This window comes from Amycolatopsis heterodermiae, from assembly GCF_034929455.1.
In the GTDB taxonomy this organism is placed as follows: Bacteria; Actinomycetota; Actinomycetes; order Mycobacteriales; family Pseudonocardiaceae; genus Amycolatopsis; species Amycolatopsis heterodermiae.
In genome coordinates, this window is sequence record NZ_JAYFSI010000010.1 from 55657 (window position 1) to 168659 (window position 113003).

The window sequence follows — 113003 nt, forward strand, 5'->3', positions numbered from 1 at the left end:
CGCGGCCGGGATACTGCTGGCGCTCGCGCTGATGCTGCGGCGGATGATCTTCTCCGGCATCCACGTCGAGCGGCACGGTGACACCCACCGCGTCGTCATCGAAGGTGCGCTGACGTTCCTGTCCGTGCCCCGGCTGACCCGGGTGCTCGCCGAGGTGCCCGCGCACGCCGAAGTCACGCTGGAGCTGCTCGTCGACTACCTCGACCACGCCGCGTTCGACTGCCTGCGCGGCTGGCAGCAGGCGCACGCCGGGCCGGTGACGGTCGACGAGATCGGCCACCCGTGGTTCGAACGCGGCAGCGCGGGCACGCCGACCGTGCGCCGTGGCCTCGCCGCCCGGGTGGTGCCGCGCTGGCTGGCGCCGTGGTCGGAGTGGCAGGCCGAGCACGTCGCGCTGCCCGCGCAGCGCACCGCGAGCTCGCTGCTGTGCCGTGGCGCGTCGGAGTTCCAGCGCCGCACCGCGCCGCTGTTGCGCGACACCTGGACCGGCCTCGCGGACGGCCAGGAGCCGCACACCCTGTTCATCACCTGCGGCGACGCGCGGATCGTGCCGAACCTCATCACCACCAGCGGGCCGGGCGACCTGTTCACGGTCCGCAACATCGGCAACCTGGTCCCGCCGGCGGACGGCGGCGCCGACTCGTCGGTCGGCGCGGCGATCGAGTACGCCGTCGGGGTGCTCGGGGTCGCGGAGATCGTGGTCTGCGGGCACTCCGGCTGCGGCGCGATGAAGGCGCTGCTCGGCCAGGCGCCCCCCGGCCTGCACCAGCTCGGTGCCTGGCTGCGCCACGGCGAGCCGACGCTGCAGCGCCGGGCCCGGGAGGCACCGCTGCTGCTCGGCGGCCGGCGTCCCGCCGCCGAGGCCGACCAGCTCGCGCTGCAGAACGTCGTGCAGCAGCTGGAGACCCTGCGCGGCTACCCGGTGGTGGCCGCGGCCCTGGACCGCGGCGGGCTCCGGCTGACCGGGATGTACTTCGACGTCGGAGCCGCCCAGGTGTCCCTTTTGGACGACGCGGCCCGCGGCTTCGTCCCGGCGGGCTCGCTCACGTCCTGACCCGAAGCGCCCCAATGTGGCGTTGGGTGCGCTGGACGCACCGAACGCCACATTGGGTGCGTTGGATGCACCCAACGCCACATTGGGGCGCTCGGAACCTTTGGGGGGCAGGGGGAGTGGCGTGAACGGGGGGTTAACCGGGCGTCCGATTTGTGTCGTTTGGGCAAAATATGGCCAGTTGTTCACTCGATCGGGTGGCGCATAGCGGACATTTCACACGATCTCCGGTTGCATGGTGATCATGAGACCCCTCGCCGTGCTCCGCCACGACCTGCCGGCCTCCCTGGTCGTTTTCCTCGTCGCCGTACCGCTTTCGCTCGGCATCGCGCTCGCCTCGGGCGCGCCGGTCGCCGCCGGCCTGATCGCCGCCGTCGTCGGCGGGATCGTCGCCGGTGCGCTCGGCGGCTCCGCGCTCCAGGTGAGCGGGCCCGCCGCCGGCCTGACCGTGATCATGGCCGAAACCATCAGCACCTTCGGCTGGGCCGTCACGTGCCTGATCACCGTCGCCGCCGGTGCCCTCCAGATCCTGCTCGGGCTGAGCCGCATCGCCCGCGCCGCGCTGGCCATCTCGCCGGCGATCGTGCACGGCATGCTGGCCGGCATCGGCGTCACGATCGTGCTGGGCCAGCTGCACGTCATCCTCGGCGGCAAGGCCCAGAGCTCGGCCATCGAGAACATCGCCGAGCTGCCCGGCCAGATCGTCGCCCACCACGACTCCGCCACCATGATCGGCCTGCTCACCATCGCGATCCTGCTGGTCTGGCCGCGGCTGCCGAAGGCCGTGCAGAAGGTGCCCGGCCCGCTGGCCGCGATCGCGCTCGCCACCGTGGCGTCGGTCGCCTTCGGGATGACGCTGCCGCGCGTCGAACTGCCCGGTGACCTGCTGAACGTCCACCTCGTCCCGCAGCTGCCCGACGGCGGCTGGGGCGCGGTCACGGTCGCCGTCGTGTCCATCGCCCTGATCGCCAGCGTCGAGAGCCTGCTCTCGGCGGTCGCCGTCGACCGCATGCACACCGGCCCGCGCGCCAACCTCGACCGCGAGCTGGTCGGCCAGGGCGCGGCCAACATGGTGTCCGGGGCACTGGGCGGGCTGCCCGTCACCGGCGTCATCGTCCGCAGCTCCACCAACGTCGCCGCCGGGGCGAAGACCCGTGTGTCGGCGATCCTGCACGGCGTGTGGGTGCTGGTGTTCGTCGTGCTGCTCGCCGGGCTGATCCAGAACATCCCGCTGGCCGCGCTGGCCGGGCTGCTGGTGCACGTCGGCGTGAAGCTGGTCAACCCCGGGCACATGAAGACCGCGCTCAGGCACGGCGACCTGCCCGTCTACGTGCTCACCCTCGCCGGGGTCGTGGTGTTCGACCTGCTCACCGGCGTGCTCGCCGGGATCGGGCTGGCGCTCGCGCTGATGCTGCGCCGTACGGTCTGGTCCGGCATCCACGTCGAGCGCGACGGTGACCGTCACCGCGTCGTCGTCGAAGGCGTCCTGACGTTCCTGTCCGTGCCACGGCTGTCCAAGGTCCTCGGGGCCATCCCGGCCGGGGTGCCGGTGCGGCTGGAGCTGGTCGTCGACTACCTGGACCACGCCGCGTTCGAGAGCCTCACCACCTGGCAGCAGGCGCACGAGCGCGCCGGCGGCACGGTGGACGTCGACGAGGTCGGCCACCCGTGGTTCGGCGAGGGCAAGGCCGGCCGCCCGACGCGGTCGCGGTTCGCCGCGAGCCGCGCGGTGCCGCGCTGGCTGGCGCCGTGGTCGGACTGGCAGGCGGTGGAAGGCGTCGACATCCCGGCCCAGCAGACCCGCCGCGGCGCGACCGAGTTCCACCGCCGGGCCGCGCCGCTGCTGCGGGACACGCTCTCCGGGCTCGCCGACGGCCAGCGGCCGCGGACGCTGTTCATCACCTGCGGTGACTCCCGGATCGTGCCGAACCTGATCACCACCAGCGGGCCGGGTGACCTGTTCACGATTCGCAACATCGGCAACCTGGTCCCGCCGGGCCAGGCCGACCCGTCGATGAACGCGTCGATCGAGTACGCGGTGGGCGTGCTCGGCGTCGAGGAGATCGTCGTCTGCGGCCACTCCGGCTGCGGGGCGATGGCCGCGCTCGCCGACGGCCCGCCGCCGGGGCCGCTGTCGGTCTGGCTCCGGCACGCCGAACCGAGCGCCCACCGCCTCGGCGCCGCCATGCTCGACGGCGCCGTGCCGGAGCGCGAGGGCGACCGGCTCGCCCTGCACAACGTGCTGCAGCAGCTGGAGCACCTGCGGGAGTACCCGTCCGTGGCGGCCGCCGAAGCGGCCGGGAAACTGCAGCTGACCGGGATGTACTTCGACGTCGGGGCCGCTCAGGTGCACCTTTTCGACGGCGATGCGCGGTCGTTCCGGCCGGCCGGGGCGGCGGTGGTGGTGCCCGAGACCTGACGCCCGCGTGGTCGCCTCGCGCCGGGGTCACTATGTTGATGGTCCGTGACGATGCTGGTGATGACGGGGACCGGGACCGGGGTCGGCAAGACGATCTCCACGGCGGCGATCGCGGCGCTGGCCGTGGCCGGTGGGCAGCGGGTGGCCGTGCTGAAACCGGCCCAGACCGGGGTCGGCCCGGACGAGCCCGGCGACCTCGCCGACGTCGCCCGCCTGGCCGGGCCCGAGGTGACCACCCGCGAGCTGCGCCGCTACCCCGACCCGCTGTCGCCGGAGGCCGCCGCCCGCCGCAGCGGCCTGCCGACGCTCGACCCGGGCGAGATCGCGCGGGCGGCGTCCGACCTGGACACCGGCCACGACCTCACCCTGATCGAGGGGGCGGGCGGGCTGCTCGTGCGGTTCGACGGCACCGGCTCGAGCCTGGCGGACGTCGCCTGGTCGCTCGGCTCGCTCGTGATCGTCGTGGCCGAGGCCGGGCTGGGCACGCTCAACGCGACCGCGCTGACGGCCGAGGTCGCCACGAAGCGCGGGCTCACCGTGGCCGGGGTGATCATCGGCTCCTGGCCGGCCGAGCCGGACCTCGCGGCGCTGTCCAACCTCGAAGACCTGCCGGTGGCGGCCGGCGCGCCGCTGCTGGGCGTGCTGCCCGCCGGGCTCGGCACCGCGTCGCCCGACGACTTCCTGGCGGCGGCGCGGGCCGGGCTCTCGCCGTGGTTCGGCGGCGAGTTCGACCCCGAGCTGTTCACCGGACGGGCGTCCGCCCAGAAGTGACCTGCGTCGCTGTCGTCACGACTGCGCTTCGTGCACGATGAGAGACGCTTTCCGCACCACCACGACCAAGGAGACGCCCGTGACCGCAGTCCCGGACACCGATGTCCTCGCCTACGCGCGCGAGCAGGTCCTCGAAAACGGCGTCGGCCTGGGTGAAGCCGAGATCCTCGAGCTGCTGCGGCTGCCCGACGACCGGCTCTCCGACCTGCTGGCCCTGGCCCACGAGGTGCGGATGCGCTGGTGCGGGCCCGAGGTCGAGGTCGAGGGCATCATCAGCCTGAAGACCGGCGGCTGCCCCGAGGACTGCCACTTCTGCTCCCAGTCGGGCCGGTTCCCGACGCCGGTGCGCTCGGCCTGGCTCGACATCCCGAACCTGGTCAAGGCCGCCCGCGAGACCGCGGCGACCGGCGCGACGGAGTTCTGCATCGTCGCCGCCGTCCGCGGCCCGGACAAGCGGCTGCTCTCGCAGGTCCGCGAGGGCGTGCAGGCCATCCGCGCGGACGGCAACGACATCCAGATCGCCTGCTCGCTGGGCATGCTCACGCAGGAGCAGGTCGACGAGCTCGTCGAGATGGGCGTGCACCGCTACAACCACAACCTCGAGACGGCGCGCTCGCACTTCGCGGAGGTCGTCACCACGCACACGTGGGAGGAGCGCTGGGACACCCTGCGGATGGTGCGCGAGGCGGGCATGGAGGTCTGCTGCGGCGGCATCATCGGCATGGGGGAGACGGTCGAGCAGCGCGCCGAGTTCGCCGCGCAGCTGGCCGAGCTGGGCCCGGACGAGTGCACGATGAACTTCCTCATCCCGCAGCAGGGGACGCCGTACGAGCACTACGAGATCGTCGAGGGCAAGGACGCGCTGCGCACGGTCGCGGCGTTCCGGCTGGCGATGCCGAAGGCGCTGATGCGCTTCTCCGGCGGCCGCGAGCTGACGTTCGGCGACCTCGGCACCCGCCAGGGCATGCTCGGCGGGATCAACGCGATCATCGTCGGCAACTACCTGACCAGCCTCGGCCGCTCGGCCGGCGAGGACCTTTCGATGCTGGACGAGCTCAAGATGCCCATCAAGGCCGTCAGTGACAGCCTCTGAGCTCGCGTTCTGCGTCCACTGTGGACAGGAGTGGCCGGGCGGCGCGGACCACCCGGCCTGCCGGATCCCGGGCCAGGAGCTGCAGCCGCCGAGGTTCTGCGGGCACTGCGCCCGGCGCCTGGTGGTCCAGGTGACCCCGATGGGCTGGACGGCCCGCTGCAGCCGCCACGGCGACACGGCCAGCGGCTGACGTCCCCCGCACACCGACCGGTTACGCTCGGTCGCACGTGTTGCAGGAGGGAGACCGGGTGACTGAGTCGTCGGGCCCCGCGCACCGGCCGTCGGCCGTGCCGGGACCGTGGTCCGTGCCGGTGCTGTTGCGCCCGCGGCAGCCGCGGGTCGTCGTCAAGGCCGACCTGCTGCCCGCCGTGAGCGTGCTCGGCACGCTCAGCATCCTGAGCTTCCCGCTCGCCTTCCTGTGGTCGCGGATCGCGCCGCCGGAGCGCGTCCGGATCATCGGCTCCGACGGCACCCAGGGCGCCCTCGAGCTCGAGAGCTGGCACCGCTTCGACGACCTCGCGATCTTCGGGTTCCTCACCCTCGGGCTGGGCATCGTCGTCGGCGTCGTCGTGTGGCTGATGCGCGAACGCCGCGGCCCGGTCGTCTTCCTCGCCGCCGTGCTCGGGGTCGCGCTCGCGAGCGTGCTGGCCATGCTGCTGGGCGTCGGCTGGGCCAACAGCCACTACGCGATCACCAGCGCGCCCGCGCTCGGCTCGGTGATCGAGCTGGCGCCGCGCCTGGAGTCGTGGTGGGTGCTGATCACCGGCCCGTTCGGCGTCGCGGTCACCTACAGCCTCTTGACCACCTGGAACGGCCGGGACGATCTCGGCCGTCGTCTCGGCTGAAGCATTCCCCTGGATCGAGCGCTGCCCCTAGGCTGGGCCCCTCGAAAACCACAGGGGGTTCCAGCAGTGACCGAGGACATCGAGGTTTCGCGGCACAACGCCGTCCGCTTTCCCGGCATCAGCCCGCGTGCCTACGAGCACCCGGTGGACCGCGGCGCGCTCGCCACGCTGCGCGCGGTGCCGGGGTTCGCGCAGGTCGTGAAGGCCGTTTCGGGGTTCTACAACGAGCGCGGTGAGCGGCTGATGGCGCTCGCGTCGTCGATCCGCGTCGGGCCGAAGCAGTACCCGGAGCTCGAACGGCTGCGCCACGAGTGCGCCGAGACGCTCGACCTGCCCGCCGTGCCGAACGTGTTCGTCTACCAGGACCCGCGGGTCCAGGCGGCGGCCGTCGGCATGGACGAGCCGTTCATCCGGGTCAGCACCGGGCTCGTCGAGCTGATGAGCCACGACGCGCTGCGGTTCGTGCTCGGGCACGAGATGGGGCACGTGCTCTCCGGGCACACGGTGTACCGCACGATCATGGTGCGCCTGATCGGCCTGCAGATGTCGCTGTCGTGGACGCCGGTCAGCGCGCTCGGCATCCGGGCGGTCATCGCGGCGCTGCGCGAGTGGTACCGCAAGGCCGAGCTGTCCTGCGACCGTGCGGGCCTGCTCTGCAGCCAGGACCCGACGGCCGCGCTGCGCGCCCAGATCCAGGTGGCCGGCGGCATCGACCCGGCCCGCATCGACATCCCGTCGTTCCTGCAGCAGGCCACCGAGTACGAGTCGGTCGACGACATCCGCGACAGCTTCCTGAAGCTGCGTTACGTCGAGACGGAGTCGCACCCGTTCGCCGTGGTCCGCGCGGCGCAACTGCAGAAGTGGGCCGCGTCGGCGGAGTACCGCGCGATCCTGGCCGGCGACTACCCGCGCCGGGACGACGACGCGCCGACGTCCGACTGGAAGGACGACCTGAAGTCGGCCGCCAAGTCGTACAAGGACTCGTGGAGCACGTCGGCCGACCCGCTGACGAAGGTGTTCAGCGACGTCGGCGAGGCGGTGTCCGGCGCCGCGGGCAAGGTCTGGAACAAGTTCGGCAACGGGACGTCCGAGGAGTCCTGACCCGCGTCAGTTCAGGCTGGCCGGGCGGCTCAGGTCGGTGAGCTCGCCCGGCGGCAGGGGCACCGCGCCGAGCGTGTTCAGGAAGCCGGCTTCGCGTGTCAGCAGGCGGCAGGCGATGCGCAGGCGGCGCAGCGGGTGGCGTTCCTCCAGCAGCCGCTGGCGGTCTTCGAGCGGCAGCAGGCAGTCCGCGGCCAGCAGGTAGGCCAGGTCGGCGATCTCGGCGTCGGCGTCCGGCTCGGTCCAGTCGTCGCTGCGCCACGCCGTTTCGCAGTAGCGCTGGTGGGCCGTCCGGGCGACCGCCGCGAGGCGCTCGGCCATGCCGCCGCTCGGGGCCACCGGCTCGTCGTCGACCCATTCGACCGAGCCGATCAGGTACGGCGCCGACGTGCAGTCGAGCTCCCGCAGGCGGAAGCGGCGCTGGGCCAGCGTCACGACGTCGAACCGGCCGTCCGGCAGGCGTTTCGCCTCGCGCAGCACCGTGCTGCAGCCGATGTCGTACAGCTGGTCCAGACCACGTACTTCACGGGTGAGTGACGAGCGCAGGGCGACCACGCCGAACTCGCGCCCCGGCACGGTGCCGCTGACCAGGTCCGCCGTCAGCTGCCGGTACCGCGGTTCGAAGATGTGCAGCGGGAGCCGGGTGCCGGGCAGCAGCACGGTCTGGAGCGGGAACAACGGCAGGATCGTCGTCGTCGCGTCACTTTCCGATTCCGGCTCGGTCACGCGTCCCACGGTAAGGGGAGAACGGTCCTCCCGCAGGATGGTCACCGGTTCGGCGGCTTGAACACCGCGAACGGATCGGTGATCTGCATGCCTTTGCCGGCGAAGGAGAACAGCGCCGCGGGACGTCCGCCCGCACGTCCCGGCGGCGCGGTGTGGCCGGTCGGGACCAGCAATCCACGCCGGGAGAGCACGCGCTGGAGGTTCGTCGCGGACACCTTGTAGCCCAGCGCGGCCGAGTACAGCCCGCGCAGCGCCGACACCGTGAACTCCTCGGGAGCCAGTGCGAACCCGAGGTTCGTGTAACAGAGCTTCGAGCGCAGCCGGTCGCGGGCTCGCAGCACGATCGACTCGTGGTCGAACGCCGTTCGCGGCAGCTTCGCGACGTCGTGCCACTCGGTGTCCTCGGGCACCTCCGGATCGACGTCGGAGGGGACCAGGCCGAGGAACGCGGTCGCCACCACGCGCGGGCCGGGGACGCGGCGCGGGTCGCTGAACACCGCGAGCTGCTCGACGTGTTTCAGCTGGCGGACGTCCACTTTCTCCTTCAGCTGGCGCCGGATCGACGTCTCGACGTCCTCGTCGGGACGCAGCCGCCCGCCCGGCAGGGACCAGCGGCCGAGGTGCGGGTCGAGCGCGCGCCGCCACAGCAGGACCCGGAGTGTGTCCGAGCGCACTTGAAGGACCGCTCCCAAAACCTCGTGGGCCAAGGGGGTCTGGGTGTTAAGATGACTTCGCACGGTTTTCGATTATAAGGCGAAAACCGGAGACAGGTCCAGGAGGGCCAGATGACCACCACGTTGGTTCCGGAAGGTCTCACGCCGTTCGGCGGCGTCGAGGCGAACGCGGCCTGGGCGGAGGAGGTGCGGCGCCTGGCGAAGCAGCGCGACGCGGTCCTGCTCGCGCACAACTACCAGGTCCCGGAGATCCAGGACATCGCCGACCACACCGGCGACTCGCTCGCGCTCAGCCGCATCGCGGCCAGCAGCGACGCGTCCACCATCGTCTTCTGCGGTGTGCACTTCATGGCCGAGACCGCGAAGATCCTGGCCCCGGAGAAGACCGTCCTGATCCCCGACGCGCGGGCCGGCTGCTCGCTCGCCGACTCGATCACCGGCACCGAGCTGCGGGCCTGGAAGGCCGAGCACCCGGGCGCCGTCGTCGTCTCCTACGTCAACACCACGGCCGAGGTGAAGGCCGAAACCGACATCTGCTGCACGTCTTCGAACGCGGTCGACGTCGTTGCCTCCATCCCCGCTGACCAGGAGGTTCTCTTCCTGCCGGACCAGTTCCTCGGCGCGCACGTCAAGCGCGTCACCGGCCGGGACAACATCCACATCTGGGCCGGGGAGTGCCACGTCCACGCCGGGATCAACGGTGCGGAGCTGGCCGAGCGCGCGGCTTCGAACCCGGACGCGGACCTGTTCATCCACCCCGAGTGCGGGTGCGCGACGTCGGCGCTCTACCTGGCCGGCGAGGGTGCGGTGGCGCCGGAGCGGGTCAAGATCCTCTCGACCGGCGACATGGTCCACGAGGCCCGCGACACCAAGGCCAAGACCGTGCTGGTGGCCACCGAGATCGGCATGATCCACCAGCTGCGCAAGGCCGCGCCGGGCATCGACTTCCGCGCGGTGAACGACCGGGCGTCCTGCCGGTACATGAAGATGATCACCCCGGCGGCGCTGCTGCGGTGCCTGCGCGACGGTCTCGACGAGGTCCACGTCGACCTCGAAACGGCGTCTCGCGCCCGCGCTTCGGTGCAGCGGATGATCGAGATCGGGCAGCCCGGCGGCGGCGAATGAGCACGCCGGTTAATGACCCACAGGCGAAAACCCCGGTCTGGGAAGCGCGCGCCGACCTGGTCGTGATCGGCAGCGGCGTCGCCGGGCTGACCGCGGCGCTGCGGGCCCAGGCGCTCGGGCTGCACGTCCTGGTGATCACCAAGGCGGCGGTCGCGGACGGCAACACGCGCTGGGCCCAGGGCGGCGTCGCCGTGGTGCTGGAAAACGAGCACGACCTCGACGACTCGGTCGAGAAGCACGCGGAGGACACCCTCACCGCGGGCGCCGGGCTGGTCGACGAGGCGGCCGCCCGCTCGATCCTCGACGGCGGCCCGGCGGCGATCGCCCGGCTCCGGGCGGACGGGGCAACCTTCGACTCGTCCGGAGACGGGCTGCTGGCCCGGACCCGCGAGGGCGGGCACAGCGCGTTCCGCGTGATCCACGCGGGCGGCGACGCCACCGGCGCCGAGGTCGAGCGTGCCCTGGTCGCGCAGGCCGGGCAGGCGCGGGTGCCGGTGCTGGAGCACCACATCGCCGTCGACGCGCTGCGCACGCCGGGCGGCCGGGTCGCCGGCGTCACCGTGCTGGACCGCAACGGCGTGCCGGGGGTCGTCCGGGCGCCGGCCGTCCTGCTGGCCAGTGGCGGGCTGGGGCAGCTCTACCAGGCGACGTCCAATCCGGAGATCGCCACGGGTGACGGCCTTGCGCTCGCGCTGCGGGCCGGGGCGACGGTGGCCGACGTCGAGTTCGTCCAGTTCCACCCGACGGTGCTCTACACGCCGGGCGCGCGCGGTCGCTGCCCGCTGGTCACCGAGGCGGTGCGCGGCGAGGGGGCGACCCTGGTCGACGGCGCCGGTCAATCGGTGATGCGCGGCGTCCACCCGCTCGGCGACCTCGCCCCGCGCGACGTCGTCTCGGCGGCGATCACCCGGCGGATGCTGACGGCGCCGGGCGGGGTCGACGACCACGTGTTCCTCGACGCCACCGGGATCGCCGGTTTCGCCCAGCGGTTCCCGACGGTGTTCGCGGCGTGCGGGGTGCTGGGGCTCGACCCGGCCCGTGACCCGATCCCGGTGACGCCCGCGGCGCACTTCTCGTGCGGTGGCGTGGTGACCACTGTGGACGGACGCTCGTCGGTGCCCGGCCTCTACGCCGCCGGCGAGGTGGCGCGGACCGGCCTGCACGGGGCGAACCGCTTGGCGTCCAACAGCTTGCTCGAAGGCCTGGTCGTCGGGCAGCGGGTCGCGGAGGCCGTCGCGGCGGACCTCGCGGCCGGGCTGCTGGCCGACCCGGCACGCGGGCGGCTGCCGTCGTGGACGACCGCGCCGACGGCCGAGCGTGACGCGCTGCAGCGCGTGATGAGCCGGTACGCGGCGATCGGCCGGGACGCGGACGGCTTGGCGGCCGCCGGTTCCGTGCTCGACTTGTCGACACAGGACAGTCCGTTGTGGACGCACGCGGCCGTCGAAGACGCGGCGCTGACCGTGGTCGCGCAGGCGCTGCTCACCGCGGCCGACCGGCGCACCGAGTCGCGCGGCTGTCACGTGCGCACCGACTTCCCCGCGCCGTCGGAGACCTGGCGGCGCAGTCAGCACATCCGGCTCAGCCTCTCCGGTCAGCCGGTGCTGGCCGACCCGATCCCCCTGGAGGGCGTGGCATGACGTTCCCGATCTCCGAACCGGTCCTGCGCCTGATCGCGGCTTCGGGCCTCGACGTCGACGACGTGACGCGGGTCGTCACGACGGCGCTGGGCGAGGACCTGCGGTACGGGCCCGACGCGACGACCGCGTCGACGGTGCCCGCCGACGCGATCGCCGTCGCCGAGCTGACCCCGCGAGTGGACGGCGTGGTCGCCGGGCTGCCGGTCGCGCTGGCCGTGTTCGACATGGTGCTGGGCGACGATTACGAGGTGCTGGCCGGGCGCGAGGACGGTGACCGGCTGGTCGCGGGGGAGCCCGCGCTGGTGCTGCGCGGGCCGGTCCGCGGGCTGCTCACCGCCGAGCGCACGGCGCTGAACCTGCTTTGCCACCTGTCCGGCGTCGCCACCGCGACGGCCGCGTGGGTGTCCGAAGTGGACGGTACCGGCGCCGCGATCCGGGACTCCCGCAAGACGTTGCCGGGGCTGCGGCTGCTGCAGAAGTACGCCGTCCGCTGCGGTGGCGGGGTGAACCACCGCATGGGGCTCGGTGACGCGGTGCTGATCAAGGACAACCACGTCGTCGCGGCCGGTTCGGTCACCGCCGCGCTCGAGGCGGCCCGGGCGCACGCGCCGGAACTGCCGTGCGAGGTGGAGGTCGACTCGCTGGCGCAGCTGGAAGAAGCGTTGGCGGCCGCGGCCGACGAGGTGCTGCTGGACAACTTCACGCCGGAGGAGTGCGCCCGGGCGGTCGCGCGCCGCGACGACGTCTCCCCGAAGACGCGGCTGGAATCCTCTGGTGGGCTCACCCTCGACCGTGGTAGGGCCTACGCCGAGTCCGGTGTGGACTATCTGTCGGTGGGCGGGCTGACCCACTCGTCACCGGCGTTGGATCTCGGCATGGACCTTCGCTGAACGGTGTTTCCCCGTTAGACTGCCGGTGGCGGAAGTTCCTTTCCGCCACCGGCTTTTCTGTCGTGGGTTCGGAGGGTTGGGGTGCGGTTTCCGGCGGTGCTCGCGGTGGCGGGCCTGATGCTGACCGCGTCGCCCACGGTCGCTTTCGCGGCCCCTGAAGCGCAGTGCGCGAACCCGTCCGGCACCTACACCGGCGGCGTCCCGTGGGGGCAGCGGCTGGTGGACCCGGCGCGGCTCTGGCCGTTGACGCGGGGTGCGGGGCAGCTGGTCGCCGTCATCGGCACCGGCGTCGACGGGCAGAACACCCAGTTCGCCCCCGGCCAGCTCGAAGGCGGCGGCGGCACCGAGGCGACCGACTGCGACGGCCGCGGCACGATCGCGGCCGGCATCGTCGGCGCCCAGCCCGACCCGTCCACGACGTTCGCCGGGGTCGCGCCCGGCGCGCACCTGCTGCCGATCCGCTACACGCAGGCGAACGGCTCGTCCAACGACGGCGGCGACCCGGGCGCTCTGGCCGGCGCGATCGACACGGCCGTCGACCGGCACGCGGGTGTCATCCTCGTGGCCGTCCCGGCGGCGTTCGACAGCCCGGCGCTGTCCGGCGCGGTCGCGCGGGCGCGTGCTCAGGGCGCGGTGGTCGTTTCGGCGGCGACGGCGACCCAGCAGGGCGCGCGGACGTACCCGACGGCGACGTCCGGGGCGCTGGGCGTCGGCTCGGTGAACCAGGCGGGCGAGCCGGTGCAGACCGAGGCGGGCGACTACGTCGGCGTCGCGGCGCCGGGCGCGGAGCTGGTCAGCACGTCGGCCGGGGCGGGCGGCGCGGTCGCGCACCGCTGGCCGGTGACGGACCCGGGCCTGGCGGCGGCGTACGTCGCGGGCGTCGCGGCGCTGGTCCGCGCGTACCACCCGAACCTGACCGGCGACCAGGTCGTCACCCGGCTCACCTTGACCGCGCACCGTCCGCCGTCCGGGGCCCACGACCCGCGTCTGGGCTGGGGAGTCCTGGACGCCTACGCCGCCGTCTCCTCCACCCTCCCCGCCGACGTCGCCCCGCCGGGCTCGGCCGTCGCCCCGGCCCCCGAACCCGCGGTGATCCCGGCGGCGGCCCCCGCGCGTCCGGCTTCCGACGTCGCCGCCGGCACTATCGCCCTGGCCGGCGTGGCCCTCGCGGCCGCCGCCGGGGTCACGGTGGCCGCGGTCCGCCGGGCCCGCGCTCGGGGCTGGCGCCCCTCCCGCTTCACCCCGTAAGCCGTGTCGTCCATCTGGGTACGCGTGTCGTCCCTCCAAACACACGTGATGCCCTCCCAATCACGCGTGATGCCCCTCCAATCACGTGAGTTACGCGCTCAATCACGCGAGTCGCGCGTACCGGAACAGCGGACTCGCGTACTCGGACGGTCGGGTCGCGTAGCCAGAGGGTCGGTTCACGGCACGGAGGCCGGAACTCGCATGATCCGGGGCGGAGCCCGCGTGATCGGGGACGTGATTCGCGTGACCGGAGGCGGAACTCGCGTGATCAGAAGGGGATCTCGCGTGATTGGGAGGGCATCTCGCGTGATTGGAGGGGCATCACACGTGATTGGGGAAGCATCACTCGTGATTGGAGGGGCATCACGCGTGATTGGAGGGACGACACGCGTACGTGGATGGACGACACGCGTACTCAGGTAGACGACACGCGTACTCGGATGGACGACACGCGTACCTGGGTGGACGACTCGCGTACTCGGGGGGACGACACGGCGGGGGGAGCGAGGGTCAGGCGGGGACTGGGCGGGTTGAGCCGATGATCGCCACCGCGTGGCCGGCCCGGGCCACGTGGACCGTGAAGTCGGCGCCCTCGCGGCTGAAGCGGGCGATCAGCTCGCGGGGCGTGCTGCGGTCGTGGGCCTGCCAGCCGTGCTGCTCCAGCGTTGGGAGGACCTCTTCGGTGAGGCGGCGTTCCGGCTCGCCCGCCTGCTCCAGGCGGACGCCGTACTGCCAGCACCGCAGGTGGCCGGGGTTGGTCGGGTCGACGTCCAGCTCGCTGTTGACCGTGGGGTCCGCCGGGGAGCCGAAGACGGCCGCGACGCTGTCGATCACGCCGGTCAGCTCGCCCGCCAGGCGATCCAGTTCGGTGGTCATCGCAGCACACCTCCGTCGTTGAGGAACTCGACGCCGTTCTCGAGGATGCCATGCGGGTCGAAGGTGCCGTTGGCCGTGGTCGGGCCGCCGGTGACGACGCGGTACATGTTCGTCCACGACTCCGAGCCCGGCTTGAGCACGTCGCTGTGCGACGAGAGGCCCCACAGCTCGTTGCCGGAGGCGTCGCGGCCGGTCTCCAGCTCGGTGACGCCGGGGAAGGTGTCCGGGTCGGCGCCGTGGCCGATGCCGGTCCACTCCAGGCCCCACGCGTTGCCCTGGGCGATCTCGATCGGGTCGAGCGGCGCGGTCATCGAGAACCGCTGCACCCCCGCCTGGCTCGCCGGGAGGTCCGACGGCGACCACACGCCGTGGCCCATGCCCGCCGACTCGACGTGCAGCACGCGGTCGACGTCGAGGCCCTGCGTCTCGGCCAGCCCGACCGTCGCGCCGCCGTAGCTGTGGCCGATCGCCGTCAGCGTGACGTCGGAACCGGCGTGGCTCGCGATTTCGCCGCGCAGGTCGTCGGTGAAGTGCTTGAGGTCCGGGGCCATCGCCTGCGCGTAGCTCGCGGACGGCCCCTGGGCCACCGGGTTCTGCGGGAAGACGCCGTCGGCCCAGACGACCATCGCGGTGCGCCCGGTCGGGTCCGCGGCCACCAGGCTGCGCCCGAGGCCGGCGTAGGCGTCGAAGTTCGACATCTGCGTGTTGACGCCGGGCACGAACAGCCCGACGTTGCGCGTCCCCGGCTCGATGTGCCCGACCAGCTCGGCGATCCGGCCGTTGCCCGACGGGTCGAACTTCAGGATCTGCCGGTTGTTCGCGAGGATGTCCTCGTACAGCTTGATCCGCGCCTGCGACCGCGCGATCTCGTCCTTGTCGGTGAGCTGAGCGAGCCGCGAGCGCTCGGCGGTCAGCGCGTCGGAGACCTTCGTGCGGTTGGCCGCGATGGCCTGGCCCCACGCACCGGTGTCGGCCGCGCCGCCGATGCCCGCCGGATTTCCGGCCTTGGGCAAGGGATCCTCGGGCATCAGGGCCCGGTACATCGCGGCGACCTGGGCGTCGGCCCGCCGGTAGCCGGCCGCCGACTCGGTCAGTCCACTTTGGAGCTTCTTGACGCGCGCGACGTGGTCGCTGAGCTTCGAGCCCAGCTCCGTCATCGTCTTCTCGAACGTCTTGGCCGCGGCCGCGGCCTCGTTGACCTTCCCGAAGGCCGCGGCCGGCACCTTCTCGCCCGCGACGGCGGACTGCGCCGTGGAAAGCGCTTCCGCCCGCGTGCCGTACTCTCCCGCCGCCGTGTCGAGGCGAGCGGGGGCGACCCGGTAACCCGTGGCTGATCCCGTCACCGGGTCGCCTCCGTTCTTTCCTAGTAGACGTCCGGCTCTTCGCCGATCACCGGCGGCGCGACCGGGGCGGACTGGCCCCAGACGTTCTCCGTCTCGACCAGCCAGGCCGGGATCCGGCGGCCGGACCCCATGTCCCCGCCGCCGCCCATGCCCATCGGCATCATGGGCATCATCGGCATCGCGCTCTTGGCGGCCGCCGCACCGGCGGCCCCGACCGCGCTGCCCGCGAGCCCGCTGAGCGCGTTGCCCGAACCGCCGTCGCCGGCCAGGCCGGAGTGCGCCGCCGGGGCGTCCGCGCCGCCGCCGGCCGAAAGGCCGCCACCGCCGGGGATGCCGCCGCCGATCGAGGGCGCGTCGCCCCCGCCGATCGGGATGCCGCCACCGGCGCCGCCCTCGACGCCGGCGCCGCCGCCCAGCTTCGTGCCGGGCGCCTCGTCCTTGTTCTCCTTCGGGTCCTTGCCGGATGCCCAGCCGGGCACCTTGGGCATGATCGAACCGAAGCGGCCGAACGCGGCGGCCGAGGCCGCGGCGAGCCCGGCGGTGAACATGTCGCCGAAAAGCGGGTTGGACGTCGGCACGGTCGTCCCGGGCTGCTGCGTGGTGCCGTCGGCGCCGGGCAGCGGGTGCCCGTCGGTCGGCGTGACGACGACGCCGGGGTCGGTCGTGCCGTTGCCGACGAGCCCGGGCGAGCCGGCGCTGCCCGCGCCACCACCGGCGGGCGGGGCGACCGGCGTCTGGACGGCGTTGGGTGAGGCCGGGATCGAGTCCTCGGCGACGCTGTACTCACCGGCCAGCGTGGTCATGACCGCGATCGCCTTGCCGTGCGCGGAGCCCGCGGCGTTGGCGGCGGACTGCTGCGCCTCGACGTTCGAGATCGCCTGCTGGCGCTGCTGCGCGGCGGCCTGCATCACGGCGGGCGAGGCGTCCGGCGGCAGCAGCGGCGGGTTCACTGCGAGCGCGACGTCGGCGGGGGAGACGTCCGGCACCGAAACCGGCGGCGGCATCTCCTTCTTGGCCTTGACCAGCGCGTCGGCGGCGTCGTCGAGCATCACGTTCATCGCCTCGGCGGTCTGCGCCACCTTGGAGATGCCGTTCGCGAGGTCGACGATCATGTGCTGGTACTGGTCGGCGGCGCCACCGGTCCACTGGTCCTTGAACTCGGTGAGCTCGGAGTTCAGGTTGTGGGCCTGCTCGTGCAGGTGCAGCGCGGCGGACTTCCACTTGTCGGCGGCGTGGCGCGCGCTGTTCGGGTCGCCGGCCTGCAGCATCGCGTACAGCTGCTGATGGCTGTACGCGGCGAAGTTCGTGTGCGCGGTGTCGTGGTGGTGGGTCATCCCTTGCTCCCGTTGCCGTCACCGAGGCCGAGGAGGCCGAGCACCGGGTCCAGCAGGCCGGTGACGGCACCCGAGCTGTGCAGGTCGCCGGCCACCGACTGGTCGGCGTTCGCGTAGCCGTCGGCGACCGTGTTCGTGACGTCCTGCGCGAACCCGATCGCGCTGCGGACCTGGTCGAGCAGGCCCTGCATCTCCGACACCGCGGCGCGGTTGGCGTCGGCCAGCGACCCGGCCTCGCCGAACTCGCCGAACAGCAGCGGCTCGTCGCCGAGGGTGAGCAGGAAGTCGTTCGGTTTGGACATCGCCTGGATCTGGGTCTCCAGCTCCCGCACGAAGTCCTTCAGCGATTCCAGGTGGACGTAGTACGACTGGTCGTGCATCGGGTCCCGGCTCTCTCGTCGCACGTGGGGGGATGAGGGAAAGCCGATCGGCCGGTGCGAGCGGGGGGTTTCCCGCACCGGCCGACCGACGTCTGGGCGCGGATCAGCCCGCGAACAGCCCCTGGTTGCGGTTCTCCAGTTGCTGCTGGAGGTCGTGGGCCTCGCCGACCTTGCCGCCGAACTGCGCGATGATGGCGACGATGTCCGCGGTGGCCTGGCGCAGCCGGGTCTCCGACTGGCGCGCCGCGTCACCGGCGGAGCTGCCGGAGGCGTACCAGGTGGCGGTGATGGGCTGGAGGTTCTGGTGCAGCTGCTCGAGCTGCGAGGTGAGCGCCTTGGCCTTGGCGGCCAGGGACGCCGAGCTGTGCTGCAGCGCGGCGAAGTTGATTTCGACGACGTCGGCCATCGGTACGTCCTCTCGGGTCAGGGGTTGAGGCGGGGGATCACGCCCGAGCCCTCGAGGGTGTTGCCGACCCCCTGGAAGCTCTGGTGGACGTCGGCGTCGCCGCGGCCGTAGTTCGCGTGGCTGGTGTGGACGAGCTGCGACATGGTGTCGAGCTCCTTGACCGCCGTGGTCATCTTCTCCTGCAGCCGGCGCTGGAGGTCCCAGAACGCCACGGCCTGGTCACCCTTGTAGTTGCGCAGGGCCTCGGTCAGCTCGGACTCCAAGCTGGCCATCGTGGACTTGGCGTTCGTCGCGGTTTCCTCGAAACCCTGGACGGCGCGCGTCATGGCAGCGGAATCTGCCTGGAATCCCGGACTGGACATCGACGGGCCACCTCCTTCCTGAAGCGAATTCCCCTGGCGCGGTGATCCGCGCGGTGTGAAAGTCACGCTAGAAAGAAGGGGGGTGTGGTCAAACGGCACAACTGCCGGTCGTACTGACGGCACTATTACCCACAGGGGCGCGGTAGGGACGGCCCCACCTCCGGACGGGGGCGTGCTCCAGTGCCCGCGCGCGCCCTCGCGGCCAGGCTGTTAACCATGGCAGACAAGGGAAATCCGCTGGTCACGCTCCGGTCGTGGCACCGCCCGCTGGTGGTGCTCGCCGGGGCCATGGCGCTGCTCTGCGCGGTGTCGCTGCTCGGGCTGCTGGTAGATGATCGCACGCTGGTCAACGCGCCCATCTGGCTCAAGCCGCTGAAGTTCTCCGTGGCGATCGGGGCGTACGCCGTGACGCTGGCCTGGCTGTTGTCCCTGCTGCGCCGCGGACGGCGGGCGGGCTGGTGGTTCGGGACGGTGTTCGCGGCCGGGATCGGCGTGGACGTCGGCCTGATCGTGGTCCAGATGATCTTCCGCGACCGCACGCTGCACTTCAACAAGGCGACCCCGGCCGACGTCATGATCAACAACATCGTCGCCGGCGGGGCCTACGCGGCGTTCCTGATGACGGCGGCCGTCGTCGTCCTGCTGCTGTTCCAGCGCCTGCCGGACCGCGCGCTCGCCTCGGCGCTGCGGTGGGGGACCGGGCTGGCCCTGGCCGGGATGGCCGTCGCGATGCTGATGTTCTCGCCGACCCCGGCGCAGCAGGCCGTGCGGGACGCGGGCGGCAAGCCCGCGACGTTCGGCGCGCACTCGGTCGGCGTCGAGGACGGCGGCCCCGGGCTGCCGGTGCTCGGCTGGAGCACGGCCGGCGGCGACATGCGGATCCCGCACTTCGTCGGCATCCACGGCCTGCAGGTGCTGCCACTGGTCGCGTTCGGGCTCCTGCTGCTCGCCCGCCGGTACCCGCAGCTCTCGTCGGACGTCGTCCGGCGGCGGCTGGTCCGGACCTTCGGCGCCGGCTACGCGGGGCTGATCGTGCTGCTGACCTGGCAGGCGCAGCGCGGCCAGTCGATCGTCCACCCGGACTTCCGGACGCTCACCGCGGCAGCCACGCTGGCCGTGCTGGTCACGGCGTCGGCGGTGCTGTCGGTGCGGCTGCGCGACCGGGTGATCTCTGCCGAAATTCTGAGATCCGCCCGGTAGACCGGGGGACCCCGGACGGAAGGCGGTCGAAATGGTCCACCCGCAGGCGCTGCTCACCGAACTGGACCGCGCGCCGGAGGTGGCCGCGTTCGAACGCGGCGGCGAGGTGACCACCCGCGCGTCGGTGAAGGACCTGATCGGCCGGTTCACCGCGGGGCTGCGGGCCGCCGGGCTGGGGCCGGGTGACGGCGTCGGGATCGCCACCGCCGTCACCCCGGAGGGCTTCGCCGCGATCGTCGCCGCGCACGTGCTGGGCTGCCGGGTCGTCTGCGTACGGGCCGGGCTGCCGGTGCCGCAACTGCGGCACATCGTCGAGGACGTCGGCGCGCTGGTGGTCGACGAGGCGTCCGAGTCACCCGAGCTGCTGGGCACCGTCGCCGGGGCGCTGATCCTGCGGATCGGGCCGGAGCTGCTTTCGGTGTACGAGGAGCCGGTGCCGTCCGGACGGCCCGGCGACATCGCGACCGTCGTGTTCACCAGCGGCAGCACCGGCGTCCCGAAGGGCGTCGCCTTCGACTACCGGGCCCTGACCGAGGGCCGGGTGTGGCGGGCGCCCGAGCCCGGCTCGGCCCACGCGAAGCTCGGCGCGGGGTTCGGCCGGTTCCTGCTGTTCGGCACGCTCTCCAGTGCCGTGATGCTCGAGCAGACCGCGCTCTGCCTGCTCTCCGGCGGGACGGCGGTGATCCCGGACGGGCTCCCGGACTTCCCGTGGATCCTGCCGCGGCTGCGGGTGAGCGCGGCGCTGATGACCGTGCCGCGGCTGCACCAGGTGCTGGACGTCCTGCGGGCCGAGGACGTCGACCTGAGCGACCTGCGGACGCTGATCGTGGCGGGTTCGCCGGTGCCGCCGCACAAGCTCGCCGAGGCGGCCGAGCTGATCGGGCCCGCGATGCACCACGCGTACGGGCAGACCGAGACCGGGATGCTGACGGTGTGCGGGGCCGACGAGGGGGCCGGCTCGGTCGGCAAGGCGTGCGACACGGTCGAGATCGAGGTCCGCGACGCCGACGGCGCCGCGTTGCCCCAGGGGCGGGAAGGCGAGGTCTGGGTGCGCACGCCGTCGGCGCTGGCGGGTTACTGGCGCGACGAGACCACCACGGCCGAGGTGCTGCGCGAGGGCTGGGTCCGCACCCAGGACCTCGGGCACCTCGACGCCGACGGGTACCTGCACCTGTCCGGGCGCGCCCGCGACGTCGTGATCGTCAACGCGATCATCCACTACACCGGCCCGATCGAGCAGGCGATCGCCGCCCACCCGGACGTCGACCAGGCCTACGTCGTGGCGGTGCCGGACGCGCACACCGGCGAGGCGGCGGTGGCGTTCGTGCTGCCGGTGCCAGGACATTCGCCGGACTTCGACGAGCTGCGCAAGGCGGTGGCGGCCGAGCTGGGGGAGGCCGCGGTGCCGGCGCGGTTCGAGCTGGTGGACGCGGTGCCGGTGGCGCCGTCCGGGAAACCGGACAAGGCGGCGCTGCGGGCGTCCGTTGTGGACTAGAAATGCGTCTCGACGCCGAAGGTTGCGCCGGTGCGTAGCCCTGGTGGAAGAACTCCTGCTGGGCCACGGAAACGCACGGCACCTCGACGCCGTCGATCCGGCCGGTGACGAAACACCCGGCGAGGTAGGGGAAAGTCTCGTCGGGAGCGGTCTGGACCGCCGAGCCGTCCTCGGCGAAGACCAGCGGGTGCAGGTCGAGTTCGGTGCCCCCGCCAGAGACCACGGAACCGGACCGGGCGCAGGTCGAGCTTGTCGCGGGAGCCGAGCGTGGCCGGCGCCGCGAGCACGGCGGGTTCCTGCTCCCGGCGGTGTCGCAGGTCGAGCTGGATTTCGGCCGGGGCCAGGGTTTCGAGCACCCGCAGCACCGTGCGGGCGTCCATCACTTCCCGGCGCGCAGGTCCGTGACGACCTTGGCGATCCGCCGTTGCCGCGTCTCCTCGGTCTTCGCCTGCCCGATGGGCAGCACGAACCCCTGTTTCCGGCTGTAGGAAAGGCTTTCGAACCGTTGCCGGGCCTCGGGATCCGCGGCCAGCGCGGCGGCCAGGTCCTCCGGGATCTCCAGCTCGCGGGGCGCGGTGTCGAGGACGATCTCGACGTCGACGTCGTCCCCCGCGGCGACGCCCGCCTTCTCGCGGTTCTCCGCGCTGAGCGGCACGAGGTACTGCCCGCCGCGGCTCGCGACCGTGGTGCGGTAGCTGTGGCCGCCGAGGGTGATCGTGACGGCGGGTTTCTTGCCGGAGCCGAGTGCCTCGACGACGTCGTCCGGGACCGGCAGGCCGGTCGCCGTCTTGCCGCCGAGCAGGACCGTGGTGCGGAACTTCATGGGGCGAGTATGCCCCGGCCGCGCCGTGACGGCCTCCCGGGCGGTGAGGCCGTCACGGCGGCGGGCTCAGACGCCCGCGGTGGTGCGGATCCAGCTGCGGCTCGACGCGACGCTCGCGTAGTTCTGCGTGCCCTGCGGGTTCGAACCGGAGTTGTTGCCCGTGGAGCAGACGCCGACCTGGACGCCGTTGTAGAGCTCCGGGCCGCCCGAGTCGCCGTGCCAGGCCGCGCCGTTGACGCCCTGGCTGGCGATCGCCGTGCCGCCGAAGGCGTCCGTGCTGGTGCCGGTGACGCGGACGTTGGCGGTCTTCAGCGTGCTCGACGGCGGGCTGGTGCCCTGCGTGCGGCCCCAGCCGTAGATCTGGTTGGTGGCCCCGGACGGCGGGTTGCCGGTGCCGAGCTTCATGAACGTGGTGTTCACCGCGGTCGACAGGTGCAGCAGCGCGATGTCGCCGTTGGGCGAGGCCTTCTGCTGGTCGACGACGGCGTTCGTGCCCTGCTGGAGGGTCACGTTGCCGACCTTCACGTGCATGCCGGGCGAGTTCAGGCAGTGCTGGGCGGTGAGCACCCACTGCGGGGCGATGATCGTCCCGGAGCACTCGAAGCCGCCGTAGGTGGTGACGTTGTTCCAGTAGATCTGGGCGCCCCACGGCGCGGAGGAGACCGTGCTCCCGCCGATGATGTCCTGCTGGGCGTCCGCGACACCCGCGGAGACCAAGCTCAACGCCGCGGCGGCGGCACCGACCGCCGCAGCAGCCCTCGAAGCCCTCGACATTCGCATGAAAATGCCCTTCGGCCAGGTGATCCGGATGTCGCCCCGAATCCGGGCAACGAGCACAAACGTAAGTTCGTGGAAGGTTTCCGGGTACCTACCGAAGTCGGTAACTCGCCGACGGTCACCGTCGTCAGGTCGTGGCGACGATTTCGAGCAGGGTGCTCCTCGGCGGATACGGTCACTGCACAATGCCGAGCCGGAGTTTCTCGCCCGCAGGAGGACACGATGCCGACGGAAGAGCCCGGGATACGGGAGATGGTCGTCGCGGGGACTCCGTTCCTCGACCTCCTCGAACACCTGAAGAGGCGCGCCGGAGGAAAGCTCTCACCCGGCGGGTTCCTGCGGATCCTTCAGGAGGAAGCCGGGATCTCCTTCACCAGGACCCGGGACATCTTCGTGTACTTCAACCCCGACATGAACCCGATCGCGGAGCCCGAGGTGATCAACGAACGGTGGCAGGTGCTGCTGGCCGGCTGGGAGCTGGACCGGCAGTGACCCGGAGGAGCCGGTGATGATCGCGGCGGCGTCGGACCCTTCCCCCGGGACGCGCGTCCCGGGGGAAGGGGACACCGGCTAGAGCAGCTCGATCGCCCGGGGTACCGGGACCTCGCTGTTGTAGGCGAAGTTGTCGTGCCACTTGACGCTGTTGCCGACGAACTTCGTGCCGTCGGAGGGCGAGACGAACACGTCCGCCGCGGTGCCGCGGGTGAACGTCACGATCTCGGCCTTGCCGTCGCCGTCGAAGTCGCCGACGCCGGGCACCTCGCCGTCGATCGCGAAGTGGTCGTGCCACTTGACCGTGGTGCCGACGAACTTGGTGCCGTCCGACAGCGCGACGAAGACGTCCGAGGCCGTGCCGCGGGTGAAGGTGGCGATGTCGTCCTTGCCGTCGCCGTTGAAGTCGCCGATGGCCGGGACCTCGTCGTTGAAGGCGAAGTTGTCGTGCCACTTGACGCCGTCGCCGGTGAACTTGAAGCCGTCCGACAGGGCGACGAAGACGTCGCCGGCCGTGCCGCGGGTGAACACCGCGATGTCGTCCTTGCCGTCCCCGTTGAAGTCCCCGACGTACGGCAGCTCGCTGCCGATGCCGAAGTGGTCGTGCCAGAGGGTGGCGGTGCCGAACTTGGTGCCGTCGGACAGCGACACGATCACGTCGGCGGTGCTGCCGCGCTTGAAGGCCGCGATGTCGTCCTTGCCGTCGCCGTTGAAGTCGCCGATGGCGGGGATCTCGTCGTTGATGTCGAAGAAGTCGTGCCAGAGGGTGGCGGGCCCGAACTTCGTGCCGTCGGACAGCGCGACGACGACGTCGCCGCTCGTGCCGCGCTTGAAGACGACGGCGTCGACCTTGCCGTCACCGTTGAAGTCGCCGCTCAGCGGGATCTCGGAGCCGGCCCCGAGGGTGCTGCCCCACTGGGCGGTGGTGCCGACGAACTTGGTGCCGTCCGAGCCCGCGACGAAGACGCTACCGGTGGCGTCGCGGGTGAAGGTGGCGATGTCGTCCTTGCCGTCGCCGGTGAAGTCGCTGGCCGAGCGGGCGCCGGTGGTCGCCGTGAACTGCGCGCTCGAGACCCCGGTGGACGCGATGACCAGATAGTGCCAGGTCTTCCGGGCCGTCGCCGAGTGCAGCAGCGTCGTGCCGGACGTCGTCCCGATCAGCTGCTCCGCGCTGAAGACCGCCGGGCCGTTGGAGCTGGCGTACACGGAGTACGTCGCGGCACCGGCGACCGGGGTCCACGACAGCGTGACGCCGTGGCCGACCGCCTTCGCCGTGCCGACGATCGCCTCGTCGCGGATCCAGCCGCTCAGGTCGTCGGCCCGGGCGGCGGTCGTGCCCTGGCGGGTTTCGGTTTCGCCGAAGCAGCCGTGCTGCCAGGACCGGCCGGCCACCGCGGCGAGGGTGCCGTCCGCGCGGTAGACCGGGGCGCCCGCGTCGCCCTTGCAGGCGTCGTTCGTCCCGGTCAGCGACAGCGTCGTGGCGCTGCTCGCCGCGACCGTGAACGTGCTGCCGTGGGCCTGGTCCGGCACCCATTCGGTGGCCGTCCGGCCCCAGCCGGTGAGCGTCAGCTGGTCCGATGCGCCCGGCACGCCCGCGGCCGCGCTGAGCGCGAGCGGCGTGACGTCGGTGATCGGGGTGTCGAGCCGGACCAGCGCGACGTCGCGGTCGGTGCGCGGGATCACCGCCGTCACCTTCGCGACGTGGCTCCCGACGGTGACGGTGACCGGCGCGGCCGGCGGGTTCGCGGGGAAGCAGCTCGCCGCCGTGAGGACGAGCGCGGGTTCGACGAGCGCGCCGCTGCAGGCGCGGCCGTCCGTGGTGATCTTGGCGGTGAAACCGGCGTTCGCGGCGGCGGCGCCGGGGACGGCGGCCGCGGGGATCGCGGCCAGCAGGCCGGCCGCGATCACCGCCGCCGAGACCGTCGCGGTCCTTCGGGAGTGCGTGCGCATGCAGATCCGTTCCGGGGTCAGTCGGTGAGCTTGCAGGAGTCGGGCGCGGCGGTGACGTGGATCTCGGTGTCCCAGCCCGAGCCGACGGTCACGCCCATGTGGTCGGGGCCCGACGGGGCCCAGCTGTCGGTGTTGTCGGAGTAGCGGTACCAGCGCAGGACCGGCCCGGGCTGGCCGGTCCACGGGATGGTCCCCGTGCTGCCGCGGCCGTACAGGATGTCGGCGCCCGGCGAGAAGATCTCGCTGAACATCTGCCAGCCGACGCCGACCGGCTTGTCCTTCTGGGCCCACGCCGACGTCGCGAAGTCGTACTGGAAGCGGAAGAGCTCCCCGGTCGGCTTCCGGGCGTACAGCACGCCGTCGCCGGCTGCGGTGATCGAGTCGAACCGGTTCCAGCCCGTGTCGAGGACGTCGCCGACGCCGTTGACCCACCAGCCCGTGGCGTCGTCCCAGAGGTAGACCTTCAGCCGGTTCTGGTCGTCGATCATGAAGATCCGGTTCCGCTGGTCGACGGTGATCCGGTGCGCGTACTCCGGGGTGAGGTAGCGTTCCCAGCCGCTGCCGACCTGGCCGCCGCCGCTCCAGCCGGCGGTGGGCGAGTACCCCCAGCGCTTGAGCGCGCCGCCCGGGTACGGGTCGGCGGAACCGTTGCTGCGGTGGATGTCCCAGATCACGCCGTCCTTACCGGCCAGCACCCGGCCGGTCCAGCCAGAGCCGACCGGGGCGTCCGGGGTCGTCCAGGTCAGCCCGCCGTCGGCGGCGGCGAAGTGGACGTAGCGCCACAGGCTGCCGTCGGCGCGGGCGGTCCAGACCGCGGCGGGCGAGCACGACACCGGCGTCGGCACGACGTGCCGGCGGATCCAGTCACCGAGGTCGTCGACGCGGGTTTCCACGCTGCCCTGGCGGGTTTCGGTGACGTCGAGGCAGCCGTGCTGCCACGACGCGCTGCTGAGCGCCACGAGCTCGGCGGTCCCGCCGTTGAGGCGGAAGGCCGGGCCACCGGCGTCACCCTTGCAGGTGTCGACCCCGCCGGCCGACGAGACAGCCACCGAAGCCCCGGTCACACCGGACACGGTGAACGGCGCGACACGCGGCCGTGCGGGCACCCAGTCGGTCGTGGTCCGCCCGAACCCGGCCACCTGCAGGGTTTCCCCGGCCTGCGGCGCGGTGGTGGCCACGGTCACCGGCGCGACCCCGGTCGCCGGAGCGGCCAGCTTCGCGAGGACGACGTCCCGGCCCGGGTTGCGGACGACTTTGGCCACCGTCGTGACGACGTCGCCGACGGTGATGCCGGCGGCTTCGCTCGACGCACCGGACTCGGTCGCGGTCAGGCAGGTCGCCGAGGTGAGCAGCCACGACGGGTCGATCAGCGAGCCGGAGCAGGCCTTGGTCGGAGTGGTGATCCGGGCGAGGAACGGGTGGGTGCCGGCCGGGACGGCGGTGCCGCCGGACAGCGCTTCGGCGGGTACGGCGGTCAGGAGACAGCAAGCGACCGCCGCGGTGAAGACCACGGCGGTCCGGGAGTTCGTCATGGGTTCCTTTTCTTCGAAAGGTCGTGTGACGTATTCCTTTAAGCCGTCACTCGAATCTCGAGAAGCGCGGCCGGGTCGTGGTTCGGCAGCGATTCGCCGACCGGTGTCCACTGCCCCGGCTGGATGTCCACGGTTTCCGTCGTGCTCTTGGCCGTCAACGTCGCTTTCGCGGTGTGACCGTCACCCTTGATGAAATAGGTCTCGGGGATCTGCATGGTCAGGTATCCGGGCGTGCCGGTCACGCGGAAACAGGCGTCACCGCCCTTGATTTTGTAACTCTGGACGACGATAAGGTTGCCACCGCTCGCGCAGTCCACGAGCAGGATGTGCCCGTCACCCTTGAGGAGGGTGATGTTCCGTTCAGCGAGAATGCGGTCCGCGCCGGGGTAGTCGTAGGTTTCGACGATCGGCGGCGGGCCGTCGTCCGCGGCTGTCGCGCCGGCTGCGCCCGCGGCGCCGGCCGAGGTGGTGAAAACCGAGGTGACCAGGGCGGACAGACCGAGCACGGCGGCGCCGAAGGTGGCGAGACGTCGGGAAGCAGAATGCACGATGAACCGTTCCTCCGTGGTGAGAAAACGGGAAACGGTGCCCAGGCGAATGCATGGCACAACAGACCGCCCCCCTGAAGGACACCGTAGATGTGGCCTCCGAAGAAAAGAACCCCGCGAGGGTAAAGGTTACATAACTATGACTTTGGTCACAATTTATCTTGATTGGCTAACGTTTTCCGGTGTGCGCTACGCGACCGGTGATCGTCATTGTGGACCGCATTCTGCCGACGATCGGCGGATTGACAACGGAACGGTGCCGACAACGGGGTGAGAGAATCGACGGCCTCTGGTGCCCGGATCGGCGCGGCCGCTATCGTCGGCTGGCCTGATCATCGGCAGTTCATTTCGAGGGGGTCCGAGCAGGGTGGGAATCAGATTTGTCGGCGTGCCGGGACGGCGCGCCCTTGTTGTGCTGGCTACGGTCGGCGCACTGGTGGCTGGAACCGCGGGTGCCGGGCCGGTCGCCGTCGCCGACACCCCGGCGGCCGGCGCGTCCGATCGGGCGCGGGTGCTGGAGATCGTGCGGACCGGCACGCCGGGTACGGTCCGGGCGGCGGAGATCGCGCTGACGGGCTCCGACGCCGAGGTCGCCGAATTCCTGCGCACCGGGGAGACCACGGCGCGGGTGCAGGACGACCGGGTCCGGGTGGGCCAGATCCTGAGCACCGGCGGCCGTGGGCTGCGTGAGGCGGCGCAGGCCGCGTTGAGCGGATCTCCGGCGGACGTGCAGGCGTTCCTCGCCGACGGCTGGCGCGTCCCGCTCGAGCGGGACCTGCGGGTGCGGGTCGGCCAGATCATGAGCCAGGGCGGCCGTGGCGTTCGCGAGGCGGCGCAGGCCGCGCTGAACGGCACCGTCGAGGACGTCTGGCAGTTCCTGAGCGCAGGCCAGTACGAACCGGCCGAGCGTGACAACCGCGTGCTCGTCGGCCGGATCATGGCCGAAGGCGGCCCGAACGTCCGGCAGGCGGCCCAGATCGCGCTCACGGGTTCGGCGGACGACGTCAAGGAGTTCCTCCGGAGCGGCCAGTACATCGCCCGCGCCCGTGACCAGGAGACGACGTCCGTGGCGCAGCTGGCGGGGCTGGCGAAGGAGTCCGGAGAAGAGGCGGCACGGGAAACCGAGGCGGCCCAGGAAGCTTCGGCTCGCGCGGTCGAGGCGTCCCGGCTGGCCAAGGAAGCGGCTCAGCGGGCCGCTCAGGAGACCGAAGCGGCCAAGAACGACGCCTCCCGGGCCGCCGAAGCGGCCGGTCGCGCGGCCGACTCGGCGGAGCGCGCGGCGGACGCGGCACAGGCCGCGATCGCGGCGGCGAACGCGGCGAACCAGGCCGCGCGGGTCGCGGCGAACGCCGCGGCCAAGGCCGCTTCCGCCGCCGCGGCCGCGGGACAGGCCGCGGTCCGGGCGCGCAACGCGGCCGCCGCGGCGGCCGGTGACGCGGGCCGGGCCGACGCCGCCCGCCAGGCCGCGGTCGACGCCAGGGCGGTCGCCGCCGCCGCGAACCTCGCGGCGGACGCGGCGACCGCGGCCGGCTCCGCCGCGGTGAACGCGGCTTCGGCGGCCGGCTCGGCCAAGAGCGCCGGAGCGAACGCCGACGCCGCCGCGGCCGCCGCCGACCAGGCCGCCGGCTACGCGGGTTCCGCCGGAGCGGAGGCCCAGCGGGCTCGCAACGCGGCGGCGACGGCGAAACGGAAGGCCGCCGAGGCCAACCGGGCCGCCGACGCCGCCCAGTCGTTCGCGAACCAGTCCGCCGCGGCCGCGGCGGAAGCCGCAAGGGCGGCCAGGTCCGCGGCCGGGCACGCGGAGGCGGCGGCGGCCGCCGCCGAGGAAGCCGCCCAGCACGCCGGTGAGGCCCAGGACGCGGCCAAGGAGGCGACCAAGCACGCCGAGGCGTCACTGCGTGCCGCGGAAGCCGCGTCGGCGGCGGCCACGGAAGCCGCGAACATCGAGGAGACCGCCCGGCGGAGCGAGGCCGACCGGCTCGCGAACGACACCGTGGAGGCGACCGGGTTCGCCACGCAGGCCAAGCAGGTCTACGACACCAGGCGGGCCGACGCCGAGTGGGACGCAGCCGAGGCGGCCCGGCTCGACCAGGAGACCCAGCGGCTGATCGCGGAGGCCGGCGCGGCGGACACCCCGACCGCCACCAAGGTGACCGACGGCCGCAGGATCGCGGTCCAGTTGCGCCGGACGGGTGGGTCCTGGACGCGGGCGGCGGCGGAGGCGGCCCTGGCCGGAACCGACGCCGACGTGCTGGCGTTCGTCCGGACCCAGCGGCAGGTCGCGGGAGAGCAGGACGATCGCGCGCGCGTCGCCTTCCTGGCCGACTCGGCGGACAAGACGGCGAAGAAGACCGCTGCGGAGACTGCCCTGTTCGGCGCCTACCCGGGTGTCCAGGAGTTCCTTCGCACCCAGTACTACGACGGCAAGGTCGCCGACGACCGCGTCCGGGTCGGCCGGATCATGAGCACCGGCGGTCCCGCCACGAAGGACGCCGCGCAGCAGGCGCTGAACGGCACCCCGGCGGACGTCGACAGCTTCCTCGCCACGGGCCAGTACGCCGCGGCCGAACACGACGACCGGATCAGCGTCGGCCGGATCATCAGCACCGGCGGGCCGCAGGTCAAGGCCGCGGGGCAGGTCGCACTCTCGGGCCCGCCGTCGTTCCTGCGGATCTTCATCCAGGTCGGGCAGTTCAAGGCCCAGCGGATGGACTTCGACGCCGCGACCCACGCGGCCGAAGTGCGGCGCTACGTTGCCGAGGCGGCCCGGCTGGCGGCCGAGGCCCGGGCGAGTGCCGCGGAAGCGGCGCGCGCGGCCGCGGTGGCCAGCAACGCGGCCGGTGACGCGCAGTTCTACGCCGACCAGGCGCACGCCGCGGCGGAGGACGCCAAGACGGCCGCCGCCCAGGCCAAGCAGGCCGCTGTCGACGCTCAGGCGTCCGCGGACGCCGCCGCGCAGTCGGCTCGGCAGGCTCGTGACGCGGCGAACGAGGCACAGGCGTCGGCGCGGTCGGCGGAGCAGTCGGCTTCCGAGGCGTCGTCGTCGGCGGCCCGGGCCCGGGTCTACGCGGCCGAAGCCCAGGAATCGGCGGAGCAGGCACGCGCTTCGGCGATCGCCGCGGGCAAGTCGGCCGACGAGGCGGCACAGGCCGCCGCGGACGCGTTGAAGATCTACTCCGACAAGCGCGACGCGGAGGCGAAGGCACAGCGCGAGAACCCGGTGCAGGTGCCCTCTCAGCCGGCCGGGGAGGCCGACCCGGTCGTGCCGGTGGAGATGGTCCTCGGCGGCGGCATGTCGCTCGCCGACCTCGCCGGCCTGCTCGTCGACCTGGCGAGCATGTTCGACCCCACGCCGATCAGCGACATCGGCTCGGGGCTGATGAGCCTGTTCCAGGGCGACTGGTCCGGCGTGGCCATGTCGGCCGTCGGAGCCATCCCGGGCCTCGGTGCCGGTGCGGACCTCGCCAAGGCCGTCCGCCGGATCGAAAAGGTCTTCGGGTCCCTGGCGCCCTACCTCGGCCGGCCGGGATTCATCGAAAACATCGGGCACAACCTGAAGGGCCTTTCCCCCGACCACGCCAATCGCGCGCTCGGCGTGATGAATGCCATGCAGCGGGACGCGGAGGCGTTCCTCAGTGGCAAGGGGCCGGAGTTCCTGCGGGTCCTCAAGGACGCCCGGCTGCCGACCATGGGGCCGATCCGGTTCGTCCCGCCGCCGCACTTCAACCCGGCCAAGCCCAAGCGCAACGGCATGTACGAAGACGCGTACGGCAACGGCTGGCGGTGGGACCCGAACAAGTCCGAATGGGACGTCCAGATCGAGAACGGCAATGGTAAGATGGATTACTTCGCCAAGGACGACGGACACGCCAACATTTCTCCCGAGGGACGTGTAACGCACAAATGAGGTTCCGTGAATCGGACGTCGTGGCGAATCTCCTGCTCAACGTCGAAACCGAAGAATTCGGAAAAGCGGTGGCCGTGTGCCGGCCGCCGGCCGCCGAGTTCGGGGCTTCCGCGTGGGAGATCCGCCGCGCCGACCCGGAGGGGGGACGGAAGGGGTTCACGGTCTCCCTCTTCCTGTCCTGCCCGGTGGCCGAGGCGGAAAGCCCGGAAGAGGCACTGCGGCGGGCCGTCCTGCCGGTAGCGCTCGAGTACCGGCTCGACGTGGGCGCGCTCGAGATCCACGGCAAGCCGGGCGAAGGGGGGTACGCCGACCTGCCGTTCGACGACCGGGAGGTCGGCGGTTACCTCGTCTACGGCCTGCTGGCCGCACCGGGAGGCGGGGAAACGCGGGCCGCGACCTACGTGACGCGGCCCGACTTCACCCCGCGCGCGGACTCGGACCTCGTGTCACGGGTGCACCTGCGGCTGCCGGTCGCGGATCCGGGGCGGGCACTCGACCGGTGCGCGCCGATCGTGGCGGCGACCCGTGCGTCGGTGGTCCAGGTCGTGTCGGCGCGCGCCGCCGGGCGATCCGACGAACTCTGTGAAGTGGCCCTGCTTTCGGCGGTTCCGGCCGTCGAAGGCGAGGCCGAGGAGGACGGCCTGCGCCGGGTCGCGACGGCGCTCGCCGCCGGGCTCGGGCTGGACGGCAGGCCGGTCACCGTCCGGGGTTCGAGCGCGGAGCTCGTGCTCGAACCCGGTGAGGCGGAGGTCGAATCGCTGTCCGTGCGCGTCGAGGACGATCCGCTGTACGTGGATTGAGCGACTTGTGAAGGCCCTTCCCGGGTTCGCCCGGGGAGGGCCTTCGCCTTGTCAGGAATCCACGGGCTTGGTCCACGCCACCTGAACCAGCCCCGTCCCGTGCCGCCGCGATACCAGCGTGCCCCGGCCCGGAGGCTGCGGTGACGGCTTGACGTCCGCCAGCAACGCCCCTTCGTCCTTCGTGCCCGACATGATCAACCCTGGCGAACCCAGCTCCCGGAGCCGCTGCAGCACCGGCTCGAACAACGCCCGGCCCGCTCCTCCCGAACCCCGGACGATGATCACGTGCAACCCGATGTCGCGGGCCTGCGGCAGGAACTCCAGCAACGGCTGCAGCGGGTTCCGCCCCACCGTCGCCACCAGCTCGTAGTCGTCCACCAGGACGAACAGCTCCGGACCCCGCCACCAGGACCGGTTCCGCAGCTGCTCCGGGGTCACCGACGGGCCCGGGAGGCGGTTGCGCATCGCCGTTGCGCAGTCCGTGATCAGCTCCGTCAGCTTGCCTTCGGCGCCCGCGTAGCCCAGGAGGTGCTCCTCCGACACCGCGCCGAGCAGGCCGCGGCGGTAGTCCGCGACGATGATCGCCGCCTCGGCCGGGGTGTACTTCGACGTGATGCCCCGGGCTATCGCGCGCAGCAGCGAAGACTTGCCCGACTCGACGTCGCCGAAGGCCACGAAGTGCGGGTCTGCCGCGAAGTCCAGGTACACCGGGCGCAACGTCGACTCCGCGATGCCCAAGGTCACTTGGCGAGCCGGGCCTGCGGCCAGCGTGTCCAGCGGGACCTCCGGCGGCAGCAGCCGGACCTGCGGCGCGCGCGGGCCCTTCCACGCCTCGGAGATCCGGCGCGTCAGGTCGACGCCGCCCGCGCCGATCGTCTCCGGGCGCTGGTCGCTGTCGATCCGCGGCAGCGCGGCGAGGAAGTGCAGCTTCTCCGCGGTGATGCCGCGCCCGGGGCGGTCGGCGGGGACGTTGACCGCGACCTTGCGGTCGATCGAGGAGTCCATCGGGTCGCCCAGGCGCAGCTCGAAGCGCGTGCCGATGGCGTCGCGCAGCTGCGCGCGGACGCCGATCCACTGGTTGAGCGAGACGATCACGTGGATGCCGAACCCGAGCCCGCGCGCGGCCAGCCCGGTGATCTGCTCCTCCAGCTGCTCGTACTCCTGCCGGATCGTGGTCCAGTTGTCCACGAACAGGAAGACGTCGCCGAACTCGCGGCCGTCGGTGCTCTCGGTGAACTCCGCGCGGCGCTGCCGGAACGTCGTGATCGACTCGATCCCGTTGGCGGCGAAGAACTCCTCACGCTGTTCGAGCAGTGTCGTCAGCTCGGCGACGACGCGGCGGCAGCGCTGCGCGTCACGGCGGGTCGCGTAGCCGGACGTGTGCGGCAGCCCCGCGATCGGCGCGAGCGCGCCGCCACCCATGTCGAGGATGAACAGCTGCACCTCGGCCGGGGTGTGCGTCAGCGCGAGCATGCCCGCGATGTCCTTCATCAGCGTCGACTTGCCGGTCTGCGGGGCGCCGACGATCAGCGCGTGGCCGCCGGCCCCGGAGAAGTCGGCCCACAGCAGGTCGCGGCGCTGCTCGAACGGCTTGTCCACCAGCGCGACCGGGATGGTCAGCTTGCCGTTGCCGCCCCAGCCGAGCGGGCACAGGCCGCGCGCGGCGTCCTCGCCCAGCGGCGGCAGCAGCTGGTCCAGCGTCGGCGGCTCGTTCAGCGGCGGCAGCCAGATCTGGTGCGCCGCGGGCCCCTTGCCCTCCAGCCGGGACAGCATCGCGTGGATGATCGTCTCGCCGGTGCCGTCGGCGGCGGGGGTTTCCGACAGCTCGGTCGTCACCGGGATTTCGACGGGAGCCAGCGAGAACGGCAGCACGCCCAGCTCCTGGCCGTCCTCGCGGACGACCGTGCTGCGCGGCGGCAGCTCACCCGAGACGTAGGCCGCCTTGAGCCGGATGAGCGTGTCGGTGTCGGCCTTCAGGTACGCCGAACCCGGCACCGGCGGCAGGTGGTAGGCGTCGGCGACCCCCAGCACCGCGCGGCTTTCCGCGGCGGAGAACGTCCGCAGGCCGACGCGGTAGGACAGGTGCGAGTCCAGCCCGCGCAGCCGGCCCTCCTCCAGCCGCTGCGACGCCAGCAGCAGGTGGATCCCGAGCGAGCGCCCGAGCCGGCCGATCGCGACGAACAGGTCGATGAACTCCGGACGCGCCGACAGCAGCTCGCTGAACTCGTCGATGATCACCAGCAGCGACGGCAGCGGGTCCAGCGGCGCGCCGTCCGCGCGGGCCTTCTCGTAGTCGCGCACGGACGCGTAGTTCCCGGCCGCGTGCAGCAGCTCCTGCCGCCGCAGCAGCTCGCCGTTGAGGGCGTCGGCCATGCGGTCGACCAGCGCGAGGTCGTCGGACAGGTTCGTGATGACGGCGCAGGTGTGCGGCAGCCCGGTCATCCCGGCGAACGTCGCGCCGCCCTTGAAGTCGATCAGCGCCAGGTTCAGCGTCTCCGACGAGTGCATCACGGCCAGCGCCGTCACCAGCGTCCGCAGCAGCTCGCTCTTGCCCGACCCGGTCGCGCCGATGACCAGGCCGTGCGGGCCCATCCCGCCCTCGGCCGACTCCTTGAGGTCCAGGTCCACCGGACGGCCCTCGGGGTTGACGCCCAGCGGGATCCGCAGCCGGTCCCGCGCCGCGCGCGGCGCCCAGGTGACGGCGGTGTCGGTGTCGCGCGGGTCGCCGATGCCGAGCAGCCCGGACAGCCCGAACGTCGCCGACATCGGCGCCTCGCCGACGACCGCGGCGGGGGTGTGCAACGGCGTCAGCATCCGGGCCAGCGCCTCGGCGGCGCCGCGGTCGAGCACGTCCGGGCGGCCGAGGAAGCCGAGCCGCTGCTCGGTCGCGTCGCCGACGACCATGCCGAGCGAGTCCGGCGTGGTGTGCAGGCTGAGCAGCTTCTCGGTCGAGAACGTCCGCGGGTGCTCCGAGCCGATCTCGATCACCGTGACGCCGAGGCGGCCGTCCTCGCCGATCAGCCGGGGCTCGCCGTGGGCGTTGCCGCCGTCGACGACCACGACCAGGTGCGGCAGGTCGAGCTCGCTCGCCGCGCGGCGGCCGAACACCGGCCGCTCGCCGAGGTCCGGGCCGAGCAGCTCGGCCAGCGGGGCCGCCGCCTCGGCGGCCAGCCGTCGCGAGCCGACCGCGTCGGACGCCGTCGCCGCCGTCGCGTGCGGCAGCCACTTCGCCCACTCCCAGTCGTGCTGCCGGTCCGGCGGCACGCACAGCGCGATCCGCAGGTCGGCGGGGGAGTGGAAGGTGGCGAGCTGGCACAGCAGCGACCGCGTCAGGCCCAGCACGTCCGGGCGCCGCCCGGCCAGGGTCACCGCGGCGAACGACCGCAGCGACAGCGCCACCGGCAGGCCGTCTACCGTCGAGTAGGTGCGGATGAAGTGCTTGAGGCTGGTCGAGGAGACCGGGTCCAGGTCCTCCAGCGGCACGGTCTGCGGGGCCTTCAGCGGCGTCGCCAGCCGCTGCGGCCCGGTACCGGCGCGGACCTGCGCGAACTGCGAGTCGGTGCGCCGCCGGTCCCACAGCTGCCCGGTCTCGACGTAGGCCCACAGGTCGGCCGGGTCGGGCTGGACGGCGACCATCGCGGCGCGCTGGCCGTCGGCGATGTCCCGGACCTGGCCGCGCAGGCCGGTGAGATACCGCTGGTAGTCGCGGCGCTCGTCGTTGATCTGCGCCTTCTTCGCCATGCCGCCGCGGCCCAGCGACATCACGACCATGCCGCCCATGGCGCAGATGAACAGCGCGCCGAAGATGTAGGTCATCACGCCGCCGTCGCGTCCGATGTAGACGAACGACATCGCGCCCATGCCGAGCATCATCGGCAGGAACATCATCAGCTGCATCATCCCGCCGGACGAGCTCTTCGGCAGCATCGGCGGCGACTGCAGCACGATCTCGGTGGGGCGCTCGGGCGTCAGGCTCATGCGGTGAAAGCTCCAGATCGAGGTGGCTCTGCCCGGTATTTTGGCCACTCACCGCCCGCTCGCGGTGGGTACTTTTGCCGTCCGCCCGCTTCCGGGGACGAACTTACGCTCTGCCGAGCAGCCACCCGCGGAAGGAGACCCATGGCCGGCGAGTACCGGGCTGAGCCCGAGGCGATGCGCTCCGCCGTGGGGAACGTGGGCGGCATCATCGCCCACGGGATCAACGCCGTGGCCGACCTCGAACGCCTGGTCGTGCAGCCGACGTCGTTCGCGACGTTCGGCAGCGCGGTGGCCGCCGCCAACGCGGCGCTGCACTCCGGCCAGATCACCGCGGTCCGCACGCTCCTGCAGCTGCTGCAGCAGATCAACGGGCTCGTCAAGGCCAGCGCCGACGCCTACCAGGCGGCCGACCAGGACATCGCCACCGGCTACGGGGGCGGCTCCGCGACCGGCGGCACGACGGCCGCGTCGATCTGGGGGAACTCGCACGCGTCCGAGCTGGCGACACTGGCGATCAACGACAGCGCGGGCGCCCACGGCGAGCCGTCGTCGGTCGGGAACGTGCTGCGCTACCTGGGGGATGCGGAGCTCGGCAAGCTCGGCGACCACCCGATCACCGACACCCGCTTCCACGGGGTCGCCGACTTCAACGACTGGCTGGCCGGCGACGCCGACAACCAGGCGCGGATCGGGCTGATCGAGGTCTACGCCGGGACCGCCCGCACGTTCTCCGACGTCCCCGGCGGCGTGCACAGCGGGGACGTCGTGGTGGTCGAACCGCTGCTGTTCTCCGACCGCCAGCCGGTCATCGGCGTCGCCGGCGACGGCGGCCGCCTGTACAACCACGGGCTCCTCGACGCCCGCATCAGCGGACTGGCGAAGGTCAGTGTGTACCGGCCCGCTTCCGTCGTCTGATCCCCTGCCGTGTGCCCCATGAAACTCTGTGAGGTCCGATGCTGACTTTCCCGAACTCCAGCGCGATGGACGCGACCGCGTCCTCGGGCGGGCCGATCACCATCCTGCCGCAGATCGTCACCGGCCAGCCGGAGCAGATCGCGAAGCACGTGCTCGACCTGGTCAAGAAGGCCGAGCAGTTCCTGAGCATGTACACCGAGCTCACCAAGGCCGCCGACCAGCTCGGCAAGATCTGGTCGGGCGCGGCGAGCGAGTCGGCGCTGAAGAAGATCACCGACTCCCTCGACCAGCTCACCAAGATCATCGGCGTGGTCCAGAAGGGCGCCGAGCTGCTCGGGATCTCGGGCACGCTGATCAAGACGGCGCAGGAGGCCTACCGCGCGGTCGTCTCCGCGGTGAACCCGACGGTCGCCTCGCTGATGTCGAACCCGTGGACCTACGGCGCGGCGGTCGCTTTGTCGACCGGGACGAGCGCGTCGCTGCGGGCGTTCATCACCTCGATCGGCGCGCTGCTCAAGGCCCTCGGCGCGGTCGACCTCGCCCAGCAGATCACCCAGCTGGCGACGGTCATCGGCGAGATCGAGAAGCTGTTCCACCACGACACCGGCACCACGGGCGCGACGACGCCGTCGGCGGGGACCACCCCGGTCACGGCGCCGCAGGCCCCGTCGCCGGTGGCGAGCCCGGCCGGGCAGCAGGCAGCGTCGTCAGGAAATCCCACCCCCGGCGGTGTGGGGATCCCGCAGCAGCCTTCGTTCACCGACTACACCCCGCCCGCGCTCGCCACCGGCGGCGGTTCCAGCGGCGCCACGACTCCCGTGACGGCCAACGGCAACCCGCTCGACCCGTCGAACAGCTGGATCGCGGTGAACCCGGCCCAGAACGGCGCCACCGTGCCGACCCAGCCGGCCCCGGTCACCCAGCCCGTCACCCAGCCCGCCCCGGTCACCGGCGGCGCGGGGGCGATCGGCGGCGCGAACGAGGTCACCATCCACACCAACCTCGCCACCGGTGAGTCCACTGTGGAGGCTCCGGGCGGCCAGGACTTCGACCTCGACATCGCCTTGGACTACAACGGAAAGCACTTCAGCCAGCACGTCGGCTACGACGCGGCCGGGAACTAGCCGATGACGGGCTCGTGGGTCGTCGACGCGTCCGGGGTGGTCAGCTCCGTGCTGTCCGGGTACCGGCAGGTTCTGCTCGAGTGCCAGCGGCGCGTCACGGGTGATCCGGGTGCGCTGAGCGCCGCGTCGCAGCGGGTCGCCACCCAGGCCACGACGGTTTCGGGCAAGGCGAAGGAGATCGACGACTCCGCGAAGACGCTGCACGCGGACTGGGACGGCGACGCCTACACCGCGTTCGCCACCGCGGCTCAGCAGCTGGGCACGGAGCTGACCGACGCCGCCACGAAGCTCGACGACCAGGCGAAACGGCTCGCGACGGCGGCGCAGCTCGTGCAGTCGGCGAAGGCCGCGGTCGACTCGGTCATCGCCCAGTTCGACCAGTACGCCCAGCAGCTGACCGCGCAGGCCCGCGCGGTGAACTCGGGCTCGGTCGGCGCGTTCATCCAGGCCGCCCGCCAGCTCGGCGAGCAGAGCGTGCAGGCGGCTCGTCAGGTCGTCGACGAGTACTCCGAAGCGCTCGCCGAGCTGTTCCCGCCGGAGGGCACCCAGCGGCTGGAGTACAAGCTGGGCAAGAAGACCGGCGGCCCGCTGGGCTGGCTCAACGGCAGCCCGCTCGACGGGCGCAAGCGGCCGCGCGACGCGCCGTCGTGGTTCAAGAACTCGGGCTGGAAGAAGCTCACCTGGGACGGCCTCGAAGGCACGCGCGCGCCGAAGAAGGCGGACACGCCGTTCGGGCAGCCGAAGCCGGAGAGCGTCAAGGACAAGCTGGGCAACAACACCGAGATCACGTACTACAAGTTCAAGCACGACCAGGACGGGCTCACCCCGGAGTACGACGGGAAGATCACGTCGAAGGGCTGGGACGTCGGCGCGTCCGGCCACACCGAACTGGCCGCAGTGAAGGAAGAGGGCGAGCTCAAGGGCGACTGGGGCGTCTCCTCGGCGCACGCCAAGGGCACGCTGTTCGCCGGCGGCGAGGCGAGCGCGTCCGGCACCATCGGCGCCCACGGCGCCGGCGCGCACCTGAACGCCTTCGCCGGCGGCAAGGTCGAGGGCGAGGTCGCCGCGGACGTCGCGGGCATCGGCGTCGGCGCGAACGGCACGCTGCAGTACGGCGTCGGCGCGCAGCTCGACGCCCAGGCCGTTTACGACGCGGGCCACATCAAGGTCAACTTCAAGGCCGGGGCCGCGCTCGGCTTCGGTGCCGGTGTCGGCGCGAAGATCGATATCGACCTGCCGAAGCTCGGCCACACGATCGGCGAGTACGGCGGCGCGGCGGCCGACTACGTCGGGACCGCGGCGCACGACGCGGCCAACGCCGTCGGATCCGCTTGGGACGACGCCGTTTCGTACGTGGGGCTGTGATGACGCTTCCCCTGGACTTCGTGATCCCGGACGGCTGGACCGCCGTCGACCCGGGCGAGTCGGGCGCGGTGTTCGTCGCCGTGCACGACGCGCCGGCCGGCGAGTTCGTCCCGAACATCACGGTGAGCGTCCAGCAGCGGCCCGACGAGGCGTCGATCGACGACGTCGCCGCGGAAGCCGTCGAACGGCTTTCGCTCACCACGGCCGGGCTCGACGTGCTCAGCCGCCGGGACGTCGGCGCCCCGGCCGCGCCCGGTGTCATGCAGCTGCTGCGCCTGCGCACCGGCGAAGGCACCGAGCTGATCCAGACCCAGGTGCACCTGACCGTGCCCGGCGCCACGCCGGAGCAGCGGCTGGTGCTCGAGCTCGCCTGCACGGCCGCGCCCGCGACCGCGCGGGCGCTCTCACCCGGTTTCCAGCGGTTCGTGGGCAGCGTCCACGTCCGCCAGCACGAAGGGAAAACGCGATGACCGATCCGTACGCGGTGCCGGACATGGACGAACTGCTGGCGCAGGTGCGCAAGCAGACCGAAGAGGTCCAGCGGATCCAGCGCACGGTCGAGGCGATGGAGATCAAGGCGCACTCGCGGCAGAACGAGGTCACCGTCACCCTCCGCGGTGACGGCCGGTTCACCTCGATCGACATCGACCCCCGCGCGATCCGCGAGTACGACGCCCGCAACCTCTCGGAGATCGTCCTGGAGGCGGTGAACGCCGGGCTCACGAAGCTCGCCGAGGCGTCGAACGCCAAGTTCGCCCCGGTCATCTCGGCCGCCAAGAACATCTGATGACGGCTTCTCTGACGGGCACGACCCGCCGGGTCACCGTGGTCACGCCACGGGCCCGGGTGGACGTCGCCCTGCCGCAGCAGTCGACGTTCGCCGAGCTGGTGCCGCAGCTGGTGCGGCTGGCCGGAGCGTCCGGGCAGGCCTCGGCCGACCACCCGGGCTGGGTGCTCTCCCGGCTGGGCGGGGCGCCACTGGCGCTCGGCCTGAGCGTCGCCGCGGCGCAGATCCGCGACGGCGAAGTCCTCCACCTGACCCCGCGGGAGCGCCCGCGGGGTCCCTTGCTGTTCGACGACGTCGTCGACTCGATCGCCAGCGCCGCCGACGCCACCGGCGGCTGGGGCCCGTCGGTCGCGCGGCGGTCCGGGCTGGTGGCGGCGGTCGTGCTGCTGCTCGCGGGCGGGCTGCTGGTGCAGGCCGCGGCGTCCGGCAGCGTGCTGGCCCCGATCGGCACCGGGCTCTTGGCGTTGGTGCTGCTGCTGGGTGGCGGCGCGCTGAGCCGTGCGTACGGCGACGCCGAGGCCGGCGCGGCCGGGTCGCTCGCCGGGGTCGGTGTCGCGCTGCTGGCCGGGATGTCCGTGCTGCCACCGCATCCGCTGTTCTCGCTGTCGGCCGGCCCGCTGGCCGCGGGCTTCGCCGCGGTGACGGTGTACGGCGTGCTCGCGGCGGTCTCGGTGGCCGACCGCCTGCCGTGGTTCGTCGCGATCACCGTCGCGTCCGGCTTCGGTGCGGTGACGACCGGGGTGGTGCTGCTGGCGGGCGTCTCCCCGATCTCGGCGGCGGCGGTCGTCGCGGTGCTCGCCACGGCGCTGGCGGCGGTGGCCCCGATGATGGCGCTGCGCCTGGCCCGCCTCCCGCTCCCGCGCGTGCCGGACGACATGGAGGCCTTCCGCGCGGACGAACAGCCGTCACTGGGCACCGAGATGTTCGGCCGCACGTCCCGCGCGCAGGCCGTGCTGACGGGCTTGCTGGTGGCGCTGGGCCTGGTGGTGCTCTTCTCGTCGGTCGTCCTCGCCACGGGCGGTCCGTGGGACGCCGGCCTGGCCGCGGTGCTGGGCGTCGCGTGGATCCTGCGTTCCCGGTCGTACGCGGGCAAAGCGCAGCGCCTGGTCCTGGTCGCCTTCGGCGTCACGAGCCTGGTGGTCGCGGGCGTCTGGCTGGTGGCCTCGGGCAACCGCACGGCGATCTTCGCGACGGGCTGCGCGGTGGTCCTGTCGGCGGCGATCTGCCTGATCTACGCGACCCGCGTGGCCCGAGGCCTGCGTTCGCCGTACTGGTCACGCCTGCTGGACGTCTCGGAGTTCCTGGTCCTGCTCTCCCTGGTCCCGTTCGTCGGCATGATCGCCGGGGTGTACGAAGCCGTCCGCGGCTGAGCTTGGTCCAAAGCCGCTGGAGGCCACCTTGGTCAAGTCTCAATTGCTGACATAGCCTCTTGCATGGCAGTTACAGGATGTTAGTGCAGGTCGGAGGATCGACCCAGTCGATCGTCCTCGGCTCGTGCGGCCGGGGTTGGCGTCGGTGTCAGATTGGCGAACGAGCTCGACCAGGAGAAAGTTGGTCATTTGTTGCTCATCTCGACCTGTCTATTCAGGCGAGATCTCGGTCCTTTGATGGCCATCAGTCGTCGTCTGAATGTTTTTGCCCTGTTTCTCGGGTAGGGGCGGTAGTCCTGAGGGGGGTATGCAAATAATTTTCTTGATGAACATATCCTTTAAGGCGCCCTCAAACTCAACGACGATAGAGAGGTTGTCGAACTCACTTCCTGATTGTTCTGTTAGCTCGAAGATTCTCACCTCGTTCCCGGGTGATAGAACGCCGCCGGGTGAGAGCTTGCTCAGTGCGTAGTCTCGATTGAGTTTCAATTGGCAGCTTGTTAAGAGGTGATCGGTCACCTCCTCATGGATTCCAAAGAATTCAGTCGCTCCGGCCGCTTGGACTGAAAGTGTTACCCGGCGAATCAAGGCGAGTCCTGAGCCAGAATTTCTGATTGTCACTGACCAGATCGGCCCCTCCGCCTCTGTCAGGTAGACGGAATCCTCATGTGACGGCATCCAACGACTGTTGTAGCTAATAAACGGGCGAAGTCCTAGTGCAAATTGATTTCGGACGAGAAGCAGGCTGAGTGATCCAACAAGGAACGTGACACTTGGTCCAACGCCTACGAGCTCGACTTTCAATACCCAAATCGCCGTTGCATGGCTTCCCAGTGCCGCTCGACATATTTCCCGCACGGCCAGCGTTGCGGTGAATGTGAGCAAAAGCCAGAACTGCCACTTCGCGGCCCAGCGTCGCGCGATTCGGTGACCACCCGTGGTCATTTCTTTCGAGTGATTTTTGTTGGCAGGTTTGCCGCTATGTCGGATCGTCAGTCTCGCCATGGTTTCCGCAGTTTACAATTGCAATTCCTGGTCCCGTGTTGAATACTGTATGGCTGATCATTGATGGTGTAATGACAGGAATTCCTGTCGCCAAAGGTGTTCTACTATTTGAAGCCATAAGATCGGCAGATCCGATCTCCAGAGTCGATGTGCTCGAGTGGAGATGGTAGTGCTCGAAACTCTCTCCGGGCTCTAGCAAGATTCTCGCCATTCCTGCCTGCCTCCTCCGTGCGCAGCGACTCGTGTGTTAAGGATAGCCCCCGCGCGTCAGCTAGGCACCGCTTGAATCCTACGTCGCGACGCAGCCTGGATGTGGGCCCGGCTTGCCGTTGATGGGCCTTCGAGTTGTGCGGTCGGTTGCAAATGCAGTCCTGAGCGGATGATGCGTGACGGCTCTGGTGTCATTCGTATGGCGGACAGGACAGCTAACTTGATCGGGTTAACCGCAGCCCATCTCCTCTGGCCGTGCGGTTCTCACGAATCCAGTGCGAGCGGGAGCGTCCGCCGGACACCCGCACCGTGGCGGCCGTGCAGCGGTACCGCCGACCCACCCGGCGAAGGCACCGGAGAACCCGAACGGGAACCCACCCGGATCGTCAGCTCCTCGTGTTCCTTGCCGCCCGCTGTGCGCCGCAGGGTGTACGACGTCGCCGTGAAGGCGGCCTCCGGCACCGACACATCCAACGACCGCACCGAGCGCGGCGTGAAGCACATCTGGCTCGCTTCGCCCCACGTCCACGCTCGCCAGTGGTCGGCCGGCTCTGCGGACGAGCCCTGGACCCCCAGCGCCACCCGCAGTTCCTGGCCCAGCTCGCCCGCCTCCAGCACCGTGCTCGGGTAGCCCGCCTCGGCCAGCTCGCCCATCAGGCTCAGCGCCGCGGACGCCGTGCTGCGCAGCGCACCCAGGTCGCCGCCGCCGCGGGCCAGCGCCGCGATCGGTGCGAGGTCCGGCCGATAACGCACGGACAGCCACCGCACCCGCAGCACCTGGTCGCCGCGCGGGACCGCCCACGTCAGCAGCTGCGCCGACGCCAGCGGGACGTCGGTGCGCCGGTAGGCTTCGCGCAGGATGGCCACCAGCGCCTCGGGGGACGGCTCGCCCGAGCCGGGCGTGAGGCGCACCAAGGCGCTCCATCCGCCGTCGACTTCGGCGACGCCGAAGCGGTTTCCGGCGCGGTCGACGTGCTGGCGCACCTTCACCGGCCCGGCCACTCGCATCAGGGCGTCCGGGCTGTCGTGCCGCGTGTCGTGGCGCCGCAGGCGGTACGCGACCCACGTCAGCGCCCAGCCGGCCGGGTGCCGCCCGGCGAACCGCACCGACGTCAGCAGCACCACCACCGCGGCGGCCGCGCTGACGCCGATCCGGACGGGCTGCGCGAGGCCGCCGAGCGTCCACGCGAGCAGCGCGGCGATGCCGGCGATCTCCCACACCGCGGCCTGCAGCGGCCGGACCGGCAGCAGCCAAGGCAGCGGCGTGAGCCGCGGCGGTGCCGGGTGAACGGCGGATTCAGCGGTTCCGACGGACACAGGTACCCCTTTCCCCGCTCGGAGACGCTAGCGTCTCCCCAGATACGGCGTGGGCGTAAAAATTACCCTCGCCGCGTCCGGTTCGGGTGCTTAGCATCAGGCGCTCGGAGGGTTCGGGACGCAGACAGGACGCACAGCCGGGGGCACGAGAAGCGTGTGGACGCAGCGGGACCAGATCCAGGCGTACCAGTTCCTCCGGCGCCGGCTCGTCTCCGCGCTCGTCGCCGCCGACGCCAACCACCCCGTCGCCCCGAGCCGCCGCCTGGTGCTCGGCACCGTCCTGGGGCTCGTGGCCGCGCTGCTCGTCACCGCCGTGTTCGGCATCATCGGCCTGCTCAACCCGAACGGCGGCAAGGACTGGCTGGCCGGCGGCAAGGTGATCGTCGAAGAGGGCACCGGCGCGCGGTTCGTCCTCGGCGCCGACGGCGTGCTGCACCCGGTCCTCAACTACGCCTCCGCCCGGCTGCTGGCCGGCGGCAACGGCGACGCGACCGTCTCGGTGTCGTCGGAGAACCTCGGCAAGGCCGGCCGCGGTGCCCAGATCGGCATCCCCGGCGCCCCCGACTCGCTGCCCGCGTCGCCCGCGCTGGTCGCCACGCCGTGGACGAGCTGCAGCCGGACCACGCAGGACGCGCCCGCGTCGGCCGAGCCGCGCACCGCCGTCCTGCTCGCCGGGCCCGCGTCCGGTGTGGAGCTGCCGCGCGACCAGGGTGTCATCGTCAAGCTGCCGGAGGGCGACCGCTTCCTGCTCAGCGGCGGCCGCCGGTACAAGCTCAGCGACGAGGCCGCGACCGCGCTGCAGTTCGACAGCTACCCGACGATCGCGGTGTCCGCCCGCTGGATCGACACCGTCCCGTCCGGGCGCGACCTCACCGCGCTGCCGGTCGCGAACGCCGGCGACCGCGGCCCGTCCGTGGGCGGCCGCGACACCCGCGTCGGCGAGGTGCTTTCGGTGGTGGACGCGATGGCCGCGCCCGGCACCGCGACGTCGTACTACCTGGTCCAGGCCGACGGGCTCGAGCCGGTCGGGCAGACCGAAGCCAGCCTGCTGGTGACGACCGGGGCCAACGCCGTGGCCTACTCCGGGACGCCGGCCCCGGTCGAGGTGCGCGCGGCCGACGTCGCCGGGGCGCGGAAGGTCGCGGCGCCCCGCGCCGGCGGCGCCGACCCGGCCGCCTTCCCGGACCGCATCCCCGGCAAGGCGCCGATCACCGGCAACTCGGTGACGCTGTGCTCGCAGGGGTCCCGGTTACTCGTTTCGGCCGAACTTCCGCTTCCCGGCGGCGCGCGAGCCATCCAAGTCGCGACCCGGTCCGAAGCACGGGTGGCGGACGAGGTCTACGTGCCGCCGTCGGGAGGAGCGGTGGTCGTGGAGGCCGGCTCCGCAACGACGTACTTGGTGACCGACACGGGCCGCAAGTACCCCGTGGTCAGTGCCCAGGCACTGGCCTCACTGGGGTACGGAGGGGTGGCCCGCCAGCCGATCGCAGGTAGTTTGCTCGCATTGGTGCCGACGGGCTCCGCGCTGGATCCGGCCACCGCCGGCCGGCCGGCCCCGTCGGGTGGAACGGGGTGAAAGTCGTGCACATGACAGAAGAGCGCTCGACCGAAGACGCAGTGACCGGGCCGGGGCGGGTCCGGGTCGCGGTCGTCGAGGACCACCCGCTGTACCGCGTCTCCGTGGAGCGCGTACTGGCCGAAGCCGAGTTCGTCGAGCTGGGCGCGGTGGTCGACTCGGTCGCCCGCTTCCACGTCCACCGGCAGCCACCGGGCAGCGTGGTGCTGCTCGACCTGGGCCTTCCCGGTGTCGCGGGCGCGGCGGCCGTGCTGGAGGTCTGCGAACTGGGCCACCACGTGCTCGTGGTGTCGGCCCAGGCGGAACCGGACGTCGTGCTCGGCGCGATCGCGGCCGGCGCGCGGGGGTTCCTGTCGAAGGACGTCGACGCCGAGGAGCTGCTGATCGCGATCAAGACGGTCGCCGACGGCGGCGCGTACGTCTCGGCGGTGGTCGCCGGGATGATCATCAAGGACAACGCCGACCGGCCGGTGACCGCGGCCGAGGTCGAGCTGTCGCCGCGTGAGGAGCAGGTGCTGCGGCTGGTGGCGGCGGGGGAGCGGGACGTCGACATCGCGCTGATCCTCGGCATCGGCGTCCGGACCGTGCGGGGTTACCTCGACCGGATCCGCGACAAGACGGGCGAACGGCGCCGGCCGGGCCTGGTCAAGGAAGCCATCCGGCGCGGTCTCATCGGCGGGTCGGGCCCGCGGCGCGGCGGTCGCAAGTGAGCGACCCCGGCGAGCAGACCCCGGCCCCCCGGCGCATCCACGTCGGGGTGATCGAGGACCACCCGCTCTACCGGTACGCGCTGACCCGCGTGCTCACCGAGGCCCCGGACATCGAGCTGGGCGCGGTCGCCGACTCGGTCGCCCGCTTCGCGGTGCAGGACCAGCCGGCGGGCAGCGTCGTCGTCCTCGACCTCAAGCTGCGCGGCGTCCAGGACGCGGCCGCGGTCCTCGAGGTCGGGGCCATGGGGCACAAGGTGCTGGTGGTGTCCGCGCACGCGGAGCAGCCCGAGGTGCTGGGCGCGATGCAGGCGGGCGCCAAGGGCTTCCTGTCGAAGGACGTCGACGGCGACGAGCTCCTGCGCGCGATCCGCACCATCGCCGACGACAACGCGTACGTCTCGCCGACGCTGGCCGGGATGATCATCCAGGACAGCGAAGAGCGGCACGCGGGCCCGAAGATAGTGCTTTCGGAGCGCGAGAAGCAGGTGCTGCGCCTGGTGGCGGCGGGCGAGCGCGACGTCGACGTCGCGGAGATCCTCAACATCAGCGTCCGCACGGTGCGGTCCTACCTGGACCGCATCCGCGACAAGACGGGCGAGCGCCGCCGCGCCGGCTTCGTCCGGGTGGCGATCCGCGAAGGCCTGCTCCGCTAAGCCGTCACTTTCACGTGAAAGTGACCACCTGGGGGCGGCACTTTCACGTGAAAGTGCCGCCTTCGCGACTCAAAGCCGACGGTTGGCCAGGGCCCCGGTGGCGGTTCGGGCTCGCGCCGCCACCGCCGGGTCGACGTCCACCAGCAGCGTCTCCGGGGCCGCGCCCGCGGCAGCGTGCACCCGGCCGAAGCCGTCCGCGGCCAGCGAGTGGCCGATGCCCGTCGGCGCCTTCGGGTTGACCGTGACGCCCGTCGCCGCCGGGTCGGCCTGGCCGCACGCGAGCACCCAGCAGCCGGAGTCCAGCGCGCGCGCCCGCACCAGGACCTCCCACTGCTCGCGCTTGCCCTCGCCCGCGCCCCAGGACGCCGGCAGCAGCACGACGTCGGCGCCGTCGTCGGCCAGCGCCCGGAACAGCTCCGGGAACCGCACGTCGTAACACGTCGCGACGCCGTAGACGACGCCTTCGAACTCGAACGTCGTCAAGGTGGCACCGGGCGCGACGGTGTCCGACTCGGCGAAGCCGAACGCGTCGTAGAGGTGGATCTTGTCGTAGCCACGGTGGTGCCCGCCGCCGGTGACCAGCAGCGTGTTGCGCACCCGCCCGTCCGCCGGGGTGAACATCCCGGCGACGATCACCACGCCGTGCTCGGCCGCGACCGCCGCGACCGCCGTCGCCCACGGCCCGTCCAGCGGCTCGGCGACCGCGTCCAGGGGACGCCCGAAGCGCGCCATGGTCGCCTCGGGGAACACGACGATCCGCGCGCCGTCCGCGACCGCCGCCTCGACGCCGGAGCGAACCAGCTTCAGGTTCGCTTCCGGGTCGTCACCCGAGTTGAGCTGGCACAACGCGATTCGGGCCACTGCTGCCTCCTGCATGCTGGGATCCGCCGTCACCGGGGAGTATCGCTGAAAACCCGCTCGGCGTGACCTCGTACCCTGGGGGCATGTTGAACCGCACCGACCTGCGCGGGCAGGTCCCGACCGCCGCCGAACTGCGCGCCACCCTCCCACGCGCCGAATACGACGTGGACGCGGCGCTGCATCACGTGCGGCCGGTGGTCGAGGCGGTCCGTGACCGCGGTGTCGAAGCCGTCCTCGAGTACACGGAGAAGTTCGACAAGGTCCGCCCGGTCAGCGTGCGCGTGCCGCGCGAGCGGCTCACCCAGGCCCTCGCCCAGCTCGACCCGGCCGTGCGCGCCGCGCTGGAGGAGTCGATCACCCGCGCGCGCAAGGTGCACGCCGAGCAGCGCCGCACCGACGTCACCACGACGGTCGTCGACGGCGGCACGGTCACCGAGAAGTGGGTGCCGGTCGAGCGCGTCGGGCTGTACGCGCCGGGCGGGCTCGCGGTGTACCCCTCGACCGTGGTGATGAACGTCGTCCCGGCGCAGCTCGCCGGCGTCGGCTCGCTGGTCGTCTGCTCGCCGCCGCAGGCCGGGTTCGCCGGGCTGCCGCACCCGACCATCCTCGCCGCGGCCGAGCTCCTCGGCGTCGACGAGGTGTGGGCGGTCGGCGGCGCGCAGGCCGTCGCGCTGCTGGCCTACGGCGGCACGGACACCGACGGCACCGAGCTGACCCCGGTCGACGTCGTCACCGGGCCGGGCAACATCTACCTGACCGCGGCGAAGCGGCTGCTGCGCGGCCTGATCGGGATCGACTCCGAGGCCGGCCCGACCGAGATCGCCGTCCTGGCCGACGAGACGGCCGACCCGGTGCACGTCGCCGCCGACCTGGTCAGCCAGGCCGAACACGACCCGCTCGCCGCGAGCGTCCTGGTGACGACGTCCGTCGAACTCGCCGACGCCGTCGACAAGGAGCTGGTGGGCCGCGTCTCGGCGACGAAGCACACCGAGCGTGTCACCGAAGCGTTGGGTGGCAAGCAGTCCGGCGTCATCCTGGTGTCCACAGTGGACGACGGCCTGCGCGTCGTGGACGCGTACGCCGCCGAGCACCTGGAGATCCAGACGGCGGACGCGAGCGCCGTCGCCGCCCGGGTCCGCAACGCGGGCGCGATCTTCGTCGGCGCGTACGCCCCGGTGTCGCTCGGCGACTACTGCGCCGGCTCCAACCACGTGCTGCCCACCGGCGGGGTCGCCCGCCACTCCTCGGGCCTGGCCGTGCCGCGCTTCCTCAAGGGCATCCACGTCGTGGACTACAGCGAGGACGCGCTGCGGGAGGTCGCCGGCCGCGTCGTCGCGCTGGCGAACGCCGAGGACCTGCCCGCGCACGGCGAGGCCGTCACCGCGCGCTTCGGAGGTTCGGTCTAATGACGATCGGCGAAGAGATCACGCTGGACGAGCTGCCGCTGCGCGAGGACCTGCGCGGCAAGTCGCCGTACGGGGCACCGCAGCTGGACGTCCCGGTCCGGCTCAACACGAACGAAAATCCGTACCCGCCGCCGCCGGAGCTGGTCGCCGACGTCGCCGAGGCCGTCCGCGCGGAAGCCGCCGAGCTGCACCGCTACCCGGACCGCGACGCCCTCGAGCTGCGCCACGACCTGGCCGACTACCTGAGCGTGTCGACGCGGGTCGTGGTGACCGAGGAGAACGTCTGGGCCGCCAACGGGTCCAACGAGGTGCTGCAGCAGATCCTGCAGGCCTTCGGCGGTCCCGGGCGCAGCGCGCTCGGCTTCGAGCCGTCGTACTCGATGCACCCGATCATCGCGTCGGGCACCCGCACCGAGTGGGTGCCGGCCCCGCGCCGTGACGACTTCACGCTCGACACGGCCGCGGCGGCCGCGCTGATCCGCGCGAAGCAGCCGGACATCGTGTTCGTCACCAGCCCGAACAACCCGACCGGCGGCTCGATCCCGCTCGGCGAGCTGCGCGTGGTGCTGGACGCGGCCACCGGGATCGTCGTCGTCGACGAGGCGTACGCGGAGTTCTCGTCGCAGCCCAGCGCCGTCGAACTGCTGGCCGACTACCCGGCTTCGCTGATCGTCTCACGCACCATGAGCAAGGCGTTCGCCTTCGCGGGCGGGCGGCTGGGCTACCTGGCGGCCGCCCCGGCGGTCGTCGACGCGCTGCAGCTCGTGCGCTTGCCTTACCACCTCTCGCGGCTGACCCAGGCGGCCGCGCGCGCGGCGCTGCGGCACGCGGACGCGACGCTGGGCACCGTCCACAAGCTGGCCGCCGAACGCGACCGCGTCGTGGAAGCGCTGGCGGGCCTGGGTTTCGACCCGGTGCCGAGCGACTCGAACTTCGTCCTCTTCGGACGGTTCGCTTCGCCTTCGGCCGCCTGGAAGTCCTATTTGGACCGAGGCGTGCTCATCCGTGACCCAGGCATCCCCGGGCACCTGCGCGTCAGCATCGGCACCCCGGAAGAGAACGACGCCTTCCTCGAGGCGAGTAAGGAAGTTTCGCGATGACGCGCGTCGGCAAGGTCGAGCGGACGACCAAGGAGTCCTCGATCTCCGTGCAGCTGGACCTCGACGGCACGGGCGAGGTGGAGATCGCCACCGGCGTGCCGTTCTACGACCACATGCTGACGGCGTTCGGCGTGCACGGCTCGCTGGACCTCAAGGTCGAGGCCGCCGGCGACGTCCACATCGACGCCCACCACACGGTCGAGGACACGGCGATCGTGCTCGGCCAGGCGATCCGCCAGGCCCTGGGCGACAAGAGCGGCATCCGCCGCTTCGGCGACGCCTGGATCCCGATGGACGAAACCCTGGCCCACGCGGCGATCGACGTCTCCGGGCGGCCGTACTGCGTGCACGTGGGCGAGCCGGAGCAGTTCAACACGTTCACGATCGGCGGCAACTACCCGTTCGTGCTGACCCGCCACGTGTTCGACTCGCTGGCGTTCCACGCCCAGATCGCGCTGCACGTCCGCGTGATCCACGGCCGCGACCCGCACCACATCGCCGAGGCGGAGTACAAGGCAGTGGCCAGGGCCCTGCGAGCGGCAACCGAGCCGGACCCCCGCGCGGGCGGCATCCCCTCCACGAAGGGCGTCCTGTGAGCAAGGAAGTAGTAGGAGTCCTGCTGCTGGCCCTGGGCGGCTTCCTGGTGGGCGGCGTCTATTCGGCCTGGAAAACGGCCAAGTTCATGGCGGTGGTCCTGGGCGTCGCGGCGGTGCTGGCGATCGGCGGCGCCATCTTCTGGTTCGCCGGCTAGGAGCTGTCCGGTAAGTCATCGGAGCCACAGCACGATCGCCGCGCTGGTGAGTTCGGCCGGGTAGTAAGCAGCGCGTTTGGCATAGCGGGTCGCCAAGTCACGGAACTGTTTGAGGCGGTTGGAGCAGCGTTCGACCACGTTGCACTGCTTGTAGACCTTTGCATTGAAAGCTGGCGGGTGATCTGGTCATCCCGCTCGGGGCTGCCGAAGCTGATCCGCCGGTCCCGCATCACCCGGCGGGGCGGGTCGAGGGATGCGAATACGCCTTGTCCGCGATCACCCTCTCCGGCCGGCACCGCGGACGCCCTGACCCGATCCGGTCGACACTGATGCCGTCCAGCAGCGGCAGCAACTGCGGGTTGTCCCCGGCTTGGCCCGCGGTGATCAGGAAACGCATCGGCAAGCCACGCCCGTCGACAGCCAGGTGGATCTTCGTGCTCAGCCCGCCGCGGGACCGGCCGAGTCCTTCACCGTCGAGGGCGAGGGCTTCGATGTCGCCTGCACATCCCCTTTTTTTCCGGGCGCCAGCGGGGTGCTGGTGCGCCCGGACCACGCTGTAGTCGATCGAGATGATCCACTCCAGGATCTTCTCCCAGGTGCCGTCCCTGGTCCACGACCGAAGCCGCTCATGCGCAGTCTTCCAGGGGACCGTAACGTTCGGGCAGGTCACGCCACGGAGCACCGGTGCGCAGTCCACAGGATCGCGTTGATCACCTGACGGTGATCCCGCCACCGCCGCCCACCGCCCTGCTGCGGGGGTAGCAACGGCTCGATCATCTCCGTCAACTCACCGCGACCGACCACATCCGCAATCCAACCGGACCGCAGCCAGATCACTGACAGGACACTCCCTAACCGCCCGCCCCACCCCAGAGCAGCCCCCACCCTCCCGGGGGGCGTCCCACGTCCAGTCTACCGGTGGGGACCGACAAAACCCCCGGCCGAAGCCTGGTTGTCCACAACCCCACCGGGTTGTGGACAACCAGGCTGACCCCACGCAAAAGGCCCCCTCGGGCGAACCGAGGGGGCCTTTTACGTAAGGTCAGCGGCTCGCGCCGACCAGCTCGCGCGGGTCGTCGCCAGGGGCGTCGTCCAGGTGCTTCGTGAGCTTCTCGCCCTCGACGTCGACGTCCGGCAGGATCCGGTCCAGCCACTTCGGCAGCCACCAGGCGCCGCGGCCGAGCAGGGACATCACGGCCGGCACCAGCGTCATCCGGACCACGAACGCGTCCACCAGCACGCCGAACGCCAGCGCGAACCCGATCGACTGGATCAGCGTCGACTCGGCCAGGACGAACCCGGCGAACACGCTGATCATGATCAGCGCCGCCGCGACGACCACGCGTGCGCCGTGCCGGAAACCGGTGACCATGGCCTCCTGCGGTTCGGCGCCGTGGACGTGCTCCTCGCGCATCCGCGTCACCAGGAACACCTGGTAGTCCATCGCGAGTCCGAAGAGGACACCGATGAGCAGGATCGGCAGCATGCTCATGATCGGCCCGGTCGACTCGACACCGAGCAGGTCGGTCAGCCAGCCCCACTGGAACACCGCGACCACGGCACCGAACGTCGCGGCGACCGAGCCGAGGAAGCCGATCGTCGCCTTCAGCGGCACCACGACCGAGCGGAACACCAGCATCAGCAGGATGAACGCCAGCCCGACGATCAGGGCGAGGTAGGGCAGCATCGCGTCGGACAGCTTCGCCGAGACGTCGATGTTCGCCGCGGTCTGCCCGGTGACGGCCAGCTTCGCGCCGGTCGCCTCCTGCAGCGTGCCGGATTCGGTGCGGATCGCGGCGACGAGATCCTCGGTCTGCGTGCTGCTCGGCCCGCTCTTGGGGATCACCGAGAGCAACCCCGTGTCACCGTTCTGGTTGACCTTCGGCGGGGTGACGGCGGCGACGTCCGGCAGCTTCTGGATGTCGGCCGCGGCCTGGCCCAGCGCGGCCTGGCGGTTGGTGCTCGAGCCGACGTCGACGACGACCAGCAGCGGCCCGTTCGCGCCTTCGCCGAAGCTGTGGCTGACGATCTCGTACGCCTTGTGCTGCGTGGACTCCGGCGCGGCGGTGCTGTCGTTGGGCAGGCCGAGCTGCATGCCGAGGGCGGGCAGCGCGACGACGGCCATCCCGGCCACCGCCACGAGCAGCACCGGCCACCGGTGGCGGGCGACGAACCGCGCCCAGCGCTCGCCGTGCGTCGTCTCGACGGGCTTGCGCCGCAGGCGGATCCGCTCGCCGGCGACCCGCTTCCCGGCGAAGCCGAGGATCGCGGGCAGCAGCGTCAGGGCGATGACCACGGCGACCGCGACGGTGACCGCGGCGGCCACGCCCATCTGGCCGAGGAACGGGATGCCGATGACGGTCAGCCCGGCCAGCGCGATGATCACGGTGAGCCCGGCGAAGACGACGGCGGACCCGGCGGTGCCGGTGGCGCGGCCCGCGGCCTCCTCGGGATCGCGGCCGAGCCTGAGTTCGTGCCGGTAGCGCGAAACGATGAACAGCGCGTAGTCGATGCCGACGGCCAGCCCGATCATCAGCGCGAGGATCGGCGTGTTCGAGTTCAGCTCGAGGAAGCCGGAGGCGAGGAAGATGCCGCCCATCCCGGTGCCGACGCCGATCAGCGCGGTGAGCAGCGGGATCCCGGCCGCGATCAGCGAGCCGAAGGTGATGATCAACACGACGGCCGCGACGGCGACACCCAGGCCTTCGGTCGCGCCGGTTTCGGGGATGCCCTGCACCGCGTCGCCGCCGAACTCGACCGTGAACCCGGCGTCGCGGCCGGCGTTCGCGGTGTTCAGCAGCGCCTGGCGGTCTTCGGCGGTGAGCTCGTAGGCCTTCGCGCCGTAGCTGACCTGCGCGAGGGCGACGCGCTTGTCGGGCGAGATCGACTGGGCCTGGAACGGGTCCACGACGCTCGACACCTTGGGCGCGGTCTTCAGCTGCCCGACGAGCGACTCGACGGCGGCCTTGCCCCTCGCGTCGGTCACCGTGGTCCCGGCCGGGGCCTCGATCACGACGCGCGCGGTGGCGCCACCGGCGTTGGCCTGCGGGAACTTCTCGGTCAGCTGGTCGATCGCCCGCTGCGACTCGGTGCCGGGGATCGTCACGGAGTTGGACAGCTGGCCCGACAGCGTCAGCGCCCCCAGTCCGAGGGCCACGAGTACGGCCGCCCAGACGGCCGCGACCAGCGCGCGCCGCCGGAAGGACAACCGGCCTAGCCGGTACAGGAAGGTTGCCACGAGTCAGCTCCGTTTCGCCCGAACGGGGTCGGTTCACTCAATCTGGTTACTTCCCAAGCTAGCCGATCGGCAAGGAGGCGTCCAAGCCGATCGGCAAGTATGTGACTTGTCGAACAGCAAGTGGTTCGCTAGCCGATCGGCAAGTAACCGGTTTGCTCGCGGAGGAGGCCGTGACGTACGCTCCGACGACTCGCTGAGGAGGAAGAATGACCGCCGGCCCGGCCGAGGACACCCGGACCCGACTGCTGCACACCGCGCTGCGGCTGTTCACCGAACACGGGGTCGAAGGCACGTCGCTGCAGATGATCGCCGACGCGCTCGGCATCACGAAGGCCGCGGTCTACTACCACTTCAAGACGAAGGCGGAGCTCACCGAGGCCGTCGCCGAGCCCGGCATCCGCGACCTGGACGAGCTGGTGCTGCGCGCGGGCGCGCAGAAGCGCCGGGGCGCGCAGGTGGACCTGCTGCTGGAGGGGTTCGTCGACCTGGTGGTCCGGCACCGCACGCTGGTGGCGCTGTTCTCGAGCGACCCGGGCCTGATCCGCGCGATCGAGAAGTCGGCCCACGGTGGCATGGAGGGCTTCGGCCAGGCGCTGCTGGGCATCCTGTCGGGCCCGGCCCCGGACACGACGTCCCGCGTCAACGCGATGGTCGCCCTGACGGGCATCGCGATGGCGGGCGGTTCCCCGGACCTGGCCAGTCTGGACGACGAAGAACTCCGCACGGAACTCCTCGACGTCGGCCGCCGCCTCCTGGGCCGCCCCCGCCGCCGCACCCACCTCCCCGTGTCGACCCTCTGAACACGCGAGTCGACGCCCCCATCACAGGTGATGCCCCTCCAATCACGCGTGATGCCTCCCCAATCACGCGAGACACGCGCCTAATCACGCGAGTCCCGCCTCCGATCACGCGAGTCTCGGCCGCGATCGCGCAAGTCCCGCTCCAGGTACGCGAGTTACGCGCGCAGTTACAGGAGTTCTCTGTATGAGCACATGAGCTGACCACCCCCGGGGTGTGTGGGCCGGCTCTTCAGGTGCGCGAGCCGACCGCCGGGGTGTGCGAGTCGACTCTTCGAGTGCGCGAGCCGACCGCCCGGTGCCCGAGTGCACCTCGTGGGGATACGCGAGCTGACCATCCAGGTGCGAGAACCGACCCCCGGCGCGAGTGTCGTCCGGCTGGGTACGCGTGTCGTCCATCCAGGTGCGCGTGTCGGCCGTGTCAGGCCAGGCGGTGGAGGTGTTCCGGTGGTACCGCGGCGGTGAGCCATACGCCGTTCGCGCTGACCTGGAACGTGTGGCCCGCGGCCGCCATCGCCGCGGCGTCCACGTGCAGGATGACCGGCTTGCCGCGGCGGGCGGCGACCGTCCGGGCCGTTTCCACCGTCGCTGAAAGGTGCACCGCGTGGCGGTGCATCGGGCGCAGGCCTTCACACAGGATGGCGTCGAGGAACTTCGCCACCGTGCCGTGGTAGAGCACGTCCGGCGGGGTCGCGTCCGCCAGGCCGAGGTCGACCTCGACGCTGTGCCCCTGGCTCGCCCGGATCTTCGTGCCGGTTTCGTCGAAGGCGTAGCGGCGCTTGGTGTTCGTCTCGACGACTTCGTCGAGCTGCTCGCGGGTGATCGTCAGCGCGCGCAGCAGGGCGTCGACCTCTGCCCAGCCGCCGGGGGCGAGGGTCAGGCCGATCGCGGCGGGGTCGTGGCGCAGGTGCAGCGCCAGCCGTTTCGAGATGCGGATCTTTTCTTTTTCGTTCATTTCCTCCCCAGGATCCCGCCGCGGGCAAGCGATTTAGGTGCCGCCCTCGACCGCGGGACGCAGTTTGCTGGCGCCCGGGCCGAAGCGGGCGAGCTCGTCGTCGTTGTTGTAGAGCGCGCAACTGCGCAGGGAGAGACAACCGCAGCCGACGCAGCCGGTGAGGCGGTCGCGGAGGCGTTGCAGGGCGTCGATCCGCGCGTCGAGCTCGTGCTGCCAGTCGCGGGAAAGGCGCGCCCAGTCGGCCTTCGTCGGAGCGTGGTCGACGGGCAGGGTCGCCAGCGCCGCGCTGATGTCTTCGAGGGAGAGCCCGACCCGTTGCGCGGCGCGGATGAACGCGATCCGCCGCAGCACCGAGCGCGCGTAGCGGCGCTGGTTGCCCGCCGATCGCTCCGAGGCGATCAGCCCCTTCTCCTCGTAGAACCGCAGTGCCGTGTGCGGCACCCCGCTGCGGTCGGCCACCTGTCCGATGCTGAGATGTTCAGCGAGCCTCGTCACCAGTTCAGGCTATCCTTGACTTCGAGTTTAGTCGAGGTTGCATCGTCGGAGCATGACCACTGCGACCGAACCGGGCTACGCCGAGCTGCCCCGACTGATCTCGCTGATGACGGGCGACGACAAGCACCGCGCCGCCGCCGAGTCCACTGTGGACGTGCTGTGGGTGCTCTACGACCGCGTGCTCGACATCACGACCGAAAACTTCCGCGAGCCGGACCGCGACCGGTTCCTGCTGTCCAAAGGGCACGGTCCGATGGCGTACTACGCCGTCCTGACCGCAAAGGGTTTCCTGGACGAGGCGGAGCTGCCGACGTGGTCCGACCCGGTGTCACGGCTCGGGCGCCACCCGGACCGGCGCCGGATCCCGGGCGTCGAGATCTCCAGCGGGTCGCTGGGGCACGGCCTGCCGATCGCGCTCGGCACGGCGCTGGGCCTGCGTGCCCGCGGCCTGCTCACGCCGAAGGTGGTGACGCTGATCGGCGACGCCGAGCTCGACGAGGGCTCGAACCACGAGGCGATCGTCGTCGCCGCGCGTGATGCGCTCGAGAACCTCACGACGGTGGTGATCGACAACCAGTCGTCGACGCGCGGCTGGCCGGGCGGCATCGCGCGCCGTTTCGACGTCGAAGGCTGGGAGACGCGCACGGTGTCCGGCCGCGACCACGACGCACTGTACGACGCTTTCACCGCTCCGCACCCGGGCCGGCCGCTCGCGGTCGTCGCCGTCGTCGAACCGAAGGGCTGACATGCTTTCGATGCGAGAAACGTTCCTTTCCACCACGGAGCAGATCCTGGACGCCGACCCGGACGTCGCGATCGTGCTCGCCGACATTTCGGCGGCCCAGCTGGCCGGCGCCGCGCGGCGGCACCCGGACCGGGTGATCAACGTCGGGATCCGCGAGCAGCTGCTGGTCAGCACGGGCGCGGGCCTGGCGCTGGCGGGCTTGCGGCCGATCGTGCACACGTTCCCGTCGTTCCTGGTGGAGCGCGGGTTCGAGCAGATCAAGCTGGACTTTTCGCACCAGGAGCTGGGCGGGGTGCTGGTGTCCTACGGAGCGTCGTACGACATGCCGACGGCCGGCCGCACCCACCAGTCCCCGGGCGACGTCGCGCTGATCGACTCGCTGCCGAGCTGGACGGTGCACGTCCCGGGGCATCCTTTGGAGGCGCGTCGCCTGCTGTTGGAGTCGATTCCCGGAGACGGGCGCGTCTATCTGCGGCTTTCGGCGCAGGAGAACGCTTCGCCGCACTTGGGGGTGGGATTCACGCGGCTGCGGTCGGGTTCTCGCGGGGTCGTGGTGGCGGTGGGGCCGGTGCTGGACCGGGTGCTGCGGGCGGTTTCCGGCCTGGACGTCACGGTGTTGTACGCGTCGACTGTGCGGCCTTTTGATGGGGTCGGGTTGCGTTCGGCGGTGCTTTCGGCGGCTCCTTCGGTGGTCATGGTCGAGCCGTATTTGGCGGGGACTTCGGCGCATTGGGTTTCGGAGGCGCTGTCGGACGTGCCGCATCGGCTGCGGTCGCTGGGGGTGCGGCGGGATGTGGAGGTGCGTTCGTACGGGGAGATCGCGGACCACGACCTGGCGCATGGGCTGGATGCCGGGTCGCTGGGGCTGTCGATCAGGGAGTTCCTGGGGGAGTAGGCGGCGCGGCGCCGGTGCTGGGGGTACCGGCGGCGGGATGCTTGTAGCTCACAGTCTGATGCTTGCCGGCAAGGAGTTCCATCAGCCTGGCATTGTTCCGTCGCTCGTCGTTGGTGCTTATCGGTAGGCCAATGTGAAGAGTTTCGTAGAGCTTGAACCGATTGAGATCGATAAGAGTGCCCAGCGCTGTCGTGTATTCGTCGGCTGCGGACACGGACGCTCGGTAGGCCAGGTAGGAGAGGGCGTGGGTGGCCAATGCGGCGAAGAGCCACCATCCGTCCGTGAGGAGGCAGGCGACGGTCTCGATGGTTGCCAGTGCGGAAACAATGCAGAGTCGGACCGAGGTGTCAAGTTGTTGACGAGAGTCTCTCAAGTAATTCAGGTGTCGCTCGTCTGCAATCAGACCGAAGTGCGGGGCGGTGAGAACGGCGTCCAGCCCGTACTGTCGTCCGGCTCGATCTTCTTCTCTTCGCAGCGCGTTTCCGAGTCGGGTCGGCATGATCCGGGAAGGGGCGGGATATCTCTCGGCTGAGAAGCCGAGAGTCTCAATGGCGAGGAGCCAGGGCGCGAGGTCGGCGCCCCGGGCGGAATCGAGGAGATCTTCGCGTTCCTCCTTGCTGGGAGGTTCATCTCGAACACTCTTCGCGTCCCCCGAGGAAAGCTGAATCCTTGCGTCTACGAGTTTTTCGAGTTGATCTCGGACAGATTCCTGACGGTCTTCGAGATCTTGCTGCTTTCTTCGATATCGGTCAATCCGAATCAAAGCCAATATTCGGGCAATCCGTGTGTGTCCCCAGTAGCCTTCCAGTAGTTGAACCATGGCAAACTGAAGCGGATGTAAGAAAAGCCCGGTGACCAGGCTTGCGAGGAGAATCCAGGCTATTTTTGCCACCGTCGGCTGACCGAACTCGTTGCCCAGTTGCTTGAGCTGAGGGGCACCTTGCCATGCGCCGCTGGCGATCAACGCGGCCGACCACAGTACGAGGGACAGGGCCGGCAACATGCTGACAATGCTGAATTGCCGCCCGATTCGGCTACCGACTGTCAGAGCGCCTTCGGATAGTGACGACGAGCTCACTTCTGCTCGCTCGATCCGTTACCTGGTCGCTTGCCGCATTTCCGGCATGCAAGGTGGCTCCCGTCGCGACTGGGCCGGAGGACTCCGCCGCAGGTGGGTTGAGGGCAGCGACCTCCGTCCCCGCCAGACTGCCTGGCCGGCGCTCGGGGAGATGGGTTTTCGTGGCCGAGCCACGGAAGCAGCCGGACGAGGCTGAGGATGAGCCGAAGCCTGCGCATCCGCCTCACCCCGCCCTCCAGGAATGGACCATGTTAGGCCAGCATTCAGGCTCAGTCGACTGCTTGAGGTGGGGTGGGGATGGGGGTTTCGCCCTGGGCGGTGCCTGCTTTCGGCATCGTGGTGGTTGCTCTGGCAGGGGTGTTCGGGGGCGGGTGGGCCTTGGTGGCTGCCGGGGTGCTCTTTGCCGGTGGGGTGGGGGTGCTCGGTTGGGTGCTGCTTCGTGAGCGCCGGGTCGATAGCGTGGGTGGTATGGGGTCCACTATCAGGCCGATTGTGCTCGGGGTCATCTGGCGGGGTGACGCTCTGCTCGTCTTCGAGGGGCGTGACGAGCTCAAGGACGAGACCTTCTACCGGCCGCTCGGGGGTGGGATCGAGTTCGGTGAGGTCAGTCAGGACGCTCTGAGACGCGAGTTCGTCGAGGAGCTTGCCGCCGACTTGACCGTCGGCGAGCGGATCGGCGTGCTCGAGAACGTCTACGTCTGGCGGGGCCGGCAGGGGCACGAGATCGCCTTCCTGTTCGACGCCGCGTTCAGTGATCCCGGGCTCTACGACCGGGACGAGTTCAAGATCCTTGACGACGACGCCACCGCTCGGTGGGTCGACTTCGCGGACTTCCGGGACGGTCGCAAGATCCTCTACCCCAGAGGGCTCACCGAGCTGCTCTCATCGGAGCAGTGACCGCGTTGTCGGCTCCAGCAGCACCCCCGATGGTGAAGCAGAACGGCTGAACGACACCGTGAACGGGCCGTCTTCGCGGACGGGTAGCTGGGGGAAGTTGTTCGGGGACGGCTCGGTCTCGAACACCGCGAAGGCGTCCGACGACGGCGCCGCCAGGGACAGGTGCAGCTCCGGGCCCGGTGGTGGAGACGTCAGGCCGCGAACGACCGGGCGCAGCAGGAGGACGTTGTCCGAGTCGATCATCGTTGCGTTCGCCGCCTCGCGGTGTTCCTTCCACGCCGGGCCGAAGTAGAACGTCTCCAGCGCTTCCTTCCGAAGAGCCATCGAACGGAAGCCGCGCAGCCACAGGAACTCGTCCGGGGACGACGGCACGCGGAACAGGCCGAACAGGTGCGCGCCCGCCTCTTCCTGCGGGTCGACGAACTCGCGCTCGAACAGCTCGATCAGCTCGTCGCGACGCCCCGGGTGCAGGGTGTAGCGACGTAGCTCCAGTACCGCTTCGTACTCAGCGAACGACATGCCGGCACCATAAAGAGCACCACCGACAAAAACGGATCAGCGGAACGCCGCGAGCCCCGTGACCGCCTGGCCCAGCGACAGCGCGTGCATCTCCTCCGTGCCTTCGTACGTCAGCACCGTCTCGAGGTTCGCCATGTGCCGCATCACCGGGTACTCCAGCGAAATTCCGTTCGCGCCCAGCATCGTGCGGGCCGTGCGGGCCACCTCGATCGCCGAGCGGACGTTGGCCATCTTGCCGAAGCTGACGTGGTTGTGGTGCAGCTGACCGGCGTCCTTCAGCCGGCCGATCTGCAGCGCCACCAGGCCGGCGCGGTTGACCTCGACGACCAGGTCGGCCAGCTTGCGCTGGGTCAGCTGGAACCCCGCGAGCGGTTTGCCGAACTGCGAACGGGACAGCGTGTACTCCAACGCCGTTTCGTAGCACGCCCGCGCCGCGCCGACGACGCCGAACAGGATCCCGTAGCGGGCCTCGTTCAGGCAGGACAGCGGGCCGCGCAGGCCTCTGACCTCGGGGAACGCGGCAGCGGAGGGGAGTCGTACGCCGTCCAGGACCAGTTCGGCGGTGAGGGAAGCTCGCAGCGATAGCTTGTGCTTGACCTCGTTCGCGGTGAAGCCGGGGGTCGACGTCGGGACGACGAAGCCGCGGATGCCGTCGTCGGTCTGGGCCCAGACGACCGCGACGTCCGCGACGGTTCCGTTGGTGATCCACATCTTCGAGCCCGACAGGACCCAGTCGGACCCGTCGCGCACCGCGCGCGTCCGCATCGCGCCCGGGTCGCTGCCCGCGTCCGGCTCGGTCAGCCCGAAGCAGCCCAGCGCGTCGCCCGTGGCCATCCGCGGCAGCCACTCCTGCCGCTGCTCGTCACTGCCCCACTTGTGGATCGCGTACATCGCCAGCGAGCCCTGCACCGACACGAAACTCCGCAGGCCCGAGTCGACGGCCTCCAGCTCACGGCACGCGACGCCGTAGGCGACCGCGCTGGTGCCGGCGCAGCCGTACCCCTCCAGGTGCATGCCCAGCAGGCCCAGCGAGCCGAAGTCCTTCGCCAGCTCCGAGGCGGGCAGCGCGCCCGTCTCGTACCAGTCGGCGACGCGGTCCAGCAGGTTGTCCTTCGCGTACGCGCGCACGGCGTCGCGGATGGCGCGTTCCTCGTCGGCGAGCCCGGCGTCGAGGTCCAGGAAGTCGTGCGGATCCGGAGTGCGGCTCATGAGGGGCTCCAAGGGGACGCGTCGATGCGGTCCCCGCAGGAAACCACAGTCAGGCGTCTGTTCTCCGCGTGGCGTTCGTCACGCGGGCGACAGAAGGCCGGGCGGTGCAGCGGCGCTCGGCCAGCGGCCGGGCCTGCTGGCGCGGGATCAGCAGCTCGCCGAACTGGGGGAACGGGACGCTTTCGATGTCGTCGCGCCAGGCGTCGAGCATCTGGGACAGCACATCGTTCTCGGCCATCTCCGCCTCCTGGCGTTTCGGGCGCGCCGAAGCGCGCTCACACGATCGGGTAGCTAGATACCCAGCGACCGGGACACCGAAACGCGGGTCTTCAAGATTCTTCCGGCGCGCCACCCGCCCATGACAGAATCGCGTCGCCGCCGCCATGGCCTCAACTCCTCAAGGAGCGCACATGCGCGCACTGCGGACGGCAAGTCTGCTCGCCCTGACCACCGCGGCCCTGCTCGCCACCACCGGTGTCGCCACCGCCCAGACCGGTCATTGGCACCAGGTCGGCCACACGACGGCGGAGAACCGGGTCAGCGGCGAGGGCATCACCACCCTCCGGCTGCCCGGGCACGCGCCCGAGACCGTCTACCGCAACGGCGCGACCATCCCGCAGCCGCTCAAGGACGAGGGCTGGGGCCACGTCGGCGACCCCGACTCCCTGCGCGGTTACGTCTTCGACGTCTACCAGGACACCGTGACCCCGACGCCCACCAAGAAGATGTACCTGGTCACGAAGCCGGACGGGACGACGACGGAGTTCGTCCACCCGCTGCTGCCCGACGAGCCGGCCGCCAACGCGAACGCCCAGGTCGCGGCCACCCCGGACGGCCAGTGGCTGGTCTCCGGCCCGCTCGGCGAGATCGACCGGCTCTACGTCTCGCCGACGCCGTTCCTCAACCCGCGCGGCCCGCGCGCCGCCGGTGACCTGCCCGTCGCCGCCCGCATCCACCTCGACCACCACATCCGCAGCGCCCAGGGCTGCGACTTCGTCAGCGCGACGCGGCTGGTCTGCGCGACGTCCGACCCGAACAACGACCTCTACCCGACGAACCTGCAGCTGCTGCAGGTCGACCTCGCCCGGCCGCTCAACGGCCACGACGTCACGGCGAAGGTCCGTGAAATCGGCCAGGTGCCGCTGGTCAGCACCTGCACCGGCACGTTCACCCCGGAAGGCGTCGACTACGACGCGGGCGTGCTGCGGGTCGAGGTCGTGCCGCCGTCGCCGTGCAACACGGTGACCGACGTCTATTCCTTCGAGCGCGGCTGAGCCCTCCGGCTACGCTGGGTGGCGTGTCTCGTGTGGTGATTCTCGACTACGGTTCCGGCAACCTCCGCTCCGCCGAACGCGCTGTGGCGCGCGCCGGGGCCGAAGTCGAGGTCACCGCCGACCCGCACGCCGCCGTCGAAGCCGACGGCCTGGTCGTGCCCGGCGTCGGCGCCTACTCCGCCTGTATGGCCGGCCTGCTGTCGGTCAAGGGGCAGCGGATCATCGGCAAGCGCCTCGCCGGCGGCCGTCCCGTGCTGGGCATCTGCGTCGGCATGCAGATCCTCTTCGAGCGCGGCGTCGAGCACGGCGAGGAGACCGAGGGCACGGGGGAGTGGCCCGGCACGGTCGACCGGCTCAAGGCCGACGTCCTGCCGCACATGGGCTGGAACACCGTGCGCGCGCCGGCGGACTCGCAGCTGTTCGCGGGCCTCGACCCCGAGGAGCGCTTCTACTTCGTGCACTCCTACGCCGCCCGCACGTGGGAGCTGGAGTCGGGCCTGCCCGGCCGCGAGCCGAAGGTCACCTGGGCCAACCACGGTGACGACTTCGTCGCCGCGGTGGAGAACGGGCCGCTCTGGGCGACCCAGTTCCACCCGGAGAAGTCCGGGGACGCCGGTGCCCAGCTGCTGCGCAACTGGCTCGACTTCGTGGCGAACTGAGTGACTCCTGTGCCGGTGGTTGATTTCGCCCGCTTCTTCGGCGACGGCGGCATCCGCACCCTGCTCGACTGGAGGCGGCTGGAGGCGGAGTGCCGCATCGAGGCGACGACCAGCCGCTCGCGCGTCCTGCTCGGCGACCTCCGGACCGTCTGGTACAACGGGCCGGACGGGCGGGATCGGGAATTCCGCGACGCGGACGCCCGGCCGCTGCGAGTCCGGGAAACTGGCCGGACCGAAGCTTCCTGGCCGGAGGGCCGCGCGGCGCGGATCGCCGAGTTCGAAGCCCGCTTCCGCGGCGACGGCGGGCCCATCCAGCTGACGTTGCCGGTCTACGCTCTCGGCGACGACGAGTTCCTGCTCCTGGACGGCACGCACCGGGCGGTCGCGGCCCACCGTACCGGCGGGAACGTTCGGCTGGCACTGTTCGCCGTCCACGGGCCGGTGGACGAGGCGATGCTGCCGGATCTGCGCCACGCGTCGGGCTAGCCGATCGCACGTTTCGATTCCGCCTGCTGGATCGCGGCTTCGAACGCGAAGTTCCGGAGCGCCTCCCAGCGTTCCGTGCGCCGCAGCCGCCGGATCGATCGCAGCACGGCTGCGCAGAGCAGCAGCCCGACCGGCACCGCCGTGATCCGGACGGCGCCCGGTTCGTCACCCACCACCAGGACGTCGACGGCGAAGAGCAGCACCGGACCCAGCAAGCCGGCCAGGACGTTGATCTCCAGCTCGACGAAGTCCAGTCGGAACGCCGCCGACCGTCCGCGCAGCCACAGCTTGCTGTAGGCGAAGACCTCGAGGGAGGTGTCGGCAACGTGCCCGCCCCCTGCGCCACTCCGGATGCCCAGGTCCTTGCCCTTGCCGTCCAGCAGCTTGAGCACGTGGTGCTGCTCGACGAGGGCGTCGGCAGTTTTGTCCCCCACCAGATCGCGTACTCGCTGCCAGCTCTCCGGGGCTCGGTGTTTGCGGCGGGTCCACCGGCGGCTGATCCGCTCGATCCTGCCCATCGCGCCGAAGGCCAGTTCGCGGGACAGGTAACCGAGCACGAACGCCCCCGAGACACCCACGGCGGCGAAGAGCACAATGCCCGCACCGCGGATGCCGGACAGCGCGTCGACGAGGAAACCCAGGTCCGTTCCCGGGTGCCGGGCGTAGTGGATGCCTAGCACAGTGACCTCGGTGAGGAGAGCCGCGCCGGGCAGCAGCACGCTCACGAGCTGGACGACTACGTAGAACGGCAACCGTTCGGAGAAGGAGACGCCCCCTTCCTTATCGCTGGCTTCCACCGTCCCCCTTCCTGAAGCTGGGACGAGAGTACGGCGGCCGGCCGCAGCCGGGTATCGGCCGAACCGGTCGGCTCGCGACCCTCTGACCGGGTGACGCGGGTCTCCGCCCTAGAGTTACGGCGTGACTTTCACGCTGCTTCCCGCTGTTGATGTGGCCGATGGCCAGGCTGTCCGACTCGTCCAGGGCGAGGCCGGCACCGAGACCTCCTACGGCAGCCCGCTGGAGGCCGCGCTGGCCTGGCAGCGCGACGGTGCCGAGTGGATCCACCTGGTCGACCTCGACGCCGCGTTCGGCAAGGGCAGCAACCGCGCGCTGCTCGCCGAGGTCGTCGGCCGGCTGGACGTGCAGGTCGAGCTCTCCGGCGGCATCCGCGACGACGCGTCGCTGAAGGCCGCGCTGGCCACCGGCGCCCGCCGCGTCAACCTCGGCACCGCCGCGCTCGAGGATCCGGAGTGGACCGCGCGCGTGATCGGCGAGTACGGCGACCGCGTCGCGATCGGCCTCGACGTGCGCATCACCGAGGCGGGGCACCGGCTCTCGGCCCGTGGCTGGACGTCCGACGGCGGCGACCTGTGGGAGGTCCTCGACCGCCTGGACCGCGACGGCGCGTCCCGCTACGTCGTGACGGACGTGAGCAAGGACGGCACGCTGAAGGGCCCGAACCTCGACCTGCTGCGCGAGGTCGTCGCCCGCACCGACGCCCCGGTCATCGCGTCCGGTGGTGTGTCCAGTGTGGACGACCTGGTCGCGCTGGCCGGCCTGGAGTCGGACGGCGTCGAGGGGTCGATCGTCGGCAAGGCGCTGTACGCGGGCGCGTTCACGCTGCCCGAGGCGCTGGCGGCGGTCGCGAAGGTCTGAGGGTTACCTCCGGGGTAATCGACGCGGTGCGCGCGGGCGGGCAGGATTCCTTTCAGGACAACGAAAGGACCACCATGAACGCCTACGGAATCGCGCACCTGCGTCCGCCCGCCGTGCTGCCGGAGGACGTCTTCCGGTACCTGGAACGCATCCAGGCCACGCTCGACCCGTACGGCGGCAAGTTCGTCGTGCACGGCGCCGAGGTGCAGGTGCTGGAAGGCGAGTGGCCCGGCGCGCTGGTGGTCATCGAGTTCCCGAGTGCCGCCGTGGCGCGGGAGTGGTACGACTCGCCCGCCTACCGGGCGATCCTGCGCCTGCGCGCCGACCACATCCCGGGTGACCTGGTGATCGTCGAAGGCTGCGGTCCGGACCACGACTCGGCGGCCATGGCGGCGGCGATGCGAGCGGCGGTTTGACGCCGAAAAGCGGCTGACAGGACCACGCCGAACCACTAGGTTGCCGCGGTGGAGGAGATCGTCACCCAGCTCGAGATGACCGCGGCCGACCAGCTCAACCCGGCGCCGCCGGTCGACGGGGTGACGCTGCGGGCCGTCGAGGCTTCGCCGCTCATCCGGGACCTGCACGTCCGCATCGGGACGCCGTATCGCTGGCCGAGTGCCGAACGCAGCGACGACGAGTGGGCGCGCTGGCTCGCCGAACCGCAGCGGCGCTACCGGCTGGTCGAGTACCGCGGTGAGGTCGCCGGCGCCGCGGACTTCGAGCCACAGCACGATGAAGACATCGAAATCACGACGTTCGGGCTGCTGCCCGAGTTCGTCGGGAAGGGGTTCGGCGGGTACGCGCTCACCCTCGTCGTCGCGGACGCGTGGGCGGTGCCGGGGGCGCGGCGCGTCTGGCTGCACACCTCGACCCTCGACCACCCGAACGCGCTGCCGAACTACCTGCGCCGCGGGTTCCGGAGCTTCACTCGCTCAGCTTGACGGCGATCCCGACCGTCCGGTCCGCCGGTCCGCGCAGCTTCGAGAAGAACATCGACACGCGCCCGAAGACGCCGTACTTGCGGCCGATCACCTGCTGGACCCGCCGGGTTTCGTCGAGGTCGAGCAGCCGGGCCTGTCCGCTCACCACCGCGCCGTGCGTCTTCTTGCCGCGCAGGTCGCAGGCCTGGACCTCGACGCGGCCGCTGTTGCGGATCCGCTTGACCTTGCCCACGTCCCGCACCGAGTTGAAGACGAGCTCGCCGCCGTCGCCGGCCACCCAGATCGGGGTCGGCACGGCGCGGCCGTCCTTGCGGAACGTGGTCAGGACGACGTAGCGCTCGGCCGCGAGCCGGTCCGTTTCGGATGCCATGCGCCCACGGTAGTCACGGCGTCCGGCGCCGCAGCGTCGCCGCGCCGAGGACCAGCGCCAGCAGGGCGCAGCAGGCGACGACCACCAGGTTGCGCAGGATCACGGCGTCCACCGTCGAAGACGCCGTCACCCGGTTCAGCGCTTCGACCGCGTACGACAGCGGCATCACGTCCGACAGCCACCGCAGCAGCCAGCCCATGTCGCCGCGCGGGACGAACAGCCCGCACAGCAGGATCTGCGGCAGGACGAACACCGGCATGAACTGGATGGCCTGGAACTCCGTGCGCGCGAACGCGCTGACGAACAGCCCGAGCGCCATGCCGAGCAGCGCGTCGAGGACGGCGATCACCAGCAACATCCCGACGGACCCGGCCAGGTCGAGGCCGAGCCAGGACAGCGAGACACCCGCCGCGAGCGCGACCTGGACGACGGCGATCGCGCCGAACGCCAGCGCGTACCCGAAGAGCAGGTCGAGCCGGCCGATCGGGAGCGTCATCAGCCGTTCCAGGGTGGCCGTGGTGCGCTCGCGCAACGTCGTGATCGACGCGATCAGGAACATGATCAGGAACGGGAAGACGCCGAGCAGCGCGGGCGCGACGTGGCTGAACACCAGCGTCGAGTTGAACACGAACCGCAGTAGGACCATCAGCAGCGTCGGCACCAGGACCAGCATCACCACGGTCCGCGGGTCGTGGCGCAGCTGGGTGAGGATGCGCCGCGTGGTGGCGAGCGTCAGCGCGGGGTTCACGACGCGACCCGCACGAGGTGGAGGAACGCCTGCTCGAGGTCGGCGGCGCCGGTCCGCCGTCGCAGCTCCGCCGGGGCGTCGTCGGCCAGCAGGACACCCTCGCGCATCAGCAGCAGGCGGTCGCAGCGCGCCGCTTCGTCCATGACGTGGCTGGACACCAGCAGTGTCGCGCCGCCTTCGGCGAGCCGGCGGAACAGCGCCCACAGCTCGTCGCGCAGCACCGGGTCGAGCCCGACGGTCGGCTCGTCGAGCACCAGCAGCTCCGGCTTGCCCAGCAGCGCGACGGCGAGGTTCGCGCGGTTGTGCTGCCCGCCGGACAGTGAGCCGACGAGCTTGCCGGCGTGGTCGGACAGCCCGACCTCGGCGATCACCCGGTCCACATCGGACGCCGGGGCGCGCAGCACCGCGGCGAAGTAGCGCAGCGCCTCGCGAACGGTCAGGTCCGCGTAGATGGCCGGGTTCTGCGTCGCGTAGCCGATCCGGCGCCGCAGCGGAGGGCTGCCCGCGGGCAGGCCCAGGACCGTGACGGTGCCGCCTTCGACGAGCTGCACGCCGACGACCGCGCGCATCAGCGTCGTCTTGCCGCAGCCGCTCGGGCCGAGCAGCCCGGTGACCGAGCCGCGCGGCACCGCGAAGCTCACGTCGCGCACCACCGGCCGCCCGCCGCGGCGGACCCGCAGGCCGGTGACCTCGAGCGCAGAATTAGTCATGCGTTTAATTCTGCGCCGGCCGAGGTCACGGCGTCAAGCACGCTTCCGGCCCAACCCAGAGGCGCAGTTCGGCGGAAGCGCTTCAATGGAATATTTGCAACGCTTTGTGGGCTGGGTTTTCCCGCACACTGGAGGGTGTAGATGGCCGTCACACACGAAGTTCCGGTTCATCCGCAAGCGGGTTTCTTCGGCGCGGGACCGTATCCCGCGCACCGGGCGAGGGTCGTGGTGCTCGCGGTACTGGCCGGGTTCGCGCTGACCGCGATCTGGTCGGCGCCGTTCGTCGACTCCGTCATCGGCGACAGCGTGGCCAACACGCTGCTCGGCTACGACGCGAAGGCCACCCCGATCGGCGGGGTGCTGGCCGGGACGCTGTTCGCGTTCGTCTCGGGTCTCGCCGGCTCGTTCACCGCCTGCAACATCGCCGCGTTCGGCGCGGTCGCACCGCTGGTCGGCGGGCAGGCGGGGGAGAAACGGCGGTTCGCGACCACGCTCAAGCCGCTCGGCTGGATCGCGGCGGGCATGCTGACCGTGTCGATCGTCTACGGCGTGATCGTCGCGCTCGTCGGCACGCGGATGCCGCAGTTCGACACCTCGCAGGCCAGCGGGCTGACGCCGCGCAGCATCCAGTCGATGGTCGCCTTCGGCGTCGTCGGTCTGGTGTTCCTGGTGCTGGGCCTGGTTTCCCTGGGGGTGATCGGCAACCCGATCGGCGGGCTGACCCGGCGCCACCCGGCCACCCCGCTGGTGCTGATGGGCGCGCTGATCGGCGGGTTCCTCATCGGCCGGCCGTACCCGCTGTTCCGGATCATGTTCCGCAGCGCCGCCGAGCAGCACAACGTCCTCTACGGCGCCGCCGCGTTCGCCCTGCAGTCGCTCGGCAACATCGTGATCATGGGCGTGCTGTTCCTGATCCTGACGCACGCCACGGGCGGGCGCGTGCAGCGCTGGCTGGCCGCGAAGCCGGGCCGCGTCGCCGCCGTGACGGGCGCGGCGCTGCTCGTCGGCGGCACGTTCACGCTGCTCTATTGGGACGTGCGCGTGCTCGGCCGGCTCGGGATCATCTGGTTCCCGACGGTCAGCTGGTAGCCCGGCCGAGCCAGCGGTAGTCGGGTGCGGGGTCGAGCTGGACGCCGTCCGCGACGGCGGCCAGCACGGATTCCGGCTGCGCACCCGACACCGTCAGCCAGCGCCCGGACGGCAGCCGGACCGCGACCATCGCGGGCTCGCCGGGCTTCGGCGCCGAGTAGAACCCCTGGCCGCCGCGGACGGTGACGGATGCGGCGCCGCCGACACCGGGGGAGCCCGCGGCGACGGCGGCCGTCACCGCCGGGACCGACGGGCGGGCCGGATCGGCCGCGGTCAGCTCGGTGCTCGCGTCGCCCGGGCCGGTGCCCCGGACGGCGGCCGAGCGTTCGGTGAGCCCGGCCGGCAGCGGCCCGAACCGCAGCTCGCCGCGGACGCCGACCGGCGCCGCCTCGACCGACTCGGCGATCCGCTGGGCGACGGCGCGGGCGTCCGGCACCCCGCCGACCCGGGCGGTGAGCACGTGGCCGTCGTCGGCGGTCCAGGTGAGCAGGGCGGCGGTGCTGGTGTCGCCGGTGACCATGGCGATCCGGCCGTGCACGATGGTCTGGTCCTGGGCCGACGCGATCTTCGGCACCGGCCCCGACCACTCGGGGTCGGCCGTCGAATACGCCGACAGCGTGATCTCCGCCGGCCCGGCCAGCCACCGGCGGACCTGCGGCGCGAGGCCCGGGCCGCCCTCGCGGTACTGCTCGGTGAAGCCGCCGGGCAGCCAGCCGGGGGTGTAGCCGAGCACCGGGCGGCCCGCCGCCGGCTCGAGGTCCGGCGTCCTCGTGAGCAGCTGCGTGCCGGCGAAGACCCCGGCCACCAGCACGACCACGGCGGCCGCCACCAGGCTCAGCCGGGCGACCGGGCGGCGGCGCCGGGCGTCCGCGAGCGCGTTCCGGACCGCGTGACCGTCCGGCGCGCGGGCGGCGAGCCGGTCGAGGCTCTCCCGGATCAGCGTCTCGGTGTCGTGGTCGCTGCGGGTCATTCGGGGGCTCCGGTGGTCACGGTGGTCGGGTGCGGAGCGGTCCGCAGGGTGGCGAGCGCGCGGGAGATCTGGCTGCGCACGGTGGACGTGCCGCAGCGCAGGACGGCGGCGATCTCGGCGTCCGAGTAGTTCTCGTAGTAGCGCAGCACGACGGCGGCGCGCTGCTTGCGGGGCAGCGTCGCGAGCAGGCCGAGCATCGCGTCCCGCTCGTCGTAGGCGGTGGCGGGATCGGCTTCGGGCGGCGAGAGCGCGTCGAGGACGTCGTGGCTGCTCGGCACCATCCGCCGCACGGCCCGGCGGCGCCACGACAGGTACTCGTTGGTCACCATCCGGCGGACGTAGGTCGGCGGCGCGTCGATGCCGTCCCAGCGCTGCTGCGCGCGCAGCAGGACGTCCTGCACGATGTCCTGTGCGAGGTGCGGGTCGTTCGTCAGGACGGTCGCGTAGCGGAGCAGCCCGTCCAGCCGCTCCTCCACGAACTCTTCGAAGCCCACGTACGTCCCTTCCGTCCCCCTATGGACGCACGAGGTGGGCGGGCTGCTGCACGCGGGCGGGAGGTTTTTCCGGGCCCGGGTTCACGGGCTGGGTGCCGGGTCGAGGTAGTACTGCGCGACCGGCGCGAGCAGCGCGACGATCTCCTCGTCGTCCGCCTCGGCCAGCGGCGGGAGCTTGATCACGTACCGCAGCAGCGCCAGCCCGATCATCTGTGCGGCGATCCCGGTGACGCGGACCTTCGGCACGTCCAGCGCGCGGGCGACCTCGGCCAGCACCGCGCGCTCGATGAACTGGCGCATCATCAGCGCGACCTGCTCGTTCGTCGCCGCGGCCCGCAGCATCGCGACGAACGGCGTCCGGCCCTCGGGCACCGCCCAGACGGCCAGGAAGGCGCGCACGAGCCGTTCGCCGAGTCCCGCTCGCGGGCCCGCGAGGATGGCCGGGACCAGGTCGGCCGGGTTCACCGGCAGGTTCATCGAGGCCGCGAACAGCTGCTGCTTGCTGCCGAAGAAATGGTGCAGCAGGGCCGCGTTCACCCCGGCGTCGGCGGCGATCCCGCGGACCGTCGCGCCGTCGTACCCCAGCTCCGCGAACCGGTGCCGGGCCGCGTCGAGGATCTTCTCCCGCGTCTCCGTCTGCCCCGGCCGCCGCCCCGCCTGTGCCATTGCCCGAGCTTAGAACGCTCTTGACTACGCTGACGGTCATGTCTGTCGCGGTGCGGGTGATCCCCTGTCTCGACGTCGACGCGGGCCGGGTCGTGAAGGGTGTCAACTTCGCCGGCCTCCGCGACGCCGGCGACCCCGTCGAGCTGGCCCGGCGCTACGACGCCGAGGGAGCCGACGAGCTGACCTTCCTCGACGTCACGGCGTCCTCCGGCGACCGCGAAACCACCTACGACGTGGTCCGCCGCACCGCCGAGCAGGTGTTCATCCCGCTGACCGTCGGCGGCGGCGTCCGCAGCAACGACGACGTCAACCGGCTGCTGCGCACCGGCGCGGACAAGGTGAGCATCAACACCGCCGCGATCGCCCGGCCGGAGTTCCTCCACGAGGCCTCGCGCCGGTTCGGTTCCCAGTGCATCGTGCTGTCGGTCGACGCGCGCCGCGTGCCCGAGGGCGGCGAGCCGACCGCGTCCGGGTTCGAGGTCACCACCCACGGCGGGCGCCGCGGTACGGGCATCGACGCCGTCGAGTGGGCCGCGCGCGGCGAAGAGCTCGGCGTCGGGGAGATCCTGCTGAACTCGATGGACGCCGACGGCACCAAGAACGGCTTCGACATCGAGCTGATCGAGCTGGTGCGCAAGGCCGTGCGGGTGCCGGTGATCGCCAGCGGGGGAGCGGGCGCCCTGGAGCACTTCCTGCCCGCGGTGCGCTCCGGCGCGGACGCCGTGCTCGCCGCCAGCGTGTTCCACTTCGGGCAGCTGAAGATCGGCGAGGTCAAGACCGCGCTGCGCGACGGCGGGGTGGAGGTCCGATGAGGTCCTGGCAGGCACCCGTCGAGGTCAAGGTCACCGCCGACCTGCTGGTCGGCCTGCCGGTGGCGTGGGCCCTCCTGGACCTGATCCCGGTGCTCGGCGCGGGGGCCAGCCTGAACATCTACCGGGTGCCCGCGCTCGCGCTGATCCTCGGCGGGGTCGTGACCACCGGCCTCGCGGTGAAGATGGGCAGCGCCCGCATCGGCGGCCTGGTCGTCACCGTGGTGTTCGCGCTGCTGCACGCGTTCCTGCTGCTGGCCGCCGAACTGTGGTTCAACAAGCTGTTCTCCGGCCTGTCCTTCGCCGGGTACGGCTACGCCTTCGTCCTGCTGAACTCGATGCCGCTGAAGCGGTACCTGCTGGGAGTCGACGCATGACCCTCGACGCCGGTGTTTCGGCGCGTCTCAAGCGCAACGCCGACGGCCTGATCGCCGCGGTCGTCGTCGAGCACGCCACCTCGGACGTGCTGATGATGGCGTGGATGAACGACGACGCCCTCGCCGCGACCCTGTCCACCCGCCGCGGCACGTACTTCTCGCGCAGCCGGCAGAAGCTGTGGGTCAAGGGCGAGACGTCCGGGCACTACCAGCACGTCCGCGAGGTCCGGATCGACTGCGACGGCGACACCGTCCTGCTGCGCGTCGACCAGACCGGCCCCGCCTGCCACACCGGCACGCACACCTGTTTCGACACCGAGGAGCGCCTGCTCCTGGCCGACGAGAAAGAGCACAACGCGTGAAGATCGCCGCCGACATCCTGGTCGGGCTGGTCGCCCTGATCCACGTCTACATCGTCGTCCTGGAGATGTTCCTCTGGACCACGCCCCGCGGCCGCGCGGCCTTCGGGACCACCGAGGAGTTCGCCAAGGAGAGCGCGCCGCTGGCCGCGAACCAGGGGCTGTACAACGGTTTCCTGGCGCTCGCGCTGGTGTGGGGCCTGATCGCGAGCGACCCGACGGGCTTCCAGCTGAAGCTCTACGGCATCGTCTGCGTGATCGTCGCGGGCATCTACGGCGCGGCGACGGCGAACAAGCGGATCCTGTTCGTGCAGGTGGTGCCGGGCGTGGTGACGCTGATCGCGCTGCTGCTGTCCCGCTGACGCGGGCACTGCCCGCTTGCACGCCCGGGCGGGGCGTTCGGTTGCCCTGGTGTCGGGTACCTCCCGAACCCCGCCGTGACGCGGGTTTCCGCTCTAGGTTCACCGCATGGGACTGGGGCTGTCGCGGGGGAGAGTGGCGTGGCTGCTGACCGGGGCGCTGGGCGCGCTGGCCTTCGTGGTGTTCGTGGTCGGCACGTCCGTGTCGCTGGCCGAACCGGGCTACCGGTTCGACGACGGGGAGCTCGCGGCCGACTTCGGCGTGCTCGCCGGCTCGGCGGCGCTCGTGGCCCTGGCCGCGCTCCGGATCCGCGTCGGCGACCGGCGGGCCGTCACCGTGCTGGCGCGACAGGACTTCCGGCCCTGGCTGCCGCCGCGGGACGACCACGACGGGGAAGACCTCCAAGAGGAAACCCGGCGGCTGCGGTCACTCGGCCGGCGTGCCTTCGTGATCGCGCTGTTCTGGGCCGGGGTGCTGGCGGGCTGCGCCGTGGGCCTCGAGCTGGTCGGGTACTCGGCCGACGCCCTCCTGGCGACCGGGGCCCGCACCGGCGGTGAGGTCCAGCGCGTCGTCGATCCGCGCAGCGGTGACGGCGCGCCGTCGATGTGGGTGCGCTACGTCGCCGGCGACACGGCGTTGACCGAGGAGATCGTGCGGGACACCGACCGCCGTTACCGGCCCGGCGAAAAGGTGACGGTGGTCTACGACCGGGACGATCCCGCGCGCGTACGCACCGTCGAGGAGCGGAACGAAAACCAGGACGGCGTCGGGTTCCTGGTCGTGCCGCTGCTGCTCGCCTTCGTGGGGCTGCCGTGGTCGCTGGTGGCGGCCGGGGGCTGGGCGCGGCGGTACCGGGCGGTGCGGGCCACGGGCTGGCGGGCCGCCTCGGTGACCGTCGTGCCCGACTACCCGGTCCGCCGGGGGCGGCACGCGCCGGACATCCACGTCCGGTACCCCGGCGGCACGGGCCTCACGCTGCGCGCGGCGTCCTCGACGCACGGCGCCACCTCCTTGAAGGACCGCCCGGAGCGCCGCGCCTGGGTCGGCGGCTGGGGGAGCGCGATGGTGGTGCTGGTCCCGCGCGGGCCGCGCCGCTACGCGGTTCCGGCGTTCGCGAAGACGACCCGATGAGGCGTCGGCGGGCGGCGAAGAGGTCCGTCACGAACTGGCTGCCCCCGGCCGGACGGCACGGCGACGCGGTGGTGGCCGCGCCGGAGCACACCCGGCTGGCGCGCGAGCGGAGCGACCGGCAGGTGTTCTTCGCGATCGTGTCGCTCGCGGTGCTGCTGGCCGCCGTCCCGCTCGCCCCCGTCGGCGGCGGCGTGCCGGCGGGCGCGCTCGTGCTGGCCGGGCTGGTCGGCATCGTCGGTGCCCTGGCCACCCTGCTGCTGTGGCGGCGCCGCTACGCCGCGCTGCGCCGCACGGGCTGGCGCCGCGCCACCGTGACGATCGCGGTGACGGTGGCCGGGGACAGCCGCCGTCCCCCGGCCCAGGTGCGGTTCCCGGACGGCAGCCGGCTCATCGTCCTGATGGCCGGCGCGGGCCTGGCCGTCCGCGCGCTGGGCGGGCTGCCCGAACTGCCCGTGCTCGTCGGTGGTCACGGCTCCGCGATGGTGCTGCTCATCCTCCCGCGACCGCCCTGGTGGACGCGCCCGCGCGTGATCCCGGTTGTCGCGCGGGGGTACCGCTGGACATCGGACGGCTGAATGGACCCGGGACGCGACTACGCGGCCGTCATGAGACGGCTTTCACGGCGGAGAACGGGCTGGGTGGTCACCGGTGCGCTGGGGGCATCGGCGTTCACGGTCTACGCGATCGGCGCGGCCGCGTCACCGGCCGGCCCCGGACGGGCGCTCGGTGCGCATGCCGCGGTGCTCGCCCTCCTCGCCGGGCTGACCGTCTTCGCCGTGCTCCGGATCCGGGCCGACGACCGCCGCGCCGACGCCGTGCTCACCCGGACCGGTGCCGGGCTCTGGCTCCCGCCGGGCGACGACGCCGGGGGCGACGCCGAAACCCGGCGGCTGCGCGTCCTGGGTGTGCGGGCCGCGGGGATCGCGATGCTCTGGTTCGGCGTGCTGCTCGGCACGACCTCGGGGCTCGCGCAGCTGGACGACGCGGCCGAGCACCTCCTGGTGACGGGCGCCCGCACCACCGGCGTGGTGGAGAGCGTCCACGACCCGACGAAGGGCACGCCCTCGATGCGGGTGCGCTTCGAGGTGAACGGCCGGTCCCGGACCGCGGAGATCGTCCGCGACACCGGCCGCCGCTACCGGCCCGGTGAAGAGGTCACGGTCGTCTACGACCGGGACGATCCCGCGCACGTCCGCACGGTCGAGGAGCCCAACGGCGACCAGCACCTCACCGGCCTGTTCGTCGTGCCGCTCCTGCTCGCCCTCGTCGCGGTGCCCTGGTCGGTGGTGAGCGCCGGCAACTGGTGGCGGCGCTACCGCGCCGTGCGGCACACCGGCTGGCGGGCCGCCACGGTGACCGTCGTGGCCGACTACCCGGTCCGCAAGGGCCGGCACCGGCCGGACATCCAGGTCCGGTACGGCGACGGCTCCCGCATGGTGCTGCGGGCCGCGGCCTCGTCACACGGCGCCACCGTCTTCCACGGGCGGCGCAACCTCGAAGCGCGGGTCGGGGGCTGGGGCCGCGGCATGGTCGTGCTGTTCCCGCACACCCGGCTGCGGAAGCGGCCCTACGCCGTGCCGGCCTACGCGCTGTCCGAGCGGCGGCGGGCCGGGTGATCAGCCGAGGTCGCCGCTGATGTAGCGCTGCACGTTCGGGGCCACCGCGGCGACCAGCGTCTCGATCTCCGTCGTCGCCAGCGGCTCGAACTTCGCCACGTAGCGGATCATGCCCATGCCGACCAGCTGGGACGCGCAGAGCGTCGTGCGCAGCGGGATCTGGTCGGAGCCGACCGAGGCGAGCACGTGCTGGAAGAAGTTCTGGAAGAAGTCGCGCAGCACGTGGCCGGCCTGCTCGTGGCCGGCGACGCTGCGGATGAGCGCCACGAACACCCCGCCGCCCGCGCTGTCCCAGCGGGTGAGGAACGTGCGGACGATCCGCTCGCCGAACTCCTCGTCCGGGCCGTCGCGCAGGGTCTCCATCAGCTCGTGGGGGTCGAACGGCAGCTCGAGCACCGCGCGGGCGAACAGGCCTTCCTTGCTGCCGAACCAGTGGTTGACCATGGCCGCGTCGACCCCGGCGCGAGTGGCGATCGCGCGCACGGTCGCCCCGTCGTAGCCGTTCTCGGCGAACACCGCCCGCGCGGCGTCGATCAGCGCCGTGCGCGTGTCCTGGCCCGCGGGCCGCCGGCCGCGCCGCCGCGCCGTAGTCTCGGGGTTGCCGGTGGTGCTCACACCTCCATCATGACTCATCCCCGGTCGTTAATTCAACATTTGCTGAATTTGGGACCCCGCGCATCCCGGCTCCCGGGGTGCAGCACAATGAGGTTCATGGTCAGCGCTTTCGCCGGTTCGACCGGCCCCGGCTCGGTCAGCCCGTCCCGAGCGGACTTCCGCGCCCTCGCCGAAAGCCGCCGCGTGATCCCGGTCGTGCGCCGGGTGCTCGCCGACGGCGAGACGCCGATCGGGGTGTACCGCAAGCTCGCCGCCGACCGGCCGGGCACGTTCCTGCTCGAGTCCGCGGAGAACGGCGCCTCCTGGACGCGCTGGTCGTTCATCGGCGTCCGCAGCCCGGCCGCGCTCACCGTCCGCGACGGCGAAGCCGTCTGGACCGGCACCCCGCCGGTCGGCCTGCCGACCGAGGGCAACCCGCTGACCGTGCTGCGCGAGACGATCGAGGCCCTGCACACCGAGGCGCTGCCCGGCCTGCCGCCGCTCACCGGCGGGATGGTCGGCTACATCGGCTACGACGCCGTCCGCTGGCTCGAGAAGCTGCCCGAGCTGGCCGAGCGCGACCTCGACATCCCCGAGCTCACCATGCTCCTGGCCACCGACCTGGCCGCGTTCGACCACCACGAGGGCACGGTCACGCTCATCGCGAACGCCGTCAACTGGGACGACTCGCCCGAGCGCGTGGACGCGGCCTACGACGACGCCGTCGCCCGGCTGGGCGCGATGACCGAGCGGCTGCAGGTGCCCGCGCCCGCCACCGTCGCCGCGTTCGACCGGCCCGAGCCGGAGTTCACCCGGAAGCGGTCCAAGGAGGACTTCCACGCGGCGATCGAGAAGGCCGTCGAGGCGATCAAGGCCGGCGAAGCGTTCCAGGTCGTGCCTTCGCAACGGTTCGAGATCGCCACCGCCGCCGACGCGCTCGACATCTACCGCGTGCTCCGGACGTCCAACCCCAGCCCGTACATGTACCTGCTGCGGCTCGACGGCTTCGACATCGTCGGGTCCAGCCCCGAATCCCTGGTCACCGTGCGGGACGGCCGCGCGACGACGCACCCGATCGCGGGCACCCGCTGGCGCGGCGCCGACCCGGAGGAGGACGCGCAGCTGGCCAAGGACCTGCTGGCCGACGAGAAGGAACGCGCCGAGCACCTGATGCTCGTCGACCTCGGCCGCAACGACCTGGGCAAGGTCTGCAAGCCGGGCACGGTGCGCGTCGTCGACTTCTTCCAGATCGAGCGCTACAGCCACGTCATGCACATCGTGTCGACCGTCACCGGCGAGCTGGCCGAGGGCAAGACGGCCTTCGACGCGGTCACCGCGTGCTTCCCGGCCGGCACGCTGTCCGGCGCGCCGAAGGTCCGCGCGATGGAGCTGATCGAGGAGCTGGAGCCGGTCCGCCGCGCGCTCTACGGCGGCGTCGTCGGCTACCTCGACTTCGCCGGCGACGCCGACACGGCGATCGCGATCCGCACCGCACTGGTGAAGGACGGCATCGCCCACGTACAGGCCGGGGGCGGCGTGGTCGCCGACTCGGTGGCGGACTACGAGGACACGGAGTCGCTGAACAAGGCGCGGACCGTGCTCTCGGCGGTGGCGGCGGCCCAGACCATGGTGGCGGCAGGCCCACTCGACCCGGCCGCGGACGCAGCTCGTGTCTGAGCGACGGACGACTGAGGCCGCCGGAGCGGGAGCCGATGCCGAGGAGCCCGTGGCGGGAACCGGCCGGGAGCCCGGCTTCGGCAGCGCTACCGAAGCCCAGGTCGGCGCCGAAAAGCCCGCGGCTGGCACCGGTCCGGCGGGCGGCGAGCCCGTCTTCGGCGGCGGCGCCGAGGTCAAAGTTGGCACCGCGAAGCGCGCGGCCGGAACCAGTCGTGCGGCCGCTGAGCCCGGCTTTAGCGGCGCCGCTGAAGCCCAGGTGGGCACCGCGAAGCCTGCGGCTGGCACCGGCCCGGTGGCCGGCGAGCCCGCCTTCGGCGGCGCCACCGAGGCCGAGGCCGGCGCTGCGAAGCCCGCGGCTGGAACCAGTCGTGCGGTCGCTGAGTCCGGCTTCGGCGGTGCCACCGAGGTCGAGGTCGGCGCTGCGAAGCCCGCGGCTGGAACCAGTCCCGCGGCCGCTGAGCCCGGCGGTGCCGCCGAAGCCCAGGTCGGCGTCGAAAAGTCCGCGGCTGGCACCGGCTCGGTGACCGGTGAGCCCGGCCCCGGCGCCACCGAAGCCGAGGCCGGCACCGCGAAGCCGCCCCGTCGTCCACTGTGGATGATCGTCGTGCTGCTCCTGCTGGGTGCGCTCGCGTTGTGGGGCGCGTCCCGGCTGACCTGGTTCGCCGAATTCCGTGACGGTGGCGTGCGCGGGACCGTGCTCTACCGCGAAACCGGTGAGCAGCGCGCCACGGCGCTCGTGCCGCTGGCCCTGCTCGCGCTCGCGGGTGTGGCCGGGGTGATCGCCACCGGGGGCTGGGCCCGGCGCGTGCTCGGCGTCGTCCTGGCGCTGGCCGGGGTCGCCGCGGTGTGGTCGGGCGTGGCCGGGGTCCGGTTCGGCGGGTTCGCCGACGGGCTCCCGGTGACGCAGATGCTGCTCGGGCGCGGCCTGGCCGTGCTCGGGGGAATTCTCGTCGCCGCCGGCGGGTTGGCAGCCGTCAAGGGCGCCGGGCGCGGCGCCCGGCTGGGCGCGAAGTACGCGGCCCCGGCCACCCGGAAGAAGGTGCGCGATCCGGACGCCGAGCTGTGGGAAGCCCTGTCGGAGGGCGAGGACCCGACGGATGCCCGTGACAGGCATTCGGAGTAACGCGCACACCCGGAACCGGGCGCTTCGGATGCGGGGGTTAGCATCGTTTCGGCGGGAAGGGGAAGGTTTTTGTGAGCGACCTTGCGAGTGAAACCGTGACCACGAGCCCGGGCGGGGGCGCCCGGTGACCGTGCTCGAAGACATCGTCGCCGGCGTGCGGGAAGACCTCGCCGTGCGGGAATCCGCGCTGCCGTTCGACGAACTGAAGATCCGCGCGGCCGCCGCACAGCCGCCCCGCGACGTCATGACCGCCCTGCGCGAGTCCGGCATCGGCGTGATCGCCGAGGTGAAGCGCCGCAGCCCGTCCAAGGGCGACCTGGCCGACATCCCCGACCCCGCTGCGCTGGCCAAGGACTACCAGGACGGCGGCGCGCGGGTGATCAGCGTGCTGACCGAGCAGCGCCGCTTCGGCGGTTCGCTGGCCGACCTGGACGCGGTCCGCGCCGCCGTGGACGTTCCGGTGCTGCGCAAGGACTTCGTCGTCAGCCCCTACCAGGTGCACGAGGCCCGCCTGCACGGCGCCGACATGGTGCTGCTGATCGTCGCCGCGCTGGAGCAGAACGCGCTCGCCGCGCTGCTCGACCGCGTCGAGTCGCTGGGCATGACCGCGCTGGTGGAGATCCACAACGCCGAGGAGGCCGACCGCGCCCTCGAAGCGGGCGCCAAGGTCATCGGCGTCAACGCGCGCAACCTGCACACCCTCGAGGTGGACCGCGACGTCTTCTCGCGGCTGGCCCCCGGCCTGCCGATGGACGTCTACAAGGTCGCCGAGTCCGGCGTCCGCGGGCCGGGCGACCTGATGTCCTACGCCGGGCACGGCGCCGACGCGGTGCTGGTCGGCGAAGGGCTCGTCGCCTCGGGCGACCCGAAGGGCGCCCTCGTCAAGCTGGTCACCGCCGGATCGCACCCCGCCTGCCCGAGGCCTTCCCGGTGACCGAAGAGCACAACCCCGAGCACGACCCGGACGAGCGTGGCTACTACGGCCCGTACGGCGGCCGGTTCATGCCGGAGGCGCTGATCGGCGTCGTCGACGAGGTCGCCACCGAGTACGAGAAGGCCCGGCACGACCCGGAGTTCCTGAACGAGTTCAACCGCCTGCTGAAGGACTACGCGGGCCGCCCGTCGCTGCTCACCGAGGCCAAGCGCTTCGGCGAGCACGCCGGCGGGGCGCGCGTGTTCCTCAAGCGCGAGGACCTGAACCACACCGGCTCGCACAAGATCAACAACGTGCTGGGCCAGGCGCTGCTCACCCAGCGCATGGGCAAGAAGCGGGTCATCGCCGAGACCGGCGCGGGCCAGCACGGTGTGGCCACGGCCACCGCGTGCGCGCTGCTCGACCTCGACTGCGTCGTCTACATGGGCGAGGTCGACACCGAGCGCCAGGCGCTGAACGTCGCCCGCATGAGGCTGCTCGGCGCCGAGGTCATCCCGGTCAAGACCGGTTCGCGGACGCTGAAGGACGCGATCAACGAGGCCCTGCGCGACTGGGTGACCAATTCGGACACCACGCACTACCTGTTCGGCACGGCGGCCGGCCCGGCGCCGTTCCCGGCGATGGTCCGCAACTTCCACCACGTCATCGGCACCGAGGCCCGCGAGCAGATCCTCGAGCAGGCCGGCCGCCTGCCCGACGTCGTCGCGGCCTGCGTCGGCGGCGGGTCGAACGCGATCGGCATCTTCTCGGGCTTCTACGGCGACCCGTCCGTGCGGCTGGTCGGCCTGGAGCCGGGCGGCGAGGGCATCGACGGCAACCGGCACGGCGCGACCCTGACCAAGGGCACGCCGGGCAACCTGCACGGCGCGATGACGTACCTGCTGCAGGACGAGGACGGCCAGACGGTCGAGTCGCACTCGATCTCGGCCGGGCTGGACTACCCGGGCGTCGGCCCGGAGCACGCGTGGCTGAAGGACACCGGCCGCGCCGAGTACCGCCCGGTCACCGACGCCGAGGCGATGGACGCGTTCAAGCTGCTGTCGCGGACCGAGGGCATCATCCCGGCGATCGAGTCGGCGCACGCGCTGGCCGGCGCCCTGGTGCTGGGGCGCGAGCTCGGACCGGAGGGCCTGATCGTCGTCAACCTCTCCGGCCGCGGCGACAAGGACATGGACACGGCGGCGAAGTGGTTCGGGCTGGTGGACAAGTGAGCGGGATCGACGACCTCTTCGCCACGACGCGCGCGGAGGGCCGCGGCGCCCTGATCGGCTACCTCCCGGCGGGCTTCCCGACGGTCGCCGCGTCGAAGGACCTCATCGCGGCGACGATCGACGGCGGCGCGGACCTCATCGAGGTCGGCGTCCCGTACTCGGACCCGGTGATGGACGGCCCGACCATCCAGGCCGCGTCGGTCACCGCGCTGGACAACGGTTTCCGCCTCAAGCACGTGTTCGAGGTCGTCGAGTCGATCTCGGCGCGCGGCGGCCGCGCGGTGGTCATGACGTACTGGAACCCCGTGCACCGCTACGGCGTCGACCGCTTCTCGCGTGACCTCGCCGCGGCGGGCGGGCTCGGCCTGATCACGCCGGACCTGATCCCGGACGAGGCCGGCGAGTGGATGACCGCGTCGGAGGCCCACGGCCTGGACCGGACGTTCCTGGTGGCGCCGTCGTCGTCGGAGGAGCGGCTCGCTCGCACCGTGGCCGCGGCGTCCGGGTTCATCTACGCGACCGCGGTGATGGGCGTGACGGGCGCGCGCGACCAGGTCGGCGCGGGCGCGGAGACGCTGGTCCGCCGCACGCGGGCCCACACGTCCCTCCCGATCGGCGTCGGCCTCGGCGTGCGCTCGGGCGACCAGGCGGCCCAGGTGGCGTCGTTCGCGGACGCGGTGATCGTGGGCTCGGCCCTGGTCACGGCGGCGGCCGAAGGCCCGTCCGGGGTGCACCGCCTGTCGGCGGAGCTGGCCGATGGAGTGCGCCGGGCGGTCGCCACCGCTTGACCTGGAGCCTGCTCCAGGTGCCACCCTGGGCCGGTGACGTCCTACACCCCGGCCCAGGTGACCGAAAAGACCGGCTTCACCATCGACACCCTCAGGTACTACGAGCGGATCGGCCTCCTGCACCACGTCGGCCGCACCGCGGGCGGCCGCCGCACGTTCACCGACCACGACGTCGAGTTCCTCCAGCTCCTGCGTTGCCTGAGGTACACAGGCATGCCGGTCGCGGAGATGCTGCGGTTCGTGGAGCTGCTGCGCTCCGGCGACGCGACGCAAGACGAGCGCCTCGAGGTCCTGCGCGAGCACGAGGCCCGCGTCGAGGCCCAGATCGACCGCCTGCGCGAGCACCAGGAGCACATCCAGTTCAAGATCAAGCTGTACAGCGGCGCCTCCGATCTGGCTGTCGCATCCTCGTGACGCCATCACCCGGCCCAGAACTTCAGCCTGCTCGAACAATCTTCGTTGTGCCGTTTCGAACTCCTCGACGGCAGTCTTCTGGTGCGCACGCTGGAGGGACTCGAGCACCAGCGTCTCGTCGGCAGCCTCTGTGGCCAGCTCTCCGCGGAGGCCGGACATCGGTTCGAGGTCTTCCCCGGAGCGAATGTCGTACTCGGGAGCCGCGGTAACCGCCTGCTGGCACCGGATCTCGTGGTCGAAATCGTGTCACCGTCGACGAAGGTGGTGGACCGGATCCTCAAACGGGCCGTCTACGCCGAAGCCCTGATCCGGTTCTACCTGCTGGTCACCCCGGACTCCGCCACGCTGTTCGAACCGCCTCTGCCGGGTTGTACAAAAGCTGTACGCGCCCGCGGCAGAGTCCCGCCCATGGACATCGGACACCTCCCGCGGCGCACGTTCCTCCGCGGTACCGCCGGTCTGGTCGCCGCGGGCGCCGCCGGGCTGCTCCTGCCCGCCGCGGCCAGAGCTGCCCAAACGCCGCGGATCTACAGCTGTGCCGAGTGGGGCGCGCGGCCGCCGTCGGACGAGCTGGTCACCCTTGCCCACCCGGCCAACCGCATTCTCATCCACCACATCGCGAGTGCCAACAGCACCGACTACTCGCTCGAGCACGCCTTCCAGGTCGCGCGCGACGACCAGCACGACCACATGGACAACAACGGCTGGTCCGACACCGGCCAGCACTTCACCGTCAGCCGGGGCGGCTACCGGTTGGAAGGGCGGCACGGCAGCCTCGACGCGCTGCGCGGCCGGACCACCATGATCCAGGGCGCGCACTGTCCCGGCCAGAACACCAACGCCATCGGCATCGAGAACGAAGGCCTCTACACCAGCGTCGAACCGCCGCAGTCGCAATGGGACTCGCTCGTCGTGTTCTGCGCCTACGTCTGCCGCCAGTACGGCATCCCGGTCGAGGAGATCAAGGGCCACCGCGACTACTACAACACCGAATGCCCCGGCGACCGGCTCTACGCCAAGCTGCCGCAGCTGCGGACCGAGGTCGCGAAAGCCCTAGTGTAGGTAGCGCATCACGGCGCACAGCTCGTCCGGCGACAGGCGGCCGAGCCGGTCGATCTCCCCGTGTCGCACGTCCATCAGCGTCGTGGCCAGCTCGGGACCGAACGCCTTCGTCAGCTCGTCGTCCGCCTTGAACGCCGCGACGGCTTCGGCGAGCGTCCGCGGCAGCCGTTCGGCCGAGGGCAGCGTCCCGGGGTCGACGTCGACCGGGTCCGGCAGCGTCGCGCCGGACTCCAGGCCCGCCAGCCCGGCGAACAGCAGCGCGGCCACGACCAGGTACGGATTGGCCGTCAGGTCGAAGCACTTGACCTCGAAGTTCGCCGCCCGGTCGCGCTGGCCGGCCGCGCCCCGCACCAGCCGCAGCGGCGCCTCGCGGTTCTCCAGGCCCCACGCCAGGAACACGCCCGCCCAGTGGTGCGGCTCCAGCCGCAGGTAGCTGATGACCGACGGCGCGCCGATCGCCAGCAGCGCGGGCAGCCGCGCGTAGATGCCGGCGGCGAACGCCTCCGCCGTCGCGGTCAGCTCGAACCGCCGGTCGCCGCCGGCGCACAGGTTGCGGTCGCCGTCCCACAGGCTCAGGTGCACGTGGCCGCCGTTGCCGACGCCGCCCGGCGCGAACTTCGGCGTGAACGACGCGCGCAGCCCGTGCTGCTCGCTGACCGTCCGGATCGTCTCGCGCGTCAGCACCGCGATGTCGGCCGCGCGCACCGGGTCGTCCGCCGCCACCGACAGCTCGAACTGCCCGGCCGCGTACTCGGGGTGGATCTGTTCCACCGCAACGCCTTGCGCGGCCAAGGCGGACACCAGCGCGCGCAGGTACGGGGCCTGCGCGGAAAGCCGCGCGTAGCCGTAGGCCGGGCCCGCCGTCGCCGAGCGCGGGTCATCCGGCTTCTCCGCGGCCGTGATCACCCATTCGATCTCGAAGGCCGTCCGGACGTTGTACCCCAGCGACGCGAGCCGCGCCGTCGCCGCGGTCGCCAGCGCCCGGGAATCCTGCGGGTGCGGGGTGCCGTCCTGGTCGTAGCGGTTCGCCGGGGCCCACGCCCAGCCCGGCTGCGCGGCCAGCGGGACGAGCCCGTCGAGGTCCGGGTGCAGCCGCAGGTCGCCGACCGGGCCGCGCGAGTAGCGGCCGCCGACGATTTCGTCGGTGGCCAGGAAGAAGTCGAACGAGTTCGACGCGCCGACGCCCCATGCGGCCGCCGACCACAGCCGGTCGACCGGGACCGCCTTCGTGCGCGTGATGCCGCTGTTGTCCACGAAGGTCAGCGCGACCAGCTCCACCCCGGCCGCGCGCAGGTCGTCCGCCCGGATGGCGCCCTGCTGCGCGAGTTCCGCCCGATCGAGCTGGCTCATTCCGCTCCCGTCGATGTTCACTGGATGCTTCCACAGAGGAAGAGGTGGAGATCGTGTCAGACACCGTCGAAACCCGTCCAGGCCTGCGCCGATCACTGTCCGTCTGGCAGGCCGTCGGCCTGTCCGTGGCCCTGATGGCCCCCAGCATGGCCGCCAACATCAACCCCCAGCAGACCGCGGCCGCCGCCGGCCGCGCCGTCCCGCTCGCCTTCCTGCTCTCGGCGGTCGGCGTGCTGCTGGTCGCGTACGGCTTCGTCAAGCTCTGCCAGTACTACCAGCACGCCGGTTCGGTCTACGCGTTTGTCGGCGCCACCCTCGGCCCGCGCGCCGGCGTCGTCTCCGGCATCGGCCTGCTCGGCACGTACACCTTCTACGCCGTGGTCACCAGCTCCGCGGCGGGCACGCTCGGGACGGCGTTCTTCACCCAGGTCGGCATCTGGCCGGACCCGCCGTCCTGGGGCCCGTTCGTGCTGACCGGCGTCGCCCTCGTCGGCAGCTGGCTCCTCGCGGTCGCGCCCGCCCGGCGCGGCACGAGCACGCTGCTCGCCGTCGAAGGTGCCACGATCGCGCTGATCCTGCTGGTGACGGTGGTGATCCTGGTCCGGCTGATCGCCGGCGACGCACCCGAGGGCGGCCGGTTCACCCTGGACGTGTTCGTCCCGGAAACCGGGCTGTCCGGCGTGTTCCTCGGCGCGGTGTTCGGCTTCCTGTCCTTCGCCGGGTTCGAAGCCGCCGCGACGCTCGGCGAGGAGACGCACGACCCGAAGCGCAACATCCCGCGCGCCATCCTCGGGACGGCGATCTTCGGCGGCGCCTACTTCGTCGTGGTCACGGCCGTCGAGATGATGGCGTTCGGCTCGGACGCGACGGCCTTCCACGACTCCCCGTCCCTGCTCGGCGACCTCGGCGGCCGCTTCGTCGGCTCCTGGGTGGGTGACGTGATCAGCGCCGGCGCCGCGATCAGCGCGTTCGGCTGCTGCCTGGCCTGCGTGGTCGGCGGCTCGCGGCTCTTGTTCGCCCTGGGCCGCGACGCGGTGGGCGGCCGCGGCATCGGCCGGACGTCGGCGAAGGGCACGCCGGTGGCCGCGGTCAGCGTGGTGACGGTGGTGGCGGTGCTGATCATCGTGGTGTGCGCGGTGTTCTTCGGCGCGACCGCGTCGGACACCTTCGCCTGGTCCGGCTCGATCGGGACGCTGATCCTGCTCGTGATCTACCTGCTGACCACGCTCGGCGCGATCCTGCTGCTGTTCGTCAAGCGCCGGATGCGGGTGCCGGTGTGGCACCTCGTCTTTCCCCTCGGCGCGCTCGCCGTGCTCGGGTACACCGTGTACGTCAACGTCGTGCCTTACCCGACCGAGGGACCGGCGCGGTGGTTCCCGCTGGTGGCGGGCGGGGTGCTCGTGCTCGCGGTGATCTTGGTGCTGGCCGCGCCCGCCTACGCTCGTAGGGTGGGGGAGAGGATCGGCACCCTGGACGGAGGCGCATGACCGGGCTGCTCCCGTTCGTCGCGGACCTGCCGCTGGTGGACCACCACTGCCACGGCGTCGTCACGGAAGACGTGGCCCGCGCGGGCTTCGAGGCCATGCTGACCGAGGCGGACACGACGTCGCCGCTCGGCACCAGCCTGTTCGACTCGCTGATCGGCCTCTCCGTCCGGGAACGCTGTGCGCCCGTGCTCGACCTGCCGAAGCACGCCCCGGCCGACGCCTACCTCGCCCGCCGCGCCGAACTGGGCGCGGCCGAGGTGGCCCGGCGCTTCCTGCGCGGTACCGGCACGACCGATTTCCTGCTGGACGGCGGTTTCCTCCCGGACGCGCTGACGACGACCCCGGAGTTCGGCGTGCTCGCCGCGGCCCGGGTGCACGACGTCGTCCGGCTGGAGCAGGTCGCCGAGGCGGTGCTCCCGGGCACGACCGCGGAGGGGTTCGCCGCGGCCTTCGCCGACGAGCTGGGGAAACGCGCCGCCACCGCGGTCGGGTTCAAGTCGATCGCCGCCTACCGGGTCGGCCTCGACCTGAACCCCGAGCGTCCCACCGCCGGCGAGGTCGCGGCCGCGGCCGGACGCTGGCTGCGCACCGGAAACGTCCGCCTGGCCGACGAGGTGCTGCACCGCCACCTCGTCTGGACCGGGCTCGACCTGGGCCTGCCGGTGCAGTTCCACGTCGGGTACGGCGACTCCGACGTCGACCTGCACCGCTGCGACCCGCTGCTGCTCACCGGGCTGCTGCGGGCCACGCGCGATCGGGGCGTGCCGATCCTGCTGCTGCACAACTACCCGTTCCACCGCAACGCCGCCTACCTCGCGCAGGTCTTCGAGCACGTCTTCGCCGACGTCGGCCTGAGCACGCACAACGCCGGGTTCCGGGCGCCCGCGATCCTCGCCGAGCTGCTGGAGCTCGCGCCGTTCGGGAAGGTGCTCTTCTCGACCGACGCGTTCGGCCTGGCCGAGCTGTACCACCTGGGCACGGCCCTGTTCCGCCAGGGCCTGTCCGACTTCGTGCGTGCCGCGCTGGCCGCCGACCGGATGTCCGAAGTGGACGCCGTCCGGCTGTGTGCTTTGGTGGGACACGAGAACGCGAAGAGGATCTACCGCTTGGAGCACGCGTGAGCGACCTGCGGACCCGGTGGACCCGGGCGATCGACGACGAGCTGCCCGCCGCCGTCACCCTCCGGCACACCGTGCACGCCGACCCGCGCGGCTCCGGCGACGAGGAGGACACCGCCCGGCTGGTCACCGAGGCGATCGGCGCGGGCGAGGGTGTCCGCGTCGCCAAGACCGGCCGCGCGATCCCGCTGCCCGGCGGTGCGGGCCCGGGCGTCGCGCTGCGGGCCGAGCTCGACGCCCTCCCGGTGCTGGAGGGCACCGGCGTGCCGTGGGCGTCGCGCAACGAGCTGATGCACGCGTGCGGCCACGACGTCCACCTCGCCGCGCTGGTCGCGGTGGCCCGCGCGGCGGTGCGCGTCGGCGTCCCGCGGCCGATCCTCGCGCTGCTGCAGCCGCGCGAGGAGACGTCGCCGCCCGGCGCGCTCGACATCGTCGAGGCCGGCGTGCTGGCCGAGGCCGGGGTGAGCACCGTGATCGGCGCGCACGTCCAGCCGCGGATCGCGCACGGCGTCGTGTCGGCGGTGCCCGGCCCGGTGAACGCCTCGACCGACGAGTTCGAGGTGACGATGCACGGCCAGGGCGGCCACGCGGGCTACCCGCACCTGCTGCGGGACCCGATCCTGGCGCTCTCGCAGCTGGTCGTGAGCCTGCAGCAGCTCGCGTCGCGCCGGATCGACCCGGTGTTCGGCGCGGTCTGCTCGATCGGGCGGATCCAGGCCGGCACCGCGGCCAACGTCGTCCCGAACAGCGCGAGCGCGCTCGGCTCGCTGCGCCTGATGCGCGCGAAGGACCGCGAACGCGCGCTGGAGACGCTGGCGGAGATCGTGCACGGCACGGCGAAGGCGCACGGCTGCACGGCCGAGCTGAAGGTCAACCCGTGCGAGCCGGTGCTGGACAACGACCCGGCTCTGGCCGCGGGCGCGCAGCGCTGGCTGCGGCACGGCGGCTTCGCCGTCGACGACCAGTTCCGGTCGTTCGGCGCGGACGACTTCGCCCACTACTGCGGCGGCGCGACGCGGGGGCTGATGCTGTTCGTCGGCCTCGGGGACACCGCGGGCGTGCCCAGCCTCCACGACGACCGGTTCCTCCCGCGCGACGAGGCCGTCCTCCAGGTCGCGCACGCGCTGGTGGCGGGCTACCTGGCCGCTGTGGATGCGGAGCCGGGCTAGCGCTACGGTGGCCCGGTGATTTCCGCCTACCTCGCGACGATCCCCAGCCCCGACCGCGGGGTGTGGCACCTGGGACCGATCCCGATCCGTGCGTACGCCCTGTGCATCATCGCCGGCATCATCGTGGCGATCTGGTGGGGGGAGCGGCGCTGGGCCGCCCGGGGCGGCACCAAGGGCACGGTCATCGACATGGCCGTGTACGCCGTGCCGTTCGGCCTGGTCGGCGGCCGGTTGTACCACGTGATCACCGACCCCGAGCTGTACTTCACCGAGGGCAAGAACCCCTGGAACGCGTTCGCGATCTGGGACGGCGGCCTCGGCATCTGGGGGGCCATCGCGCTCGGCGCGGTGGGCGCGCTCATCGCGTGCCGCCGCAAGGGCGTCCCGCTGCCGGCGATGGCGGACGCGATCGCCCCCGGCATCGTCGTCGCGCAGGCCATCGGCCGCATCGGCAACTACTTCAACCAGGAGCTCTACGGCGCGCACACCGACCTGCCGTGGGGCCTGGAGGTCTACCAGCGCTTCAACCCGGACGACCCGGAGAACCTGCTCAACGGCGTCGCAACCGGGCACATCCCGCTGCCGGAGAGCCCGGTCCACCCGACGTTCCTGTACGAGCTGATCTGGAACCTGCTGGTCGCGGCCGTGATCGTGTGGGCGGACCGCCGGTTCAAGCTGGGCCACGGCCGGGTGTTCGCGCTGTACGTCGCGGGCTACACGGTGGGCCGCGGCTGGATCGAGATGATGCGGACCGACACCGCGAACCACATCCTCGGCCTGCGCGTCAACGTCTGGACGTCGATCCTGCTGTTCCTGGCCGCGGTGGTCTACTTCGTGCTGGCGGCCAAGCGCGGCCCGCGCGAGGCCCCGGAGCTGCTGGTGAGCAAGGACGCGATGCCCGCGCCGGAAGCGGACGCGGACGCGGCGGCCGAGGACGCGCCGCCCGCGGACGAGCCCGGCTCGGCGAAGACCGGCGCGGAGGAGCCGGACTCCGTGAAGGTCTCCGCCGAGGCCCCGGCCGACAAACCCGCCGGGGACACCCCCGCGGCGGAAGAGCCGAAGAAGACCGAGGACTGACCGAGCGCCCCAATGCCACATTGGGGCGCTGGCCGCCGGTCGACAAGGGGCGAGTCGTGCCTCAGAGGTCCGGCAGGCCCAGGTCCAGGTTGGGCGACTGGAGCCCGCCGTCGACCTCGAGGATCTTGCCCGTGATGTAGCCGCCGGCGCGGGAGGCCAGGAAGACCACGGTCGCCGCGATGTCCTCGGCCTCGCCGATCCGGCGCAGCGGCGTCGCGGCCTCCATCTTCGCCTTGAGCTCCGGGTTGCCGACCACGATCTCCAGCGCGGACGTCGCCACCGAGCCCACCGAGATCGCGTTCACCCGGACCTTGGGGGCGAGGTCGGCCGCCGCGAGGCGGGTCCAGTGGGCGAGCGCCGCCTTCGCCGTGCCGTACGCGACGAAGCCGCGGCCGCCGACCCGGCCCATGATCGACGAGATGTTGACGACCGAGCCGCCCGTCTTGATCAGCGACGGTGCCGCCGCCACGGTCAGCGCGTGCGCCGTCGAGACGTTGAAGCGGAACGCTTCCTCGAGGAACTCGGGTGTCGTCTCGGCCAGGGGACGCGGGTAGGTGCCGCCGACGTTGTTGACCACCAGGTCGAGTCGCCCGAACTCCTCGACGGCCACCGCGGCGAGCGTCGCGGCGGCGGCCGGGTCGGCGAGGTCGAGGGGGACGACGTGGGCCCGTCGGCCCGAGGAGAACACCCGGGAAGCCACTTCTTCGAGCTGGGCCGCGGTCCGGGAGGCGATGACCACGTCGGCGCCCGCTTCGGCGAGGGCCACGGCGGTGGCCGCGCCGATCCCGCGTCCGGCGCCGGTGACCACCGCGACCTGTCCTGGCAGCCGGAACCGGTCGAGGATCATGCGAGGAAAAGTAACACGTTCTAGTTCGCGGCGGCAGAGGTGAACCGGGGGTGGCGGCGGTTCGACGGGCCGGCGTCGGCCATGTCACGTTAGACTTGACGAAGGTTTCCGGGACGTATACTTAGCAGAGCGAACTACCAGGAACCCATCAGGAACTACGTCGTTCCGCGCAGCCAGATCGTTACCGTCCGACGTTGCCCGGGGTGCTCTGAATTGATGCTGGCATGTTTCCCAGGTGTTAAAGTCGCGCTAACAAGCGGGCCATCGTCGTCCCGTGCAAGCTTCCCGGCCGGTAGCCCGGCCAGCACGAACAGACGACGAAGGAGGTCCCTTCATGATCTTCTCCGCCATTCCCGGCAAGCAGGGTCTCTACGATCCGGAGACCGAACAGGACTCCTGTGGTGTGGCCATGGTGGCCGACATCCGCGGACGCCGCTCCCACGGCATCGTCACCGACGGCCTCGCCGCGCTGACCAATCTGGACCACCGCGGCGCCGCTGGCGCCGAACCCACCAGCGGCGACGGCGCCGGCATCCTGCTGCAGCTGCCCGACGAGCTGCTGCGTGCGGAAGCCGGTTTCGAGCTGCCCGAACCCGACGAGCGCGGCCACCACCGGTACGCCGCCGGCATCGCCTTCCTGCCCGCCGACGCCGAGCAGCGCCGCAAGGCCGTCGAGCTGGCCGAACGCATCGCCGTCGAAGAAGGACTGGAAGTACTGGGCTGGCGCGAGGTCCCGGTCGACGCCGACCGCGCCGACATCGGCCCGAGCGCCCGCTCGGTGATGCCGCACTTCGCCATGCTCTTCGTGTCCGGCAGCGGGGCCGCCGGCCTGGAGCTGGACCGGCTCGCGTTCTGCCTGCGCAAGCGCACCGAGCACGAGAGCGGGATCGCGGGCTGCGGCACGTACTTCCCGTCGCTGTCCTCGCGCACGATCGTCTACAAAGGCATGGTCACGCCGGAGCAGCTGCCCGCGTTCTTCGCCGACCTGCGCGACGAGCGGCTGGAAAGCGCCATCGCCCTGGTGCACTCCCGCTTCTCCACCAACACCTTCCCGTCGTGGCCGCTCGCGCACCCGTTCCGGTTCGTCGCCCACAACGGGGAGATCAACACCATCCGCGGCAACCGCAACCGCATGCGGGCCCGTGAGGCGCTGCTCGAGTCGGACTTCATCCCGGGCGACCTGACCCGGCTGTTCCCGATCTGCTCGCCGGACGCGTCGGACTCGGCGTCGTTCGACGAGGTCCTGGAGCTGCTGCACCTGGGCGGCCGGTCGCTGCCGCACGCGGTGCTGATGATGATCCCGGAGGCGTGGGAGAACCACGCCACGATGAAGCCCGCACGCCGCGCGTTCTACCAGTTCCACGCCAGCCTGATGGAACCGTGGGACGGCCCGGCTTGCGTCACCTTCACCGACGGCACGCTGGTCGGCGCGGTCCTCGACCGCAACGGCCTGCGTCCGGCGCGCTGGTGGCGCACCGCGGACGACCGCGTCGTGCTCGCCAGCGAGGCCGGCGTCCTGGACGTCGCCCCGAAGGACGTCGTCGCGAAAGGACGGCTCAAGCCCGGCCGGATGTTCCTGGTGGACACCGACGCCGGCCGGATCGTCGACGACGAAGAGGTCAAGTCCGAGCTGGGCAAGGACCTGCCGTACGAGGGCTGGCTGCACGCCGGCCTGCTGAAGCTCGCCGAGCTGCCCGACCGCGACCACGTCGTGCAGAGCCACGACTCGGTGCTGCGGCGCCAGCTTTCCTTCGGCTACACCGAGGAAGAGCTCAAGATCCTGCTCGCGCCGATGGCCGAGAAGGGCGCCGAGCCGATCGGCTCGATGGGGTCCGACACCCCGCCCGCGGTGCTGTCCCAGCGATCCCGCCTGCTCTACGACTACTTCAAGCAGAACTTCGCGCAGGTGACCAACCCGCCGCTGGACGCGATCCGCGAAGAGCTCGTCACGTGCATGGCGCGGATCATGGGCCCGGAGCGCAACCTCCTGGCCCCGGGCCCGGCGTCGTGCCGGCACCTGAAGCTGCCGTACCCGGTGATCGACAACGACGAGCTGGCCAAGCTCATTCACATCAACGACGACGGCGACCTGCCGGGCTTCGCGTGCAGTGTCCTTTCCGGACTGTACGAAGTGGACGGCGGCGCCGAGGCGCTGGCTTCCGCGATCGAGCGGGTCCGGCGTGAGGCGTCCGAGGCGATCGCCGCGGGCGCGCGCACGCTGGTGCTGTCCGACCGCGACTCCGACCACCGGATGGCGCCGATCCCGTCGCTGCTGCTGGTTTCCGCGGTGCACCACCACCTGGTCCGCACCAAGGAACGCCTGCGTGTCGCGCTGGTCGTCGAGACCGGGGACGCGCGCGAGGTGCACCACATCGCCGTCCTGCTCGGCTACGGCGCCGCCGCGGTCAACCCGTACCTGGCCTTCGAGACCATCGAGGACATGATCGGGCAGGGCGCGGTCACCGGCATCGAGCCGGCCAAGGCGGTCCGCAACTACGTGCAGGCTCTCGTCAAGGGCGTCCTGAAGATCATGTCCAAGATGGGCATCTCGACGGTCGGCGCGTACACCGCCGCCCAGGTCTTCGAATCCCTCGGCCTGGCCCAGGACCTGCTCGACGAGTACTTCACCGGGACGTCGTCGAAGCTCGGCGGGGTCGGCCTCGAGGTGCTCGCCGAAGAGGTCGCCGTCCGGCACCGCCGCGCCTACCCGGACAACCCGACCGACCGCGTCCACCGTGGACTCGACACCGGCGGCGAGTACGCCTACCGCCGCGAGGGCGAGCTGCACCTGTTCACGCCGGAGACGGTGTTCCTGCTGCAGCACGCGACCAAGACCGGCCGCGAGGAGGTGTACCGCCAGTACACCGACGAGGTGCACCGCCTCTACCGCGAGGGCGGCACCCTGCGCGGGCTGTTCTCCTTCCGCGACGGCGTCCGCGAGCCGGTGCCGCTCGACGAGGTCGAGCCGGCCGAGGCGATCTTCAAGCGCTTCAACACCGGCGCGATGTCGTACGGCTCGATTTCCGCCGAGGCGCACGAAACCCTGGCCATCGCGATGAACCGGCTCGGCGGCCGGTCCAACACGGGCGAGGGCGGCGAGGACCCGGAACGGCTCTACGACCCCGAGCGCCGCAGCGCGATCAAGCAGGTCGCTTCGGGCCGCTTCGGCGTCACCAGCGAGTACCTCGTCAACGCCGACGACATCCAGATCAAGATGGCGCAGGGCGCGAAGCCCGGCGAGGGCGGCCAGCTGCCGCCGAACAAGGTGTACCCGTGGATCGCGCGGACCCGGCACTCCACACCGGGCGTCGGGCTCATTTCGCCGCCGCCGCACCACGACATCTACTCCATCGAGGATCTCGCCCAGCTGATCCACGACCTCAAGAACGCCAACGAAAACGCCCGCATCCACGTCAAGCTGGTGTCCTCGTTGGGCGTCGGCACGGTCGCGGCGGGCGTGTCCAAGGCGCACGCGGACGTCGTGCTCATCTCGGGCCACGACGGCGGCACCGGCGCGTCCCCGATGAACTCGCTCAAGCACGCCGGCACGCCGTGGGAGATCGGCCTCGCCGAGACCCAGCAGACGTTGCTGCTCAACGGGTTGCGCGACCGGATCACCGTGCAGGTGGACGGCGCCATGAAGACCGGGCGCGACGTCGTCATCGCGGCGCTGCTCGGCGCCGAGGAGTACGGCTTCGCGACGGCCCCGCTCGTCGTCGCCGGCTGCATCATGATGCGCGTCTGCCACCTCGACACCTGCCCGGTCGGCGTCGCCACGCAGAGCCCCGAGCTGCGCAAGCGCTACACCGGCCAGGTCGAGCACGTCGTGAACTTCTTCGAGTTCATCGCCCAGGAAGTCCGGGAAACCCTGGCGACACTGGGCTTCCGCACGCTCGACGAGGCCATCGGGCACGCCGAGCTGCTGAACACCGACGAGGCCGTGCACCACTGGAAGGCGTCCGGCCTGGACCTGGCGCCGATCTTCGAGGTGCCGGCCGAGACGCCGTACGGCGGCGCGAAGCGGCGCACCCGCGGCCAGGACCACGGACTCGAGCACGCCCTGGACCGCACGCTCATCCAGCTCGCCGAGGCGGCGCTGGAGGACGCGCACCCGGTCCGGCTGGAACTGCCGGTGCGCAACGTGAACCGGACCGTCGGCACGCTGCTGGGCTCGGAGATCACCCGTCGGTACGGCGGGGAAGGCCTGCCGGAGGGCACGATCCACGTGCTGCTCACCGGGTCCGCGGGCCAGTCGCTCGGCGCGTTCCTGCCGCGCGGCATCACCCTCGACATGGTCGGCGACGCGAACGACTACGTCGGCAAGGGCCTGTCCGGCGGGCGGATCATCGTCCGTCCCGACCCGTCGGCGTCCTTCGCCGCCGAGGCGCAGACGATCGCGGGCAACACGATCGCCTACGGCGCGACCGGCGGCGAGATCTTCCTGCGCGGCCAGGTCGGCGAACGCTTCTGCGTCCGCAACTCCGGCGCCACCGTCGTCGCCGAAGGGGTGGGCGATCACGCCTTCGAGTACATGACCGGCGGCCGCGCCGTCGTCCTCGGCCCGACCGGGCGGAACCTGGCGGCCGGCATGTCCGGCGGCATCGCGTTCCTGCTCGACGTCGACCGCAAGAAGGTCAACCAGGACATGGTGGACCTGCTCAAGCCGACCGCGGACGACCTGGCTTGGCTCAAGAAGACCGTGCAGCAGCACTACGATCTCACCCGCTCCGCGGTGGCCGCGTCGCTGCTCGGCGACTGGCCGCGCCGCAGCGTGGCGTTCACGAAGGTGATGCCGCGCGACTACCAGCGGGTCCTGGACGCGGCGAAGGCGGCGAAGGCCGCCGGCCGCGACGTCGACGAGGCGATCATGGAGGCCGCTCGTGGCTGACCCGACCGGCTTTCTCAAGTACGACCGCGAAGAGCCCAAGAAGAAGTCCAAAGAGGACCGGCTCCACTCGTGGGGCGAGGTCTACGCGGACGTCGATCCGGGCGTGCGCAACGAAGACGTCCGCAAGCAGGCGTCGCGGTGCATGGACTGCGGCATCCCGTTCTGCCACTCCGGCGGCTCCGGCTGCCCGCTGGGCAACCTGATCCCGGAGTGGAACGACCTGGTGCGCCGCGGTGACTGGGCCGCGGCGAGCGATCGGCTGCACGCCACCAACAACTTCCCCGAGTTCACCGGGAAGCTGTGCCCCGCGCCGTGCGAGGCGGGCTGCGTGCTGTCGATTTCGCCGCTCTCGGGCGGGCCGGTGTCGATCAAGCGCGTCGAGCAGACGATCGCCGACCAGTCCTGGGAAGCGGGTTACGTCCAGCCGCAGGTGGCGGAAGTGTCGTCGGGGCAACGGGTCGCGGTCGTCGGCTCCGGCCCGGCCGGGCTCGCCGCCGCCCAGCAGCTGACCCGCGCCGGCCACGAGGTCACCGTGTTCGAGCGGGACGACCGGCTCGGCGGGCTGCTGCGCTACGGCATCCCCGAGTTCAAGATGGAGAAGAAGGTCCTCGACCGGCGCCTCGCGCAGCTGCGCAAGGAGGGCACCCGGTTCGTCACCGGCTGCGAGGTCGGCGTCGACCTGACGGTGGAGGACCTGCGGGAGCGCTACGACGCCGTCGTGCTCGCGGTCGGCGCGCTGCGCGGCCGCGACGACCGGGTGACCCCGGGCCGCGAGCTGGCCGGGATCCACCTGGCGATGGAGCACCTGGTGCCGGCCAACAAGTTCGTCGAGGGTGACGGCCCGTCGCCGATCGACGCGCGCGGCAAGCACGTGGTGATCATCGGCGGCGGCGACACCGGCGCCGACTCCTACGGCACGGCCACCCGCCAGGGCGCGCTTTCCGTGACGCAGCTGGACCAGTACCCGACCCCACCGTCCACACGGGACGACGACCGTTCGCCGTGGCCGACCTGGCCGTACATCCTCCGCACCTACCCGGCGCACGAGGAGGCGGGCGAGCGCAAGTTCGCCGTCGCGGTCAAGCGGTTCGTCGGCGAGGACGGCCGGGTCACGGCGCTCGAGCTGCAGCAGGTCCGCGTCCAGAAGGACCCGGCGACCGGCCGCCGCGAGGTCATCCCGGTCAACGACGAGATCGAGACCCTGCCGGCCGACCTGGTCCTGCTGGCGATCGGCTTCGAGGGTGTCGAGGAGATGCCGCTGCTGGACGGCTTGGGTCTTTCCCTGACCAAGCGCGGCACGCTCTCGTGCGGCGCGGACTGGCAGACGGAGACCCCGGGCGTGTTCGTCTGCGGCGACGCCCACCGAGGCGCGTCCCTGGTGGTCTGGGCGATCGCGGAGGGCCGCTCGGTGGCCAACGCGGTGGACACCTACCTGACGGGCGCGTCCGACCTCCCGTCCCCGGTCCACCCGACGGCCCTGCCGCTCGCGGTCGTCTGAGCGCGGTCAGCCCAGGGGAGGACCCGCCGGTCCGGCCCCTGGGCTGACGCCTGCGCGCTCCGGCCGGGCCGCCCACAAAGGACCTGCTGCCGCACATGACGACGGCGAACACCGCACGCGACGACGTCGTCCTGCGCTACCTGCGCGACGGGGTCTTCCCGGGCGGCCGACGCGTCCTGCGCTACCCGGCTTAGGCGGTCAGCGCGGTGAGCAGCGCCCAGTAGCCGCCGCCACCCACGACGACGCCCATCACCAGCCCGGCCAGGACCTCCGGGGCGGTGTGGTCGCGGAGCGCGACCCGTGACCACGCCACCCAGGCGACGAGCAGCGCCAGCAGGAGCGCCCAGGGGCCGTACGTGAGCATCAGCACGACGACGGCGGCCGACGCGACCGCCGCGTGCAGCGAGATCTTGAACTTCCACCCGAACGTGATCGCCACGGCCACCACCAGGCTCGCCAGCATCGACGCGGCCAGCGCGACCAGCGCTTTCGGCGCGTCCCCGGCCAGCAGCACGGCGAACCCGAGGCCGAGGGAGAGCCCGGCGGCCAGCATCGGGACCCGGCGCCCGGCCCGGTTCGTCACGTGATGGCCGTCCCACTCCCCGCGGCGAGCACCCCGGACGATGACGGCCATCGGGAGCAGCGAGCCGGTGACGGCGATGAGGAGTCCCCAGCTCAGGGCGGGGAGCCACCGGTGGCCGGTCGCGTCCCAGGCGAGGGCCAAGGGCAGGGTGAGCACCCACACCCAGGGGGCCAGGAGCTCGGTGGCCCACCGGGCGGAACGCGACACGGCGCGAACCTTATCCTGGAGCCTGTGAACTGGACTGTGGACGTCCCCGTCGACACGCTGCCCGAACTGCCGCCGCTGCCGCCCGAACTGCGGGCCCGCCTGGACAAGGCGCTCGCCCTCCCGGCCGCGCAGCAGCCGGAGTGGCCCGACCCCGAGCTGACCAACCGCGTCCGCGGTGTCCTGGAGAGCGTGCCGCCGATCACCGTCCCGGCGGAGATCGACCGGCTCAAGGGCCGGCTGGCGATGGTCGCCCAGGGTGAGGCCTTCCTGCTGCAGGGGGGCGACTGCGCGGAGACGTTCGAGTCCAACACCGAGCCGCACATCCGGGCCAACCTGCGCACCCTGCTGCAGATGGCGGTCGTGCTGACCTACGGCGCGAGCCTGCCGGTGGTCAAGGTCGGCCGCATCGCCGGCCAGTACGCGAAGCCGCGTTCGGCCGCGACGGACGCGCTGGGCCTGGCGGTGTACCGCGGCGACATCATCAACTCGCTGGTCCCCAAGCCCGAGATGCGCGTGCCCGACCCGGGCCGGATGATCCGCGCCTACGCGAACGCGGGCGCGGCGATGAACCTGGTCCGCGCCCTCACCGGCGCCGGCATGGCCGACCTGCACCAGGTGCACGACTGGAACAAGGACTTCGTGTCGGCGTCGCCGGCGGCGCAGCGCTTCGAGGCGCTGGCCAACGAGATCGACCGCGGCCTGCGGTTCATGTCGGCCTGCGGCGTCACCGACACGTCGCTGCAGTCGACCGAGATCTTCGCCAGCCACGAGGCGCTGCTGCTCGACTACGAGCGCTCGATGCTGCGCCTCGACAACGCCGACGCGGCCAACCCGAAGCTGTACAACCTGTCGTCGCACTTCCTCTGGATCGGCGAGCGGACCCGCCAGCTGGACGGCGCGCACATCGCGTTCGCCGAGCTGCTGGCCAACCCGATCGGGCTGAAGATCGGCCCCACGACCACGCCCGCGCAGGCGGTGGAGTACGTCGAGCGGCTCGACCCGCGCTTCGAGCCGGGCCGCCTGACGCTGATCGCCCGGATGGGCAACGGCAAGGTCCGCGAGGTGCTGCCGGCCATCGTCAAGGCGGTCGAGGCGTCCGGGCACAAGGTCATCTGGCAGTGCGACCCGATGCACGGCAACACGCACGAGTCGTCCACCGGCTACAAGACCCGCCACTTCGACCGGATCGTCGACGAGGTCCAGGGCTTCTTCGAGGTCCACCACGAGCTGGGCAGCTACCCGGGTGGCATCCACGTCGAGCTGACGGGCGAGGACGTCACCGAGTGCCTCGGCGGCGCCCAGGAGATCTCGGACATCGACCTCTCGGGCCGCTACGAGACGGCCTGCGACCCGCGCCTGAACACGCAGCAGTCGCTGGAGCTGGCCTTCCTGGTCGCGGAGATGCTCCGCGGCTGACGCCTCAGGAGGCGTCGAGCAGGCGGGACGTGGACTTCAGGACCGCGTCCCGCAGGGAGCCGATGTCCGGGACCGCTTCGCCGTTGACCTGGAGTCCGATGTGGACCGAGTCGCGGTAGGTGGCCACCGCGATGCCGACCGCGTGGCGCGGGGCCAGCGGGACGAACGGGTAGACCTCGGACAATTCCGCGCCGTCGATCGAGAGGCGGGCCGGGGGGAGCGGGACCGTCGTGATCACCAGGTCGAACAGCAGCGGCGCGGCCTGGCCCGCGGTGCGCGTGCCCAGGCGGTGCAGCAGCGACGGGACGCGGCCGGCCAGCAGCGGCAGCGCACCCGCGCCGCGGCTCGGGCCCGCCGCCTTGTTGCGGGTCATCGCGCGGCGGACCACGCGCAGGCGCTCGACCGGGTCGTCCTCGCCGACCGGCAGGTCGCACAGGTAACCGGACAGCTTGTTGCCGCCGAGCTGGTCACCGGCCCGGCCGCGGACGCTCACCGGGATCAGCGCGCGCAGCGTGCGGCCGTCGGCGCGGTGGCCGCGGTTCACCAGCCATTCGCGCAGCGCGCCGGAAAGCACCGCCAGGACGACGTCGTTGGTCGTGCCGCCGTGGGCCTGGCGCACCCGCCGCAGCTCCGCCAGCGGCAGCCGCACGAAGCCGAGCCGCCGTTCGGCCGAGGACGGCGCCGACACCGGGGACAGCGTCGGGCGTGTGGCCCGCACCACCGACGACGCGATGCCGGCGGCCTCGTTCGCCTGGTCCCACACCGTGCCGAGCGCACCCTTCATGGTGTCCAAAGTGGACCGCTGGGCCGGGATCCGGGTGGGCGCGGGCTTCCGCTCCGGCAGCTTGACGCCGTCGAGCAGCCCGGCCGCGACCGCGTACGCCCCGGCACCGTCGGTCAGCGCGTGGTGCAGCTTCATCAGCAGCGCGAACTTCCCGTCCGGCAGCCCGGTGACCAGCGTGAGATCCCACAACGGCCGGCCGGTGTCGAGCGGCTCGGCGATCCACCGCGACGCGTAGGCCGCCAGCGGGTCCGGCTCGTACAGGGAACTGAGCGCCGCGTGGTGAACGTGGTCCGCTGCAACGAAATCCGGGTCCTCGGCCCAGCTCGCGGCACCCGGCGGGAAGAGTTCGGAACGCGCGCGCTGGCGCAGCTTGGGCAGCCGCGCGGCACGTTCGGCGAGGATCGCGGTCAACGCTGCGGGATCCACGGGACGGCGCGCGGTGAACGTGATCACCGCGCCCATGTGCATCGGGGACTTTTCGCTTTCCAGGCAAAGGAAAGCGACGTCGAGTGCGCTGAGCGGCGAGCCTGCCATAAGCGACCTTTCCCATCAGGCGTTCGCGGGGTCGGCACGTCCACGTGCGACGAGGGGGAGGAGAAAGCCACTGCACCAGCCCGACATGACGAGCGGGTGGTCGACGTGTTTCGTCGACGCTAACTAACCACCCCATTCATCCATTCGAGATACCCCGGGCCGCGGTGCCCGGAGTCACAGATCAACGGTTTTTACTCTCCGGGCGCGGTTTCCGGTGCGTCCGCACGGGCCACGGCGGTCCCCCAGTCGGGGGTGAGGGCCACCTGCTTGCCGACCCGGCGCACGGGCAGGCCGCCGGCCTGGCGCTTGCCCAGCCCCGGCCAGATCTCCGCGGCGTCCTTCGCCGCGGCGCGGATCGCGCCGCCGTCCAGCGTCGTCCGGGTCTCTTCGATGCCCCGGTCGCGCCACTGGACGACCAGCTTGAGCGGCCCCGCCGACGGCAGCGGCCACAGGAACACCTCGTGCTCGACGGCGAACCGCGTCCCGCCGACCGCCTGCGCCCGCAGCACCGGCCCGTCCGGCTCGCTGGCCGACGGCACCGAAACGCTCTCCGAGCTGGCCCGGCTCCCGTCGGCGTAGAGCACGCCGATGAGCAGGCCGTTGTAGTCGGTCACGCGGCGGTGGTCGATCAGGCCCTCGGCGGGGTCGTCGACCAGGCTCTCGCGGGAGTAGACCGTGATCCGCAGGGTGACCGCCTCCGGCCACACCTCGACGGCCCGCAGCGCGACGATCGTGCGTTCGGACCGGCCCAGCGGCTGCGCCCACGGCAGCACGGCCGGGACGATGTGCTCACGCGGGGCGTCGGTCCAGTGCCGGCCGTTGAAGGCGTACAGCTCCTGCTCCGGCACCGGGAACAGGGGACGCTCGCGGGGACCGCCGCTGAAGAAGTTCATCGGACGGTCCGCGAACCGCTGTCCGGCACCATGCGCCCACGGTAGGACAACGTCACGAGAATTTCCGCCCCCGAACGGGCGTACGGCCCCGGTCTCCCGTGATCCGGGACACAGGGGCCGTACGCAGAGTGCACGGTCAGTCGCTCAGCTTGAGGTCGCCGTCGCTCAACTTGAGCTCGCCGTTCTTCCGGGCGGCCTCGTCGAGCTCCCGGTCGGTCGGCTTCGACATCGCGTCCATCAGCTGCCGGGCCAGGCCGACACCGGTTCCGCCGAGCGACAGCGCCTTGGCGAACATGTCGGACATGCCGTCGGCACCGTTGAGCACGACCATGTGGTCGATGTTGCCGAACGCGCTCGCGCCGGCCTCGACGATCTCCGGCCAGCGCTCGGCCAGCTGCTGCGCGACGACGGCTTCCTGGTTCTCCGCCAGCGCCGCGGCGCGCGCCTTGATGGCGTCCGCCTCGGCCAGGCCCTTCGCCCGCGCCGACTCGGCTTCGGCGAGACCCTTCGCCTGCGCCGCTTCCGCGTCGGCGAGACCGCGTGCCCGGGCCGAGGCCGCCTCGGCCTCACCGGTCGCCCGGGTCGCCGCGGCCGCCGCTTCCGCACGGGCCTTCGTCGCCTGGGCCTCGGCTTCGGCCGCGGTCTTGACGCGGGTCGCGTCCGCCGCCGCCCGCAGCTCGGTCTCCTTCGCCTCGGCCTGGGCCTTCGCGATCGAAGCGTCACGGGCCGCGTCCGCCGTCGTACGCGTGTCGTACGCCTTCGCGTCGGCCGGCTTGCGGACCTGGGACTGCAGCCGCTGCTCGGCCAGCGCCGCCTCCAGCTCGGCCGCCCGCGTCTCCTGGACGACGACCTCCTGGCGCGCGGTCGCCTCGGCCAGCGGACCCGACTGGGACATCTTCGCCCGCGCCTGGTCGACCTCGGCCTGGTAGCCGGCCTGCTGGATCTGGCTTTCGCGGACCGCGGCCGCCTTCTTCGCCGCGGACATCTGCTCGACCTCGGCGGCCTCCTGGTCACGCTGCGCCTCGGCGATGCGGGCCGACGCGGCGATCGCGGCGGCGTGCGGCTTGCCGAGGTTGAGGATGTAGCCCGATTCGTCGTCGATCTCCTGGATCTGCAGGGAGTCCACGATCAGGCCGAGCTTGATCATCTCCGTCGCCGAGGACTGGCGCACCTCGCCGGTGAGCGCGTCCCGGTTGTGGATCATCTCCTCGATGGTCAGCCCGCCCACGATCGAGCGCAGGTGCCCGGAGAAGAGCTCGTGGATCGTGTCGTTCATGCCCTTCTGCTGGTCCAGGAACCGGCGGGCGGCGTTGGCGATCGACGAGAAGTCGTCACCGACCTTGTAGATGACCACGGCCCGCACGGTGACCGGCAGCCCCTGCCGGGTCACGCACGAGACCTGCAGGTTGACGCCCCGGGTGTCGAGGGACAGCCGGCGGGCCGTCTGGAACCCGGGGATGACGTTCACGCCGCGGCCCGTGATGATCTTGAAGCCCAGGCTGTCCGCCGTTTCGCTGCGCTCGACGCGGATCCCCCAGCCGGACACGATCAGCGCCTCGTTCGGCTCCGCGACCTTGTACAGGATCCGCAGCAGTCCGAAGATCACGATCACGGCCACGACGGCGATGCCGACGATCAGCAGGATGTTCATTGGCCTCCCACACCCCTCAGTCTTCTGTTGTTGGTAGCCCTTCGACGCCGCTAACGCGTCAGTGGTTGCCACCGTTCGACATAAACCGTGCGGGGCGGTTCGAAGTCCACGACGAGCACCTGGGTGCCCGAGCTGAAGGTCGCTTCGGGGTCCATCGGGTAGGCGTAGAACGCCTCGGTCCCGCCGCGGACGTTCAGCAGCACCTCACCGATCAGGCCGGGGCCGATCGTGCCGGTGACCCGGCCGCGGCTGCCGATCATCCACCGAAGCCCTTCAGCTTGACCTTCGAGCCCTTCTGGACGAACGAGCCCGGCTGCGGGTCCTGCTGGAAGACGAAGTCGAACCCGCCGCCACCACCGCGGCCGCGGCCGCCGTCGCGATCGGCCTGCAGCCCGGCCTGCTCGAGGATCTTCTGGGCGTCGTCGAACGACTTGAACCGGACGTCCGGCACCTGGACGGCGTTGTTGACGAACACGCCGATCCGCTTCGCCTTGGCCTGGGAGTTGGCCGGCGGGTCGGTCCGGGTGACGGCGCCGCCCGGGACGCCCTGGTTGAACTCCTCGCCGGCCTGGAACGGCTCGAACCCGGCCTGCTGCAGGACCTGGAACGCCTCGTCCTTGCTCCGCCCGGCGACGTCCGGGACCGGCGGCAGCGGGATCGGGCCCTTGGACACGATGATCGTGACCTGGCCGTTGATGTTCAGCTGGCTGCCCGCGGACGGCTCGGTGCGGATCACCGCGCCCTGCGGGACGTCGGCGTCGAAGTCGTCGGTGCCGCGGACCGGGGTCAGCTGCGCGGTCTTGATCGCCTGCTCGGCGTCCGGCAGCGCGGTGCCGGGGCGGACGTCCGGCACCGTCGGGCGGCCCTTGGACAGCACGACCGACACCGTCGAGTTCGGCGTCAGCGTGGTGCCGACGGCGGGCTCGTTGCGCAGCACGGTGTTCGACGGCACGGTGTTGCTGAACTCCTGGCTGAACTGCGGCGTCAGCTTCGCCGCGCGCAGCGCGTCACCCGCCGCCGCCTGGTTGAGCCCGACCAGCTGCGGCACCGTCGAGGTCTTGTCGCCGCCGGTGTCGGTCAGCATGAAGATGAACGCGGTGAGCAGCCCGCCGAACAGCAGCACGGCGCCGGCGATCAGGGCGATCCGCTTGCGGTTGTCCTTCGGCTTCTCGGGCTCCGGCTCGCTGCGGCGCCGCGGCGGCCGCGGCGGGACGTTCCCGGTGGCGGGCAGGCCCGGCGGCGGGGTGCCCGGGTGGTGCAGCGCCCGCGTCGCGTTCGGGCGGTGCACCGGCATCGTCCTCCCGGTGTCGGGCAGCACCTGCGGGATCCGCGGCAGCGTGCGCTCGGTGTCGGCGACGTCGCCCTGGCCGTGCGACACCGGGACCGGCACGGTCACCGGCAGCAGGCCCAGCTGCGCGCGCACCGCGGTCAGCTCGGTGAGGAACTCCCCGGCGTCGGCGGGCCGCAGCGCGGGGTCGCGCCGGGTGGCGCGGGTGATCAGCTCGTCGAGCGCGGGCGGCAGGTCCGGGCGCAGCTCGCTCGGGCGCGGGACGTCGTCGTTGACGTGCCGGTAGGCCACCGAGATCGCGGTGTCGCCGGTGTAGGGCGCGCGGCCGGTGAGCATTTCGTAGAGCAGGATCCCGGCCGAGTAGACGTCGCCGCGCGAGTCGGCCGCGCCGGTGGTGACCTGCTCGGGGGAGAGGTAGGCGACCGTGCCGAGGATGACGCTCGAGCTGGTCGTCCCGGCGCTGGCCACGGCCCGCACCAGGCCGAAGTCGGCCACCTTGACCACGCCGCCGGTGTGCGGCCCGGACCGGCCGATCAGCACGTTCTCGGGCTTGACGTCGCGGTGCACCAGCCCGGCCCGGTGCGCGGCGGCCAGCGCCGACAGCACGGGCTCGGCGACGCTCAGCGCGAGCGCGACCTCGAGCGGACCCCGCTCGTCCAGCAGGTCCCGCAGGGTGCCGCCGTCGACGAGCTCCATCACCAGGAAGGCGACGCCGCCCTCCTCGCCCTGGTCGTGCACCGCCACGACGTGCGGGTGGTGCAGCTGGGCGGCGGACTGCGCCTCCCGCACGAACCGGTCGACGAACGACCGGTCGTCCGCGAAGCGCGGATCCATGATCTTGATCGCGACCTGGCGGTCCAGCCGGGTGTCCGTCCCCCGGTAGACCGCCGACATCCCGCCGTGGGCGAGGAGGCTGTCCACGCGGTAGCGCCGCTCGAGCAGCGTGCCGACCAGGCTGGGATGGGTGCGTGTCACGAGTATGGATCGTACGGAACCCGGCACGCGGCGTGGAGGAGACCTCGCGGGTCACCCGAGCGCAGTAGCGGGAGAGGGGGGCGAATGTGGCACAGTGTCACCTGTGAGTGGGATTCCTGTCGCCGAAGACGTCCTCGCCGCCGACATCGCGGTGCTGCCGCTGACGGAGGTGGCGAACGCCCTCGGGACCTCGGTCAACAAGGTCCGCCAGCTGCTGCGCGAGGGAGAGCTGATCGCCCTCAAGCGCGGCGGCGAGCTCGTCGTGCCGAGCGCGTTCCTCGTGAAGGACGGCGTGGTCAAGGGCCTGTCCGGCACGATCACCGTGCTCGCCGACTCCGGCTTCAGCCGCACCGAGATGCTCCGCTGGCTCTTCACCACGGACGACTCGCTGCCCGGCAGCACCCCGGTCAACGCGTTGCGCACGAGCCACGGCACCGAGGTGAAGCGCCGCGCCCAGGCGATGGCTTTCTGACGGCCGCCCGTCACCGTACGAAGTCTTCCGCGGCTTGTCGTGAGTGTTTAGGACGGTTAGAACAGCCCTAAACACTCACGACCCGCAGTGCAAGGGGACCTCAGCCGTTGTTCTTGTCGCGCCAGGCGATCCACGACTTGAGCAGGTCCAGGTCGTAATCCGGGCCGCCGACGCCGACGGTGAACGTCGAGACGCCCAGGCCCAGCAGCTTCGGGCCCAGCTCGTCCGGCTGCCCCTGGACGCCGCACGACCGCTCGATCTCAGCCGGGTCGCGGCCGACGTCGGCGCAGTGCTGGTCGAGGATCTTGACCTTGCGCTCGACGACCTCCGGGTCCCCGAAGCCGTGCCAGATGTCGCCGTGCTTCGCGACCAGCTTGAGGGTCTTCTTCTCGCCGCCACCGCCGATGAGCACCGGGATCTTGCGCGTCGGCGCCGGGTTCAGCTTGCCGAGTCGCGCCTCGATCCGCGGGAGGGACTCGGCCAGGTCGTCGAGACGGCCGCCGGCGGTGCCGAACTCGTAGCCGTACTCGTCGTAGTCCTTCTCGAACCAGCCGGAGCCGATGCCGAGGATGAGCCGCCCGCCGGAGATGTGGTCGACGGTGCGGGCCATGTCGGCCAGCAGCTCGGGGTTGCGGTAGCTGTTGCAGGTCACGAGCGCGCCGATCTCGACCCGTGACGTCGACTCCGCCCAGGCGCCGAGCATGGTCCAGCACTCGAAGTGCTGGCCTTCGGGCTCGCCGTACAACGGATAAAAGTGGTCCCAGTTGAAGATAATGTCGGCGCCGAGTTCTTCGGCGGCGGACGCGGTGCGCCGGATGGTGTCGTAGTCGGCGTGCTGCGGCTGGAGCTGCAGCCCGATCCGGATCGGTCGCTGTGCTGCTGAGGTCATGATCGCAGCCTACGACCGGCACCGAGGGTCTCGCGCGCCCAGACGGCGGCGAACGCGGGGAGCGCGACCACCAGCCGGCGCGTCTTCGGCACCACCGCCCGCCGCGTCAGGACGTCGTAGTCCAGCGCGGCGATCTCGTCCAGGATGCCCTCGTACAGCGTCAACGCCGTCCGCACGCACGGCCGCGATTCCGGGCGCAGCAACGGAACCCCGGCTTCGGCCCGCCGGTACACCGCACGGGTGCGCGCCACGAAGTACGCCATCGCCGCGCGGATCCGCGGGTCCGCGCGCCGCCGCTCAAGCAGCTCCCGCGAGACGCCGAACGCGGCCAGCTCGTCGAGCGGCAGGTAGAGCCGGCCGCGGTCGAGGTCCTCGCCGACGTCGCGCAGGAAGTTGGTCAGCTGGAACGCCTCGCCGAGCGCGATCGCCCCCGGCTCGGCGTCGGCCAGCGATCCGACGGTCCCGAAGACCGGCAGCATCTGCAGCCCGATCACCGCCGCCGAGCCGTACATGTACGCACCCAGGTCGGTGAACGTCGCGTACTCGGCCGGCTTCAGGTCCATCCGCATCGAGCGGAGGAACGCGTCGAACAGCTCCTGGGCGATGCCGTACCGGTGCACCGTGTCGGACAGCGCCGCGAGCACCGGGTCGTCCGGGGTCCCGCCGTCGAAGACGACGTCGACAAGGGCGCCGACGCGGTCCAGCTCGGCCGCCGGGTCCGTGCCCGGCTCGGGGTTGTCGACCAGCTCGTCGGCCATCCGCGCGAAGCCGTACAGCGCGTGCGCGGCCGGCCGGGCGCGCGCCGGCAGCAGGCGCGTGGCCAGGAAGAACGTGCGGCCGTGGTGGGCGTTGAGCCGGCGGCACGCGGCGTAGGAGGCGCGCAGGGCCGGGTCGGTGATGCCGGCGGCGTCGAGTTCGTTCACTTTCCGGTGATCCGTTCCGCCGCCAGGCGTCCGGAGATGAGCACGGGCGGGATGCCGACGCCCGGTGTCGTGCCGCAGCCGGCCAGCACCACGTTGCCCGCCGCGCGCACCAGGTTGGCGGGACGGAACGGACCCGTCTGGGTGAAGGTGTGCGCCAGCGAGAACGGCGTCCCGGCCGTGAGCCCGCGCGCGGCCCAGTCTGCTGGGGTGAGCGTTTCGTCGACGGTGAACTCGTCGCCGAACCCGGTCAGCCCCCGCGCTTCGAGAGTGCGAAACAGCTCTTCGCGGTACGGCCCGCGGAGCCGCGCCCAGTCGATCGGCCCGCGGCGCAGGTTCGGCGCGGGCGCGAGCACGGAGACGATCTCGCCGCCGTCGCCGGCGAGCCCCGGGTCGGTCGCCGTCGGCCGCGTGACCAGCAGTGACGGGTCGCTCATCAGCCGTCCTTCGCGGATGATCTCGGCGAACGTCCGCTCCCAGGCGGCGCCGAAGTAGATCGTGTGGTGCCCCAGGTCCCACGCCTTCGCCGCGCGCCCGTGCAGGACGACGGCGGAAGGCGAGTAGCGCAGCGGCAGCGGCCGTCGCGGGCGCGCTCCGATGAGCCGGTACGCCGTGCCCAGCTCGGTGGCGAGCACGACGGCGTCGCACGGGATCCGCTCACCCGAGCGCGTGCGGACCGCGCGCACCCGGGACGAGACGCGCTCGATCCAGGCGGCTTCGGTACCGAACCGCACGTCCGCACCCGCCCGCACCGCCGCGCCGGTCAGCGCCCGGCCGATCTCGCCCATGCCGCCTTCGGGGTAGAACACGCCGCCGACGGTGTCCATGTACGAGATGACGCCGTACGCGCCGATCGCGCGGGCCGGGTCGAGGCCCGCGTACAGCGCCTGGAACGTGAACAGCCGCCGGACGCGCTCGTCGCGCAGGTACCGCCCGACGCGCGGGCCGAGCCGGCCGAACCCGCCGAGCGCGGCGAGTTTCGCCAGCTCGGGGCGGGCGAGGTCGAGCAGCGAGTCGAAGTTCGTGGCGAGGAACCGGTCCTTCTGGACGGTGTACAGCCCGGTCAGCCAGCGCCGCAGCGCCCGGTAGCCCGCCGCCTCGCGCGCCCCGGCGAACTCGCGGATCGCGGCTTCCATCGCGTCGCCGTCGGTGTGGAGGGACAGCGCGCTGCCGTCGGCGAACCGCGCCCGGTACGCCGGGTCGAGGCGGTTCAGGCGCAGGTTCTTGGACAGCGACTCGCCGACCGCGGCGAACGCCTCGTCCAGCAGCTCGGGCATGGTCAGCACGCTCGCGCCGGTGTCCACGGCGTTGCCGCCGAACCGCTGCTGCCCGGTGCGCCCGCCGGGGGTGTCCGCTTGCTCCAGCAGCGTCACCCGGCGGCCCGCGCCGAGCAGGTGCAGGGTCGCCGACAGCCCGGCCAGCCCGGCCCCGATGACGACGACGTGGTCGGTGGACCCCTCCACGCGCCGCACGTCAGTACGTCCGCTGGGTGGCCTTGACGACCAGCCCGGTCAGCGCGGCGGGGGCCGGCTCGGCCAGGTGCGCGCGCTCGAGCGCGGCCATCGCGGCGGTGGTCAGCTCGTCGATCCGGTGCTCGACCGCGTCGACCGCGCCGACCTGCTGCAACGCCATCCGCACGGTCTCGACGCCCTCGTCGGACAGGTCGGCGTCGCCGATCGCGTCCGCGATGACGGTGGCGGCCGCTTCCTCGCCCTTCTCGGCGGCCAGCTGCAGGCCGAGCGCGACGAGCAGGGTGCGCTTGCCCTCGCGCAGGTCGTCGCCGGCGGGCTTGCCGGTGACCGACGGGTCGCCGAACACGCCCAGCAGGTCGTCGCGCAGCTGGAAGGCGATGCCGACCTCGCCGCCGAACTCCAGCAGCGTCCCGATCAGCTCGGGGGAGGCCCCGCCGAGCGCCGCGCCCAGGTGCAGCGGCCGCTGCACGGTGTAGGCGGCGGTCTTGAGCTTGTCGATCTTCAGCGCGGCCTCGGGGGAGGCGTCGCCGGTGGCCTGCGTGCGGACGTCGAGGTACTGCCCGGCGAGCACCTCGGTGCGCATCGCGCGCCAGGCCGGGCGGGCCGCGGCGAGCGTCTCGGCCGGCAGCGGGGCATCGGCGAACATGTCGTCGGCCCAGGCCAGGGCCAGGTCGCCGACCAGCACGGCGGTGGCCAGCCCGAACGTCGCGGGGGAGCCGAGCCAGCCGCGGTCGGCGTGCAGCTTCGCGCCCGCGATGTGCACGGTCGGGAACCCGCGGCGGGAGTCGGAGGAGTCGATCAGGTCGTCGTGGATCAGCGCGCACGCCTGGATCAGCTCGAGGCTGGACACCGCCTGCAGCACACCCTCGGCGTCCGGCCCGGCCGGGTCGCCGCCCGCGCCGCGCCAGCCCCACCACGCGAACGTGGGCCGCAAACGCTTGCCCCCGGTCAGCACGAACCCGCTGAGCGCCTCGATCCCGGCGGCCACGGTCGGCTCGGTCTCGATGATCCGCTCGCCCGCCCGGCCGAGGAACCCGGCCAGCGCGCGCTCGACGTTGGCGGGCAGGTCGACGTCGGAAACGGGCGCGTTCATGCCCTCATCCTCGCCGAACCCGGCCGCGCCCGGGCCGCCGGGGCGCCCGGATGTGGTGAATCAGACTCTTCCGGCGGGCGCCCAGAACGGCCCGGTGAGCCCGGCTTCGGCGAAGTAGGCGACCGCGTCGGCGGGCTCGCGCCGCCGGTAACCCCGCTCCAGCCGGCCCGCGTACCAGCCGCGGGCCAGGCGCCAGAGCGTCACCAGGTCCACCACGTACCCCTTGGCCTCACCGCTCGCGGCGAGCCACGCGTCCACACAGGACTCGCAGCAGAACAGCCGCTGGTGGGCGCAGGTGTGCAGCACGTCGTCCCACATCCGCGCGGCGGGCACGAGGAAGTGCGCCACCTGGGCGCCTTCCGGCGGCTCGGCGCGGTTCACGACCAGCGCGTGCGGCTGCCCGCAGCCGGGGCAGCGGGTCGCGATCAGCACCTCCGGCTCGGCGGCGACCAGGTGCGGGACGGCGAACGAGTCCCAGGCGCAGCCGCCCCACCACAGCGTGCGCGAGCCCATCACGGAGAAGCCGAGCGACCGCGCGGCGAACGGATGGGCCAGCACGACGTGCTCCCACTCGTCGAGCACCAGGTGGTGGGCGTCGGCGAGGCGGTGCAGCGCCTGCTTGGCCACGGCGAGCGACCCGCCCGCGGCGTCGGCCAGCTCCGGCGCGCTCGGCGCGCGCCCGCGGCCGGCGAAGGCGCGGTAGACGGCCAGGCGCACGTCCTCGTCCCAGCTCGCGTCGTCGTCCCGCACCGGAGCAGTTTAGTCCTCGAACGTGACTCGATTGTCGGTCTCGCGACGCGGACGGGGGCTCCCGCATGCCGGGCACGGGCCCTTAACATTCGGGTATGACGTCGGTGATCGAGCGGTTGCGAGGAGACGGGCCGAAGTTCTCCATCGAGTTCTTCCCACCCCGGGACCCGGCGGACGAGGCCGTCCTGTGGAAGGCGATCCGGGAGCTCGAGCCGTACGACCCGGCCTACATGTCGATCACCTACGGCGCCGGCGGCTCCAGCCGCGACGGCACGATCCGCAGCATCGCCCGCGTCGCCACCGAGACCACGCTGGTGCCGATGGCGCACCTGACCGCCGTCAACCACTCCGTCGCCGAGCTGCGCAACGTCATCGGCTGGTACGCCTCGGTCGGCGTCCGCAACGTCCTCGCGCTGCGCGGCGACCCGCCGGGTGACGTCTACGGCGACTGGGTCCCGCACCCCGAGGGCCTGCACTACGCCGAGGAGCTGGTCCAGCTCGTGCGCGAGCTGGGGGACTTCTGCGTCGGCGTCTCGGCGTCCACCTACGGCCACCCGCGCTCGCCCGACCTCGAAACGGACACGAAGTACCTGGTCCGCAAGCTGCGGGCGGGCGCCGACTTCGCGATCGCGCAGCTGTTCCACGACGCCGAGGACTTCCTCCGCCTGCGCGACCGCGTCGCGGCCACCGGCTGCGACGTCCCGGTGCTGCCCGGCGTGATGCCGCTGACGACGTGGCGGACGCTGCAGACGACCATCAAGCTGTCCGGCGCCCCGGCCCCGGCCAAGCTGCTCGACCGGCTCGAACCCCTCGCCGACGACCCCAAGGCGTTCCGCGCCGCGGGCATCGACGCGATCACCGAGCTGTGCGAGAAGCTGATCGCCGAGGGCGTGCCGAACCTGCACTTCTACACGTTCAACCGGTCGAAGGCGACCCGCGAGGTGATCGCGCGCCTCGGACTGGTGCCGGCCCGCACTTAAGTCCGTACCACGGCCCCCAGGTGGACCGGTAGCGTGCCGGACATGGCTTCCTCTTCCGATGGCGTGCACGGGTTCTGTGACCGCTACGTCGACGACTTCGCGGCCGCCGACCCCGTCGCCGCGACCTCCTTCGGCATCACCGGCCACGACCACCGGCTGACCGACTACTCACCCGCCGGGTTCGACGAGCGCGCCGGGATCGCCGAGCGGGCGCTGACCGCGGTGACCGCGGCCGAGCCCGCCGACGCGGGCGAGCGGTCCGCGAAGGCCGTGTTCACCGAGCGGATCGGGCTCGAGCTGGAGATCCACGAAGCCGGCCTGGACGTCGCGCAGCTCAACGTGATCTCCAGCCCGGTGCAGGAACTGCGGATGGCGTTCGACCT

109 protein-coding genes and 2 pseudogenes (2 of these 111 only partly in view) are annotated in these 113003 nt (G+C 71.8%); 64 read left to right on the forward strand and 47 right to left on the reverse strand.

All coding sequences use genetic code 11. The features are described from left to right. The 7 genes from VA596_RS34355 to VA596_RS34385 all read left to right on the forward strand — a co-directional run. Positions 1–1054, forward strand: partial view of a bifunctional SulP family inorganic anion transporter/carbonic anhydrase gene (locus tag VA596_RS34355; RefSeq protein WP_323332606.1) — the final stretch only. Its footprint begins 1181 nt before the window's first position; the window shows 1054 of its 2235 coding nt (coding positions 1182–2235); its start codon lies beyond the left edge, outside the window; the stop codon is at positions 1052–1054. Between the two features lie 232 nt (positions 1055–1286). Then, positions 1287–3470: a bifunctional SulP family inorganic anion transporter/carbonic anhydrase gene (locus VA596_RS34360; protein WP_323332608.1), complete on the forward strand. Its 2184-nt coding sequence runs from the start codon at positions 1287–1289 to the stop codon at positions 3468–3470. A 45-nt stretch (positions 3471–3515) separates the two neighbouring features. Continuing rightward, positions 3516–4241, forward strand: coding sequence for a dethiobiotin synthase (gene bioD, locus VA596_RS34365; RefSeq protein WP_323332609.1), 726 nt, complete (start codon positions 3516–3518; stop codon positions 4239–4241). Positions 4242–4320: 79 nt separating this feature from the next. Further along, positions 4321–5334 carry a biotin synthase BioB gene (gene bioB, locus VA596_RS34370; RefSeq protein ID WP_410171949.1) on the forward strand — a complete coding sequence of 338 codons (1014 nt, stop codon included), beginning with the start codon at positions 4321–4323 and terminating at the stop codon, positions 5332–5334. Next, positions 5321–5524, forward strand: a complete 204-nt coding sequence (bsaP, locus tag VA596_RS34375; protein ID WP_323332614.1) for a biotin synthase auxiliary protein BsaP — start codon at positions 5321–5323, stop codon at positions 5522–5524. Before bioB ends, bsaP begins: the two co-directional genes overlap by 14 nt. 58 nt (positions 5525–5582) lie before the next feature. Then, positions 5583–6179: a DUF2567 domain-containing protein gene (locus VA596_RS34380; protein ID WP_323332615.1), complete on the forward strand. Its 597-nt coding sequence runs from the start codon at positions 5583–5585 to the stop codon at positions 6177–6179. Between the two features lie 66 nt (positions 6180–6245). Further along, entirely contained in the window at positions 6246–7280 is a 1035-nt protein-coding gene (locus VA596_RS34385) for a M48 family metallopeptidase (RefSeq protein ID WP_323332617.1), read from the forward strand. A 6-nt stretch (positions 7281–7286) separates the two neighbouring features. Here the strand turns inward: VA596_RS34385 and VA596_RS34390 are convergent, their stop codons facing one another. Both VA596_RS34390 and VA596_RS34395 read right to left on the reverse strand, forming a co-directional pair. Continuing rightward, positions 7287–8003, reverse strand: coding sequence for an LON peptidase substrate-binding domain-containing protein (locus VA596_RS34390; protein WP_323332618.1), 717 nt, complete (start codon positions 8001–8003; stop codon positions 7287–7289). Positions 8004–8044: 41 nt separating this feature from the next. Next, positions 8045–8677 carry an NUDIX hydrolase gene (locus tag VA596_RS34395; protein ID WP_323332620.1) on the reverse strand — a complete coding sequence of 211 codons (633 nt, stop codon included), beginning with the start codon at positions 8675–8677 and terminating at the stop codon, positions 8045–8047. Between the two features lie 111 nt (positions 8678–8788). Between VA596_RS34395 and nadA the strand changes: the two genes are divergently transcribed. From nadA to VA596_RS34415, 4 genes are all read left to right on the forward strand, one after another. Then, the gene (nadA, locus tag VA596_RS34400; RefSeq protein WP_323332622.1) at positions 8789–9802 is read left to right on the forward strand and encodes a quinolinate synthase NadA; all 1014 of its coding nucleotides are present in this window, start codon (positions 8789–8791) and stop codon (positions 9800–9802) included. Further along, positions 9799–11442, forward strand: coding sequence for an L-aspartate oxidase (locus VA596_RS34405; RefSeq protein WP_323332624.1), 1644 nt, complete (start codon positions 9799–9801; stop codon positions 11440–11442). The genes nadA and VA596_RS34405 overlap by 4 nt, the downstream gene beginning before the upstream one ends. After that, positions 11439–12332 carry a carboxylating nicotinate-nucleotide diphosphorylase gene (gene nadC / locus VA596_RS34410; protein WP_323332626.1) on the forward strand — a complete coding sequence of 298 codons (894 nt, stop codon included), beginning with the start codon at positions 11439–11441 and terminating at the stop codon, positions 12330–12332. Before VA596_RS34405 ends, nadC begins: the two co-directional genes overlap by 4 nt. Positions 12333–12413: 81 nt before the next feature. Beyond that, entirely contained in the window at positions 12414–13580 is a 1167-nt protein-coding gene (locus VA596_RS34415; RefSeq protein ID WP_458364026.1) for a S8 family serine peptidase, read from the forward strand. Between the two features lie 510 nt (positions 13581–14090). Here the strand turns inward: VA596_RS34415 and VA596_RS34420 are convergent. The 6 genes from VA596_RS34420 to VA596_RS34445 form a co-directional block, all read right to left on the reverse strand. After that, positions 14091–14456 carry a hypothetical protein gene (locus VA596_RS34420; RefSeq protein ID WP_323332628.1) on the reverse strand — a complete coding sequence of 122 codons (366 nt, stop codon included), beginning with the start codon at positions 14454–14456 and terminating at the stop codon, positions 14091–14093. Next, positions 14453–15799 carry an alpha/beta hydrolase gene (locus VA596_RS34425; protein WP_323332630.1) on the reverse strand — a complete coding sequence of 449 codons (1347 nt, stop codon included), beginning with the start codon at positions 15797–15799 and terminating at the stop codon, positions 14453–14455. Before VA596_RS34425 ends, VA596_RS34420 begins: the two co-directional genes overlap by 4 nt. Before the next feature lie 20 nt (positions 15800–15819). Further along, a complete protein-coding gene (locus tag VA596_RS34430) occupies positions 15820–17133 on the reverse strand; it encodes a WXG100 family type VII secretion target (protein WP_323332632.1) in 1314 nt (437 codons plus the stop codon). Beyond that, entirely contained in the window at positions 17130–17513 is a 384-nt protein-coding gene (locus VA596_RS34435) for a hypothetical protein (protein ID WP_323332633.1), read from the reverse strand. Before VA596_RS34435 ends, VA596_RS34430 begins: the two co-directional genes overlap by 4 nt. A gap of 103 nt (positions 17514–17616) precedes the next feature. After that, entirely contained in the window at positions 17617–17919 is a 303-nt protein-coding gene (locus VA596_RS34440; protein ID WP_072480751.1) for a hypothetical protein, read from the reverse strand. 17 nt (positions 17920–17936) lie between these two features. Next, positions 17937–18281, reverse strand: coding sequence for a WXG100 family type VII secretion target (locus VA596_RS34445; RefSeq protein ID WP_323332635.1), 345 nt, complete (start codon positions 18279–18281; stop codon positions 17937–17939). A gap of 216 nt (positions 18282–18497) precedes the next feature. Between VA596_RS34445 and VA596_RS34450 the strand changes: the two genes are divergently transcribed. Then, entirely contained in the window at positions 18498–19481 is a 984-nt protein-coding gene (locus tag VA596_RS34450) for a hypothetical protein (RefSeq protein ID WP_323332638.1), read from the forward strand. A gap of 31 nt (positions 19482–19512) precedes the next feature. Further along, the gene (locus tag VA596_RS34455; RefSeq protein WP_323332640.1) at positions 19513–20976 is read left to right on the forward strand and encodes a class I adenylate-forming enzyme family protein; all 1464 of its coding nucleotides are present in this window, start codon (positions 19513–19515) and stop codon (positions 20974–20976) included. Positions 20977–21010: 34 nt separating this feature from the next. Here VA596_RS34455 and VA596_RS50740 read toward each other — a convergent pair. From VA596_RS50740 to VA596_RS34465, 3 genes and pseudogenes are all read right to left on the reverse strand, one after another. Continuing rightward, a pseudogene (locus VA596_RS50740) lies at positions 21011–21199 on the reverse strand (nucleotidyltransferase domain-containing protein); the annotation flags it as partial. Between the two features lie 156 nt (positions 21200–21355). Next, positions 21356–21799 (reverse strand): YdeI/OmpD-associated family protein, encoded by a 444-nt coding sequence (locus VA596_RS34460; RefSeq protein WP_323332642.1) that lies wholly within the window; start codon positions 21797–21799, stop codon positions 21356–21358. 66 nt (positions 21800–21865) lie between these two features. Continuing rightward, a complete protein-coding gene (locus VA596_RS34465) occupies positions 21866–22573 on the reverse strand; it encodes a S1 family peptidase (protein WP_410171950.1) in 708 nt (235 codons plus the stop codon). Positions 22574–22798: 225 nt separating this feature from the next. On the opposite strand from VA596_RS34465, the gene VA596_RS34470 reads away from it, so the two are divergent. Further along, the gene (locus tag VA596_RS34470) at positions 22799–23068 is read left to right on the forward strand and encodes a hypothetical protein (protein ID WP_323332646.1); all 270 of its coding nucleotides are present in this window, start codon (positions 22799–22801) and stop codon (positions 23066–23068) included. 78 nt (positions 23069–23146) lie between these two features. On the opposite strand, the gene VA596_RS34475 is transcribed toward VA596_RS34470, so the two are convergent. The 3 genes from VA596_RS34475 to VA596_RS34485 are packed head-to-tail and all read right to left on the reverse strand — an operon-like array spanning position 23147 to position 27098. After that, positions 23147–25018: an FG-GAP-like repeat-containing protein gene (locus VA596_RS34475; protein ID WP_323332648.1), complete on the reverse strand. Its 1872-nt coding sequence runs from the start codon at positions 25016–25018 to the stop codon at positions 23147–23149. A gap of 17 nt (positions 25019–25035) precedes the next feature. Then, positions 25036–26550: a tachylectin-related carbohydrate-binding protein gene (locus VA596_RS34480; protein ID WP_323332650.1), complete on the reverse strand. Its 1515-nt coding sequence runs from the start codon at positions 26548–26550 to the stop codon at positions 25036–25038. A 38-nt stretch (positions 26551–26588) separates the two neighbouring features. Beyond that, entirely contained in the window at positions 26589–27098 is a 510-nt protein-coding gene (locus tag VA596_RS34485) for a hypothetical protein (RefSeq protein ID WP_323332651.1), read from the reverse strand. Between the two features lie 436 nt (positions 27099–27534). Here VA596_RS34485 and VA596_RS34490 point away from each other — a divergent pair, with 436 nt between their 5' ends. Continuing rightward, complete coding sequence (locus VA596_RS34490) at positions 27535–31005, forward strand: polymorphic toxin type 17 domain-containing protein (protein WP_323332653.1); 3471 nt, start codon at positions 27535–27537, stop codon at positions 31003–31005. Beyond that, positions 31002–31805 (forward strand): hypothetical protein, encoded by an 804-nt coding sequence (locus VA596_RS34495; RefSeq protein ID WP_323332655.1) that lies wholly within the window; start codon positions 31002–31004, stop codon positions 31803–31805. Before VA596_RS34490 ends, VA596_RS34495 begins: the two co-directional genes overlap by 4 nt. Positions 31806–31856: 51 nt before the next feature. Here the strand turns inward: VA596_RS34495 and eccCa are convergent, their stop codons facing one another. Next, the gene (eccCa, locus tag VA596_RS34500) at positions 31857–35783 is read right to left on the reverse strand and encodes a type VII secretion protein EccCa (protein ID WP_323332656.1); all 3927 of its coding nucleotides are present in this window, start codon (positions 35781–35783) and stop codon (positions 31857–31859) included. Positions 35784–35924: 141 nt separating this feature from the next. Here eccCa and VA596_RS34505 point away from each other — a divergent pair, with 141 nt between their 5' ends. Genes VA596_RS34505 through eccD form a run of 6 tightly spaced genes read left to right on the forward strand, consistent with a single transcriptional unit; the run spans position 35925 to position 41344 of the window. After that, positions 35925–36698 carry a WXG100 family type VII secretion target gene (locus VA596_RS34505; protein ID WP_323332658.1) on the forward strand — a complete coding sequence of 258 codons (774 nt, stop codon included), beginning with the start codon at positions 35925–35927 and terminating at the stop codon, positions 36696–36698. Between the two features lie 38 nt (positions 36699–36736). Continuing rightward, complete coding sequence (locus tag VA596_RS34510) at positions 36737–37822, forward strand: WXG100 family type VII secretion target (protein WP_323332660.1); 1086 nt, start codon at positions 36737–36739, stop codon at positions 37820–37822. A 3-nt stretch (positions 37823–37825) separates the two neighbouring features. Then, complete coding sequence (locus tag VA596_RS34515; protein WP_323332662.1) at positions 37826–39187, forward strand: WXG100 family type VII secretion target; 1362 nt, start codon at positions 37826–37828, stop codon at positions 39185–39187. Next, positions 39187–39657 carry a hypothetical protein gene (locus tag VA596_RS34520; protein ID WP_323332664.1) on the forward strand — a complete coding sequence of 157 codons (471 nt, stop codon included), beginning with the start codon at positions 39187–39189 and terminating at the stop codon, positions 39655–39657. Before VA596_RS34515 ends, VA596_RS34520 begins: the two co-directional genes overlap by 1 nt. Further along, complete coding sequence (locus tag VA596_RS34525) at positions 39654–39974, forward strand: YbaB/EbfC family nucleoid-associated protein (RefSeq protein ID WP_323332665.1); 321 nt, start codon at positions 39654–39656, stop codon at positions 39972–39974. Before VA596_RS34520 ends, VA596_RS34525 begins: the two co-directional genes overlap by 4 nt. After that, positions 39974–41344, forward strand: coding sequence for a type VII secretion integral membrane protein EccD (eccD, locus tag VA596_RS34530; RefSeq protein ID WP_323332667.1), 1371 nt, complete (start codon positions 39974–39976; stop codon positions 41342–41344). Before VA596_RS34525 ends, eccD begins: the two co-directional genes overlap by 1 nt. 210 nt (positions 41345–41554) lie before the next feature. On the opposite strand, the gene VA596_RS34535 is transcribed toward eccD, so the two are convergent. Both VA596_RS34535 and VA596_RS34540 read right to left on the reverse strand, forming a co-directional pair. Then, on the reverse strand, positions 41555–42349 hold the full coding sequence (locus tag VA596_RS34535; protein ID WP_323332669.1) for a hypothetical protein: 795 nt from the start codon (positions 42347–42349) through the stop codon (positions 41555–41557). 474 nt (positions 42350–42823) lie between these two features. Continuing rightward, the gene (locus VA596_RS34540; RefSeq protein WP_323332671.1) at positions 42824–43876 is read right to left on the reverse strand and encodes a type VII secretion protein EccE; all 1053 of its coding nucleotides are present in this window, start codon (positions 43874–43876) and stop codon (positions 42824–42826) included. 154 nt (positions 43877–44030) lie between these two features. Here VA596_RS34540 and eccB point away from each other — a divergent pair, with 154 nt between their 5' ends. The 3 genes from eccB to VA596_RS34555 are packed head-to-tail and all read left to right on the forward strand — an operon-like array spanning position 44031 to position 46815. Next, entirely contained in the window at positions 44031–45452 is a 1422-nt protein-coding gene (gene eccB, locus VA596_RS34545) for a type VII secretion protein EccB (RefSeq protein WP_323332673.1), read from the forward strand. Between the two features lie 11 nt (positions 45453–45463). Beyond that, the gene (locus VA596_RS34550) at positions 45464–46162 is read left to right on the forward strand and encodes a response regulator transcription factor (protein WP_323332675.1); all 699 of its coding nucleotides are present in this window, start codon (positions 45464–45466) and stop codon (positions 46160–46162) included. Then, positions 46159–46815, forward strand: coding sequence for a response regulator transcription factor (locus tag VA596_RS34555; RefSeq protein ID WP_323332676.1), 657 nt, complete (start codon positions 46159–46161; stop codon positions 46813–46815). The genes VA596_RS34550 and VA596_RS34555 overlap by 4 nt, the downstream gene beginning before the upstream one ends. Positions 46816–46884: 69 nt before the next feature. Here the strand turns inward: VA596_RS34555 and VA596_RS34560 are convergent, their stop codons facing one another. Next, the gene (locus tag VA596_RS34560) at positions 46885–47676 is read right to left on the reverse strand and encodes a carbon-nitrogen hydrolase family protein (protein ID WP_323333075.1); all 792 of its coding nucleotides are present in this window, start codon (positions 47674–47676) and stop codon (positions 46885–46887) included. An 83-nt stretch (positions 47677–47759) separates the two neighbouring features. Here VA596_RS34560 and hisD point away from each other — a divergent pair, with 83 nt between their 5' ends. From hisD to VA596_RS34580, 4 genes are read left to right on the forward strand one after another with little or no spacing between them, the layout of a single operon-like run. Next, on the forward strand, positions 47760–49082 hold the full coding sequence (gene hisD / locus VA596_RS34565; RefSeq protein WP_323332678.1) for a histidinol dehydrogenase: 1323 nt from the start codon (positions 47760–47762) through the stop codon (positions 49080–49082). Next, on the forward strand, positions 49082–50182 hold the full coding sequence (locus tag VA596_RS34570; RefSeq protein ID WP_323332679.1) for a histidinol-phosphate transaminase: 1101 nt from the start codon (positions 49082–49084) through the stop codon (positions 50180–50182). Before hisD ends, VA596_RS34570 begins: the two co-directional genes overlap by 1 nt. Beyond that, positions 50179–50778 (forward strand): imidazoleglycerol-phosphate dehydratase HisB, encoded by a 600-nt coding sequence (gene hisB, locus VA596_RS34575; RefSeq protein ID WP_323332681.1) that lies wholly within the window; start codon positions 50179–50181, stop codon positions 50776–50778. The genes VA596_RS34570 and hisB overlap by 4 nt, the downstream gene beginning before the upstream one ends. Next, entirely contained in the window at positions 50775–50933 is a 159-nt protein-coding gene (locus VA596_RS34580; protein WP_323332683.1) for a hypothetical protein, read from the forward strand. Before hisB ends, VA596_RS34580 begins: the two co-directional genes overlap by 4 nt. A 15-nt stretch (positions 50934–50948) precedes the next feature. Here the strand turns inward: VA596_RS34580 and VA596_RS34585 are convergent. Beyond that, positions 50949–51710 (reverse strand): annotated as a pseudogene (locus VA596_RS34585) (IS5 family transposase). Positions 51711–51975: 265 nt separating this feature from the next. Further along, a complete protein-coding gene (locus VA596_RS34590; RefSeq protein WP_323332685.1) occupies positions 51976–54171 on the reverse strand; it encodes an MMPL family transporter in 2196 nt (731 codons plus the stop codon). Between the two features lie 206 nt (positions 54172–54377). Here VA596_RS34590 and VA596_RS34595 point away from each other — a divergent pair, with 206 nt between their 5' ends. Then, on the forward strand, positions 54378–54971 hold the full coding sequence (locus VA596_RS34595; protein ID WP_323332687.1) for a TetR/AcrR family transcriptional regulator: 594 nt from the start codon (positions 54378–54380) through the stop codon (positions 54969–54971). A 418-nt stretch (positions 54972–55389) separates the two neighbouring features. Here VA596_RS34595 and VA596_RS34600 read toward each other — a convergent pair whose 3' ends face one another. Then, the gene (locus tag VA596_RS34600) at positions 55390–55923 is read right to left on the reverse strand and encodes an RNA 2'-phosphotransferase (protein WP_323332689.1); all 534 of its coding nucleotides are present in this window, start codon (positions 55921–55923) and stop codon (positions 55390–55392) included. 33 nt (positions 55924–55956) lie between these two features. Beyond that, complete coding sequence (gene soxR, locus VA596_RS34605) at positions 55957–56418, reverse strand: redox-sensitive transcriptional activator SoxR (RefSeq protein ID WP_323332691.1); 462 nt, start codon at positions 56416–56418, stop codon at positions 55957–55959. Positions 56419–56470: 52 nt separating this feature from the next. Between soxR and VA596_RS34610 the strand changes: the two genes are divergently transcribed. Together VA596_RS34610 and VA596_RS34615 are read left to right on the forward strand one after the other, a co-directional pair. Further along, the gene (locus VA596_RS34610; protein WP_323332693.1) at positions 56471–57163 is read left to right on the forward strand and encodes a thiamine pyrophosphate-dependent enzyme; all 693 of its coding nucleotides are present in this window, start codon (positions 56471–56473) and stop codon (positions 57161–57163) included. Position 57164: 1 nt separating this feature from the next. Further along, positions 57165–58058 (forward strand): transketolase family protein, encoded by an 894-nt coding sequence (locus tag VA596_RS34615; protein ID WP_323332695.1) that lies wholly within the window; start codon positions 57165–57167, stop codon positions 58056–58058. Here VA596_RS34615 and VA596_RS34620 read toward each other — a convergent pair. Then, complete coding sequence (locus VA596_RS34620; RefSeq protein ID WP_323332696.1) at positions 58036–59061, reverse strand: hypothetical protein; 1026 nt, start codon at positions 59059–59061, stop codon at positions 58036–58038. The two genes, VA596_RS34615 and VA596_RS34620, sit on opposite strands and share 23 nt — an antisense overlap. Before the next feature lie 372 nt (positions 59062–59433). Here VA596_RS34620 and VA596_RS34625 point away from each other — a divergent pair, with 372 nt between their 5' ends. Next, entirely contained in the window at positions 59434–60033 is a 600-nt protein-coding gene (locus VA596_RS34625) for an NUDIX hydrolase (protein WP_323332698.1), read from the forward strand. On the opposite strand, the gene VA596_RS34630 is transcribed toward VA596_RS34625, so the two are convergent. The 3 genes from VA596_RS34630 to VA596_RS34640 are packed head-to-tail and all read right to left on the reverse strand — an operon-like array spanning position 60019 to position 61999. Next, the gene (locus VA596_RS34630; RefSeq protein ID WP_323332699.1) at positions 60019–60552 is read right to left on the reverse strand and encodes an NIPSNAP family protein; all 534 of its coding nucleotides are present in this window, start codon (positions 60550–60552) and stop codon (positions 60019–60021) included. The genes VA596_RS34625 and VA596_RS34630 overlap by 15 nt on opposite strands. 36 nt (positions 60553–60588) lie before the next feature. Beyond that, on the reverse strand, positions 60589–61761 hold the full coding sequence (locus tag VA596_RS34635; RefSeq protein ID WP_323332701.1) for an acyl-CoA dehydrogenase family protein: 1173 nt from the start codon (positions 61759–61761) through the stop codon (positions 60589–60591). Positions 61762–61810: 49 nt separating this feature from the next. Then, a complete protein-coding gene (locus tag VA596_RS34640; protein WP_323332702.1) occupies positions 61811–61999 on the reverse strand; it encodes a hypothetical protein in 189 nt (62 codons plus the stop codon). Between the two features lie 172 nt (positions 62000–62171). Between VA596_RS34640 and VA596_RS34645 the strand changes: the two genes are divergently transcribed. The 3 genes from VA596_RS34645 to VA596_RS34655 are packed head-to-tail and all read left to right on the forward strand — an operon-like array spanning position 62172 to position 64180. Next, positions 62172–63035 carry a hypothetical protein gene (locus tag VA596_RS34645; protein WP_323332704.1) on the forward strand — a complete coding sequence of 288 codons (864 nt, stop codon included), beginning with the start codon at positions 62172–62174 and terminating at the stop codon, positions 63033–63035. Positions 63036–63067: 32 nt separating this feature from the next. Then, on the forward strand, positions 63068–63694 hold the full coding sequence (gene hisH, locus VA596_RS34650) for an imidazole glycerol phosphate synthase subunit HisH (RefSeq protein ID WP_323333076.1): 627 nt from the start codon (positions 63068–63070) through the stop codon (positions 63692–63694). Between the two features lie 15 nt (positions 63695–63709). After that, positions 63710–64180, forward strand: a complete 471-nt coding sequence (locus tag VA596_RS34655) for a hypothetical protein (RefSeq protein WP_323332706.1) — start codon at positions 63710–63712, stop codon at positions 64178–64180. On the opposite strand, the gene VA596_RS34660 is transcribed toward VA596_RS34655, so the two are convergent. After that, positions 64177–64977, reverse strand: coding sequence for a hypothetical protein (locus tag VA596_RS34660; protein ID WP_323332708.1), 801 nt, complete (start codon positions 64975–64977; stop codon positions 64177–64179). The genes VA596_RS34655 and VA596_RS34660 overlap by 4 nt on opposite strands. 121 nt (positions 64978–65098) lie before the next feature. Here VA596_RS34660 and priA point away from each other — a divergent pair, with 121 nt between their 5' ends. The 3 genes from priA to VA596_RS34675 all read left to right on the forward strand — a co-directional run bounded on the left by priA (position 65099) and on the right by VA596_RS34675 (position 66777). Further along, positions 65099–65836 carry a bifunctional 1-(5-phosphoribosyl)-5-((5-phosphoribosylamino)methylideneamino)imidazole-4-carboxamide isomerase/phosphoribosylanthranilate isomerase PriA gene (priA, locus tag VA596_RS34665; protein WP_323332710.1) on the forward strand — a complete coding sequence of 246 codons (738 nt, stop codon included), beginning with the start codon at positions 65099–65101 and terminating at the stop codon, positions 65834–65836. Between the two features lie 74 nt (positions 65837–65910). Then, positions 65911–66252 carry a DUF1330 domain-containing protein gene (locus VA596_RS34670; protein WP_323332711.1) on the forward strand — a complete coding sequence of 114 codons (342 nt, stop codon included), beginning with the start codon at positions 65911–65913 and terminating at the stop codon, positions 66250–66252. Between the two features lie 48 nt (positions 66253–66300). Further along, a complete protein-coding gene (locus tag VA596_RS34675) occupies positions 66301–66777 on the forward strand; it encodes a GNAT family N-acetyltransferase (RefSeq protein WP_323332713.1) in 477 nt (158 codons plus the stop codon). Here the strand turns inward: VA596_RS34675 and VA596_RS34680 are convergent. From VA596_RS34680 to VA596_RS34690, 3 genes are read right to left on the reverse strand one after another with little or no spacing between them, the layout of a single operon-like run. After that, complete coding sequence (locus VA596_RS34680) at positions 66761–67147, reverse strand: PPOX class F420-dependent oxidoreductase (protein ID WP_323332715.1); 387 nt, start codon at positions 67145–67147, stop codon at positions 66761–66763. The two genes, VA596_RS34675 and VA596_RS34680, sit on opposite strands and share 17 nt — an antisense overlap. Positions 67148–67160: 13 nt before the next feature. Beyond that, the gene (locus VA596_RS34685; protein ID WP_323332717.1) at positions 67161–67895 is read right to left on the reverse strand and encodes an ABC transporter permease; all 735 of its coding nucleotides are present in this window, start codon (positions 67893–67895) and stop codon (positions 67161–67163) included. After that, positions 67892–68605, reverse strand: a complete 714-nt coding sequence (locus VA596_RS34690) for an ABC transporter ATP-binding protein (RefSeq protein ID WP_323332718.1) — start codon at positions 68603–68605, stop codon at positions 67892–67894. The genes VA596_RS34685 and VA596_RS34690 overlap by 4 nt, the downstream gene beginning before the upstream one ends. Before the next feature lie 141 nt (positions 68606–68746). Between VA596_RS34690 and VA596_RS34695 the strand changes: the two genes are divergently transcribed. Continuing rightward, a complete protein-coding gene (locus VA596_RS34695) occupies positions 68747–69694 on the forward strand; it encodes a hypothetical protein (RefSeq protein WP_323332720.1) in 948 nt (315 codons plus the stop codon). Here VA596_RS34695 and VA596_RS34700 read toward each other — a convergent pair. The 3 genes from VA596_RS34700 to VA596_RS34710 all read right to left on the reverse strand — a co-directional run bounded on the left by VA596_RS34700 (position 69684) and on the right by VA596_RS34710 (position 71824). Then, the gene (locus tag VA596_RS34700) at positions 69684–70664 is read right to left on the reverse strand and encodes a hypothetical protein (protein WP_323332722.1); all 981 of its coding nucleotides are present in this window, start codon (positions 70662–70664) and stop codon (positions 69684–69686) included. The genes VA596_RS34695 and VA596_RS34700 overlap by 11 nt on opposite strands. Beyond that, complete coding sequence (locus tag VA596_RS34705) at positions 70661–71158, reverse strand: SigE family RNA polymerase sigma factor (RefSeq protein ID WP_323332723.1); 498 nt, start codon at positions 71156–71158, stop codon at positions 70661–70663. Before VA596_RS34705 ends, VA596_RS34700 begins: the two co-directional genes overlap by 4 nt. Positions 71159–71239: 81 nt before the next feature. Next, the gene (locus VA596_RS34710) at positions 71240–71824 is read right to left on the reverse strand and encodes a TetR/AcrR family transcriptional regulator (RefSeq protein WP_323332724.1); all 585 of its coding nucleotides are present in this window, start codon (positions 71822–71824) and stop codon (positions 71240–71242) included. A 38-nt stretch (positions 71825–71862) separates the two neighbouring features. Between VA596_RS34710 and hisF the strand changes: the two genes are divergently transcribed. From hisF to VA596_RS34745, 7 genes are all read left to right on the forward strand, one after another. Next, positions 71863–72636, forward strand: coding sequence for an imidazole glycerol phosphate synthase subunit HisF (hisF, locus tag VA596_RS34715; RefSeq protein ID WP_323332726.1), 774 nt, complete (start codon positions 71863–71865; stop codon positions 72634–72636). Further along, a complete protein-coding gene (locus tag VA596_RS34720) occupies positions 72633–73010 on the forward strand; it encodes a hypothetical protein (RefSeq protein ID WP_323332728.1) in 378 nt (125 codons plus the stop codon). The genes hisF and VA596_RS34720 overlap by 4 nt, the downstream gene beginning before the upstream one ends. After that, positions 73007–73372, forward strand: a complete 366-nt coding sequence (hisI, locus tag VA596_RS34725) for a phosphoribosyl-AMP cyclohydrolase (protein WP_323332730.1) — start codon at positions 73007–73009, stop codon at positions 73370–73372. The genes VA596_RS34720 and hisI overlap by 4 nt, the downstream gene beginning before the upstream one ends. Further along, the gene (locus VA596_RS34730) at positions 73369–73731 is read left to right on the forward strand and encodes a DUF1304 domain-containing protein (RefSeq protein WP_323332731.1); all 363 of its coding nucleotides are present in this window, start codon (positions 73369–73371) and stop codon (positions 73729–73731) included. The genes hisI and VA596_RS34730 overlap by 4 nt, the downstream gene beginning before the upstream one ends. Before the next feature lie 106 nt (positions 73732–73837). After that, on the forward strand, positions 73838–74860 hold the full coding sequence (locus VA596_RS34735; RefSeq protein ID WP_323332732.1) for a DUF3592 domain-containing protein: 1023 nt from the start codon (positions 73838–73840) through the stop codon (positions 74858–74860). After that, the gene (locus VA596_RS34740) at positions 74857–75435 is read left to right on the forward strand and encodes a hypothetical protein (protein WP_323332734.1); all 579 of its coding nucleotides are present in this window, start codon (positions 74857–74859) and stop codon (positions 75433–75435) included. The genes VA596_RS34735 and VA596_RS34740 overlap by 4 nt, the downstream gene beginning before the upstream one ends. 30 nt (positions 75436–75465) lie before the next feature. Further along, positions 75466–76476, forward strand: coding sequence for a DUF3592 domain-containing protein (locus tag VA596_RS34745; RefSeq protein WP_323332736.1), 1011 nt, complete (start codon positions 75466–75468; stop codon positions 76474–76476). Here the strand turns inward: VA596_RS34745 and VA596_RS34750 are convergent, their stop codons facing one another. After that, positions 76477–77091 (reverse strand): TetR/AcrR family transcriptional regulator, encoded by a 615-nt coding sequence (locus tag VA596_RS34750; RefSeq protein ID WP_323332738.1) that lies wholly within the window; start codon positions 77089–77091, stop codon positions 76477–76479. 96 nt (positions 77092–77187) lie between these two features. On the opposite strand from VA596_RS34750, the gene VA596_RS34755 reads away from it, so the two are divergent. The 7 genes from VA596_RS34755 (at position 77188) to VA596_RS34785 (ending at position 84279) form a co-directional block, all read left to right on the forward strand. Then, complete coding sequence (locus tag VA596_RS34755) at positions 77188–78747, forward strand: anthranilate synthase component I (protein WP_323332740.1); 1560 nt, start codon at positions 77188–77190, stop codon at positions 78745–78747. A gap of 595 nt (positions 78748–79342) precedes the next feature. Continuing rightward, a complete protein-coding gene (locus VA596_RS34760; protein ID WP_323333078.1) occupies positions 79343–79870 on the forward strand; it encodes a Trp biosynthesis-associated membrane protein in 528 nt (175 codons plus the stop codon). Positions 79871–79994: 124 nt separating this feature from the next. Continuing rightward, the gene (gene trpC, locus VA596_RS34765) at positions 79995–80804 is read left to right on the forward strand and encodes an indole-3-glycerol phosphate synthase TrpC (protein WP_323332742.1); all 810 of its coding nucleotides are present in this window, start codon (positions 79995–79997) and stop codon (positions 80802–80804) included. Further along, a complete protein-coding gene (trpB, locus tag VA596_RS34770; protein WP_323333079.1) occupies positions 80783–82015 on the forward strand; it encodes a tryptophan synthase subunit beta in 1233 nt (410 codons plus the stop codon). The genes trpC and trpB overlap by 22 nt, the downstream gene beginning before the upstream one ends. Continuing rightward, positions 82012–82803, forward strand: a complete 792-nt coding sequence (gene trpA, locus VA596_RS34775; RefSeq protein ID WP_323332744.1) for a tryptophan synthase subunit alpha — start codon at positions 82012–82014, stop codon at positions 82801–82803. Before trpB ends, trpA begins: the two co-directional genes overlap by 4 nt. A 33-nt stretch (positions 82804–82836) precedes the next feature. Further along, positions 82837–83217 carry a MerR family transcriptional regulator gene (locus VA596_RS34780; RefSeq protein WP_323332745.1) on the forward strand — a complete coding sequence of 127 codons (381 nt, stop codon included), beginning with the start codon at positions 82837–82839 and terminating at the stop codon, positions 83215–83217. 27 nt (positions 83218–83244) lie between these two features. Next, positions 83245–84279, forward strand: a complete 1035-nt coding sequence (locus tag VA596_RS34785; protein ID WP_323333081.1) for an N-acetylmuramoyl-L-alanine amidase — start codon at positions 83245–83247, stop codon at positions 84277–84279. On the opposite strand, the gene VA596_RS34790 is transcribed toward VA596_RS34785, so the two are convergent. Further along, positions 84271–85629, reverse strand: a complete 1359-nt coding sequence (locus tag VA596_RS34790; RefSeq protein WP_323332747.1) for a glutamine synthetase family protein — start codon at positions 85627–85629, stop codon at positions 84271–84273. The two genes, VA596_RS34785 and VA596_RS34790, sit on opposite strands and share 9 nt — an antisense overlap. A gap of 53 nt (positions 85630–85682) precedes the next feature. On the opposite strand from VA596_RS34790, the gene VA596_RS34795 reads away from it, so the two are divergent. From VA596_RS34795 to lgt, 4 genes are read left to right on the forward strand one after another with little or no spacing between them, the layout of a single operon-like run. Further along, positions 85683–87116: an APC family permease gene (locus tag VA596_RS34795; RefSeq protein ID WP_323332749.1), complete on the forward strand. Its 1434-nt coding sequence runs from the start codon at positions 85683–85685 to the stop codon at positions 87114–87116. After that, a complete protein-coding gene (locus tag VA596_RS34800; protein WP_323332750.1) occupies positions 87113–88237 on the forward strand; it encodes an amidohydrolase family protein in 1125 nt (374 codons plus the stop codon). The genes VA596_RS34795 and VA596_RS34800 overlap by 4 nt, the downstream gene beginning before the upstream one ends. Continuing rightward, on the forward strand, positions 88234–89403 hold the full coding sequence (locus VA596_RS34805; RefSeq protein WP_323332752.1) for a M20 metallopeptidase family protein: 1170 nt from the start codon (positions 88234–88236) through the stop codon (positions 89401–89403). The genes VA596_RS34800 and VA596_RS34805 overlap by 4 nt, the downstream gene beginning before the upstream one ends. Positions 89404–89418: 15 nt before the next feature. Continuing rightward, the gene (gene lgt / locus VA596_RS34810; RefSeq protein ID WP_323332754.1) at positions 89419–90480 is read left to right on the forward strand and encodes a prolipoprotein diacylglyceryl transferase; all 1062 of its coding nucleotides are present in this window, start codon (positions 89419–89421) and stop codon (positions 90478–90480) included. Between the two features lie 61 nt (positions 90481–90541). Here the strand turns inward: lgt and VA596_RS34815 are convergent, their stop codons facing one another. Beyond that, entirely contained in the window at positions 90542–91327 is a 786-nt protein-coding gene (locus VA596_RS34815) for an SDR family oxidoreductase (protein ID WP_323332756.1), read from the reverse strand. A 334-nt stretch (positions 91328–91661) separates the two neighbouring features. On the opposite strand from VA596_RS34815, the gene gltB reads away from it, so the two are divergent. Continuing rightward, the gene (gene gltB, locus VA596_RS34820; protein WP_323332757.1) at positions 91662–96215 is read left to right on the forward strand and encodes a glutamate synthase large subunit; all 4554 of its coding nucleotides are present in this window, start codon (positions 91662–91664) and stop codon (positions 96213–96215) included. Continuing rightward, positions 96208–97713, forward strand: a complete 1506-nt coding sequence (locus VA596_RS34825) for a glutamate synthase subunit beta (protein ID WP_323332759.1) — start codon at positions 96208–96210, stop codon at positions 97711–97713. Before gltB ends, VA596_RS34825 begins: the two co-directional genes overlap by 8 nt. Before the next feature lie 190 nt (positions 97714–97903). Here VA596_RS34825 and VA596_RS34830 read toward each other — a convergent pair whose 3' ends face one another. Beyond that, positions 97904–98503, reverse strand: a complete 600-nt coding sequence (locus VA596_RS34830) for a hypothetical protein (RefSeq protein ID WP_323332760.1) — start codon at positions 98501–98503, stop codon at positions 97904–97906. Between the two features lie 24 nt (positions 98504–98527). Here VA596_RS34830 and VA596_RS34835 point away from each other — a divergent pair, with 24 nt between their 5' ends. After that, on the forward strand, positions 98528–99919 hold the full coding sequence (locus VA596_RS34835) for a class II 3-deoxy-7-phosphoheptulonate synthase (RefSeq protein ID WP_323332762.1): 1392 nt from the start codon (positions 98528–98530) through the stop codon (positions 99917–99919). 4 nt (positions 99920–99923) lie between these two features. Here VA596_RS34835 and VA596_RS34840 read toward each other — a convergent pair whose 3' ends face one another. The 5 genes from VA596_RS34840 to pknB form a co-directional block, all read right to left on the reverse strand. Then, complete coding sequence (locus VA596_RS34840) at positions 99924–101171, reverse strand: wax ester/triacylglycerol synthase family O-acyltransferase (RefSeq protein WP_410171955.1); 1248 nt, start codon at positions 101169–101171, stop codon at positions 99924–99926. Between the two features lie 257 nt (positions 101172–101428). After that, entirely contained in the window at positions 101429–102130 is a 702-nt protein-coding gene (locus VA596_RS34845; protein WP_323332765.1) for a hypothetical protein, read from the reverse strand. 136 nt (positions 102131–102266) lie between these two features. Beyond that, positions 102267–103781 (reverse strand): SPFH domain-containing protein, encoded by a 1515-nt coding sequence (locus VA596_RS34850; RefSeq protein WP_323332767.1) that lies wholly within the window; start codon positions 103779–103781, stop codon positions 102267–102269. Positions 103782–103831: 50 nt separating this feature from the next. Next, the gene (locus tag VA596_RS34855; RefSeq protein WP_323332769.1) at positions 103832–104041 is read right to left on the reverse strand and encodes a hypothetical protein; all 210 of its coding nucleotides are present in this window, start codon (positions 104039–104041) and stop codon (positions 103832–103834) included. Continuing rightward, the gene (pknB, locus tag VA596_RS34860) at positions 104038–106044 is read right to left on the reverse strand and encodes a Stk1 family PASTA domain-containing Ser/Thr kinase (protein ID WP_323332771.1); all 2007 of its coding nucleotides are present in this window, start codon (positions 106042–106044) and stop codon (positions 104038–104040) included. Before pknB ends, VA596_RS34855 begins: the two co-directional genes overlap by 4 nt. A 103-nt stretch (positions 106045–106147) precedes the next feature. On the opposite strand from pknB, the gene VA596_RS34865 reads away from it, so the two are divergent. After that, a complete protein-coding gene (locus VA596_RS34865; RefSeq protein ID WP_323332772.1) occupies positions 106148–106516 on the forward strand; it encodes an Rv2175c family DNA-binding protein in 369 nt (122 codons plus the stop codon). 100 nt (positions 106517–106616) lie between these two features. Here the strand turns inward: VA596_RS34865 and VA596_RS34870 are convergent, their stop codons facing one another. From VA596_RS34870 to merB, 5 genes are read right to left on the reverse strand one after another with little or no spacing between them, the layout of a single operon-like run. Beyond that, positions 106617–107405 carry an LLM class F420-dependent oxidoreductase gene (locus VA596_RS34870; RefSeq protein ID WP_323332773.1) on the reverse strand — a complete coding sequence of 263 codons (789 nt, stop codon included), beginning with the start codon at positions 107403–107405 and terminating at the stop codon, positions 106617–106619. Then, the gene (locus VA596_RS34875) at positions 107402–108328 is read right to left on the reverse strand and encodes a phytoene/squalene synthase family protein (protein WP_323332774.1); all 927 of its coding nucleotides are present in this window, start codon (positions 108326–108328) and stop codon (positions 107402–107404) included. Before VA596_RS34875 ends, VA596_RS34870 begins: the two co-directional genes overlap by 4 nt. Next, a complete protein-coding gene (crtI, locus tag VA596_RS34880; RefSeq protein ID WP_323332776.1) occupies positions 108325–109797 on the reverse strand; it encodes a phytoene desaturase family protein in 1473 nt (490 codons plus the stop codon). The genes VA596_RS34875 and crtI overlap by 4 nt, the downstream gene beginning before the upstream one ends. A gap of 1 nt (position 109798) precedes the next feature. Further along, positions 109799–110890 carry a polyprenyl synthetase family protein gene (locus tag VA596_RS34885; protein WP_323332778.1) on the reverse strand — a complete coding sequence of 364 codons (1092 nt, stop codon included), beginning with the start codon at positions 110888–110890 and terminating at the stop codon, positions 109799–109801. Between the two features lie 60 nt (positions 110891–110950). Further along, entirely contained in the window at positions 110951–111640 is a 690-nt protein-coding gene (gene merB, locus VA596_RS34890) for an organomercurial lyase (RefSeq protein ID WP_323332779.1), read from the reverse strand. 95 nt (positions 111641–111735) lie between these two features. Between merB and VA596_RS34895 the strand changes: the two genes are divergently transcribed. Beyond that, the gene (locus tag VA596_RS34895; protein ID WP_323332780.1) at positions 111736–112620 is read left to right on the forward strand and encodes a methylenetetrahydrofolate reductase; all 885 of its coding nucleotides are present in this window, start codon (positions 111736–111738) and stop codon (positions 112618–112620) included. Positions 112621–112662: 42 nt separating this feature from the next. Further along, a protein-coding gene (locus tag VA596_RS34900; protein ID WP_323332781.1) for a DUF885 domain-containing protein crosses the window boundary here: on the forward strand, positions 112663–113003 show its beginning. It continues 1345 nt past the right edge of the window; only the first 341 of its 1686 coding nucleotides appear in the window; it begins with the start codon at positions 112663–112665; the stop codon falls past the right edge of the window.

What these genes read in the sequence shown, in the direction of transcription:
- VA596_RS34850 (WP_323332767.1), bottom strand. Translation starts at nt 103,781, where the DNA reads ATGAACATCCTGCTGATCGTCGGCATCGCCGTCGTGGCCGTGATCGTG.
- VA596_RS34740 (WP_323332734.1), top strand. Translation starts at nt 74,857, where the DNA reads ATGAGGCGTCGGCGGGCGGCGAAGAGGTCCGTCACGAACTGGCTGCCC.
- VA596_RS34405 (WP_323332624.1), top strand. Translation starts at nt 9,799, where the DNA reads ATGAGCACGCCGGTTAATGACCCACAGGCGAAAACCCCGGTCTGGGAA.
- hisF (WP_323332726.1), top strand. Translation starts at nt 71,863, where the DNA reads ATGTCTGTCGCGGTGCGGGTGATCCCCTGTCTCGACGTCGACGCGGGC.
- VA596_RS34645 (WP_323332704.1), top strand. Translation starts at nt 62,172, where the DNA reads ATGCGCGCACTGCGGACGGCAAGTCTGCTCGCCCTGACCACCGCGGCC.
- VA596_RS34510 (WP_323332660.1), top strand. Translation starts at nt 36,737, where the DNA reads ATGCTGACTTTCCCGAACTCCAGCGCGATGGACGCGACCGCGTCCTCG.
- eccCa (WP_323332656.1), bottom strand. Translation starts at nt 35,783, where the DNA reads ATGAGCCTGACGCCCGAGCGCCCCACCGAGATCGTGCTGCAGTCGCCG.
- VA596_RS34610 (WP_323332693.1), top strand. Translation starts at nt 56,471, where the DNA reads ATGACCACTGCGACCGAACCGGGCTACGCCGAGCTGCCCCGACTGATC.
- VA596_RS34480 (WP_323332650.1), bottom strand. Translation starts at nt 26,550, where the DNA reads ATGACGAACTCCCGGACCGCCGTGGTCTTCACCGCGGCGGTCGCTTGC.
- VA596_RS34670 (WP_323332711.1), top strand. Translation starts at nt 65,911, where the DNA reads ATGAACGCCTACGGAATCGCGCACCTGCGTCCGCCCGCCGTGCTGCCG.
- VA596_RS34700 (WP_323332722.1), bottom strand. Translation starts at nt 70,664, where the DNA reads ATGACCCGCAGCGACCACGACACCGAGACGCTGATCCGGGAGAGCCTC.
- VA596_RS34695 (WP_323332720.1), top strand. Translation starts at nt 68,747, where the DNA reads ATGGCCGTCACACACGAAGTTCCGGTTCATCCGCAAGCGGGTTTCTTC.
- VA596_RS34760 (WP_323333078.1), top strand. Translation starts at nt 79,343, where the DNA reads ATGATCGTCGTGCTGCTCCTGCTGGGTGCGCTCGCGTTGTGGGGCGCG.
- VA596_RS34360 (WP_323332608.1), top strand. Translation starts at nt 1,287, where the DNA reads ATGGTGATCATGAGACCCCTCGCCGTGCTCCGCCACGACCTGCCGGCC.
- VA596_RS34495 (WP_323332655.1), top strand. Translation starts at nt 31,002, where the DNA reads ATGAGGTTCCGTGAATCGGACGTCGTGGCGAATCTCCTGCTCAACGTC.
- VA596_RS34720 (WP_323332728.1), top strand. Translation starts at nt 72,633, where the DNA reads ATGAGGTCCTGGCAGGCACCCGTCGAGGTCAAGGTCACCGCCGACCTG.
- VA596_RS34445 (WP_323332635.1), bottom strand. Translation starts at nt 18,281, where the DNA reads ATGTCCAGTCCGGGATTCCAGGCAGATTCCGCTGCCATGACGCGCGCC.
- VA596_RS34505 (WP_323332658.1), top strand. Translation starts at nt 35,925, where the DNA reads ATGGCCGGCGAGTACCGGGCTGAGCCCGAGGCGATGCGCTCCGCCGTG.
- VA596_RS34435 (WP_323332633.1), bottom strand. Translation starts at nt 17,513, where the DNA reads ATGCACGACCAGTCGTACTACGTCCACCTGGAATCGCTGAAGGACTTC.
- hisB (WP_323332681.1), top strand. Translation starts at nt 50,179, where the DNA reads ATGACGCGCGTCGGCAAGGTCGAGCGGACGACCAAGGAGTCCTCGATC.
- VA596_RS34470 (WP_323332646.1), top strand. Translation starts at nt 22,799, where the DNA reads ATGCCGACGGAAGAGCCCGGGATACGGGAGATGGTCGTCGCGGGGACT.
- VA596_RS34420 (WP_323332628.1), bottom strand. Translation starts at nt 14,456, where the DNA reads ATGACCACCGAACTGGATCGCCTGGCGGGCGAGCTGACCGGCGTGATC.
- VA596_RS34845 (WP_323332765.1), bottom strand. Translation starts at nt 102,130, where the DNA reads ATGAACTTCTTCAGCGGCGGTCCCCGCGAGCGTCCCCTGTTCCCGGTG.
- gltB (WP_323332757.1), top strand. Translation starts at nt 91,662, where the DNA reads ATGATCTTCTCCGCCATTCCCGGCAAGCAGGGTCTCTACGATCCGGAG.
- VA596_RS34885 (WP_323332778.1), bottom strand. Translation starts at nt 110,890, where the DNA reads ATGAACGCGCCCGTTTCCGACGTCGACCTGCCCGCCAACGTCGAGCGC.
- VA596_RS34815 (WP_323332756.1), bottom strand. Translation starts at nt 91,327, where the DNA reads ATGATCCTCGACCGGTTCCGGCTGCCAGGACAGGTCGCGGTGGTCACC.
- VA596_RS34620 (WP_323332696.1), bottom strand. Translation starts at nt 59,061, where the DNA reads ATGTTGCCGGCCCTGTCCCTCGTACTGTGGTCGGCCGCGTTGATCGCC.
- nadC (WP_323332626.1), top strand. Translation starts at nt 11,439, where the DNA reads ATGACGTTCCCGATCTCCGAACCGGTCCTGCGCCTGATCGCGGCTTCG.
- VA596_RS34600 (WP_323332689.1), bottom strand. Translation starts at nt 55,923, where the DNA reads ATGAACGAAAAAGAAAAGATCCGCATCTCGAAACGGCTGGCGCTGCAC.
- VA596_RS34535 (WP_323332669.1), bottom strand. Translation starts at nt 42,349, where the DNA reads ATGGCGAGACTGACGATCCGACATAGCGGCAAACCTGCCAACAAAAAT.
- VA596_RS34745 (WP_323332736.1), top strand. Translation starts at nt 75,466, where the DNA reads ATGAGACGGCTTTCACGGCGGAGAACGGGCTGGGTGGTCACCGGTGCG.
- VA596_RS34635 (WP_323332701.1), bottom strand. Translation starts at nt 61,761, where the DNA reads ATGAGCCGCACTCCGGATCCGCACGACTTCCTGGACCTCGACGCCGGG.
- VA596_RS34570 (WP_323332679.1), top strand. Translation starts at nt 49,082, where the DNA reads ATGACGATCGGCGAAGAGATCACGCTGGACGAGCTGCCGCTGCGCGAG.
- VA596_RS34550 (WP_323332675.1), top strand. Translation starts at nt 45,464, where the DNA reads ATGACAGAAGAGCGCTCGACCGAAGACGCAGTGACCGGGCCGGGGCGG.
- VA596_RS34800 (WP_323332750.1), top strand. Translation starts at nt 87,113, where the DNA reads ATGACCGGGCTGCTCCCGTTCGTCGCGGACCTGCCGCTGGTGGACCAC.
- hisI (WP_323332730.1), top strand. Translation starts at nt 73,007, where the DNA reads ATGACCCTCGACGCCGGTGTTTCGGCGCGTCTCAAGCGCAACGCCGAC.
- VA596_RS34625 (WP_323332698.1), top strand. Translation starts at nt 59,434, where the DNA reads ATGGGGGTTTCGCCCTGGGCGGTGCCTGCTTTCGGCATCGTGGTGGTT.
- VA596_RS34455 (WP_323332640.1), top strand. Translation starts at nt 19,513, where the DNA reads ATGGTCCACCCGCAGGCGCTGCTCACCGAACTGGACCGCGCGCCGGAG.
- VA596_RS34640 (WP_323332702.1), bottom strand. Translation starts at nt 61,999, where the DNA reads ATGGCCGAGAACGATGTGCTGTCCCAGATGCTCGACGCCTGGCGCGAC.
- VA596_RS34735 (WP_323332732.1), top strand. Translation starts at nt 73,838, where the DNA reads ATGGGACTGGGGCTGTCGCGGGGGAGAGTGGCGTGGCTGCTGACCGGG.
- VA596_RS34525 (WP_323332665.1), top strand. Translation starts at nt 39,654, where the DNA reads ATGACCGATCCGTACGCGGTGCCGGACATGGACGAACTGCTGGCGCAG.
- VA596_RS34615 (WP_323332695.1), top strand. Translation starts at nt 57,165, where the DNA reads ATGCTTTCGATGCGAGAAACGTTCCTTTCCACCACGGAGCAGATCCTG.
- VA596_RS34460 (WP_323332642.1), bottom strand. Translation starts at nt 21,799, where the DNA reads ATGAAGTTCCGCACCACGGTCCTGCTCGGCGGCAAGACGGCGACCGGC.
- VA596_RS34430 (WP_323332632.1), bottom strand. Translation starts at nt 17,133, where the DNA reads ATGACCCACCACCACGACACCGCGCACACGAACTTCGCCGCGTACAGC.
- VA596_RS34840 (WP_410171955.1), bottom strand. Translation starts at nt 101,171, where the DNA reads ATGCACATGGGCGCGGTGATCACGTTCACCGCGCGCCGTCCCGTGGAT.
- VA596_RS34475 (WP_323332648.1), bottom strand. Translation starts at nt 25,018, where the DNA reads ATGCGCACGCACTCCCGAAGGACCGCGACGGTCTCGGCGGCGGTGATC.
- VA596_RS34870 (WP_323332773.1), bottom strand. Translation starts at nt 107,405, where the DNA reads ATGACCTCAGCAGCACAGCGACCGATCCGGATCGGGCTGCAGCTCCAG.
- VA596_RS34855 (WP_323332769.1), bottom strand. Translation starts at nt 104,041, where the DNA reads ATGATCGGCAGCCGCGGCCGGGTCACCGGCACGATCGGCCCCGGCCTG.
- VA596_RS34630 (WP_323332699.1), bottom strand. Translation starts at nt 60,552, where the DNA reads ATGTCGTTCGCTGAGTACGAAGCGGTACTGGAGCTACGTCGCTACACC.
- VA596_RS34515 (WP_323332662.1), top strand. Translation starts at nt 37,826, where the DNA reads ATGACGGGCTCGTGGGTCGTCGACGCGTCCGGGGTGGTCAGCTCCGTG.
- hisD (WP_323332678.1), top strand. Translation starts at nt 47,760, where the DNA reads ATGTTGAACCGCACCGACCTGCGCGGGCAGGTCCCGACCGCCGCCGAA.
- VA596_RS34690 (WP_323332718.1), bottom strand. Translation starts at nt 68,605, where the DNA reads ATGACTAATTCTGCGCTCGAGGTCACCGGCCTGCGGGTCCGCCGCGGC.
- VA596_RS34755 (WP_323332740.1), top strand. Translation starts at nt 77,188, where the DNA reads ATGGTCAGCGCTTTCGCCGGTTCGACCGGCCCCGGCTCGGTCAGCCCG.
- VA596_RS34450 (WP_323332638.1), top strand. Translation starts at nt 18,498, where the DNA reads ATGGCAGACAAGGGAAATCCGCTGGTCACGCTCCGGTCGTGGCACCGC.
- VA596_RS34440 (WP_072480751.1), bottom strand. Translation starts at nt 17,919, where the DNA reads ATGGCCGACGTCGTCGAAATCAACTTCGCCGCGCTGCAGCACAGCTCG.
- VA596_RS34595 (WP_323332687.1), top strand. Translation starts at nt 54,378, where the DNA reads ATGACCGCCGGCCCGGCCGAGGACACCCGGACCCGACTGCTGCACACC.
- VA596_RS34465 (WP_410171950.1), bottom strand. Translation starts at nt 22,573, where the DNA reads ATGTCGAGGGCTTCGAGGGCTGCTGCGGCGGTCGGTGCCGCCGCCGCG.
- VA596_RS34680 (WP_323332715.1), bottom strand. Translation starts at nt 67,147, where the DNA reads ATGGCATCCGAAACGGACCGGCTCGCGGCCGAGCGCTACGTCGTCCTG.
- VA596_RS34895 (WP_323332780.1), top strand. Translation starts at nt 111,736, where the DNA reads ATGACGTCGGTGATCGAGCGGTTGCGAGGAGACGGGCCGAAGTTCTCC.
- VA596_RS34790 (WP_323332747.1), bottom strand. Translation starts at nt 85,629, where the DNA reads ATGAGCCAGCTCGATCGGGCGGAACTCGCGCAGCAGGGCGCCATCCGG.
- VA596_RS34520 (WP_323332664.1), top strand. Translation starts at nt 39,187, where the DNA reads ATGACGCTTCCCCTGGACTTCGTGATCCCGGACGGCTGGACCGCCGTC.
- nadA (WP_323332622.1), top strand. Translation starts at nt 8,789, where the DNA reads ATGACCACCACGTTGGTTCCGGAAGGTCTCACGCCGTTCGGCGGCGTC.
- VA596_RS34710 (WP_323332724.1), bottom strand. Translation starts at nt 71,824, where the DNA reads ATGGCACAGGCGGGGCGGCGGCCGGGGCAGACGGAGACGCGGGAGAAG.
- eccD (WP_323332667.1), top strand. Translation starts at nt 39,974, where the DNA reads ATGACGGCTTCTCTGACGGGCACGACCCGCCGGGTCACCGTGGTCACG.